At 34.9% G+C, this 115,343-nt stretch carries 98 protein-coding genes; 50 read left to right on the forward strand and 48 right to left on the reverse strand.

Going from position 1 to position 115,343, the window contains the following annotated elements; all coding sequences use genetic code 11:
* A partial coding sequence (locus KCG49_RS10590) for an L-type lectin-domain containing protein (protein ID WP_369680360.1) occupies window positions 1-1,407 on the reverse strand: 1,407 nt, incomplete at its 3' end.
* Window positions 1,408-1,487: 80 nt separating this feature from the next.
* Here KCG49_RS10590 and pbpC point away from each other — a divergent pair.
* Entirely contained in the window at window positions 1,488-3,839 is a 2,352-nt protein-coding gene (gene pbpC, locus KCG49_RS10595; protein ID WP_218546416.1) for a penicillin-binding protein 1C, read from the forward strand.
* A gap of 47 nt (window positions 3,840-3,886) precedes the next feature.
* Window positions 3,887-4,324, forward strand: coding sequence for a hypothetical protein (locus KCG49_RS10600; RefSeq protein ID WP_218546418.1), 438 nt, complete (start codon window positions 3,887-3,889; stop codon window positions 4,322-4,324).
* A gap of 56 nt (window positions 4,325-4,380) precedes the next feature.
* On the opposite strand, the gene KCG49_RS10605 is transcribed toward KCG49_RS10600, so the two are convergent.
* Window positions 4,381-5,460 (reverse strand): endonuclease/exonuclease/phosphatase family protein, encoded by a 1,080-nt coding sequence (locus KCG49_RS10605; protein ID WP_218546604.1) that lies wholly within the window; start codon window positions 5,458-5,460, stop codon window positions 4,381-4,383.
* Window positions 5,461-5,597: 137 nt separating this feature from the next.
* Between KCG49_RS10605 and KCG49_RS10610 the strand changes: the two genes are divergently transcribed.
* The 3 genes from KCG49_RS10610 to KCG49_RS10620 all read left to right on the forward strand — a co-directional run bounded on the left by KCG49_RS10610 (window position 5,598) and on the right by KCG49_RS10620 (window position 10,423).
* Window positions 5,598-8,477 carry a TonB-dependent receptor gene (locus KCG49_RS10610; RefSeq protein WP_218546420.1) on the forward strand — a complete coding sequence of 960 codons (2,880 nt, stop codon included), beginning with the start codon at window positions 5,598-5,600 and terminating at the stop codon, window positions 8,475-8,477.
* Window positions 8,478-8,511: 34 nt separating this feature from the next.
* Window positions 8,512-9,954, forward strand: coding sequence for a DUF5689 domain-containing protein (locus tag KCG49_RS10615; protein ID WP_218546422.1), 1,443 nt, complete (start codon window positions 8,512-8,514; stop codon window positions 9,952-9,954).
* A 106-nt stretch (window positions 9,955-10,060) separates the two neighbouring features.
* Window positions 10,061-10,423 carry a hypothetical protein gene (locus KCG49_RS10620; RefSeq protein ID WP_218546423.1) on the forward strand — a complete coding sequence of 121 codons (363 nt, stop codon included), beginning with the start codon at window positions 10,061-10,063 and terminating at the stop codon, window positions 10,421-10,423.
* Window positions 10,424-10,559: 136 nt separating this feature from the next.
* Here the strand turns inward: KCG49_RS10620 and KCG49_RS10625 are convergent, their stop codons facing one another.
* Window positions 10,560-10,979: a heavy-metal-associated domain-containing protein gene (locus tag KCG49_RS10625; protein WP_256259962.1), complete on the reverse strand. Its 420-nt coding sequence runs from the start codon at window positions 10,977-10,979 to the stop codon at window positions 10,560-10,562.
* Between the two features lie 91 nt (window positions 10,980-11,070).
* On the opposite strand from KCG49_RS10625, the gene KCG49_RS10630 reads away from it, so the two are divergent.
* On the forward strand, window positions 11,071-11,949 hold the full coding sequence (locus KCG49_RS10630) for a DMT family transporter (RefSeq protein WP_218546424.1): 879 nt from the start codon (window positions 11,071-11,073) through the stop codon (window positions 11,947-11,949).
* A gap of 50 nt (window positions 11,950-11,999) precedes the next feature.
* Here the strand turns inward: KCG49_RS10630 and KCG49_RS10635 are convergent, their stop codons facing one another.
* Window positions 12,000-14,078: an insulinase family protein gene (locus KCG49_RS10635; protein ID WP_218546425.1), complete on the reverse strand. Its 2,079-nt coding sequence runs from the start codon at window positions 14,076-14,078 to the stop codon at window positions 12,000-12,002.
* 19 nt (window positions 14,079-14,097) lie between these two features.
* Entirely contained in the window at window positions 14,098-15,417 is a 1,320-nt protein-coding gene (locus tag KCG49_RS10640) for a M16 family metallopeptidase (protein ID WP_218546426.1), read from the reverse strand.
* Between the two features lie 301 nt (window positions 15,418-15,718).
* Between KCG49_RS10640 and rplU the strand changes: the two genes are divergently transcribed.
* Together rplU and rpmA are read left to right on the forward strand one after the other, a co-directional pair.
* Window positions 15,719-16,420, forward strand: coding sequence for a 50S ribosomal protein L21 (rplU, locus tag KCG49_RS10645; RefSeq protein WP_218546427.1), 702 nt, complete (start codon window positions 15,719-15,721; stop codon window positions 16,418-16,420).
* 41 nt (window positions 16,421-16,461) lie between these two features.
* A complete protein-coding gene (gene rpmA / locus KCG49_RS10650; protein ID WP_110474587.1) occupies window positions 16,462-16,722 on the forward strand; it encodes a 50S ribosomal protein L27 in 261 nt (86 codons plus the stop codon).
* Window positions 16,723-16,868: 146 nt separating this feature from the next.
* Here rpmA and KCG49_RS10655 read toward each other — a convergent pair whose 3' ends face one another.
* The 9 genes from KCG49_RS10655 to KCG49_RS10695 all read right to left on the reverse strand — a co-directional run bounded on the left by KCG49_RS10655 (window position 16,869) and on the right by KCG49_RS10695 (window position 29,225).
* Entirely contained in the window at window positions 16,869-18,641 is a 1,773-nt protein-coding gene (locus tag KCG49_RS10655; RefSeq protein ID WP_218546428.1) for a MutS-related protein, read from the reverse strand.
* Between the two features lie 9 nt (window positions 18,642-18,650).
* Window positions 18,651-19,559, reverse strand: coding sequence for a M20/M25/M40 family metallo-hydrolase (locus tag KCG49_RS10660; protein ID WP_218546429.1), 909 nt, complete (start codon window positions 19,557-19,559; stop codon window positions 18,651-18,653).
* Between the two features lie 78 nt (window positions 19,560-19,637).
* Window positions 19,638-20,384, reverse strand: a complete 747-nt coding sequence (locus KCG49_RS10665; protein ID WP_218546430.1) for a succinate dehydrogenase/fumarate reductase iron-sulfur subunit — start codon at window positions 20,382-20,384, stop codon at window positions 19,638-19,640.
* A 19-nt stretch (window positions 20,385-20,403) separates the two neighbouring features.
* Window positions 20,404-20,763 carry a hypothetical protein gene (locus KCG49_RS10670; protein ID WP_218546431.1) on the reverse strand — a complete coding sequence of 120 codons (360 nt, stop codon included), beginning with the start codon at window positions 20,761-20,763 and terminating at the stop codon, window positions 20,404-20,406.
* A gap of 16 nt (window positions 20,764-20,779) precedes the next feature.
* Window positions 20,780-22,780 (reverse strand): fumarate reductase/succinate dehydrogenase flavoprotein subunit, encoded by a 2,001-nt coding sequence (locus KCG49_RS10675; protein WP_218546433.1) that lies wholly within the window; start codon window positions 22,778-22,780, stop codon window positions 20,780-20,782.
* A 12-nt stretch (window positions 22,781-22,792) separates the two neighbouring features.
* A complete protein-coding gene (locus tag KCG49_RS10680; RefSeq protein WP_218546434.1) occupies window positions 22,793-23,479 on the reverse strand; it encodes a succinate dehydrogenase cytochrome b subunit in 687 nt (228 codons plus the stop codon).
* A gap of 94 nt (window positions 23,480-23,573) precedes the next feature.
* Window positions 23,574-24,434, reverse strand: a complete 861-nt coding sequence (locus tag KCG49_RS10685) for a hypothetical protein (protein WP_218546435.1) — start codon at window positions 24,432-24,434, stop codon at window positions 23,574-23,576.
* A 7-nt stretch (window positions 24,435-24,441) separates the two neighbouring features.
* Window positions 24,442-27,288: a WD40/YVTN/BNR-like repeat-containing protein gene (locus KCG49_RS10690; protein WP_218546436.1), complete on the reverse strand. Its 2,847-nt coding sequence runs from the start codon at window positions 27,286-27,288 to the stop codon at window positions 24,442-24,444.
* Between the two features lie 173 nt (window positions 27,289-27,461).
* Window positions 27,462-29,225 (reverse strand): T9SS type A sorting domain-containing protein, encoded by a 1,764-nt coding sequence (locus KCG49_RS10695; RefSeq protein ID WP_218546437.1) that lies wholly within the window; start codon window positions 29,223-29,225, stop codon window positions 27,462-27,464.
* A 99-nt stretch (window positions 29,226-29,324) separates the two neighbouring features.
* Here KCG49_RS10695 and KCG49_RS10700 point away from each other — a divergent pair, with 99 nt between their 5' ends.
* Both KCG49_RS10700 and KCG49_RS10705 read left to right on the forward strand, forming a co-directional pair.
* Window positions 29,325-30,617 (forward strand): aminopeptidase P family protein, encoded by a 1,293-nt coding sequence (locus KCG49_RS10700; RefSeq protein WP_218546438.1) that lies wholly within the window; start codon window positions 29,325-29,327, stop codon window positions 30,615-30,617.
* A gap of 11 nt (window positions 30,618-30,628) precedes the next feature.
* Window positions 30,629-31,336 (forward strand): PmeII family type II restriction endonuclease, encoded by a 708-nt coding sequence (locus KCG49_RS10705; protein WP_218546439.1) that lies wholly within the window; start codon window positions 30,629-30,631, stop codon window positions 31,334-31,336.
* Here KCG49_RS10705 and KCG49_RS10710 read toward each other — a convergent pair.
* The 4 genes from KCG49_RS10710 to KCG49_RS10725 all read right to left on the reverse strand — a co-directional run bounded on the left by KCG49_RS10710 (window position 31,222) and on the right by KCG49_RS10725 (window position 36,161).
* Window positions 31,222-32,565: a DNA cytosine methyltransferase gene (locus KCG49_RS10710; protein WP_218546440.1), complete on the reverse strand. Its 1,344-nt coding sequence runs from the start codon at window positions 32,563-32,565 to the stop codon at window positions 31,222-31,224. The two genes, KCG49_RS10705 and KCG49_RS10710, sit on opposite strands and share 115 nt — an antisense overlap.
* Window positions 32,566-32,640: 75 nt before the next feature.
* The gene (locus KCG49_RS10715) at window positions 32,641-33,357 is read right to left on the reverse strand and encodes a DNA adenine methylase (protein ID WP_218546441.1); all 717 of its coding nucleotides are present in this window, start codon (window positions 33,355-33,357) and stop codon (window positions 32,641-32,643) included.
* A complete protein-coding gene (gene brnQ, locus KCG49_RS10720) occupies window positions 33,354-34,661 on the reverse strand; it encodes a branched-chain amino acid transport system II carrier protein (protein ID WP_218546442.1) in 1,308 nt (435 codons plus the stop codon). Before brnQ ends, KCG49_RS10715 begins: the two co-directional genes overlap by 4 nt.
* A complete protein-coding gene (locus KCG49_RS10725) occupies window positions 34,662-36,161 on the reverse strand; it encodes a serine hydrolase (RefSeq protein WP_256259963.1) in 1,500 nt (499 codons plus the stop codon).
* 281 nt (window positions 36,162-36,442) lie between these two features.
* Here KCG49_RS10725 and KCG49_RS10730 point away from each other — a divergent pair, with 281 nt between their 5' ends.
* From KCG49_RS10730 to KCG49_RS16620, 3 genes are all read left to right on the forward strand, one after another.
* Entirely contained in the window at window positions 36,443-37,219 is a 777-nt protein-coding gene (locus tag KCG49_RS10730) for an alpha/beta hydrolase (RefSeq protein ID WP_218546444.1), read from the forward strand.
* A gap of 82 nt (window positions 37,220-37,301) precedes the next feature.
* On the forward strand, window positions 37,302-37,541 hold the full coding sequence (locus KCG49_RS10735) for a DUF1660 family phage protein (RefSeq protein ID WP_218546445.1): 240 nt from the start codon (window positions 37,302-37,304) through the stop codon (window positions 37,539-37,541).
* 83 nt (window positions 37,542-37,624) lie between these two features.
* Complete coding sequence (locus tag KCG49_RS16620) at window positions 37,625-37,855, forward strand: DUF1660 family phage protein (RefSeq protein WP_501037672.1); 231 nt, start codon at window positions 37,625-37,627, stop codon at window positions 37,853-37,855.
* Here the strand turns inward: KCG49_RS16620 and thiL are convergent.
* Entirely contained in the window at window positions 37,839-38,891 is a 1,053-nt protein-coding gene (gene thiL, locus KCG49_RS10740) for a thiamine-phosphate kinase (protein ID WP_218546446.1), read from the reverse strand. The two genes, KCG49_RS16620 and thiL, sit on opposite strands and share 17 nt — an antisense overlap.
* Before the next feature lie 108 nt (window positions 38,892-38,999).
* On the opposite strand from thiL, the gene KCG49_RS10745 reads away from it, so the two are divergent.
* The 10 genes from KCG49_RS10745 to sufD all read left to right on the forward strand — a co-directional run bounded on the left by KCG49_RS10745 (window position 39,000) and on the right by sufD (window position 48,363).
* Entirely contained in the window at window positions 39,000-40,211 is a 1,212-nt protein-coding gene (locus KCG49_RS10745; RefSeq protein WP_218546447.1) for a choice-of-anchor B family protein, read from the forward strand.
* A gap of 2 nt (window positions 40,212-40,213) precedes the next feature.
* Complete coding sequence (locus KCG49_RS10750; RefSeq protein WP_218546448.1) at window positions 40,214-41,548, forward strand: hypothetical protein; 1,335 nt, start codon at window positions 40,214-40,216, stop codon at window positions 41,546-41,548.
* A 35-nt stretch (window positions 41,549-41,583) separates the two neighbouring features.
* Window positions 41,584-42,384 carry an MbnP family protein gene (locus tag KCG49_RS10755; protein WP_218546449.1) on the forward strand — a complete coding sequence of 267 codons (801 nt, stop codon included), beginning with the start codon at window positions 41,584-41,586 and terminating at the stop codon, window positions 42,382-42,384.
* A gap of 10 nt (window positions 42,385-42,394) precedes the next feature.
* On the forward strand, window positions 42,395-43,450 hold the full coding sequence (locus tag KCG49_RS10760) for a cytochrome-c peroxidase (protein WP_218546451.1): 1,056 nt from the start codon (window positions 42,395-42,397) through the stop codon (window positions 43,448-43,450).
* A 107-nt stretch (window positions 43,451-43,557) separates the two neighbouring features.
* Entirely contained in the window at window positions 43,558-43,803 is a 246-nt protein-coding gene (locus tag KCG49_RS10765) for a hypothetical protein (RefSeq protein ID WP_218546453.1), read from the forward strand.
* 105 nt (window positions 43,804-43,908) lie between these two features.
* Window positions 43,909-44,238: a HesB/IscA family protein gene (locus KCG49_RS10770; protein ID WP_218546454.1), complete on the forward strand. Its 330-nt coding sequence runs from the start codon at window positions 43,909-43,911 to the stop codon at window positions 44,236-44,238.
* A 48-nt stretch (window positions 44,239-44,286) separates the two neighbouring features.
* Window positions 44,287-45,735: a Fe-S cluster assembly protein SufB gene (sufB, locus tag KCG49_RS10775; RefSeq protein ID WP_218546456.1), complete on the forward strand. Its 1,449-nt coding sequence runs from the start codon at window positions 44,287-44,289 to the stop codon at window positions 45,733-45,735.
* 52 nt (window positions 45,736-45,787) lie between these two features.
* Window positions 45,788-46,195: a hypothetical protein gene (locus KCG49_RS10780; RefSeq protein WP_218546458.1), complete on the forward strand. Its 408-nt coding sequence runs from the start codon at window positions 45,788-45,790 to the stop codon at window positions 46,193-46,195.
* 6 nt (window positions 46,196-46,201) lie between these two features.
* Window positions 46,202-46,954 carry a Fe-S cluster assembly ATPase SufC gene (sufC, locus tag KCG49_RS10785; protein WP_218546461.1) on the forward strand — a complete coding sequence of 251 codons (753 nt, stop codon included), beginning with the start codon at window positions 46,202-46,204 and terminating at the stop codon, window positions 46,952-46,954.
* A gap of 95 nt (window positions 46,955-47,049) precedes the next feature.
* Window positions 47,050-48,363, forward strand: a complete 1,314-nt coding sequence (gene sufD / locus KCG49_RS10790) for a Fe-S cluster assembly protein SufD (protein WP_218546462.1) — start codon at window positions 47,050-47,052, stop codon at window positions 48,361-48,363.
* A gap of 407 nt (window positions 48,364-48,770) precedes the next feature.
* Here the strand turns inward: sufD and KCG49_RS10795 are convergent, their stop codons facing one another.
* Entirely contained in the window at window positions 48,771-49,073 is a 303-nt protein-coding gene (locus tag KCG49_RS10795) for a hypothetical protein (protein WP_218546464.1), read from the reverse strand.
* A 159-nt stretch (window positions 49,074-49,232) separates the two neighbouring features.
* On the opposite strand from KCG49_RS10795, the gene KCG49_RS10800 reads away from it, so the two are divergent.
* From KCG49_RS10800 to KCG49_RS10830, 7 genes are all read left to right on the forward strand, one after another.
* Window positions 49,233-50,462 carry an aminotransferase class V-fold PLP-dependent enzyme gene (locus KCG49_RS10800; protein WP_439901105.1) on the forward strand — a complete coding sequence of 410 codons (1,230 nt, stop codon included), beginning with the start codon at window positions 49,233-49,235 and terminating at the stop codon, window positions 50,460-50,462.
* A 48-nt stretch (window positions 50,463-50,510) separates the two neighbouring features.
* On the forward strand, window positions 50,511-50,987 hold the full coding sequence (locus tag KCG49_RS10805; protein ID WP_218546466.1) for an META domain-containing protein: 477 nt from the start codon (window positions 50,511-50,513) through the stop codon (window positions 50,985-50,987).
* A gap of 84 nt (window positions 50,988-51,071) precedes the next feature.
* Complete coding sequence (locus KCG49_RS10810) at window positions 51,072-51,494, forward strand: SufE family protein (RefSeq protein ID WP_218546467.1); 423 nt, start codon at window positions 51,072-51,074, stop codon at window positions 51,492-51,494.
* Between the two features lie 87 nt (window positions 51,495-51,581).
* Window positions 51,582-51,908, forward strand: coding sequence for a DUF59 domain-containing protein (locus tag KCG49_RS10815; protein ID WP_218546468.1), 327 nt, complete (start codon window positions 51,582-51,584; stop codon window positions 51,906-51,908).
* Window positions 51,909-51,922: 14 nt separating this feature from the next.
* The gene (locus tag KCG49_RS10820; RefSeq protein ID WP_218546469.1) at window positions 51,923-53,362 is read left to right on the forward strand and encodes a hydroxymethylglutaryl-CoA synthase family protein; all 1,440 of its coding nucleotides are present in this window, start codon (window positions 51,923-51,925) and stop codon (window positions 53,360-53,362) included.
* 4 nt (window positions 53,363-53,366) lie between these two features.
* The gene (locus KCG49_RS10825; protein WP_218546470.1) at window positions 53,367-53,879 is read left to right on the forward strand and encodes a DUF2480 family protein; all 513 of its coding nucleotides are present in this window, start codon (window positions 53,367-53,369) and stop codon (window positions 53,877-53,879) included.
* A 123-nt stretch (window positions 53,880-54,002) separates the two neighbouring features.
* Window positions 54,003-54,911 (forward strand): DUF3078 domain-containing protein, encoded by a 909-nt coding sequence (locus tag KCG49_RS10830; RefSeq protein ID WP_218546471.1) that lies wholly within the window; start codon window positions 54,003-54,005, stop codon window positions 54,909-54,911.
* Window positions 54,912-55,024: 113 nt separating this feature from the next.
* Here KCG49_RS10830 and hflX read toward each other — a convergent pair whose 3' ends face one another.
* On the reverse strand, window positions 55,025-56,236 hold the full coding sequence (gene hflX, locus KCG49_RS10835) for a GTPase HflX (RefSeq protein ID WP_218546472.1): 1,212 nt from the start codon (window positions 56,234-56,236) through the stop codon (window positions 55,025-55,027).
* A 71-nt stretch (window positions 56,237-56,307) separates the two neighbouring features.
* On the opposite strand from hflX, the gene KCG49_RS10840 reads away from it, so the two are divergent.
* The 4 genes from KCG49_RS10840 (at window position 56,308) to KCG49_RS10855 (ending at window position 65,713) form a co-directional block, all read left to right on the forward strand.
* Window positions 56,308-57,258 (forward strand): endonuclease/exonuclease/phosphatase family protein, encoded by a 951-nt coding sequence (locus KCG49_RS10840; protein WP_218546473.1) that lies wholly within the window; start codon window positions 56,308-56,310, stop codon window positions 57,256-57,258.
* Window positions 57,259-57,469: 211 nt separating this feature from the next.
* Window positions 57,470-62,833, forward strand: coding sequence for an FIDD domain-containing protein (locus tag KCG49_RS10845; RefSeq protein ID WP_256259965.1), 5,364 nt, complete (start codon window positions 57,470-57,472; stop codon window positions 62,831-62,833).
* A 28-nt stretch (window positions 62,834-62,861) separates the two neighbouring features.
* Window positions 62,862-63,773, forward strand: a complete 912-nt coding sequence (locus KCG49_RS10850; RefSeq protein ID WP_218546475.1) for a PorP/SprF family type IX secretion system membrane protein — start codon at window positions 62,862-62,864, stop codon at window positions 63,771-63,773.
* Between the two features lie 20 nt (window positions 63,774-63,793).
* Window positions 63,794-65,713, forward strand: a complete 1,920-nt coding sequence (locus KCG49_RS10855; protein WP_218546477.1) for an OmpA family protein — start codon at window positions 63,794-63,796, stop codon at window positions 65,711-65,713.
* Window positions 65,714-65,861: 148 nt separating this feature from the next.
* Here KCG49_RS10855 and KCG49_RS10860 read toward each other — a convergent pair whose 3' ends face one another.
* Together KCG49_RS10860 and KCG49_RS10865 are read right to left on the reverse strand one after the other, a co-directional pair.
* The gene (locus tag KCG49_RS10860) at window positions 65,862-66,395 is read right to left on the reverse strand and encodes a YciI family protein (protein ID WP_218546478.1); all 534 of its coding nucleotides are present in this window, start codon (window positions 66,393-66,395) and stop codon (window positions 65,862-65,864) included.
* Window positions 66,395-66,865 (reverse strand): CYTH domain-containing protein, encoded by a 471-nt coding sequence (locus KCG49_RS10865; RefSeq protein ID WP_218546481.1) that lies wholly within the window; start codon window positions 66,863-66,865, stop codon window positions 66,395-66,397. The genes KCG49_RS10860 and KCG49_RS10865 overlap by 1 nt, the downstream gene beginning before the upstream one ends.
* Window positions 66,866-66,977: 112 nt before the next feature.
* On the opposite strand from KCG49_RS10865, the gene dinB reads away from it, so the two are divergent.
* Window positions 66,978-68,090: a DNA polymerase IV gene (dinB, locus tag KCG49_RS10870; RefSeq protein ID WP_218546483.1), complete on the forward strand. Its 1,113-nt coding sequence runs from the start codon at window positions 66,978-66,980 to the stop codon at window positions 68,088-68,090.
* A gap of 101 nt (window positions 68,091-68,191) precedes the next feature.
* Here the strand turns inward: dinB and KCG49_RS10875 are convergent, their stop codons facing one another.
* From KCG49_RS10875 to KCG49_RS10900, 6 genes are all read right to left on the reverse strand, one after another.
* Window positions 68,192-68,755 (reverse strand): hypothetical protein, encoded by a 564-nt coding sequence (locus KCG49_RS10875; RefSeq protein WP_218546484.1) that lies wholly within the window; start codon window positions 68,753-68,755, stop codon window positions 68,192-68,194.
* Window positions 68,756-68,773: 18 nt separating this feature from the next.
* A complete protein-coding gene (pyk, locus tag KCG49_RS10880; RefSeq protein ID WP_218546485.1) occupies window positions 68,774-70,216 on the reverse strand; it encodes a pyruvate kinase in 1,443 nt (480 codons plus the stop codon).
* Window position 70,217: 1 nt separating this feature from the next.
* Window positions 70,218-70,697 carry an IPExxxVDY family protein gene (locus KCG49_RS10885; protein ID WP_218546486.1) on the reverse strand — a complete coding sequence of 160 codons (480 nt, stop codon included), beginning with the start codon at window positions 70,695-70,697 and terminating at the stop codon, window positions 70,218-70,220.
* Window positions 70,698-70,821: 124 nt separating this feature from the next.
* Entirely contained in the window at window positions 70,822-71,565 is a 744-nt protein-coding gene (rnc, locus tag KCG49_RS10890; RefSeq protein WP_218546487.1) for a ribonuclease III, read from the reverse strand.
* 7 nt (window positions 71,566-71,572) lie between these two features.
* A complete protein-coding gene (gene fabF / locus KCG49_RS10895; protein WP_218546488.1) occupies window positions 71,573-72,823 on the reverse strand; it encodes a beta-ketoacyl-ACP synthase II in 1,251 nt (416 codons plus the stop codon).
* Window positions 72,824-72,836: 13 nt separating this feature from the next.
* Entirely contained in the window at window positions 72,837-73,070 is a 234-nt protein-coding gene (locus tag KCG49_RS10900) for an acyl carrier protein (RefSeq protein WP_008269813.1), read from the reverse strand.
* Between the two features lie 183 nt (window positions 73,071-73,253).
* Here KCG49_RS10900 and purN point away from each other — a divergent pair, with 183 nt between their 5' ends.
* The 5 genes from purN (at window position 73,254) to KCG49_RS10925 (ending at window position 77,844) form a co-directional block, all read left to right on the forward strand.
* Window positions 73,254-73,832: a phosphoribosylglycinamide formyltransferase gene (purN, locus tag KCG49_RS10905; RefSeq protein WP_218546489.1), complete on the forward strand. Its 579-nt coding sequence runs from the start codon at window positions 73,254-73,256 to the stop codon at window positions 73,830-73,832.
* Window positions 73,822-74,175, forward strand: coding sequence for a hypothetical protein (locus KCG49_RS10910; RefSeq protein ID WP_218546490.1), 354 nt, complete (start codon window positions 73,822-73,824; stop codon window positions 74,173-74,175). Before purN ends, KCG49_RS10910 begins: the two co-directional genes overlap by 11 nt.
* Window positions 74,176-74,219: 44 nt before the next feature.
* A complete protein-coding gene (locus KCG49_RS10915) occupies window positions 74,220-74,861 on the forward strand; it encodes a ribonuclease H1 domain-containing protein (RefSeq protein WP_218546493.1) in 642 nt (213 codons plus the stop codon).
* 81 nt (window positions 74,862-74,942) lie between these two features.
* Entirely contained in the window at window positions 74,943-75,869 is a 927-nt protein-coding gene (locus KCG49_RS10920) for a PfkB family carbohydrate kinase (RefSeq protein WP_218546494.1), read from the forward strand.
* A 76-nt stretch (window positions 75,870-75,945) separates the two neighbouring features.
* Window positions 75,946-77,844 carry an amidophosphoribosyltransferase gene (locus KCG49_RS10925; protein WP_218546495.1) on the forward strand — a complete coding sequence of 633 codons (1,899 nt, stop codon included), beginning with the start codon at window positions 75,946-75,948 and terminating at the stop codon, window positions 77,842-77,844.
* 530 nt (window positions 77,845-78,374) lie between these two features.
* On the opposite strand, the gene KCG49_RS10930 is transcribed toward KCG49_RS10925, so the two are convergent.
* Complete coding sequence (locus KCG49_RS10930; protein WP_218546496.1) at window positions 78,375-78,983, reverse strand: superoxide dismutase; 609 nt, start codon at window positions 78,981-78,983, stop codon at window positions 78,375-78,377.
* 114 nt (window positions 78,984-79,097) lie between these two features.
* Here KCG49_RS10930 and KCG49_RS10935 point away from each other — a divergent pair, with 114 nt between their 5' ends.
* The 5 genes from KCG49_RS10935 to KCG49_RS10955 all read left to right on the forward strand — a co-directional run bounded on the left by KCG49_RS10935 (window position 79,098) and on the right by KCG49_RS10955 (window position 88,647).
* Complete coding sequence (locus KCG49_RS10935; protein ID WP_218546497.1) at window positions 79,098-82,229, forward strand: UvrD-helicase domain-containing protein; 3,132 nt, start codon at window positions 79,098-79,100, stop codon at window positions 82,227-82,229.
* A 39-nt stretch (window positions 82,230-82,268) separates the two neighbouring features.
* Window positions 82,269-83,462, forward strand: coding sequence for a glycine C-acetyltransferase (gene kbl, locus KCG49_RS10940; RefSeq protein WP_218546498.1), 1,194 nt, complete (start codon window positions 82,269-82,271; stop codon window positions 83,460-83,462).
* Between the two features lie 124 nt (window positions 83,463-83,586).
* On the forward strand, window positions 83,587-84,984 hold the full coding sequence (locus KCG49_RS10945) for an OmpA family protein (RefSeq protein ID WP_218546499.1): 1,398 nt from the start codon (window positions 83,587-83,589) through the stop codon (window positions 84,982-84,984).
* Window positions 84,985-85,045: 61 nt separating this feature from the next.
* Window positions 85,046-87,805, forward strand: coding sequence for a PD-(D/E)XK nuclease family protein (locus KCG49_RS10950; RefSeq protein ID WP_218546500.1), 2,760 nt, complete (start codon window positions 85,046-85,048; stop codon window positions 87,803-87,805).
* A complete protein-coding gene (locus KCG49_RS10955; protein ID WP_256259966.1) occupies window positions 87,802-88,647 on the forward strand; it encodes an alpha/beta hydrolase family protein in 846 nt (281 codons plus the stop codon). The genes KCG49_RS10950 and KCG49_RS10955 overlap by 4 nt, the downstream gene beginning before the upstream one ends.
* 67 nt (window positions 88,648-88,714) lie before the next feature.
* Here the strand turns inward: KCG49_RS10955 and KCG49_RS10960 are convergent, their stop codons facing one another.
* The 9 genes from KCG49_RS10960 to KCG49_RS16555 all read right to left on the reverse strand — a co-directional run bounded on the left by KCG49_RS10960 (window position 88,715) and on the right by KCG49_RS16555 (window position 96,719).
* Window positions 88,715-89,359, reverse strand: coding sequence for a 50S ribosomal protein L25/general stress protein Ctc (locus KCG49_RS10960; RefSeq protein WP_218546501.1), 645 nt, complete (start codon window positions 89,357-89,359; stop codon window positions 88,715-88,717).
* A gap of 177 nt (window positions 89,360-89,536) precedes the next feature.
* Entirely contained in the window at window positions 89,537-90,478 is a 942-nt protein-coding gene (locus KCG49_RS10965) for a ribose-phosphate pyrophosphokinase (RefSeq protein ID WP_218546502.1), read from the reverse strand.
* Window positions 90,479-90,693: 215 nt separating this feature from the next.
* The gene (tsf, locus tag KCG49_RS10970; RefSeq protein ID WP_218546505.1) at window positions 90,694-91,668 is read right to left on the reverse strand and encodes a translation elongation factor Ts; all 975 of its coding nucleotides are present in this window, start codon (window positions 91,666-91,668) and stop codon (window positions 90,694-90,696) included.
* 82 nt (window positions 91,669-91,750) lie between these two features.
* A complete protein-coding gene (gene rpsB / locus KCG49_RS10975) occupies window positions 91,751-92,536 on the reverse strand; it encodes a 30S ribosomal protein S2 (protein ID WP_218546507.1) in 786 nt (261 codons plus the stop codon).
* 313 nt (window positions 92,537-92,849) lie between these two features.
* Complete coding sequence (gene rpsI, locus KCG49_RS10980; RefSeq protein ID WP_218546509.1) at window positions 92,850-93,236, reverse strand: 30S ribosomal protein S9; 387 nt, start codon at window positions 93,234-93,236, stop codon at window positions 92,850-92,852.
* On the reverse strand, window positions 93,236-93,691 hold the full coding sequence (rplM, locus tag KCG49_RS10985; protein WP_218546510.1) for a 50S ribosomal protein L13: 456 nt from the start codon (window positions 93,689-93,691) through the stop codon (window positions 93,236-93,238). Before rplM ends, rpsI begins: the two co-directional genes overlap by 1 nt.
* Before the next feature lie 158 nt (window positions 93,692-93,849).
* Entirely contained in the window at window positions 93,850-94,833 is a 984-nt protein-coding gene (locus KCG49_RS10990; RefSeq protein ID WP_218546512.1) for an L-threonylcarbamoyladenylate synthase, read from the reverse strand.
* A 41-nt stretch (window positions 94,834-94,874) separates the two neighbouring features.
* Window positions 94,875-96,503, reverse strand: a complete 1,629-nt coding sequence (locus KCG49_RS16550) for an FAD-dependent oxidoreductase (RefSeq protein ID WP_218546514.1) — start codon at window positions 96,501-96,503, stop codon at window positions 94,875-94,877.
* A gap of 3 nt (window positions 96,504-96,506) precedes the next feature.
* A complete protein-coding gene (locus KCG49_RS16555) occupies window positions 96,507-96,719 on the reverse strand; it encodes a UBP-type zinc finger domain-containing protein (protein ID WP_439901106.1) in 213 nt (70 codons plus the stop codon).
* A 321-nt stretch (window positions 96,720-97,040) separates the two neighbouring features.
* Between KCG49_RS16555 and KCG49_RS11005 the strand changes: the two genes are divergently transcribed.
* Entirely contained in the window at window positions 97,041-97,682 is a 642-nt protein-coding gene (locus KCG49_RS11005; RefSeq protein ID WP_218546517.1) for a carboxypeptidase-like regulatory domain-containing protein, read from the forward strand.
* 94 nt (window positions 97,683-97,776) lie between these two features.
* On the opposite strand, the gene polA is transcribed toward KCG49_RS11005, so the two are convergent.
* Entirely contained in the window at window positions 97,777-100,644 is a 2,868-nt protein-coding gene (polA, locus tag KCG49_RS11010) for a DNA polymerase I (protein ID WP_218546519.1), read from the reverse strand.
* A gap of 185 nt (window positions 100,645-100,829) precedes the next feature.
* Between polA and KCG49_RS11015 the strand changes: the two genes are divergently transcribed.
* Together KCG49_RS11015 and KCG49_RS11020 are read left to right on the forward strand one after the other, a co-directional pair.
* Window positions 100,830-101,759 (forward strand): isoaspartyl peptidase/L-asparaginase family protein, encoded by a 930-nt coding sequence (locus tag KCG49_RS11015; protein ID WP_218546520.1) that lies wholly within the window; start codon window positions 100,830-100,832, stop codon window positions 101,757-101,759.
* Window positions 101,759-102,580 (forward strand): GNAT family N-acetyltransferase, encoded by an 822-nt coding sequence (locus KCG49_RS11020; RefSeq protein WP_218546522.1) that lies wholly within the window; start codon window positions 101,759-101,761, stop codon window positions 102,578-102,580. The genes KCG49_RS11015 and KCG49_RS11020 overlap by 1 nt, the downstream gene beginning before the upstream one ends.
* A 93-nt stretch (window positions 102,581-102,673) precedes the next feature.
* On the opposite strand, the gene KCG49_RS11025 is transcribed toward KCG49_RS11020, so the two are convergent.
* On the reverse strand, window positions 102,674-103,534 hold the full coding sequence (locus tag KCG49_RS11025; RefSeq protein ID WP_218546524.1) for a cyanophycinase: 861 nt from the start codon (window positions 103,532-103,534) through the stop codon (window positions 102,674-102,676).
* 91 nt (window positions 103,535-103,625) lie between these two features.
* Here KCG49_RS11025 and cphA point away from each other — a divergent pair, with 91 nt between their 5' ends.
* Window positions 103,626-106,265, forward strand: a complete 2,640-nt coding sequence (gene cphA, locus KCG49_RS11030) for a cyanophycin synthetase (protein ID WP_218546525.1) — start codon at window positions 103,626-103,628, stop codon at window positions 106,263-106,265.
* Window positions 106,266-106,328: 63 nt separating this feature from the next.
* Here cphA and KCG49_RS11035 read toward each other — a convergent pair whose 3' ends face one another.
* Complete coding sequence (locus KCG49_RS11035) at window positions 106,329-106,589, reverse strand: hypothetical protein (RefSeq protein ID WP_218546527.1); 261 nt, start codon at window positions 106,587-106,589, stop codon at window positions 106,329-106,331.
* A 274-nt stretch (window positions 106,590-106,863) separates the two neighbouring features.
* On the opposite strand from KCG49_RS11035, the gene KCG49_RS11040 reads away from it, so the two are divergent.
* On the forward strand, window positions 106,864-108,276 hold the full coding sequence (locus KCG49_RS11040) for an aldehyde dehydrogenase family protein (RefSeq protein ID WP_218546529.1): 1,413 nt from the start codon (window positions 106,864-106,866) through the stop codon (window positions 108,274-108,276).
* Window positions 108,277-108,383: 107 nt separating this feature from the next.
* Here KCG49_RS11040 and KCG49_RS11045 read toward each other — a convergent pair whose 3' ends face one another.
* From KCG49_RS11045 to KCG49_RS11070, 6 genes are all read right to left on the reverse strand, one after another.
* A complete protein-coding gene (locus KCG49_RS11045; RefSeq protein ID WP_218546530.1) occupies window positions 108,384-109,484 on the reverse strand; it encodes a thrombospondin type 3 repeat-containing protein in 1,101 nt (366 codons plus the stop codon).
* Window positions 109,485-109,994: 510 nt separating this feature from the next.
* Window positions 109,995-112,229 (reverse strand): phage tail-like protein, encoded by a 2,235-nt coding sequence (locus KCG49_RS11050; protein WP_218546531.1) that lies wholly within the window; start codon window positions 112,227-112,229, stop codon window positions 109,995-109,997.
* Between the two features lie 24 nt (window positions 112,230-112,253).
* Complete coding sequence (locus tag KCG49_RS11055) at window positions 112,254-112,463, reverse strand: hypothetical protein (protein ID WP_218546534.1); 210 nt, start codon at window positions 112,461-112,463, stop codon at window positions 112,254-112,256.
* A 99-nt stretch (window positions 112,464-112,562) separates the two neighbouring features.
* Window positions 112,563-113,279 carry a LytR/AlgR family response regulator transcription factor gene (locus tag KCG49_RS11060; protein WP_218546536.1) on the reverse strand — a complete coding sequence of 239 codons (717 nt, stop codon included), beginning with the start codon at window positions 113,277-113,279 and terminating at the stop codon, window positions 112,563-112,565.
* Complete coding sequence (locus tag KCG49_RS11065; RefSeq protein ID WP_218546538.1) at window positions 113,276-113,605, reverse strand: ATP-binding protein; 330 nt, start codon at window positions 113,603-113,605, stop codon at window positions 113,276-113,278. The genes KCG49_RS11060 and KCG49_RS11065 overlap by 4 nt, the downstream gene beginning before the upstream one ends.
* Before the next feature lie 93 nt (window positions 113,606-113,698).
* On the reverse strand, window positions 113,699-115,183 hold the full coding sequence (locus KCG49_RS11070) for a histidine kinase dimerization/phosphoacceptor domain -containing protein (protein ID WP_218546539.1): 1,485 nt from the start codon (window positions 115,181-115,183) through the stop codon (window positions 113,699-113,701).
* Between the last annotated feature and the right edge of the window lie 160 nt (window positions 115,184-115,343).

A 115,343-nucleotide genomic window follows, 5' to 3' on the forward strand; every position in this document is an offset into this window, starting at 1 on the left:
AACGCTAAAAGTTGTATTATCTTGAGTTAGGACAGTGAATGTTAGTATAAAACTATCTGGACAAATGCCTGTAGTGGTGTAACGGACTTCATAGGGTAAACCTGAAATAGCTCCAGTTACTTCACCTGTAGAAGAATCAATATTTACTCCTATTCCAGGGAAACCAGTAAATTCGAACACTCCTCCTGGTGTGGTCAAAGGACTATTAACTGTAGCTCCATCGCACGTAGGAGTCATATCAAATGTAGCATCATCTAGTGGATTAACAACAATTTCTAATGTAGTTATTGAAGCACATTGATCATTATCTGGCGTAAATGTATAAGTAGTTGTAGCTAAATTATTTAATGCGGGACTCCAGCTTCCTGAAATTCCATTGTTAGATGTAGTCGGTAATGGAGCTAAAGTTTCGCCTTGACAAATTGCGGCTATAGAATCAAAAACAGGTGTTTCTGTTGGAGTTACACTAATCGTTATATTTTCTGTAGTAGTTTCTCCACATATATCACTAATAGTTACTGTATAAGTTGTAGTGGTTAATGGTGCTAACGTAGGATTGGCTATATTTGGGTTACTTACTCCAGTAATTGGGCTCCAAACATAGTTAGCACCACTTGGTATTGAGGCATCAACATCATAAGTATCACCAGTACAAATTGTTTGATCTTCTAGTAATAAATTATCTATAAATGTGATACTGTTAAAACAAACCTGATGCAAATTTGAAAGACCTCCAGTAGAACCTACAAAACCAAAAAACACACTATCATCACCACTAAAAATATTAGCTTTGATATTCAAATTTAAACTTAGTCGTAATAGACAATCAAAGTAAACATCAAAAATTTGCGTAGTTGCATTCCATTGTATTTTTATTTCATGATCTAAACCGTCTTCAATATTTGCACTTGTGGCACTAGCCTGTATAGGCCCCGATAAATTAGCTATGGGATTGTTGTGAAATGGGTTTCCGTCTCTTTGTATAGCGATATGATCAAATGTTGGATCACCTAGTATTCCTATGTCCCCACTGTTGTTTTGAAAGGTATCAAATTCAACAATAAGTGATTGAGAAATACCTTGATAGCCTAGACCTCCACCTAGACTACCTATTATTGGTGTAGCATTTGTCTTAAATACCAGAGCCATCCCATCAGCACCATTGGCATCTTTAGTTCCAAAATTATTTTGATAATAAATGGTAAAATCATCATCAAAATTAATAGGGTTATTAAACCAAACGCCACCAGATTGATTAAGCAAATCTGGTGTAATTCTATAGCAGTTATTTCCTAAATCCACTGCATTACCTATTGTAGTTGCATTGAGTTGAGCATACAAATCTCTAGAAAATAAAGAAATGCATAAAAAAATGAGTAATTTAAGATCTAATCTAGAGTTTTGCACGTTTAAATATAATAGATAAGTTTATATAATTATTATGGCTTTTCGGTGAAAAGGTATTAAAAATTACTTTTGTATAGTACATGTATAGGTTAATTAGATATGTTAAGCGTAATCGCAAAAAATCTTTAGTGGTTTTAGCACTTCTAATAGCTTACTATTTTTGTTTACCTCGCCAACTATTTAAAGACCCAGCAGCAACTGTCATAACAGGTAACTCTAATGAATTATTGGGTGCATTGATTGCCGATGATGGCCAATGGAGATTTCCTGAAAGTGATAGTATTCCAGATAAATTTAAGACATGTATTCTTCAGTTTGAGGATGAATATTTTTACAAGCATCCTGGGTTTAATCCTATCTCTATTTTTAAGGCTTTAAAGCAGAATTTAAATTCTGGTTCTGTAAAACGTGGGGGAAGTACTATTACGCAACAAGTGATTCGTTTATCCCGAAAAGGACAGTCTAGAACCTATATAGAAAAATTTAAAGAAATCATATTGGCCACAAGACTTGAATTAAGGTTATCGAAAGATAATATCTTAAATCTATATGCTAGTCACGCTCCTTTTGGTGGTAATGTTGTTGGTATTGATGCTGCCTCATGGAGGTATTTTAACCGTAGTTCGTATAATTTATCTTGGGCAGAAAGTGCTACACTAGCAGTATTGCCAAATGCACCAAGTCTAATCTATCCTGGAAAAAAACAAAAACACTTGTTAAACAAGCGTAACCGTTTGTTGAAAAAACTATTTAAAAATGGTACAATTGATGAGTTAACCTATGAACTGTCAATTGCTGAAGGTTTACCTCAAAAACCATATCCTTTGCCTCAAAGCGCACCGCATTTACTTCAAAAAGTAGCAAAAAAAAATAAAGGAGAACGGATTAAAACAACCATTGATATATCTCTTCAAAAGCAGGCAAATATAATTGTAAAACAACATTACAACCTCTTAAAGCAAAATGAAATTTATAATATTTCGGTATTGGTTCTGGATGTTAATACAAGAGAAGTTTTAACCTATATTGGAAATTCTCCAACGGATAAAGCGCATCAAAAAAGTGTTGACATTATTGATAAACCTAGAAGTACAGGCAGTATTTTAAAGCCTTTTCTTTATACATCAATGCTCGATGCCGGTGATTTACTGCCAAACACCTTGGTTGCCGATGTCCCAACACAGTTTGGAAGTTATCAGCCTGAAAATTTTAATCAGTCGTACGATGGAGCTGTCCATGCCAACGAAGCTTTATCACGTTCCTTAAATGTACCTGCAGTACGAATGCTTCAGGATTTTGGATTAGACCGTTTTTACCATTATTTGAAGCAATTAAAGCTAAAAGATTTAAGATACAATGCTAATCATTACGGCCTATCCTTAGTACTTGGTGGTGCAGAAAGTAACCTTTGGGATTTGTGTAAAAGCTATGCAGCAATGGCTTCGACTTTAAATCATTATAATGAGAATTCGAGCCAATATTTTACTAACGAATTTATTCAGCCTATATATAATTCTGAATCCAATATTAACTTTGGTAAGCTCACTAATGAGAAAACTGTTTTTGATGCTGCTTCTATATATCTTACGTTTGAAAGTATGAAGCAAGTTAACCGACCAGAAAGCGATGAGAGTTGGGAATTCTACGACTCTTCGCAAGATATTGCATGGAAAACGGGAACAAGTTTTGGTTTTAGGGATGCTTGGGCAATCGGTACCACTAAAGATTATGTAGTTGGTGTTTGGGTTGGTAATGCTGATGGTGAAGGACGGCCAGGTTTGGTTGGTGTACAAACCGCAGCACCAATTTTGTTTGATATATTTGATATCTTACCCAAAAGTGATTGGTTTTCAAAGCCCTATGACGAAATGTTTGAGGTCAATATCTGTAAAAAAAGTGGCTATAGAGCATCTTCGATCTGTGATGATACAGAGCAACGATATATTCAAGTCAGTGGACAAAAAACGGAGCCGTGTCCGTTTCATAAGTTAGTTCATCTAGATACATCTCAACGTTTTCAGGTAAATTCGTCTTGTGAGGCAATTTCAAATATTAATAATACACCTTGGTTTGTTTTACCTCCTTTACAGGCTTATTATTTTCAGAATAAAAATCCGTTTTACAAGCCACTTCCTCCGTATCGAAACGATTGTACTGAATCCTCAGGAGTATCGATGGAGTTTATTTATCCCAACCAGCAAAGTACTATTTTTCTCCCCAAAGATTTTGATGGCAACACTAATGATTTAGTATTAAAGGTAGCACACTCTAAACCAGAATTAGAGTTGTATTGGTATATTGACAATCAGTTTGTTGGTAGCACAAAAGATATTCACGATATGGCTGTTTTACCCTCTGATGGTGAACACATCATTACAGTAGTAGATGCTTTAGGTAATGAATTGAAACATAAAATTACGATTTCGGAGTAATCGTATTCATCATCAAATCCCTATTTTTGTAATCTAAATTTTAAAAAATGGAAACCTTACAATTTTTACATTCTGGCTGGGCCTATTTGGTTTTGCTTGTTCTAGTAATTGCAACTTTCAATGCATTATTCAAATTTTTTGGTAACAAGGAATATGGTGCTCTGGATTTCAGATTTTCTCTCTTTGCTTTGATTACCATGCACATACAATTGCTATTGGGTATTATACTCTTTTTCTCAAAAGACTATTTTAGCACCATAAGTGAAGTGGGAGGTATGGGAGAGGTTATGAAAAATTCGGCACTAAGAAATCTTATTGTTGAGCATCCTTTAACTATGATTATAGCTGTTGCTTTAGTTACTATTGGCTATTCTAAACATAAAAAGAAATTGGTTTCTAAACCTAAATTTAAAGTAGTTGCCATTTTTTATACTTTGGCTTTGGTACTGGTCCTAGCAAAAATTCCATGGAGCTTATGGTTCTAAAAAATAAAAAGGCGCAAATTTAAATTTGCGCCTTTTTATAATTATCAGTTTTTAATTTAATTATCAGTTTTTCCCTCTTCTTCTTTTACTTCTTTAATCAAATAAACATATACTGGGAAGTGATCACTGAAACCACCTGTGAAACCACCATTAGAGAAACTTCTTAAAGGATAACCTTTATAACGCCCACGTTTATTAAACATATATGCTGGATTATAAATGCCTGCTTTCCAGAATCTAAATGATGAATAATCATTTTCTAGTAAAGGCTGAGTCATCATTATCTGATCAAATAAACTCAAGGCATCTCTATACGCTGTAGTTCCCCAACCTTTTTCCGTAAACATCTTTTCATAAGGATTATAAATTCCTTTTAACGGTACATCTTTCTTTTCTTTTTTTGCTTTTAAGACCTTCTTTACGCTTTCGTTTGTTGGGTCATCATTTAAATCTCCCATAGTAAAGATTTTGGCATAAGGATCTACGGATTGTAAAGAGTCGATAATACGTTTATTTAGTTTTGCTGCACCTACACGTTTAGATCGACTTCGAGCTTCGCCACCACTACGAGATGGCCAATGATTAACAAGAATGTGTATTAAATCTCCGTCTAATTTGCCCTTAACCAATAGCTGATCTCTTGTATAAACGCGTTTTCTAGTAACATCATCATATATTAATAATTCGTGAGAACTAGAACTTATAGGTTTAAATAATGCTTTTTGGTAAAGTAACGCTACATCTATGCTTCGTTTATCTGGGCCATCATAATGAATAATCCCATAATCTTTACCTAGAAGTAAAGGGTCGTTTACTAAGTCCTCGAGAACTTTTCTGTTTTCAATTTCACAAACACCAATTACGGCAGGAGAATTATTGGCTTTGTCGGCACCAATGCTTGCAATAACTCTAGCCATATTCTTAATTTTTTGTTTGTAAACTTGAGAACGATTGGCTTTCATCTCCATTATAGGACTAGCTTCATCAAACTTCAATGGGTCATTGATGGTGTCGAATAAATTTTCTAAATTGTAGAACGCTACAGTATGGATTTTAAAGCGTTTTTCTTCTTGTGCCGAAACGTTAGAAATACAAGCTATAGCCAGAAGCAATAGAAGTGGTTTTAATATTTTCATCATTGATATATTATCTAATTGTTATATCCTTAGCAAATTGCTTGCCAAAAGTATGTAATTATTATAAATGATGTACATTTGCACGCCCGAAATAACTATAATTTAATCTACAGTAACAATCAATATTAAAATTAGGCATGAAAAAAAGTTTTTTACTCTTTCTGTTCACAATTGCCTTTTCTTTATTGGGTTTTGCACAACAAACCATTATTAAAGGAAGCGTTTTGGACGGAACCACAGGAGAACCAATTCCTGATGTAACAATTACTATTGAAGAAACCGGACAAAGTACAAAAACCGATGCAAAAGGTGAATTTAGTTTTACTGAAAATGTACCACTCGGTGAACAAGTTTTGAAAGTTGAACAAGTAGGATACGTTACAAAACGCTACCCAATTATTGTCAACGAAGGACAAACCGTAGACATTAGCGGTATGACATTAGATTATGATTCTAGTGACAAAAAAGATTTATTCATTATTTCAATTTCAGACGAAAACTTAAATGGTGAAGACGATGGTTTAACCGATAATGTTTCTGGACTTTTACAAGCGTCTAGAGATGTGTTTTTAAGTGCTGCGGCATTCGACTTTAGCGCGGCCTTTTTTAGACCACGAGGATTAGATAATGCCAATGGTAAGGTACTTATTAATGGTGTTGAAATGAACAAACAGTTTAATGGTAGACCACAATGGGGAAATTGGGGCGGACTTAACGATGTTCAGCGTAATCAAGAATTCTCTATGGGTATGTCTGCAAATGACTATAATTTTGGAGATTTAGCAGGAACCAATAATATTATGATGCGGGCTTCAAAATACAGACGTGGTGGACGTATATCTTATGCGTCGGCTAACAGAAGTTATCAAGGCAGAATAATGGCAAGTTATAGTTCTGGTCTTTTAAAAGGTGGCTGGTCTTATTCTGTATTGGGTTCAAGACGTTTTGGCGAAGAAGGTTATATTGATGGAACGTTATACGACGCAAACTCTCTTTTTGTAGCTGTTGAGAAACAAATTAACGAAAAGCACAGTTTAAACTTTACAGGTATCTATGCGCAAAACCGAAGAGGTCGCTCTACTGCAATTACACAGGAAGTGTTTGATTTAAAAGGCAGACGTTACAACCCATTTTGGGGAATGCAAAATGGTGAGCAACGCAACTCAAGAATTAGAGAAATTGAAGAACCTATATTAATGTTAAACCATTATTGGGATGTATCTCCTAAAGTGAGGTTAAATACTAATGTAGCCTACCAATTTGGTGAAGTTGGTAATACACGAATAGACTTTTTTGGCGCTCGTTTTGATGAAGAAAATGGACAACTATATGGGGGTGCTAGAAATCCAACACCAGAATATTGGCAAAATTTGCCTAGCTTCTTTTTACAAGGCAACAACCCCTCTACAGCAGATAATGAAGCGGCTTTTTTGGCTCAACAAAGATTTGTTAACGATGGACAATTAAATTGGAATCAGTTTTACGAAGCCAATGCACTTAACGGTTATAATATTTTTGCATTACAATCAAACGTAAATAAAGATCAGCAATGGACTTTTAACTCTATAATAGATGCTGAGCTAACAGACAACATTAAAATTAATGGAAACATAAATTACAGGTATTTAAATAGTGAAAACTTCGCACGTGTCGAAGACCTTTTTGGAGGTCCTGGATATTTAGATACCGACCTTCCTTTTTTAGATGGAGAAGGCTTTGGCCAGAGTGTGGAAATTTTTGCACAGAGTAATGTAAGAACACCTAACAGAATCGCCCAAGAAGGTGATAAATATAATTACCACTACGATATCAATGCTAATGTACTTTCTTCATTTGTACAAGCACAATTTAAGTATAATAAAGTAGATTTCTTCTTAGGCGCAAGTGTCTCAAATACAAGCTATCAAAGAGAAGGGTTTTTTGAAAATGGGTATTTCACGAATGACAACCCAAATGGAATTATTGGTTCTTTTGGTAAAAGTGACAAAGTAGATTTCACTAATTATGGTGTAAAAGCCGGAGCTACATTTAAAATAACTGGTAAACACCTAATAGATGTTAACGCGAGTCATTTTACTAAAGCGCCTGGAATTAGAATGTCTTTTGCCAATGCAAGACAGAACAACTTACTGGTACGAAATTTAGAAAGTGAAACTATAAATTCGGTTGATGCAAGTTACATTTTCAGATCACCTACAGTTAAAGCTAGACTTACAGGGTATTATTCTACTTTTGAAGATGGTACTGAGGTTAATTTTTTCTTCTCAGAATCTGTTGGTAACTTAACTCAAGAAATTATCCAGAACATAGATAGGCGCAACTTTGGTGCTGAGCTAGGAATTGAAGCCCAAGTAACTCCGACCATTAAATTAAAAGCGGCAGCTGCAATGGGTCAATTTACATTTACCAATAACCCAGATGTATATTATTCTTCTGATAGATTCGTTGATCTCACCTTTGAAGATGGCACAACACAATTAGAGGACTTTCACGTTTCTAGTGGTCCTGAACGTGTATTTCAGGTTGGGTTTGAGTACAGAGATCCTGATTTTTGGAATTTTGGTGTAACTACAAACTTTTTCTCTCATACCTATGTCGATCCAAGTGCCTTAAAGCGTTCGGGGGCATTCATACAAGACCCAGATGCTTTTGATTTAAATCAAATACTAACCAACGATGTCGATGGTGTGGTAAATATTAGGGGCAATGGGTTTAATGATTATGATGAAGACATTGCAAGAAATATTTTAAAACAAGAACGCTTTGAAGATTATATGTTGGTGAATTTAACAGGTGGGAAATCATGGAAGATTAATGACTATTTTGTTGGTTTCTTTGCTACGGTTAACAATGTATTTAACCAAGATTATAGAACGGGTGGCTTTGAACAAGCCAGACGTTTAGATTACCGCAGCCAAATAGAGGAACAAAACAATTCTGGTGGCCCAATTTTTGGTAATCGCTATTTCTTTGGCAACGGTACCACATATTACCTTAATGTATATGTAAGATTTTAAAAAAGCTATGATAAAACACAATAAATTGAACAAAATGAAAACATTAAAAAACAACAAACTAATACTATTTTTCTTAGGATTAGTAGTATTCAACAGCTGTGTAGAAGATGATGATTTTAACGTGCCTAATACTAATATTGAAGAGCCGGTTTTAGATGGACCAGTTATAGAAATTAGTGATGTTCTTGGCAGATTAGTACAACAGCAAGTTAGCGAAAATGACAATTTTGGTGCAAATCCAAACAACGGTTTAAACTACGATTCCGAAGTTACCTTTCAATATGATGATGAGACTATACAGTACATGGAAGGTTATTTAATATCTTCGGATGAGGCTGGTAACTTCTTTGAAGAACTAATCTTGCAAGACGAGCCTGAAAACCCAACTGTTGGAATAAAAGTCCCAATAGATGTAAATCCACTTTTTACTAAGTATGATATTGGTCGTAAAGTATACATAAGGGTGACCAACCTTCATGTAGGTATTTCTAACGGTGTTTTAGCTATTGGCTTTAAAGATGGTGATTTTATTAGTAAGATACCGTTTCCACTAGAACAGGAAATTATAAAGCGTTCAGCAGAAAAGGCAGATTTAATACCCTTACCTTTAACTCTTGAGGAATTTGATGATTCTAAAACCAATTTATTTATTAATATACCTGATGTACAATTTAACAGGTCAGAAGCTGTAGAGCAAGAATTAAGCTTTGCCTCTGAAAATTTTGATTCATTTGATGGTGAGCGTACTTTAGAAAGTTGTAATTCTTCTCTATCGAGAATTTTTAGCACAAGTACATTTGCAGACTTTAGTGGTTTAAATTTGCCAACAGGTAGTGGTAGTATTAATGCCATTTTGAGTAAGAATTTTTTCGGTGACGAATTTAATGTTGTCATAAATACACCAGAAGACATAAGCTTAGACAGTATAGAACGTTGCGACCCATTTAATATTGATGATTTTGATGTTGTATACGAAGAAGACTTTACTGATGGGCTTACAGGTTGGAATGTTATAAATACAGTTGGCACAGAATCATGGGAAGCTGCAGATTTTGGCGGGGCTTTTTATGCACGTGCATCAGCGTTTCAAGGTTCTGGTAACCCTGCTGCCAATATGGTGAGTTGGTTAATCTCACCATCTTTCGATTTTGATGCTCAAACCGATGAGCAATTGGTTTTAGAAATCGCTGATGCTTTTAGTGATGCAGGAGAAGAACCTTTATCAGTATTCTACTCTACTGATTATATTTCTGGAAATAACCCTTCAACTGCTACTTGGATTGAGATTGGAGCAGACGAAATCGCTGCTCTTCCAATTAATACTGGATTCTTTGATAACGAGTATGATCAAACAGGTTTAATCGACCTTTCTAGTGTTGTAGGAGATGGTGTAATTGCTTTTGTTTATGATAGTGATAATGGAGCAATATCTTCAACTAGAGATATTAGCAATGTTAAAATATTGACACCTCAATAAAATGTAAATTTTGTATTAATCTAAGAAAAACCAACTCAAAAGAGTTGGTTTTTTTATTCAATAATTGAAAAGCTTTATATTGTAACAGTTGATGAAATAGTATTTAATGTTAGACACTTTCTATATCACCATATTTAATCACTACAAAAAGAGGTTAAAAAAGCGTAGTCTTGTTTTGGCAATGTTCTATATTAATTTTTTAGAACTTGCCATTATCCTTGCACTAGGTGCTTTCTTTTTGGCATTTGCCAACCAAATGAATCTTATAACAATGTCCACGACCAAATTTTGGGTGCTTTTTAGTGTTATAGCAGTATTTACAATCTTTAAAAACTGGATGCGTTACAATGGTAAAAAACGTAATGTCCTAAACGCTAAATTAAAAGCTAAGCCAACCTCTATATACCTTTTATGGTTTTTACCTTTTGGATGTGTGGTTATTGCTTGTATCTTATTGCAAGTCCATTAATCAATTCAATTGTTTAAATTAAAAACGCTATTCTTTAGAGAATAGCGTTAATCTATATTGTATAAAAAGGCTTTTTACATTCCTTAGAGCAAACTTTTTTCTGTGCTTCAGATTTATTTGAAAAACATAATTTATCTCAATCTGTTTTAGAAGCTTTCTTTATTTTGCCCCCAAACTCATCAACAATTTTAATATCTTTTACTTTGTAAATCTCAGCGACATCAGTGACGGCCTCTTCTAAAGATTTTGGGGTAACTTTAGCCTCGTCGTACTCGACCATGGCCAGTCGCTTATCAAAATCCACTTTAGCCGTTTTTACACCTTCCATCTTAGCCATTTTCTTTTCAATGGTTTTTGCACAGCCCATTGCACAAGTCATACCATCAATACTAAATTCTACTTTAGCATAAGTGGCGTTTGGGTCTAAAGCTTGAGAAACATCTTTCTTAGTAACTTCAGTATCTACAGTTTTAACTTCTGGATTCACTTCATTTTTACATGAAGTAAAGGCTAAAGCCATAATCGCAACGATGCATAAATCTTTAAATGTGTACATGGATTTATTTAATTTTGGATAAATCTAATAAATATTGGTGTTTCTTGTATAAGAATTAACGATTTTTGTGATTCTTTTACATAGCATTTGTATGAAAAACCCTAATATAAAGTGGATTTACCTTTTAATACTATCCGTAATCTGGGGAAGTTCTTTTATCTTAATCAAAAAATCACTTCTAGGTCTTACACCTTATCAACTTGGTGCGTTAAGGACTATAATCACGGGAATTATTCTTCTAGCTTTTGGTTATTCTAAATTAAAAGATATTCCTAAGTCTAAATGGAAATGGTTGTTAATCTCTGGACTTTTAGGATCGTTTTTCCCTGCGTTCTTTTTTGCCATTGCTGAAACTGAAATCGATAGTGCTGTAGCTTCCATACTAAATTCTTTGGTACCTTTAAATACTATCTTGTTGGGTTTTGCAGTATTCAAAATCGCTTCAACTAAACGACAAGTTTTAGGTGTTATAGTTGGGTTTGTAGGTACGGCAATTTTAATCTTAAAAGGCTCTGAACTAAACCCAAACCAAAATTATTTATATGCTGGTTTCGTCATTGCTTCTACCTTAATGTATGCTGCTAATGTTAATATTATAAAGCGCTATTTGCAATTTGTAAATCCATTGGCCATAGCTGCTGGTAATTATGTATTTATTGTTATTCCTGCATTGGTTATTCTTTTTTTTACGGATTTTTTCACAGCAGAACGTTTCAATAATCCAGATTTACCTAATGCCATATTGTATGTAATTATACTTTCAGTGTTTGGTACAGCTTTGGCAAAAGTACTTTTTAATACTTTGGTACAAGTTTCTACTCCGGTATTTGCATCTTCAGTTACTTATATAATGCCAATTGTAGCTTTAATTTGGGGAGTTTTGGATGGGGAATCGTTTTCAATGCTTCAAGGGTTAGCAGCACTACTTATTTTAGTTGGTGTCTATCTATCCCACAAGCGTAGAGCATAAAAAAAACCGAAGCTTTTGCTTCGGTTTTTCATAATAATTAAAATAGATTTTTAATTAAAATCTTCTGCTGTTACGCCTTCGTTTACTTTTACATCCTTAGTCTCAAAAGTAAATGCTTGAGGGCCAGTAGTAACTTTCATTGTATAAGGCATCATAACTCCGTTTACATCCTTGTAGTTAGAAAAGTCTGTTACGGTAGTCACTGATTGCCCTTGTCCTTCGTTGGTTTCCTCGGTTCTTACCAAATACCCTGTATCCACGTCATAATATCTAAAAGATGACTTACCGTCTTCAGTTACCGTAATTTTGTAAACATCTGTTCCATCAATCGTTGTTTTGCTATCCAGTTCAATAGTCGAAGGCTCAAGGTATAGTTCTTCAAATAATCCTTTATTGGCTTTTCTTGAAGACAATTCTTTTTCCTCCATAGGAATTTTTCTTCCCTGTTGTTCCATATATCCATTTTCACCATCAAAGTTTTGCTTCATCAAGGTTCCCATACCTTCAGCAACCACCTCCATGTGGAATTTGTTTGGTGCCATCTGCTTTATGGTAGCTTTAGGCTTAAACGGGGCTCCTGGGATTGTCATTTCTGAAACGATTAAAGTAGAGTTGACTTTTCTCAAACTATCTTCACCTCCAACTGCTTTTACGTAATTCTTAATTACAGTTTCTGCGGTTAAACCTTCAGGTAATGGCTTAGAAAAAACAGGCTTCTCTGTCTTAGTAGCATATTTATCATAGTACATAATAGGAATTCCTGTTTTTTCAAGATTCTCTAGTACTTCACTTCCTTTACCAACAACAACAATACGTGCATTTTCTGGTTTAAAGTGTTTGTTAGCCACTCGCATAACATCATCTTTAGAAACTGCATTGATTTTCTTTAGATAAGTAGAATAAAAATCTTCCGGAAGATCATTTAACTTAATGTTTAAGGCATAGTTTGCAATAGTCTGCGGACGCTCTAAAGCCAAAACAAAATCACCAACATACTTTGCCTTTGCATTGGCTAAATCTTTAGAATCTACAGGTTCAGTTTTAATTCTATTGATTTCCTTAAGCGTTTCTACAACTGCACTATCTGTAACCATGTTTCTTACTGCTGCTCCTGCTGTAAAACGAGATGCATTCCATCTGCTTGTACTAATATTTGAACGTGCTCCATAAGTATAGCCATGTTCTTCTCTAAGATTCATGTTTAAATAACTACCAAAACCACCTCCTAAGATTTTATTGGCAATCAATACAGCGTGATAATCATCATCATTCATTTTAAAATCGACATTGTTAGTCAATGAGATATTAGATTGTACTGCATTTGGCATATCCACAAAATTAATTTGTGTGTATTGTGCATTAGGATTTGGCTCTGGAATTGTAATGTCCACACCAGCTGATTTTTCCCATTTACCGAAATGATCTTTAATCTGTCGTTTAACTTCACTCATGTCCACATCACCAACAACTACTAAATATGCATTGTTTGGATTAAAGTATTTTTCGTAAAACGCCAATACATCACCAAACTCAATATTGTTTACAGTTTCTTCAGTAACAAATTCGCCTCTTGGATGATTTTTTCCATAAGATAAAGCTCCACCAACTCTGCCGGCAACAGCATCAACGCTTTTTTCTTGAGATTTTAAGTTTTCAATAAGTTTCTCTTTTTCCTTTTCAAACTCTTCCTTAGTTAATAACGGATTGATGGCGGCATCTGCCATTAACTCAATTATTCTATTTGAATATTTAGACAAAGAACTTGCAAAAGCACTTTGTGGCCCAAAACTTAATCGTGCTCCTAAAAAGTCAATTTCGTCATTGAACTCATCTTTAGGAATGTTTGTAGTTCCGTTACCTAGCATAGCACCAAGTATGCTAGATATACCAGCTTTTTTGCCTTCTGTGATGGGCTTGTTGTCAATTCTAAGTGAGTAAGAAACTCTAGGCAATTTGTGGTTTTCTACCACTAGCACTTCTATACCGTTATTTAGCTTAAACTCACCTGGCTTCTCTAATGTAATTTTAGGAGCTGGGCCTGGCTCAGGCATTTTAGATCTATCTATTTGTGCATTTACACCCATTGCCATTAAAAACAATACAATAAATGCTGATATTTTAGTTTTCATATTACTATTCATTTTTATTTTATTGATCATCTTTTTTTGGTAAATACTCAAGAATTAAACGCTGATTAGGATTTAAATACTTTTTAGCAACATCTCTCATTTCCTCTCTTGTAATAGAGCGGTAGATGTCAATTTCGTTATTAATCAAATTAATATCGTCATATAACATATAATAACGCGCTAATGAGTTTGCTATACCAGAAACACTAGAGTTTGAGTTTACAAACTGATTTTCAAATTGATTTTGAAGTTTTTGATAATCGCGCTCAGAAATCAATTCAGTTTGTATTTTTGCTACTTCCTCGTCCATTTCTGTAATCAGTGTATCTAAAGATACATCACCTAATGGTAAAGCAAACAAGGCATACATTCCGTAGTCTTCTTGGCTAAGGTTTACTGCGGCAACTTGTAGTGCTTGCTTCTGTTCGTCTACCATTTTTTTGTAAAGTACAGAACTTTTACCACCACTTAAGTATTGTGAGATCATATCTAAAACATAAGCATCTCTATCTTTAAAAGAAGGTGTTCTGTATGCTGCAATTACAGCAGGAATTTGAATGTTAGGGTCATAAGCCTTATCTCTCATCGACTCAGTAATTGGTTCTTCTCTAGGAAGATCTCTAGTTACTTCAGCTCCTCTAGGAATTGGGCCAAAATAATCTTGAATCATTTTTTTGACCTCAGCTTTATCAATATCACCGGCAACAACTAATACAGCGTTATTTGGGACATAGTATTTTTTATTGAAAGCTTGGAACTCTTCTAAAGTTGCAGCATCTAAGTGCTCCATTTCCCCAATCGTAGTCCCTTTGTATGGATGAACTTTAAACATACGCTTCTTAACTTCAGCTAGAATGTTTCCATAAGGCTGGTTATCTACACGCAATCTTTTCTCTTCTTTTACAACCTCGTTTTGTGTATCTACACCTATTTGGTTTATAACAGGATGCAATAAACGTTCCGACTCCATCCAAAGACCAAGTTCTACACTGTTAGAAGGAAATACTTCGTAGTAGTAAGTTCTATCATCAGTGGTGTTTGCATTATTGCTTCCTCCATTAGAGGTTACAATATTGAACCACTCCCCACGTGGGATATTTTTTGTTCCTTCAAATAATAAGTGTTCAAAAAAGTGAGCAAAACCTGTACGTTCTGGATCTTCGTCTTTAGCACCGACATGGTACATTACTGAAACTGTTACCACAGGAGCAGAATTATCTTGATGCAAAATAACATGCATCCCATTATCTAAATCGTACTCCTCAAATTCTACTTGTTGCGCATTGGTATGAAACCCAATAAGCAACAAAAGCGCTAGAGTAAATAAGCTTTTTTTCATTATTAATAGTGTTTAAGTTTTAAAATTGTTTTAGTGTTTGTCTAATTCTAATGTAGATTGTTACACAAAGCCTTGCAAAAATAAGGAATCATTCGTCTTTTTTAACATAATTAAATGTGAAAACTCTATTAAAAGTTGCTCAATATTAAATACCTACCATCTGATACTTTTAAGATTTGATTATAAACCACCCGAAAAGCCTTAAAACGTTTGTAGATTAAGATTTTAGGAGTATATTTGCATCCGCTTTCTGAGAAAAGCGCATTTTGATTTATAAACAAATTAATAAAAACGTTACGCTATGTACGCAATTGTAGAGATAGCAGGGCATCAATTTAAAGTTGAAAAAGACCAAAAAGTTTTTGTTAACCGTTTAGCTACTGAAGAAGGTAAGAAAGTTTCTTTCGACAACGTTCTTTTAATAGGAAATGGTAACGATGTAACTTTAGGCGCCCCAGCTATAGACGGAGCACAAGTAAGTGCTAAAGTCTTAAAGCACCTCAAAGGTGATAAGGTGATAGTTTTCAAAAAGAAAAGACGTAAGGGTTACCGTGTTAAAAATGGTCACAGACAAGCCTTAACAGAAATTGTTATTGAAGGCATTACTGCTTCTGGAGCTAAAAAAGCTGCACCGAAGAAAGAAACTAAAGCATCGACAAGCTCAGCTGCCAAAGCTGAACCTAAAGCTGCTGCACCAAAAGCAGAAGTAAAGAAGGAAGTACCAAAAGCTAAACCAGCTGCAAAAAAAGCAGCAGGTAAAGCAGATGATTTAAAGAAAATTGAAGGCATTGGACCAAAAATAGCCTCTACTTTAGTAGAAGCTGGTATTGCTACCTTTGCTGATTTGGCTAAAGCTAAGCCAGAAGCAATTTCTGAAATTATCGCTAACGTTCGTGGTAACCATGTTACTGATACTTGGCCAGCTCAAGCTAAATTAGCTGCTGATGGTAAGTGGGACGAGCTTAAAAAATGGCAAGACGAATTAGATGGTGGTAAAGCTTAATCGCTAACCACTTAAGTATAATAATATAAAACCTTAAGACAATGGCTCATAAAAAAGGAGTTGGTAGTTCTAAAAACGGTAGAGAATCAGAATCGAAACGCTTAGGTGTTAAGATTTTTGGTGGACAAGCTGCTGTTGCTGGAAACATTATCATAAGACAACGTGGTAATACGCATCACCCAGGTGAGAATGTATACCAAGGAAAAGACCATACTTTACATGCAAAAGTTGATGGTTTAGTAAAATTTACCAAGAAGAAAGACAATAAGTCTTACGTTTCTATTGAGCCTTTTGAGGCTTAAGGAATTTTACTTCTTAAAAAATTAAACCCTTTTCTGCAAATAGAGAAGGGTTTTTTGTTTAGTGTCGTTCAGAGGACTAATGGAGAAGTCTAATCTACTTAAGTAATATGATGAAACAGAGATTCTTCACTTTGTTCAGAAAGACACTAAACAATATCCATTGTCTTTAACAGAAAACTTGCATTCATATTTTGGCAAACACCTTGTTTGAGTTTGTAATCGAAAAAGAGCTCATCATTTTTGATTTCAGCATCAAAGAAATAGTTCTTTACAGCTTCTAATTCTGCTTCGATTTTGGTAAGGCTCAAATCGTGTGTTGCTATAATTCCTGTAGCATTCAACTTTACTAATTTTTCTACGAATTTTCTTGAGCCAATCGCTTTGTCTGTACTGTTGGTCCCTTTTAGAATTTCATCTAAAATAACGAAGTAGTTTTTATCTTTTTCTACGGTGTCTACAACGAATTTTAACCGTGTTAATTCACTAAAGAAATACGAACTGTCGTCTGTTAAGGAATCGGTAGTGCGCATGCTTGTAATAAGTTTAATGGGCTTATACTTGCTTTGTTTGGCACAAATTGGCAAACCAACATTTGCCATAACTATATGTAGTGCTACAGTTCTTAAAAAGGTACTTTTACCAGCCATATTGGCTCCGGTAATAATAAAAAACTGCTCTTCATTTAGTTCTAAATCACTATTAATTCGTTTCTCTGGCTTTAGTAATGGATGCCCTAAGTCTTTTGCTGAAATTGTAGCGTTTTCATTAGTTATTATAGGGTAAGTAAACTGTTGATGATTAAAGGCGTAGTTTCCTAAACTATTATATGCATCAAAAAATGTTACCACTTCAAACCAAGTTTCCACCTTATCTGCATAGGTATTTATCCATTGTTCGACATGATAGGTTTGTCTAATATCCCACAAAAGATAGCCGTTGCCGAAAATGGCAGAAATAAAATTGTTTCTATTGTCTAAAGCGTCTAAGGCTTTTGAGAATTTTGAAAATATTTGAGATGCTTTTAAATCTTCAGATTGTATTTTCTGTTGTTGTTCTTTTAATAATTGAGATAAAAATTCTTTTTGTTCAATCTGTTTTAAAAGTAGTGCATATTGTCTAAAGGTGTCTTTAGCTTTTTCTGTATTTTGGGCTACGTTATTGATTTTTTTTAAATATTTACCTGTAATGGCAAGACCAAAAAGTAGCCAATAACCAGCATATTTTATAGGAATAATTTCTAGGATCCCTAAAGCTACAATGGTAACAGATACTATACTAAAGACAATTGTTAACCAATAAAGCGTTGTGCTTAAAAAGGGTTGATAATCCTTTAACCATTTAATTACAGACTTTGCCGAATGTTCTATGTCTACACCTTGCGCTACTCCAGAATAATGCTGTCTCCATTCTGGCAATGCCGCTAATTCTTTTACAGCTTCTTGTCTGGCTGCTATATTTGAGGTGTCGTTTGCAAGTAATTGCTTAACGAGTGTTTCTGTACCTTCCTTAATGGTTGTTCTATTTATAAATTGAAAGAAAGAACCTCGTCCGAATAAATCGATATCTAAACTGTAATAATGTTTTGGATTTTGAAATTGTGAACCATTAGGTCTGTTGTGAAAATCACCTGACGCTATTTTTAGCTCTTCTTCATTAATAATCGCTAGCCTCTTGTGTAGAAATCTCTGAGCCTTTAAATCTGTATACCTTGATAGTAAAAACAAGAAAATAGTGATTCCAAAAACACTTATAATAACTGCAGTTTGCCAATTTTGAAAGGTTAAATAAATACCAAACGCGGCCATTACAAAAACAGAAAGTCTAAGCACACTAAACAATCCCATTTGTTTATATATGCGTTTAGATTCAGTATTGTGTTTTTTTAATTGTTCTTTATAAAATGAACTTGGGTTTTGCATTTTAATAAATTATAGTCCTGATGCATCAACACCATTAAAAACAGCTAAAATAATCTCGACCGCATTTTTATAAAACTGTGGTGTTATAGCTTCAAAATCGTCTGTTGGCTTATGGTAAGCTTCATGATCTTCATTACCAAAGTATAAAAAGGGAATTTTTGCTAAATGAAAAGGGGCGTGATCCGAAGACATTGTCCAGTTTTGTTTCCCATCAGTTCCATCGTGTCCTTGTAACAATTTAGTTGTGGTTTCATTTTCTAAATTATCAATAATCGATTTCAATTTATCGTTGTATCTACCACCAACCACGTATAATTCATCTTTTTGACTACGGCTTATCATATCCATATTAATATTGAGAATGATCTTATCTTTTTCAATAGTTTTTACAAAATGCTTCGCACCTTGTAATCCCATTTCTTCAGCATCAAAGGCTGCTAGAATTACAGAGTGTTTGGGTGGGTTTTTCTTTAGGTGTTCTGCAAAGGAAAATAAAGCTGCGACACCAGATGCATTATCGTCCGCACCGTTATAAATTTGCCCATTTTTCCCAATACCTAAGTGGTCGTAATGCGCACTAACGACTATGTATTTATCTTTATATGTTGAGCCATTAACCAGAGCTAAAATATTTGTGCCGGTGATAGTGTCTTCTTTGCGATGAAAATCAAAAGAATGTTTATAGTTTCGGAAAGGCTGAACTCCCAACTCTTTAAAAGTCTTAATTATATAGTTTCTTGCCAGTTGCGCACCAGCACTTCCTGTTGCTCTGCCTTGATATGTGTCAAAGCTTAAAGTTTTTACACGTTCTAGGAGTTTTGCTTTGTTAAATGTGGCTTTTTTTGCTTCTGTATTTTGTGCACAATTAAACGTAATAGACAATAAGCAAAGTAATAGCGCAAATAACTCGTTCTTCATGTTTAGGGATTTGATATCAAATAAAAGAAAAATCCTGAGGATTAACTCAGGATTTTTAATAAATATAAGTTATAATTTTTAGCCTTTAAGACTTGCTGATAAATATTCGCGATTCATACGTGCAATGTTTTCTAAAGAAATGCCTTTTGGGCATTCCACCTCACAAGCTCCAGTATTGGTGCAATTACCAAAACCTTCATCATCCATCTGCTTCACCATATTCAATACTCTATCTGTAGCTTCAACCTGTCCTTGTGGTAGTAGAGCAAATTGCGATACTTTTGCAGACACAAATAACATCGCAGAGGAGTTTTTACAACTTGCTACACAAGCTCCGCAACCAATACAAGTTGCAGCATCAAATGCTTTATCTGCGTTTTCTTTTTCAATAGGAATAGCATTTGCATCTTGAGTATTACCAGACGTATTAACAGAAATAAAACCGCCCGCTTGCTGAATACGATCAAAAGAGGTGCGATCTACAATTAAATCCTTAACCACAGGAAACGCTACAGCTCTCCAAGGCTCTATATAAATTGTATCTCCATCTTTAAAACTACGCATATGCAATTGACATGCCGTAATTTTTGTTTGTGGACCGTGAGCTCTACCGTTAATATACAAAGAGCATGTTCCGCAAATACCTTCTCTGCAATCGTGATCGAATGCTACTGGTGATTCTCCTTTCTCAATCAATTCTTGGTTGAGAACATCTAACATCTCTAAAAAAGACATGTCTGGTGAAATACCACTAACAGGATAATCAACGATTTTTCCTTTATCATTTGCGTCTTTCTGACGCCATATTTTAAGTGTAAGATTCATGCGATTATGAATTTAATGTCTAATATTTTTCTTTTAAAAAATCTTGACCAATTTGAGTAACATCTACTTCCGTATTCTCAAACTCCATTGGTAATCCGCCAGTTTTTTTTAGAATAAAATTTAAAAGTAGAGCCGCTAATAATGTTACAATAAATATAATAACTCCATAAATAATCAAAATAAATATAATGGCAAAAATGCCACCGCCAAGCATGGCAAAACCACCGGCTAAATCTTGAGTGGCTCCAACAGCTGATGCAATTAACATAATCGGAACAAATATTAATAACATAATAGCCAGATATGTCAATGTTGCAATAATTGCATATTTAACAGGATCTACACGCTTGAGCTTTATTTTTAAGATTGAATTATTCATAAATAAATTTATAATGTTACTTGTAACTTCTCTCTTTTACTTCAATATTATCATATTCTAAAGACTCTTTGTGATGTGCAGCTTCACTAGGTTGCCCTTTATACTCCCAAGCCGATACATACTGAAACTCTTTACGTCTCATTGCCTCGCCACCTTCTGTTTGGTATTCGTCTCTAAAATGTCCACCAGCAGATTCTTCACGTTCTAGAGCATCTTTTGCAAATAATTCCCCTAACTCCAAGAAATCTGCGACACGACCTGCCTTGGCCAACTCTTCATTGTATTCGTGCTCTGTACCAGGCACAAATACATCTCTATAAAATTCATCTCTTAATGCAGCAATTTCGGTAATAGCTTCTTTTAAATCTTTTTCATTACGTGCCATTCCACATTTATTCCACATAATTTTTCCTAAACGCTTATGGAAATGATCCACAGATTTAGAGCCTTCGTTATTGATAAACTTTTCAATATCACCTCGAACTTTCTGCTCTGCTTCGTCAAATTCTTTTGTGTCAGTAGGAATTTCTCCTGTTCTAATATCATGTGCTAAATAATCACCTATTGTATATGGTAACACAAAATAGCCATCAGCCAATCCTTGCATTAAAGCTGAAGCTCCTAATCGGTTGGCGCCATGGTCAGAGAAATTTGCTTCTCCAATAGCATATAGACCAGGAACTGTAGTCATGAGATTATAGTCTACCCAAAGTCCCCCCATGGTATAGTGAACCGCTGGATAAATCATCATTGGTGTTTCATATGGATTCTGATCTACGATTTTCTCGTACATCTGGAATAAGTTTCCATACTTGTTTTCTACGACTTCTTTACCAAGTTTAGTTACGGTTACTTTGTCATCAACATTTAAGCCTTTTACGTAAGCTTGCTCTTTTCCATAACGCTCAATCGCAGAAGCAAAATCCAAGTAAACCGCTTCACCGGTTTGGTTAACACCATAACCTGCATCGCAACGTTCTTTAGCGGCTCTTGATGCCACATCACGAGGCACTAAGTTACCAAAGGCTGGATAACGTCTTTCTAAATAATAATCTCTATCTTCTTCTGCTAAATCTGTTGGTTTTAAACTTCCATTTCTAATGGCATCAACATCTTTTTTATGTTTTGGTACCCAAATACGTCCGTCATTTCTCAGCGATTCGGACATCAAAGTCAATTTAGATTGATGGTCTCCAGAAACAGGAATACAAGTTGGGTGGATTTGCGTATAGCATGGGTTTGCAAAAAAGGCTCCACGCTTGTGAGCTTTCCATGCTGCAGTTACATTACTTCCCATAGCATATGTAGAAAGATAAAATGCATTTCCGTAACCGCCAGTTCCTAATACAACAGCATGTGCAGAATGTCTTTCTATTTCGCCAGTAACTAAGTTACGTGCTATAATTCCTCTTGCCTTTCCGTCAACAATTACAACATCTAACATTTCGTGACGTGTATACATCTTTATTTTACCACGACCAATCTGACGATTCATAGCTGCATAAGCACCCAATAGTAATTGCTGTCCTGTTTGACCTTTAGCATAGAATGTACGTGATACCAATACACCACCAAAAGAACGGTTATCTAAAAGTCCACCATATTCTCTTGCAAAAGGTACACCTTGTGCTACACATTGGTCAATGATATTTGTCGATACTTCAGCTAAACGATAAACGTTGGCTTCACGCGAACGGTAATCACCACCTTTTACAGTATCATAAAATAATCTGTATGTTGAATCTCCATCACCCTGGTAGTTTTTTGCAGCATTTATTCCACCTTGTGCTGCAATTGAATGTGCACGTCTTGGGGAATCTTGAAAACAGAATGCTTTTACATTATAGCCAAGCTCTGCAAGGGTAGCAGCAGCAGAACCACCAGCCAAACCTGTACCAACAATAATTACGTCTATTAACCGCTTATTAGCTGGATTAACAAGGTTGATGTCGTTTTTATGTTTTGTCCACTTGTCCGCTAAAGGACCTTCTGGTATTTTAGAATCTAATATTGACATATTATCTTTTATTTAGTGGGTGAAATGGTGAAATAAAGCTATAAATACAAATCCTAGAGGTATTCCAATAGCGTACACTTTACCAAAACCTTTAAGCCCTTTGGTATATTTATTATTGGCTCCGACAGACTGAAAAGCAGAATTAAAACCATGTAATAGGTGTAAGCTTAAAAGTACGAATGATATTACATAAGCAGCTACACGTAATGGATGATGGAACTTGTGTACCAATTCTTCGTAATATCTAAAACCACTTTCGGTATTAACCGGATCTACAAGACCACTCATATCACCAACAATGTATTTTGTGTTAATCTCAGGAATCCAAAAATCGATAAAATGCAACACCATAAATGCTAATACGACTGCACCTGTTAATAACATATTTCTACTCATCCAAGTTGAGGTTGCAGAACGACTTGTTTTTGCATAACCAATCTTTCTTGCGCTCCAATTTTTATATTCTAGAATAAAGCCCATTACAAAGTGAAACACAACGCCAAAAATTAAAACGGGCTGCAAAAGGTATTGAATTACCCAAAATGTACCCATAAAATGAGATACATCATTGAAAGTGTCTGGACTAAAAACTGATAAAATATTGATTGCAAAATGTTGTAATAAAAAAACCATTAGGAAGAGTGCCGAAATTGCCATGGCAAACTTTCTTCCAATCGACGAATTTAAAATTCCGCTCATTGTAGATCTAAACTTTTTGTTAGTCTTACAAAAATACAGTAGAATTGGCGTTTTGCCAACAGTAGTGTGGTATAATTATTTATTTAGAATGGTTTTAATTAGAAACACTAGGCACTAAGCCTCTAAGTCCCATATCAACCACTTGCTCACCAGCCGAAGGCTCATATTTCCCATCGTTATTGACTTCGGTCCATTCGAAACTATTGTTTATTGAAAAAGATAATGTTACCGTAACATCTTGGTTTTCATTTCCTGTGATGGTAAATGCGTTTAAAAATTGACCTGTAACAACGCACGACCCTTGTGGAACGGGAGATGTATTAAATAATGGATTTGGTACTGTAGTAACTCCTTCTGGCGCTTGTCCTTGTGTGGTGAATCCTAAGGCTTCAAACGCCCAAAATCCCTGAAGTTTATCGTCATTAACTATAATGGTACTTCCATTTAAATCAAATTCCGTTATATAGTTGTTATAACCAACAAAGCTGGCTAAAGTTCCTGTAAAATCGTCATTACCATTGTAGATTGAAATATCGCCTTCCTGATAGGCCAGAGACACTCTTACCCATTCATAAGTTCCGGTTTCAACTTGGCTTAAAGGTATACTTAAAAATACGTCATCATCCCCTGCAAAAATTGACTGTTGAAAATTGATTGCCATATCACCTCCAGCATTTGTTTCTGGTCCTTCATAAATTATTTCTCCTTGTCCTAAAAGTGTTGTTGCTGTCGGAGCAAATTCTATATAATTGGCACTCATTCTCTTAATCAATGGAGTTTGAGCAGCATTACCATTGGGGATTGTTGCTGGTTGACCTAAATTGTCTAAACGTATTTGGTTAGCATCAAAATTGAGCTTAATTATAAGATTGGGTTGTGGATTATCATCTTGATCTTCGCTACAGGAGAAGCAAATTATAAAACTTAACAGCAGTAGGATTTTATTTGGTTTCATCACTAAATTATTTTATTTCAAGTTTTGTTTTTTTATCATCGATTTGTATTGTGTAAACGCCTTTTGGTAAATAATATTTTCCATTACTTCCTTCATTAATGTCAATGCTGGTATTTTCTTTTAGTAAAGCTTTTCTACCTTTTGAAGTTATTTCTAAATTGTAATCTACATAATTAAAGCCTTTATCTGTATCTACTTTAATACGGTTTAATTCTGTACCTTTTTCAGATAGAATTTCAATGATTTTTTCGCCTGATGAATTGCTGAAAAATTGAATGCTTTTTTCGGGTTCGTAAGCTTCTAACCACTGACTCCACGAATTTCCCCAACTGTTTGAATGGCGTACCGGACTTACATCGAAAAGTGTGATGTCATTAGACGATACTAAAGTGTCACTAAATTTTTGTAAAGGTGCAATGTTGGCTTTATAAATGCTTCTACCATGCGTGCCTAACAATAGATCTTTAGCTTCGGGTTGAATGACAATATCATGAACTGCAACGTTTGGAACTCCATTTGAAAACGCTTCCCAAGATTCACCATTGTTAAAACTAACATAAGCTCCATTATCAGTACCTAAATACAAAATGGATTCATTTTCAACATCTTCTCTAATAACATTAACAGGAGAAGCCGGAATGTTACTACTAATGTCTTTCCAGGTTTGTCCGTAATCATCGCTCATATAGGCATAGACTTTAAAATCGTCCCAACGGTAACCATTGAAGGTCATATAAACACGTTCCTTTTTGTATTTTGAGGCAATAACGCGACTGACCCATAAATCTTTTGGAAACGAGTTTGAAATAGTCGCCCAACTTCCACCAGCATTTTTAGTGATATGTACCAAACCATCATCACTACCTGTATAAATCAATCCAAATTGAAATGGACTCTCACTGATGGATGTCAAAGTTCCATAGGCTACATTTCCTTTTTTTCCTCCATTGGTTAGATCATCACTAATTGCTTCCCAATCATTACCTTGATTCATTGATCGCATTAATTTATTGCCACCTAAGTATAAAATATCTTGATTGTGGGATGAGAGCAGAATTGGGGTTTGCCAATTAAATCGATATGGTTTTTCTCCCAAAGTATGCTTTGGTTGGATATACGTCTGAGCTTTGGTTTGTAAATTCAATCTAAAATAATTTCCAAATTGATAACCTGTGTATACAATATTGGAATCACGATTATCAACCTGAATTTGCATACCATCTCCTCCCATAATCGCTTTCCAAGGATACTGACCTTGTTGGTGCCAGCTTTTATCCTCACGTGCGTTGTGTGCCCCTTTCCAAATGCCATTATCTTGCAAGCCACCATAAACATTATAAGGCTTTTCATTATCGACATTAATAGCATAAAACTGACCCACGGAAGGTGAGTTGTTTTTAATCCAGTTTTTACCATCATCATAGGTAATATTTACACCACCATCGTTTCCATCTACTAAATGATTCGGATTTTTTGGATTTATCCAAAGCGCATGATGGTCTGCATGTACGTTTTCTGCACTAATTGAAGTCCAGGACTTTCCTCCGTCTTTAGATTTCACAATCGGAACTCCATAAATATAAATATGGTCTTCATTTTCTGGTGAAACATGTATATGACCGAAGTAATAGCCATAACTAAAGTAAATGCCATCTAAGTAGTCATCGTGCGTTTTCTTCCAAGATTTCCCTCCATCTGTACTTTTATAAACCTCAGCACCAACTACTGGAGTATCAAACAACATAGAATTGGCATCTTCTAAATACTTGGCTAAATCAATAGGTTTTACATTACCAGAGCGTACCATTTGTTTTATATTTTCCGCCCTATACTTTTCCTGAAAGCCATTAGTTTTCAAAAACTTATTGAGCTTTTTGTCGTCTAATTCTAAGAAGTCTGCATTAGACATCGTTTTGAAATCTTCCTTTGTCAGTCCACGTTTTTCATCTTTCTTTTTATCATTTGGTCTTCTAAATTGGCTATCGTGTACTGCATAAACCACATTATCATTAAATATAGCTATGCCAATTCTGCCAACTCCTTCGCCTGTTGGAAAACCACTACTCACTGTTGAAACTTTTGTCCAAGTCTCACCTGCGTCTGTACTTTTGTAAATACCTGAGTTAATTCCATTTCCTGTAAAATTCCATGCTTTTCTATCTTTTGCCCAAGATGTGGCATACATCACATTATAATTATTTGGGCTGTGTTGCAAATCAATAATGCCACTCATATCATCCACGAAAAGGGTTTGCTTCCATGTTTTTCCACCATCTGTTGTCTTGTATATTCCACGCTCTTTATTGGGGGAATACAAATGACCCGTTACTCCAACGGTAACAATATTAGGATTATTAGGATGAATTAAAATTGGCGCAAAGTGGTGCGCATCCATAAGGCCAACATTAGACCATGTTTTTCCATTATCCGTCGATTTCAAAATTCCAATACCTGCATACGAAGATCGTGATGCGTTGTTTTCGCCAGTGCCAACATAAATTGTTCGTGTTGGCCAATGCACGGCAATATCACCTACATTTTGTGTGTCTGAGCTATCCAAAACAGGTGTAAATGTTGTTCCGTTATTTACGGTATGCCAAACACCACCTGACGCGTATCCGACATAAAATTCTGAAGGCATTTCTGGGTTGACATCTAGGTCTACCACACGGCCACTCATAACGGTTGGCCCAATATTTTTGAAAGGCACATTTTTAACCAACGACGATTGTACCATCGCCTTTTTTTGATTCAAGGCTTGCTTTACGATTTCTGAAGAAGTTGCAGGTTGCTGTGAAAAAACCAAACAAGTACTTAGCAATACTATAAACGAAAGAAATTTTAGATAGGACATTTTGGTTGATTTTGTGTGGCATGAAATTAATAAATATCGCTTAGAGCATCAAAAAAGTCTCTAAGTAAATAGAGATTAAAACATATTCTAATACATTAAGAGGCTGTCGGAAAAATAAAAAAATTACTCTTCAGGCAGCCTCCTTAAATTATTTATACCTTAAGTATTAAGAACTAATCAATAATGATTTTTTCTGTTATTGATGCTCCGCTGCCATGTATTGTTAAAAAATAAACCCCATTGCTCGCTCCAGCTAAATCAATTTGGTTTAGCGTTGTATTTACTAATTTCTTTTGCATAATAAGCCTACCGTTAATATCGTAAACCTCGGCATTTTCTAAAGTAAAGACCCCCGAATTATTAATATAAACTATTCCCTTAGATGGGTTTGGATAAATGCTAATCGCTGTGCTTAATTCTTCAGAAGAAACAGATAATGTAGAACAATCAAAATCCTGCATTAGTGATTCCCCACAAACTGAAGTACTGGTGCTTCTAGTTTGAACATTACCCGCACCGTTAATGTCACCTGTACTTAGATTACGTTGAGATTCTCCATTAGTTAATGAAAAATGCATCACTACATTACTATCGATAACATGTCCCAGTTGATGACCATGGCCCAATTCGTGTACGGCAACACTTTCAAAATCAAACTGCGAAAAGGAAGGCGTAGAAGGCCCATATTGCCAATTAATAGCATCATCAAATACAATGTCTAATTCATCTACATACCAATTTAAATTAGTGCCACCATTGATAAAGCACCCTATAAATCTAGAGGTACAGACCCCCAAAACACCAGAGGACAGTTCATTGCCATTGTCCATACGGATAATATTAATACCATCGTCAGCGGGAATATCGGTATTTGTCACTGCCCCAATGGTCCAATTGATTCCAGTTTCACATCTCCAAGTATTTAACGCTCTCATAAAAGAAGCATTAGCTGCAGCATTGGCATCAAAATCTGTAAACATCTGCCATGTATACCCACCATTTCCATCTTCATTGATATGTTGGGTTGGGTAAGCGATATTTGTTCCTGTTGATACACCATCTGATATAACATTTAGTTGTGCGTATTCTATATTGAGTGTCTGGGAAGAGGTTGCCAATATTGCCGTAACGCCAGAATTAATTATAGCTACTGATCCTGTTCCTGCGCCAGAAGGGATTAATACGGTAATTTGGGTGTCCGTCCAGTTAAGTATCTCAGTCTCTAGGGCTATGGCGAATGTAACGCCGCCATCATCTGCATTGGCAAACCCTACATTTTGTGCTGTTGTACCAAAACCAGACCCATTAATGACAAGTTCTGTCAATGTTCCTGCGGTCGCTGTCGTGGGGCTAATTGAAGAAATGCTGGCTCCACCTCTATTAGCTGTTTGGTCAGCACTAAAGTCCTTAACGTTGAGATAGTTGGTATTGGTAAGGTCAATAATATCATTGTAAAAACCTGTAATGCTTTCCTTTATAAAATATGGGTTAACAACTGTATTGTTAAATATATTGTACTTATAAAAACCTTGAGTGTCACTGTAAGCTTCAAAAGCACTGTGTTGTGTAGTAATATCTACAGTATTGTTTTTAAGTGTAAAAATGCCTATATCATGTTTTTGCAACTGAAGACTTGGTGTTACGACTTGAGCTTCAAGACCCACGGATCCACCTTGTGTAATAATTTCAACAGTAGATAATTGTTGACCTTTAAATACTTTATAAACATCTATAACATTTATAGTATAAATATTTTCACGATTCGCATCCCAATATGATTTTTTTGAGATAACTTTACCTTCAATAATTTGAGATGAAGCTTGAATTTGAACATCCAAAGGTACTTCATAAGTTAATTCTTGAGCATTTACTGTTTGTCGTTCTGCGAAAAGACAAAATATTATGAGTAAACAGAAATTTAGAGTAATTTTTTTCATGGTTAGGGTAGTTTGATTTCGTTTTATCGGGCTAATATAGCAATTTATCGATTTTTTTTAGAAGAAAATATCATTTATCACTTAAAATTTAAACCAAAAATGAAATACAATTTAATTGATCACAATCTTTTTATAAGAAACCGCAACAATTTTATGGCTAAGATGAAACCCAGCAGTTTAGCGGTATTCAATTCTAATGATATTTACCCTATAAGTGCGGATAGTACTATGCCGTTTCAACAACATAGAGATATATTTTATTTAAGTGGAGTGGACCAAGAAGAAAGTATTTTAGTGTTGTTTCCAGATTGCCCAAAAGAAAAGCATCGTGAAGTTCTTTTTCTAAAAGAAACGAATGAGCATATCGCCGTTTGGGAGGGTGAGAAACTTACCAAGGAAGCGGCTTTAAAAACTTCGGGTATTAAAACCGTGTATTGGTTGCAGGATATGGAAAAAATAATGTTTGAACTTATGACGCAATGCGATACGGTTTACATCAATACCAACGAACATTACAGAGCCAATGTAGAAACCGAAACACGCGAAGACCGTTTTACCAAATGGTTAAAAGACAAATACCCTGCTCATGCTGTAGCAAAAAGCAATCCGATTTTACAGCGTCTACGTTCTGTAAAAGACGCTATAGAATTAGACCTGATGCAAAAGGCCTGCGATATTACTGAAAAAGGTTTTAGACGTGTACTTAATTTTGTGAAACCAGATGTTTGGGAATACAATATCGAAGCAGAATTTATGCACGAATTCCTAAACAACCGTTCAAAAGGTTTTGCATATACTCCGATTATAGCTTCTGGAAACAATGCCAACGTACTACATTATATAGAAAACAACCAACAGTGTAGAGCAGGCGATTTAATTTTAATGGATGTTGGTGCTGAATATGCCAACTATTCTAGCGATATGAGTAGAACCATACCGGTCTCTGGCAGATTTACCAACCGACAAAAAGATGTTTACAATGCTGTAAACCGTGTTAAGGACGAAGCCACTAAACTATTGGTGCCAGGAACACTTTGGGAAGAATACCATGTTGAGGTTGGGAAGCTTATGACTTCTGAACTATTGGGCTTGGGCTTGCTCGACAAAGCCGATGTGCAAAACGAAAACCCTAATTGGCCGGCGTATAAAAAATACTTTATGCACGGAACTTCGCACCACATTGGGTTAGACACGCACGATTATGGTTTACTGCACGAACCGATGCAAGCCAACATGGTATTTACGGTAGAACCTGGCATTTATATCCCAGACGAAGGTTTTGGTATTCGTTTAGAAGATGATGTTGTCATCCAAGACTCTGGTGAACCTTTTAATTTGATGCGTAATATTCCTATTGAGGTGGAAGAGATTGAAGAGATTATGAATTCTTAGAATAAAGATTTATGAATAATGCTGAAAGATTAGCTTTATTAGAAAAAGCTAAACAATTTTTTAGAGATGAAATAGTCCAAGCGCATATTACTACAGCATGTACTAAAGCAGGAAAATTGTCAAACTACAATGTTAATCCTTTTTTGTTTAAATATTTAGCTAACTTTTTAAAAGGAAATGACGACCCAAGAAGTATTGCCGAAGCTCTAGTTTTGCCAAGAGTATTAGGTTCATCTATTAATACATCATTTGGAATGAGGATTCAAAAATTAATAAGTGAATTGTTTGAAGGGTTTGGGTCAACAACACCAGGAATAGATGTTGAATTTGTTGATTTAACTGATGGCAGAAAAAAGTATTGTCAACTAAAATCTGGCCCAAATACTATAAACCACGATGATGTCGAAACTATTTTTGGCCATTTTAAAGGAACTATAAATTTAGCACGTACTAATAATTTAAATATTGGTATCAACGATATGGTTGTTGGAGTTATTTATGGAGAAGAGAGTGAACTTAGTTCACATTATAAGAGAATAAGTGAAAACTATCCTGTACTTACAGGTAAGTTATTTTGGCATAGGTTAACTGGTAAAGAAGATTTTTATTTTGAACTGATAGATGCCGTTGGTGATGTTGCCCTAGAGGTCGATGGTACAAAAGTATTAGAAGATACTATAGACTCTTTGTCTAAAGAGATAGATGCTAAATTTTCTTGATGCCTCCTATGGTAATTATTCAAAAATTTAACAATAGAATAACCAATTTCTAGACCTAAATTACAAGGAACTGCATTACCTATTTGTTTATATTGTTGTGAAACAGAACCCATAAATTTCCATTGATCAGGGAATGTTTGAATTCTGGCATACTCTCTAACACTAAATGGTCTTGTTTCGTCAGGATGGCAACGCTCTGTTTGTTTTTGGGCAGGACTACAAGTTAGTGTTAAACTTGGTTCGTCCCAACCAATCCTTCTGGCCATACCTGTTTTTCCTCCACCTAAATAAAAACTTTTACCCATATACTCTTTCTGAATATCTAATGGTAAATCTCTCCAATATCCTTTAGGAGGAACTAAGTCTAAAACTTCTTTTTTATACTGAGGATATTTCGAACCTTCAGATTTAGGAACATCAGAATCATATAAATCACCCTTTTTCAAAGCATCAATAAGGTTGTAAATTTTGTTATATGGTTTTGGGTATTCATAATTGATATCAATATCTTTTCTAACTCCAACCAAAATCAATCGTTCCCGCTTTTGAGGAACATTATAATTAATTGCTTTTAAAACTTTATGTGGAATAACATTATATCCAATTTCATCCAAGATAGAAATCATTCCTTCTAAAGTTTTTCCTTTTTCATGGGATAAAAGGCCTTTTACATTTTCACCAATACAAATAGGTGGCTTAACCTCATTTATTACTCTAGCAAATTCATAAAATAGAGTTCCTCGAGCGTCTTCTAAACCCAATTTTTTTCCTGCATAACTAAATGCTTGGCATGGAAATCCGCCAGTAACTACATCAACTTCACCTTTATATTTCTCAAAGTTAAAACTTTTAATATCTCCCTCTAGAACATTCCAATTTGGTCTATTTTCTCGAAGTGTTTGGCAAGCCCATTTATCTATTTCATTTAAAGCAACACATTGAATTCCTGCTTTTTCTAGACCTATTGCAAGACCACCTGCACCTGCAAATAATTCTAAAACTTTATATTGTTTTAATGGCTTTTCAAAATTATTCATAGTTTCTTCAATATCATCGTCAAATAAACCAATCAATGAATCAATCTCTGATTTTTTATATATTCTATAGTTACTAATAGGTTCTCTAGCTGCAACTAATTTTTCGTTTCTATCCCATCTTCTCAGAGTTTCTTTACTTTTTCCGAGTTTTTTTGCAGCTTCTGCTAGCGAATAATAATCTTTAATAACCATATTACACAACCTTATACAAGGGTTACAAATTTAAAAGTATTTTTTGAATAAAAAAGGTATACTGAATAAATCTTTTTAAAGAGAAAAATCACTTCCCAAAACAAACAACCGTTCCACACTTTCTTTAGTAGAAATTTCTTCAGCATGCCAAGAAAAGGTGGTTTTTGCTCCTTTTTCCCAAATACAGTTAAAGTCCTCAGGTGCTTTGTATTCACTTATAAACACTTGGTGACCAGCTCTGCTTTGTTGGCGGCACCAGTTCCAAAATTGGGTATGGTCAAATTTTAAACTATATTTTGTTGTAGTTGCATAAGGAGGATCACAATAAATTATACTGTATTTAGGAATGTCTAAATCAAGATAAGATTGACATAAGAGTTGTACTCCTTGTAAGTGAGGCACTTGCTTGGTAATATTTCGGTAGTGTTCGCCCCAATAATCACGCTTACCTTGTTTATCGCGTCGGTAACCTGCAAACCATTTACCACCAAATGAATTAAAACCAACATAACCTAATAAGTGTTTTGGGTATTGGTCTTGGTTGTATTTAATATGTCTGTACTCGTTTTCGGTCACTGATTGGGGTGGATCCCAGTTTTCATAAATCAGGGCTTGCCACATTGCCATAAGTTCCTCGTGCTGGTCATTGGCGATACGGATACCTTTGACTTTGTCTATCATGTTCATACCGCCAGCAAAAGGTTCGATGTAGGCTTGGTTAGACTCTCGGCCCTTTAAAATGATGGGCAATAAATCTTTGGCAAAACGTGCCTTGCTTCCCATGTATTTCATCTGTCTCTAGTGATTTTTAATTGTACAATAGATGAAACTACAAAAGTTAAAAAAGCTGGTAATACCCAACCTAAACTATACTTAGCAAAAGGAATGACTTCAACAAAAGGCTCAACAAATTCTCTTAATTCTATGGCACCAAGAAAATCGGGGATGCTAAAAAGTATTGTAGAGATAATTACAGCTCTAAAGATTAATGGTGTTGCTAGTTTTTCGGGCATTACATTCAGTAGTATAAGAACTATGGTGATTGGATAGATCAATAATAAAACAGGAATAGCCACGGTTATTATAGATTTAAAATCTAGCTGACCCACAACAACTCCAAGCACACAGGCTATAATTGCCGTGACCACATAAACGGTTTGAGAATCTTTGAGCAATCCTTTAAAATAATCAGCTGTACCAGCAACAATACCAATAGCGGTTGTAAAACAAGCCAATGAAATGAGAATGCTTAAAACGGTGTTTCCAAACTCTCCTAAGGACGCAATACTTATACCTCGCAATAAATTGGCACGCTGCATGTCGCTACTCAATTCTGAGTTAACCTCAATTTCAGAACCATAATAAGCCCCAACAGAAATTAAACCTGCATATATGATAAACAGCCCTGTGCCAGCTATAAAACCCGATCTTCTAATAAGTTTGCGTTTAGATTCAAACGCTTCAACTTTCATATTTTTAAAATTCAAGGATACGATAATCACAGCACCAACAACAACAGCTCCAATAGCATCAAAGGTTTGGTAACCTTCTAATATTCCGGTGACTATTGGGGTTTCAATTTGTGAAATCCCAGTTGTAAATGCCGAAGATGATAACCCAATACCAATTACAGCCAAAAGCATAATGACGATAAATGGCGTTAAAAACTTTCCGATGAGATTCAAAATTTTTGAGCGATTCAATACAAATACCAAAACAAGCGAAAAGTAAATAGCACTTGTCAATGATGGGGATGTGCCAAAAGCAGAATGAATGGCAATTTCGTGTGTGGCAGCAGCTGTTCTGGGTGATGGAATTGCAACAGCGATTATGTAAATAACAATACAGTATATTAAACTAAAAATTGGAGATACTTTTTTGCCAAAATCGAACAAAGTACCTTGTAATCTGGCATGTGCTAAAATTCCGATTATAGGAATAACCACGGCAGTAATCATAAAACCTATAGTTACCCAGAACCAATTTTCGCCTGCATTATAGCCCAATAATGGTGGTAACAACAGATTGCCTGCACCGAAAAATAGAGAGAATAAAGCAAAACTTGTAACTAATAACTCTTTACGTTGTATGTTCACTTAGTTGGTTTTTACAAGTTCTAAATCGTGAAAATCGAAACTGAAGTCAGTAATTGGCGCAATATATTTCATTGTAGCAGAGACTGCTTCCCCTTTTTCGTTAAAAGTGAATTGTACAAATACATCGGCATCATAGCTTCGGTCATTCCACTTTGCTACATAAGTCGTGGCATTGTATGGCAATAATTCGCCGAACAATCTTGGGGAGCGTTCACATTTAATACTATATCCTTTTTCATTATGTGAAATGATAATATCACCAAACCAATCATCTGTATAAGTGCCTACGATTTGTTTTGGTTTAGGCAATATTGGACTGCCTTTAATTTTTGAAACCTTAGCGTAAACATCTGCTTTTATACTATCATTATATTTAAGGTAATCTGTATTTCGAGATCCATATTTTTCCAGCCAATTTCTGTTTGCATAACCTAAATAGGAATCCTTAATCGTATTTGTTATGGTATTGAATGCAGAACCATTCATTTGATTGGTCAACACCACAATGGCTAAATCTAAATCTGGAATCATGGTAAACTGTGTTACCGTCCCTATCAACCCACCAGTATGGTAGACTTGCTTGTGCCCGCCTTTTACATCTGTAACGAACCAACCTAACCCATAACCTCGGAAGTTAGAATTGTACCAATCGCCAGGGCGAACGGTTAATGGGGTTTGTAATTGCCATAATTCATGAAAAAGTCTTGAGTCTAACAAACGTTCTCCGTTTTCAGTCACAGCATCATTCATTAAAAATTTAGCCCAAGTCATCATATCATGGACATTACTGACGATACCTCCAGCTGCATTAGCCGTTTCACTCCAATCATGCGGAATTTGGATCACCTTACCTTCAGATCTGGTATGTGCATCGATAATATTCGATTTGTCAGAGATACGATTGTACGAAGCTTTGGAGTTTTTCATACCGACAGGTTCCATAATCTTGGTTTCAATAAAGTCTTCCCAAGACAAACCACTCACACGCTTTAAAACTTCACCAGCTATTATAAACATATTGTTGTTATAAGCAAACTTGCTTCTAAATGAGGTTTCAGGTTCTAGATGTTTTACATTGTTAATCACGTCTTGTACTGTAAAATCATTTCCTTCGGGAAAAAACATTAAATCACCAGCTCCTAACCCCATACCACTTCTGTGTGTCACCAAATCCCTAACGGTAAAATGTTCTGTCACCCAAGGGTCGTGTAATTGAAATTCTGGGATATATTTACGTACGGGGTCATCCCATTGTAACTTTCCAGCATCAACCATCATGGCCAAAGCAAAACAAGTAAAACCTTTACTGTTAGAAGCTACGCCAACTAAGGTATTTGAGTTCATGTCTTTTTTAGTAGTCAATGAACGTACTCCATGACCTTTGGCATAGACTTCTTTTCCGTCTTTAAATACACCAACAGATATACCAGGTACATCGAAAGTGGTTAAGGTTTTTTGTATTAATTTATCGAGTTCTGCTTCTTCAATTTGAGCAGACAAGGAGATACTGCTTATGAGAAGAGTTAAGATTAGTAGTCGCTTTAAAATCATATAATTTTTAATATTACGTCAGTTCGAGTGTTTTTCTGTAACACAGAGCTTGTCAAAGTGGGTATAAAATTATATCGGGAATATTTTTCCGACTATTCTCTATATTAATTTTAATCAATAACTTGTTTGAACTTCACTCGAATTGAGCTCATGTTTAGTAAAGGGTAAATATAATAAATGTTAATGATGAATAGGTTGCTAAAATACTTTCAAGACATATCTTTGTTATTGTGATTATAGCAAATAAAAATAGTAACATCCACTACACAGAATCTGGTGCAGGTTCTGCGATTGTTTTATTACATGGTTTTTTGGAAACAAGTATGATGTGGAAGAATTTTATACCAGAATTATCTAAAAACAACCGAGTCGTTTGTATTGATTTATTGGGTCATGGGCAAACAGATTGCATCGGTTACATACATACTATGGAAGCTATGGCAGATGCTGTTCTTGCAGTTTTAAAGCACTTAAAAGTCAAAACTGCAAAGTTTATCGGTCACTCAATGGGAGGTTATGTTGCATTAGCTTTAGCAGAAAAACAACCACAACTTTTTAGTGGCCTGTTCTTAATGAATTCTACGTTTAATGCTGATGCAGAAGATCGAAAGCTAATGAGAACTCGTGCAATTAAAATGACACATACTAACTACGAAAATTTAGTGCGCATGTCTTTTGCTAATTTATTTGCTCCTGAAAGTAAAATAAAATTTAAACACGATTATGAGAAGGCTTTGCAAGTAGCATTGGGAACTTCGGTGCAAGGTTATATTGCAGCACAAGAAGGCATGAAATTAAGACCCAATAGATTTAAGGTTTTTATTGGGTTAAACGGTAAAAAACTAATTTTGACAGGAAGAAAAGATGCACTTGTTAATACTGAAGGAATTAAACTCCAAATTAAAGGCACATCTGTTATTCACGAAGAACTATCTGAAGGTCATATGAGCCATATTGAAAATAAAACAGAATTAACTTACATAATAAAACATTTCATCGAAAAATAAATCATTTAAACGTTTTTTGTAAATATATTTTCTAAGTTTATACCACTAAATTCAACCAAGTTAGATATAAAACAACCTACTTATGCCTAATAAATTATACTGCGACTTCTTCGGCCATAATTATCAAGAGACAAAAAAGGTAACCAACCATGTTAAAGAGTACACTTGTAAACGTTGTAAAAAACAGCTAACCACAAATAGTAACGGTAAGCTTACAGAATTGACTCCAAAATTTCAAGAGATAAACTCAGCTTTAGAACGCATTTACAATAATAGAATGATGCGTTTGAAGCAAAAACCTATCAGTTCATCGATTTGTTGATTGTTAACAACCTGTGAACAACTTGTTTTCTTATATTTAGTTTCCTAAACCGATCTTAATCTCCATAAGACTACGAAGCTAAAATGAAAAATGTTTACTGCTCATTATTTGGTCATGACTATTCAGTGTCCAAAAACGTGACTTACCACGTAAAAGAGTACAAGTGTAAAAATTGCAAGTCAGAAATGACAATAGATGGTAACGGAAAGTTCATTCCGCTTACACCAAAATTCAAAGAAATAAATTCTGTATTAAATCGCGTTCATAACAAACGCTTAGAAAAAAGTCAAAGACTTCTTATGATGGATTATTAAGAGCATTCCACCCTTTTGCTATTATCGGTATTTTCTCCTCAGCTCTTGTCACTAAATGCATACCTCTATCTTCCTCGGTCATGTAACCTATAACCGTAAGATTTGGGTTTCCTTTAATCTTTGGGAAATCTTCTTGAGAAATTGTCATTAATAACTCGTAATCCTCGCCACCGTTTAAAGCTATTGTTGTACTATCAATATTAAATTCTTCACAGGTAGATATCACTTGAGGATCTAATGGAATTTTATTTTCATATATGTCTACACCAACTTTGCTTTGCTTGCACAAATGAATAATTTCAGAAGACAGTCCGTCGCTTATATCTATCATGCTGGTTGGTTTTACTTCGAGTTGATTCAATAATTCTACAATATCCTTTCTTGCTTCTGGCTTTAATTGACGTTCAATAATATAGCTGTACATGGAAAGATCTGGTTGATTGTTTGGGTTAACTTTAAAGACTTCTTTTTCACGTTCCAATACTTGTAATCCCATATAAGCACCACCAATATCACCAGAAACCACCAATAAGTCATTGGGCTTAGCTCCAGATCGTAAAACTTTATTGTCCTTCTCAACTTTACCAATTGCAGTAATAGAGATGACCAAACCAGAAGTTGAAGATGTTGTGTCACCACCAACAACATCTATATTGTATAGTTTTGCTGCGGTAGTTATGCCTGCATATAATTCTTCTAAGGCTTCTAGAGGAAAACGATTAGAAACGGCAATAGATACCGTAACCTGAGTTGCTATCGCATTCATTGCGTAGATGTCCGATAGGTTTACCATTATGGCTTTATACCCTAGGTGTTTTAAAGGTACGTAGCTTAAATCAAAATGTACACCCTCCATCAATAAGTCTGTAGAAATCACAACATTTTTCTTTTCAAAATTTAAAACTGCTGCATCATCTCCTATGCCTTTTACAGTAGACTTTTGATTGATTTCAAAATGTGCTGTGAGGTGTTCAATAAGTTTAAATTCACCCAATTCACTCAAAGGGGTTCGCTTTGGATTTTTGTCTTCTATCATGTTGCAAAAGTATTATGCTTTTTTAAATAATTTAGTGATAATTAACGTTATTTATACTGTGTTTATAGTCAAATGTAAAATTTACTGTAAATTGCTAAAAAAAAGATTATGAAATTAATACTTCGTGCGCTGGTAATTTTACTGGTACTGTTTTCTGTAAACTGTTCGGACGACGATGATAATTCTGGTAATAATCAAACTGCAAATTTCCCATGTGTTAATGGTTTTGCTAATGGTCATCCCTGTAATGGTTTTGATTTAATGAGCCATATTCCAATTGATGTACTTGGAGGAGATGGTGCGGAAGGTAATGATTCCTGGGGCTGGACAGATCCACAAACAGGAAAGGAGTATGCCTTGGTAGGCACATCAACTAATGCAGCTTTTGTGGATATGACTGATCCTGCTAACCCTGTTTTGCTAGGGGTATTACCTACAGCTACAGTAAATAGTGATTGGAGAGATATTAAGACCTATAATAATCATGCCTTTATTGTAAGTGAAGCTGCTGGTCATGGTATGCAAGTATTCGATTTAACACGTTTAAGAAATGTTGCCAATCCACCAGAAACATTTACAGCAGACGCCAATTACACTGAGTTTGGAAAGGCACACAATATTGTCATTAACGAAGATAGTGGCTTTGCTTATGCTGTAGGCACTACAACTTTTAGTGGCGGTCCTCATTTTATAAATATCCAAAATCCAACCAGTCCTATTGCTGCTGGCGGTTATGCGGACGATGCTTACTCTCATGATGCACAGGTCGTTACGTATAACGGCCCAGATACAGACCATACAGGTAAAGAAATTTTAATTGGAAGCAACGAAAATGAAGTGGTTATTGTAGATGTATCGGATAAAGACAATCCTGTTCAAATTTCTACAATAGATTATAGTAATATTGGATACACACATCAGGGTTGGTTCACGGAAAATATGGAATACTTTTTATTGGGAGATGAAGTTGATGAGATTGACTTTGGAATCAACTCAAGGACTATTGTTTTCGATTTCACGGATTTGGATGATCCAGTATTTCATATGGAATATTTAGGGCCGACTGCTGCGATAGATCACAACGGTTATGTTGTTGGTAACACCTTCTATGTTGCCAATTACACTGCAGGGGTTAGAGCTGTTGACATTTCCAACATTGCTTCTGGAATTATGGTAGAATCTGGCTTTATAGATACGTATATACCAAATGACAATACAGCATTTAATGGAGCTTGGAATATCTATCCGTTTTTTGCAAGCGGTAATATGGTTGTAAGTGATATTGACGGTGGATTATTCATTGTTAGACCATCAGAATAATTATGCGTTTTAAAGGTTTGTCATGTCTATATGCTACGCTTTCTTTGTTGTTGCTCTTTTGCTGTAGCAACGACGATTCAACAAAACGTTCTGTTGATACAAATATTACCTTTGTAAAAACTTATGGGGGTACAAAAAACGATAGTGGACAAGCGGTTGTAAATACTACAGATGGAGGCTATGCTATTTTAGGGTATACCCAAAGTAATGATGAAGATATTACTGATAAACAAAATGAAAGTTTTGATTATTGGGTCATGAAATTTGATGCCCAAGACAACTTGCAATGGCAAAAAACTTATGGTGGATCTTTGGATGAAAGAGGGAGTGATATTATTCAAACTGAAGATGGGGGTTATGCGCTTTTAGGTTATAGTTTTAGTAACGATGGTGATGTTGCTGAAAATTCTGGATTACAAGATTATTGGCTAGTGAAGCTAGATATGGGCGGTAATATTGTTTGGGAAAAATCGTTTGGTTATCAAGGTGCTGATTCAGGAATATCAGTGATTCAAACAAATGATCAAGGTTATTTAATTACTGGTGTTCTGGATGTTACAGCTTCTGGTGGTGAAGGGAATACATCACGAACGGCCAACAGACATGCAGGTGGTGATTATTGGGTATTAAAGTTGGATGCTTCAGGAAACTTGGAATGGAGCAAATACTTTGGAGGTAACTTTACTGATACGCCTTATGGTGTTATTCAGACTGATGATAATGGTTATATAGTTGTGGGCAGTTCCGATAGTGACGATACTGATATTTCGGGCAATAAAGGAACGTATGATTTTTGGGTGCTAAAAATTTCTTCAGTTGGTGATATGGTTTGGGAAAAATCTTTTGGAGGTACTCAAATTGATGAAGCAAGGGCAATTGTAAAAGCAGATGATGGCAATTATCTCATTGCGGGAGATACTAGAAGCGATGATACTGATATTTCAGAAAATAATGGAGCCGCCGACCTGTGGCTTATAAAAATAACACCTAGCGGTGATTTAATTTGGGAAAAAACCATAGGAGGTAGTAACTTTGATGTGTCACGTGCCATGGTAAAATCTCAAAATGACGGATTTTTGCTGGCTGGCAGTTCTAGAAGTAACGATACGGATGTCTCCAATAACCAAGGTCAAAATGATGCTTGGGTACTTAAGGCCGATACAAACGGTAATTTGAAATGGGAAACCACTGTTGGAGGTTCAAACATTGATTTTGCATATAGTATTACAGAACTTAATGACGGCTCGGTAATTGCTGTTGGTGACTCTACCAGTAACAATGGGGATATATTAGAAAACAAAGGGTTTACCGATTTGTTAATCATAAAAATCAATTGAAAAATAAAAATTAAAAAAAGAAAAAGGAAAAGAAAATGAAAACTCGTTACAATAATCAATTTAATAAACAGACTTTACTAATTCTTCTAGTTTTAGGGTTAAGTTTTGCCTCATGTAGCTCAAATACAGATAGTATTCAAGACTTTAAAGTCTCTACTACGTTTAAATTTACACATAACTGGGAGGGTGACCCTGTAACAAATTCAGATTTTAATGATATTAAATATACTAATCAAAATGGGGACATGCTGAGCATAGAACGCTTACGTTATGTAATCTCAAATATTACATTTACGGATTCGCAAGGTGAGGATTTAACCTTTAATACACATTACTTAATTGATGTTACCGAGAATGATGGTTTAAGTTTTAATTTAAGCTCGCTTGTTCCAGTAGGTGATTACAGTAATATATCCTTCACATTTGGATTAGACAATACCTATAACGCAGGAAATTACCCAGATTTGAATGCCGAAAATTTCAATGTGCCTGATAACTTGGGTGGCGGCTATCATTACATGCAGTTTGATGGCAAATATTTAGACGAAAATTCAGATGAACAGGGGTTTAACTACCATGCAATCAGAGCTGTAGATGACCCTGGTACAAACCCTACATTTCCACAAGACACTTTTTTTACTGTAAATTTGGGTCCTATATCCATAGATAATGTTGTTGAAATTGAGGTAAAGGCCAATTTAGCTCAATGGTTTAGGAGCCCTAATGTATGGGATCTCAATGTTTATAACCAAATGTTAATGCCAAATTCTAGCGCTCAGATTATGATGTACGAAAATGGTCAAAATGTATTTTCATTAGGATTTGTGACACAGTAAAAAGTGAGAAATGAGGAAAGCGTATTTTTTGGTTTTAATTCTATGGACCTGTCTGGGTTGCTCAAATGATGATTCTGGTTATGAGCCTACTCCTCAACCTTTAGATATTCCCAAAATTTTTTCCGACAACATAATCCCACCTGTTATTCCAACAGGTAATAAGCAAACAGTTGAGGGAGTTGCATTAGGAAAAAGACTTTTCTTTGACAGAATTCTATCGGCTGATGGCACAAAATCTTGCGCCTCTTGCCATTCGCCTCAAAGTGCATTTACAGATAACTCACCAACCAGTGTAGGTGTTGATGGTATAGCAGGAACTCGAAATTCTATGCCGTTATTTAATTTAGCATGGAATTATAGTGAACATTTTGCTTGGGATGGAAAAGAACTCAGTCTAGAGCGACAAGCTGAAGAACCTGTGCAAAACCCAGTTGAATTACATAGCAATTGGGACAATGTTGTACAACGACTACAGGCACATCCCGAATATCCAGAACTGTTTAGGTTGGCATTTGAGACGTCAACCATTACAAAGGAATTGACTACAAAAGCCATTGCTCAATTTGAGCGTACACTTATTTCTGCGAACTCAAAATTTGATAAATATTCTTTAGGTCAAGCAATGTTGACATCTCAAGAATTAAATGGTTTGGATATTTTTCTGAGAGAAGATAAAGGGGATTGTTTTCATTGTCATGGAAATCCTAACAGCCCACTTTGGACAGATAATGACTTTCACAACAATGGTTTAGACAGTAATTTTACGGATTTAGGATTAGGTGCTGTAACTGGCGACCCCAACGATAATGGTAAATTCCGCTCACCTTCTTTACGCAATTTGGCATATACAGCACCATACATGCACGATGGTAGATTTACAACTTTAGACGAAGTTATTGATCATTATAGTGAAGGACTTCAAGATTCATCAACCATAGATCCTTTAATGAAACAGATAGATCAAGGAGGAGTACAATTATCACCACAGGAAAAAGCAGATTTAAAAGCATTTTTATTGACACTTTCTGACCCTTTATTTCTTAACAATCCTGATTTTCAAAATTAAATCTTGTAAGAATAATATACTTTTATTGGGTATTTCATCGAAAAATAAAGTATTTGAGCATTACTTGTATAAGAATTGCCTAAATTTTCAATCCCAAATTACTTTAGATGAAACCTACTTTAAAAAGAGCACTTCCTTGTGCTGTATTTGGTCATAATTATATAAAATCCAAAACATATGCAGACCATACTGCAGAACTTAGCTGTTGTCATTGTAATACCGTTGTAAAAACTGATATACATGGTAATTTTGAAGAGTTTAATATTACCAACAAAGACATTCAATCTACACTTAGGCAATTATTTCATTTAAAGCTTCAAATCTCAAAACCAAATTTCTTGGATAATCGATAGGCAAATTCTATGAAATCATATGCTAATATAATGTTAGTAAATATGGTTAAACCTTCGTTAAATTGTATATTTGCATTCTATTTAGAACTAATCTAGTTAAATTTTATGATTAAAGTTTCTGAACAAGCAAAGAAAAAAGTCATGGAACTCATGACGGATGATGGCTACAATCCAAGCACAGACTATGTTAGGGTAGGTGTTAAAAGTGGTGGCTGTTCTGGTTTGTCTTACGATTTAAAATTCGACAATGCCCAAGTAGAAGGGGACAAAGTTTTTGAAGACAATGGTGTAAAAATTATTGTCGATAAGAAGAGTTTTTTGTACTTAATTGGTACAACATTAGAATATTCAGGAGGATTGAACGGAACAGGTTTTGTGTTTAATAACCCTAATGCAAATCGCACCTGTGGTTGTGGAGAATCATTTTCTCTGTAAGTCCATTCTAACCTTTCCAGAGGAAAGAATATAAAATGAAATTAAAACATGAGCAAATATACTGAAGACGATTTAAGGGAAGAGTTAAAAACCAAAGAATACGAATATGGTTTTTATACAGATATAGAATCTGAAACATTTCCTAATGGTTTAAATGAAGATATCGTTAGAGCAATTTCTAAAAAGAAGGAAGAACCAGAATGGATGACCGAATGGCGACTTGAAGCCTTCAAAGTTTGGAAAGAAATGACAGAGCCAGAATGGGCAAATGTGCATTACAAAAAACCAGACTTTCAAGCAATCTCTTATTATTCAGCCCCAAACAGCAAACCAAAATATGATAGTTTAGATGAGGTTGACCCTGAGCTTTTGGCAACTTTTGAAAAACTGGGCATATCCTTAGATGAGCAAAAGAAACTTGCTGGTGTAGCGATGGATGTTGTTGTAGATTCAGTCTCTGTGGCGACGACTTTTAAAAAGACCTTAGCGGAAAAAGGAATCATCTTTATGAGTATCTCTGAAGCCATACAAGAATATCCAGAATTGGTAAAGAAATATATTGGTACTGTTGTTCCTCAAAAGGATAACTTTTACGCAGCATTAAATTCTGCCGTATTTAGTGATGGTAGCTTCTGTTATATTCCAAAAGGAGTGCGTTGTCCTATGGAATTATCAACCTATTTTAGAATTAACCAAGCGGGTACAGGTCAATTTGAAAGGACTTTAGTAATTGCAGACAAAGGCGGTTATGTGAGTTATTTAGAAGGTTGTACAGCACCAAGTAGAGATGAAAATCAATTACATGCTGCTGTTGTTGAGTTAATTGCACTTGACGATGCAGAAATAAAATATTCAACAGTACAAAACTGGTACCCTGGTAATGCTGAAGGTAAAGGTGGCGTTTACAACTTTGTGACTAAAAGAGGACTTTGTGAAAACAATGCAAAAATCTCTTGGACACAAGTTGAAACAGGCTCTGCTGTAACTTGGAAATATCCATCTTGTGTGCTAAAAGGGGATAACTCAGTTGGTGAATTTTATTCTATAGCAGTAACAAATAATTATCAGCAAGCAGATACAGGTACCAAAATGATTCATTTGGGCAAGAATACAAAGTCTACTATAATATCTAAAGGGATCTCTGCAGGTAAGTCACAAAATTCTTATAGGGGCTTGGTACAAATTAGTTCTAGAGCAGACAATGCACGAAACTTTTCGCAATGCGATAGCCTGTTAATGGGCAATGAGTGTGGCGCGCACACATTTCCGTATATAGAAGCTAAAAATAAATCGGCTCAAATTGAGCACGAAGCTACAACAAGTAAGATTGGGGAAGATCAGATCTTCTATTGCAACCAACGTGGTATCGATACTGAAAAAGCCATTGCCTTGATTGTTAATGGGTTTAGTAAAGAAGTGCTTAACAAGTTACCAATGGAATTTGCCGTTGAAGCTCAAAAATTATTAGAAATAAGTTTAGAAGGTTCTGTAGGTTAAAATGAATGAAAATATTGAGCCTATAAGCGTCCATTATTAATTATTATAAACTATGAAAAGATTAGTAATACTTTTTTTAATGACAATCACTTCGGTTGCTTGTAAAAGTGAAAAGAAAGAGGAAGTAAATTTGGAAGAAAACAGAGCAAAGTCCTATGACCAAAATGATGGCTTTGTTACTATGAAGGGGGAGTTTGTGTACTATGCAGACGCTGCTGTTTTTCAGACAGCTAATGAAATTTACGGTGTTGTTATAGATGATAATATGCACCAACTAGAAGCCCAAGTAAAACCACTGAAAAAAGAGGCTACGGATATGGTACCTGTCACAATTAGAGTAAGAAAATTTGAGAAACCTAAAGGAGAAGAAGGTTGGCCATTCCGAGTGGAAATAAAAGAAATATTAAAGGTGGAAGCACCAGACCCAAATAAAGAAGACGTTATAAAACTAGCAAACTAAAAGACAATGTTAAAGATAAATAACTTACATGCAAGTGTAGAGGATAAAGCAATTCTTAAAGGTATAAACCTTCATGTTAAGCCAGGTGAAGTACATGCTATAATGGGGCCAAATGGTTCAGGTAAAAGTACTTTGGCATCAGTTGTTGCAGGAAAAGAAGAATATGAAGTCGATGAAGGAGAAATTCTGTTAAATGGAGAAAATATTGATGAGTTAGGGCCAGAAGAACGTGCGCACAAAGGAGTATTTTTATCATTTCAGTATCCTGTAGAAATTCCTGGAGTTAGTGTAACTAACTTTATGAAAACTGCAATCAACGAAACCCGAAAAGCTAAAGGGTTAGAGGATATGCCTGCTAACGAAATGCTTAAGATGATTCGTGAGAAATCTGAGATGTTAGAGATAGATCGCAAGTTTTTATCGCGTTCGCTTAACGAAGGATTTTCCGGTGGTGAGAAGAAACGTAACGAAATCTTTCAAATGGCAATGCTAGAACCAAAGCTGGCAATCTTAGACGAGACAGATTCTGGATTGGATATCGATGCACTTCGTATCGTTGCAAATGGTGTAAATAAGTTAAAGTCTAAGGATAATGCAGTAATAGTTATTACCCACTATCAAAGGCTATTAGATTACATTGTGCCAGATTATGTACATGTGTTGCACGATGGAAAAATTGTAAAATCAGGATCTAAAGATTTAGCCCACGAATTAGAAGCTAAAGGTTACGATTGGATTAAAGAAGAGGTAAACGCTTAATACTTTAAGTTTGTCATTCCTGCGAATGCAGGAATTCACATAAAATAAGTGATAAAATAAAAAAGATTCCTGAGAAGACAGGAATGATAAGAATTATGAGTTTAAAAGAAAAGTTAGTATCTTCTTTCATGGCATTTGAAAATATGGTGGACATTGATTCGCCCGTCCATGATATTAGAACTGAGGCAATTAAAAGCTTTGAGACTGAAGGTTTCCCGACCAAGCGACAAGAAGCATGGAAGTACACCTCATTAAATTTGGTTTTAAAACACGATTATAGTGTGTTCCCTAAGCACGAAAACGCTTTGGAATTTAAGGATGTAAAAAAATATTTTATACATGAAATTGATTGCTATAAAATCATTTTTATCGATGGTAAGTATTCTTCACACCTTTCACAGACCACACACGATGGTATTGATGTTTGCTTGATGTCAGCAGCTTTGTCGAAGCCAAAGTATAGATTGGTGATTGAAAATTACTTCAATAAAATTGCATCTAAAGATGGATTATCTTCTTTAAACACAGCGTTTTCAGCAGAAGGCGCTTATATTCATATTCCAAAAAACAAGTTGGTTGAGAAACCGATTCAAATTATACACTTTTCTACTGGTAATGAAGCTGCTTTAATGCTTCAACCACGCAATTTAGTTGTGGTGGGAGAGAATTCTCATGTTCAGATTATTGAACGTCACCAGAGTTTAACTGATAACCCTGTTTTAACCAATAGTGTTACCGAAATCTTCACTAACAAACGTGCTATTGTAGATTATTATAAAATTCAGAATGACAGAGAAAGCGCATCTTTAATAGATAATACTTTTGTAAATCAAAAACAAGAAAGTTTAGCGAAGGTGCATACATTTTCTTTTGGCGGCAAACTAATTAGAAACAATCTCAACTTTTACCAAAATGGCGAACGTATCGATTCAACCATGAAAGGTATTACCATTATTGGCAACAAGCAACATGTGGACCATAACACATTGGTACATCACATAGAACCAAATTGTGAAAGTCATCAAGACTACAAAGGTATTTTTGATGATAGCTCAACAGGTGTTTTTAATGGAAAAGTTGTCGTTGAAAAAGAGGCTCAGAAAACCAATGCGTTTCAAGCAAATAACAACATTCTTATAAGTGACAAAGCAAGTATCAATACAAAACCACAGTTAGAGATTTTTGCTGACGATGTAAAATGTTCTCATGGTTGTACTATTGGTCAGCTAGACGAGAGCGCAATGTTTTATTTACGTTCTCGTGGTATTCCAGAAAAAGAAGCCAGAGCGTTGTTAATGTTTGCGTTTAGTAATAATGTTTTAGACTCAGTGAAGATTCCTGAAATTAAAAATAGAATCACAAAGATTATTGCCAATAAACTAGGTGTAAATATTGGGTTTGATTTGTAAGACATGCCGATAAGCTTTTTCTGCTTGTTAACTAGCTGACTTTCTGCAATCTATAAAATAGAAAACCACTCAAAAAATACAGCAGTATATCTATATAATCAGCGGTATACCTCAAGTAGTATTTAGGTAGTACATACTCAAAAAGAAGGCTGTACAAAAGGCACAAATACAAAATGAGATAAAGTGGAATTTGGTAATCACTTTCGTTTTTTGTGAACTTTATAGTGTATAGGCTAATCGTTAAACTTATTGGGATTATTAAAAAATCGTTTACGTAATTGTTGATTAAAGCAGGAAGTGAAATCGTCAATTGTTGGGCAACATAAATCGTTGTGCCAAGGATTACGGAGATTATAAAATAAAGATTTAGATATGTCTTCATCTATTTAAATTTTTCAATAATCTGTTTATCCTGCTGCGATGGCAAATATTAGCCAAGCCAAAAAAGCTCCAATAGCACTGACAACAACAAAACCTGAGTAGAGCAACCAGCCCAATGCACGATAGGCTAAAAAGTGATGTCCTTTAAGGTTTTCGATAAAACTAGGCGGTTCTTTCTTTACAGCTTCAATTCTTTTTTTACTCTCTTTTTTTATATGTGCTTTACGGCGTTCTTCATATGAAATTACAGCACCACAATTTTTACAAGACTCTCTGTTTTCATTATAAACACCACAAGAGATGCATTTTATTATACGTTTTTTAGCCATTTTGTTCTTTATTATCACTTTTTTCTAAGATATTATCCAAAAAATAGTCTATCTAAGGTAGATTCAATAAAATACAAATATACCCAATCAAATACTGAATTTACTCTTAAAGCATTGTTATAAGTTTTAGATTAAGAGCTTTGCTTTGTACCTTTGCACATGGATTTGAAAGTTATGTTAGACGTACAAAAACTCAGAAAGGATTTCCCAATCCTTAACCGTGAGGTTAATGGTAAACCATTGGTCTATTTTGATAATGCAGCTACCTCACAAACACCAAAACAGGTTATTGATGTTATTATAGACTATTATTCTAACTACAATGCCAATATTCATAGAGGAGTACATCGTCTAAGTCAAGAAGCAACAGATGCCTACGAACAAGCACGTATTAAAATTCAACACCATTTTAATGCAAAACACGCTTACGAGATTATTTACACTGCAGGCACAACACACAGTATAAATTTGGTTGCCAATGGCTTTTCGTCATTATTAAAAAAAGGGGATGAAATCATGGTTTCAGCCTTAGAGCATCATAGTAATATAGTGCCTTGGCAGATGTTGTGCGAAAGAACTGGAGCAACATTGAAGGTCATTCCAATGAATGAAAATGGGGAATTGGTACTTTCGGAATTCGATTCGCTTTTAAATGAAAAAACAAAGCTTGTTTTTGTCAATCATATATCTAATGCTTTAGGAACCATAAACCCTATTGAATATATAATTGAAGAATCCCACAGGGTTAATGCAGCTGTGTTGGTAGATGGCGCACAATCTTGTCCGCATATAAAACCAGATGTTCAGGCGTTAGATGTGGATTTTTATGTGTGTTCTGCTCATAAAATGTGTGGTCCAACGGGTGTGGGGATGCTTTATGGTAAAGAAGAATGGTTAAAGAAGCTGCCGCCATACCAAGGTGGTGGAGAAATGATTGCAGAAGTATCTTTTGAAAAAACAACATACGCAGATTTACCACATAAATTTGAAGCTGGCACACCTAATATTGCTGGTGGAATTGCCTTTGGTGCAGCAATAGATTATATGAACAGTATAGGTTTTGAAAATATAGCCAATTATGAAAACGAACTTCTAGAATACGCTACTGAGCAATTACTTCAAATAGATGGTTTAAAGATCTATGGAACTGCTAAAAATAAAACTTCAGTTATTTCTTTTAATGTGGGTAACATTCACCCTTATGACATCGGAACAATTTTAGATAAAATGGGTATTGCCGTACGTACAGGCCATCATTGCGCACAACCTATTATGGATTATTACAAAATCCCAGGCACCATTAGAGCGTCTTTTATGTTTTATAATACTAAAGAAGAGATTGATCTATTTATTGCTTCCCTTAAAAAGGCAATATTGATGTTGTTGTAAGAATTTGGCATCAAAATTGCACTTTATAGATTTTAAATAATATACAATATGAAATTTTTATTTAGTTTACTGGCACTTATAGTACTAACAGAATCTTGTAGCTCAACAAAAGAGACCGTTATTTCAGATAGCGACCAACAAAAAAGCAGTATGGCAAAACAGATACCTTCTGGAACTTTTACAATTAAAAAAATGGAGGCGAATGAAAATATATCTGAAGAGCTCACCATAACTTTTGATAAGTCTTCAAATAAAGTATCTGGATTTTCTGGCTGTAACGTCTTTTTCGGAAATTACACTATTGATGGTAACACTATTAGATTTGGTGTTATAGGGTCTTCAAAAAAATATTGCGCAGGAGATAAAAACACTTCTGAGCGCAAGCTTTTTCAAATATTAGACAAGGTTGACAGCTTCACTATAGATGGTAATACCATTATTTTATCAGAAGGCACAACACTATTGTTAAAAGCAATTCAAGAAAAAGGCAACTCAAAGCAAAAGACTATTGGAGGTAAAAAATAGAATACTAAATTGCCTGTAAGAACCATTTAGAAAAACATAATTAAATCATAGTGATTTTGTAATTTTACAGCAAAGTATTAGACTATGACAATTCAAGAAGTCCAAAACGAAATTATAGAAGAGTTTTCAATGTTTGAAGATTGGGAAGAACGCTATCAATACATGATAGATTTAGGCAAAACCCTCCCTCTCATTGACGAAAAGTACAAAACCGAAGACAATATTATAAAAGGCTGTCAAAGTAAGGTTTGGGTACATGCAGACATGAATGATGATAAAGTAAGATTCACTGCAGATAGCGATGCAATTATTACCAAGGGAATAATTGCAATACTTATCAGGGCATTCTCTAATCAGCATCCAAACGATATTATTGAAGCCAATACGGATTTCATTGATAAAATAGGTTTAAAAGAACACTTATCACCAACTAGGGCAAATGGTTTGGTGAGTATGATAAAACAAATAAAGCTATATGCTATAGCATACCAAACTCAATTAAACTAATTTGGTTTGCCGTTCCTGCTAATGGGGACATCGATATTAAACAAGTAAAGTTCCTATTTCTATGGGAATGAAAAAAATAATTTTTATATGAGCGATACAACAATAGATACGAATGTGCTGGGAGATAAAATCGTGAGAGTTTTGAAAACTATATATGATCCCGAAATCCCAGTAGATATTTACGAATTAGGATTAATTTACGATGTTTTTGTAAATGAAGATTACGATGTAAAAATCCTTATGACATTAACAACACCAAACTGCCCGGTTGCAGAAACTTTACCTCTTGAGGTCGAAGAAAAAGTAAAATCTCTCAACGATGTTAAAGATGCCGAGGTAGAAATTACATTTGACCCGCCATGGTCACAAGATTTAATGAGTGAGGAAGCAAAGCTCGAATTAGGAATGCTCTAATAAGTTACACAAACATGTCGAAAATAGGAATTGACTCCATAGCATTTTATGTACCACAGCTTTATGTCTCAATGGATGATTTGGCAGAAAGAAGAGGTATTCCTGCCGAAAAGTTAAAACGTGGTTTAGGGCTTCAAAAAATGTCAGTGCCAAATGTTGGCGAAGATGTGGTAACCTTTGCTTCTAATGCTTTGCTAAATCTTATTGAGCAAAATAATCTCAACCCTAATGATATTGGCCGAGTATATTTAGGTACAGAAAGTGCAGTTGATGGCTCAAAACCATCAGCTACCTATGCCGTTGAAATTGTAGAAAACAAATTAGCTTCAAAGTATGGTGGCCGTAGTTTTAAACACTGCGATATTTTAGACATGACCTTTGCATGTGTTGGTGCTGTTGATGCCATGCACAATAGTTTGGATTGGGTAAAGCAAAACCCTCAACGAAAAGCTGTTATTATAGCTTCTGATGTTTCTAAATACGATTTAAACTCTACTGGGGAATATACACAGGGTGCTGGTGCTGTAGCAATTTTAGTTGCACATAATCCAGCAATTTTAGCAATAAATGATACTTGGGGTATTGCATCAAAAAGCGAAGGTGATTTTTTTAAGCCACGACGAACATACAAAAAAACCGAGCTTTTAAAAACGGTATTTAAGGACTTGAACTTAGACACATCGGATAAGAAAATTGAAGACTTTTTAAATGCATCTTCATCCGAATTTTGGTCAGACAATAATGATTTGGTTGAGGTTTTTAAAGAAGAACCCGTATTTGATGGACAGTTTTCTAACACATGTTATAGTGATAGAATTACGGAAGCTATTGCACATTTTAATGCACAAAAGAAAACAGACTTTACCACACAATGGCAACAGTTTATTTTCCATTTGCCATATGCCTACCATGGGAGACGCATTATATTTAATAATTGGCTTAACTGGATAAATAACACTGAAACGTACACAGTTTTAGAGAATGAAGTAGGAAGACTAGAAACTTCAGATAAAAAAGAGTGGCAAAAACGCGCGTATAAATCACAGGTTTACAATGAATTTATAAATTCAAAAATTGTATCGGGTGAGTTGGCATCTTCAGAAATTGGTAACATGTATACAGCTTCAATTTTTATGTCATTTTTAAGCTATTTGTCATATAGTTTAAATACTTCAAAAGCAATTACTGGAGACACAGTTGGTTTTATAAGCTATGGAAGTGGTTCAAAATCAAAAGTTTTTGAAGGTACAATGCAACTCAACTGGGCTTCAAAATTAAAAGATGTTCAGCTGTTTGAGTATTTGGAAAACAGAACCGCTATTGATGTATCCACCTACGAAAAAATTCACCGTTCTCAATTAGAAACAGCGGTATATGATGGTAGTAAAATTGCTTTGGACTATATTGAAAAAGAAGACACCAATTATGGCTTGCGTCGTTATAAAGTGAATTGATATTATGGAGGGTGAAATTGTAAATAGAGTTGCAAATAGTAAGCTTAAGGTTATAGATCTCGAAGATTATTATCCAGAGGGAAAACGTATCCTTTTTGATATTAAGGATTGGCTGCTAGAAGGTTTAGTGCTACGAGAAAAAGATTTTAGAGCTTCGGTGACTGAGCACGATTGGTCGCAGTACCAAGATTGTTATGTGGCTTTGTACTGTTCAACTGATGCTATTGTACCAGATTGGGCGTATATGCTTATTTCTTTACAACTTCAAGATTATTCTAAATTAACCGTTATTGGTTCATTAGAACATTTAGAATCTATTATTTACACTTCGATTATTTCCGATTTAGATATATCTGATTATAAGGATATACCAGTGATTATTAAAGGGTGTTCTCACAAACCTGTACCTGCAAATGCTTTGGTCTTATTGTCTCAGCGATTAAAACCTGTAGCAAAATCCATCATGTTTGGTGAGGCGTGTTCTTCAGTGCCTCTTTTCAAAAAGAAAAAAATGTGACTTTTTCTAAATTTTATGTCATAGTAATAGTTTCGTAACTGTACGGAATTATTTACCAGAAATCAATAAAGATTTATATTTGCAAATTAATAACAACTAGGATTTACTAAATTTTAATTCACTATGAACAAAAAAATATTTTTATCAGTACTCTTAATGTTTGCCATTACATTAGGTTTTTCACAAACAAAAGAAGAATTACAAGCTCAAAAAGCTGAAAAACAAGCAGAAGCTGATAAGTTTAAAGCAGAGGCAGATGCCATACAAGCTCAGATAGATGCATTGCCAGGATGGCGCGTTGGAGCTTTTGGAACTATCGGTGGGAGTTTGTCTAACTTTAGTAAATGGTATGCGCAAGGAGCACCAAATAACCAATCTGGTGCCATTGGATTTACAGTTAATGCTTTTGCCAATAAAATTGAAGACAAGTATTTTTGGAGAAATAGTTTAAATACAAACCTAAACTGGACAAAATTAGATAATAAGGATAACCCAAATGACAGTGATGATTTTGAGCCAACAACAGATGTGTTTAATATATCATCTTTATATGGAAGACGATTAAACGAAAAATGGGCTGTTTCTGGTTTGGCCGAATATAGAACTACAATATTGAACAACTTTAATGACCCCGGTTATTTAGATGTCGGTGTTGGTTTTACATGGACACCAATTACAGATTTAGTTGTGGTAATACATCCTGCAAACTATAACTTTGTATTCTCTAGTGGTGATACCGTTTTCGATTCGTCTTTTGGTGCTAAGGTTGTTGCTGATTATACAAGGCAAATAGGTAAGGTTAATTTTAAGACCAACTTTTCTACTTTCCAAAGTTATGAAGATAGTGACCTCTCTAGCTGGACATGGATTAACTCTTTTGCCTATACATTTTGGAAAGGTATTGGTGTAGGTTTTGATTTTGGATTACGTAGCAACAAACAAGAAGCAGCTAACTTTCAAGGTGTAGCTTTAGAAGATGCAGATAACGATATTCAAAGTTACTATACTGTAGGTTTAAGCTATAGTTTCTAAATAACAATAACGGCTATCAAAAAAAAGCTGGCCAAAATGTCTTTATTTCTGTCATTTCTATTACACTCAATGTGACAGCTTTAATTTTTATTGACTTTTTAGTCAGCTTTTTTTTATGCTATATCGTCTACATCTGGATAAAGGAAATGATTGTATGGAAATCTGGTTATATGAATTTCCCGTACTTCTTTGTAAACCCGCTTTCTAAATTCCTCAAGGTTTTCTTTTTCTAATGCCGAGATAAACAACACGTTGTCGCCCAACTTTGCCATCCATGTTTTTTTCCATTCTTCTATGGAGTAATTGGCTTTAGTACGTTCAATAACCAAATCATCTTCATCAAAAGGTTCAGCCTCATAAGCATCAATCTTATTAAACACCATAATGGTTGGTTTGTCTTTACTATCAATCTCATCTAATATTTGATTGACAGAATCTATATGCTCTTCAAAATTAGAATGCGAAATATCTACCACATGAAGCAATAAATCGGCTTCTCTTACTTCATCTAGCGTACTTTTAAAAGATTCTACCAATTGTGTCGGTAGCTTTCTAATAAAACCTACGGTGTCACTAACTAAAAAAGGGAGATTACTAATAACCACTTTTCTCACTGTAGTATCTAAAGTGGCAAAGAGCTTGTTTTCAGCAAAGACTTCACTTTTACTAATAACATTCATTAATGTAGATTTCCCTACGTTTGTGTAACCGACCAATGCAACACGTACCATTTTACCACGGTTACCACGCTGCACAGCCATTTGTTTATCAATGGTTTTTATTTTTTTCTTTAATAAGGAAATTTTATCACGGACAATACGTCTATCGGTTTCTATTTCAGTCTCACCAGGACCACGCATACCAATACCACCCTTTTGTCGTTCAAGGTGAGTCCACATACCTTTCAGTCTTGGCAGTAAGTATTCGCATTGTGCTAATTCTACTTGTGTTCTTGCATAGCTGGTTTGGGCACGTTGGGCAAAAATATCGAGAATAAGGTTGGTTCTGTCTAAGATTTTACAATTAAGAATTTTACTAATATTGCGTTCTTGTGCAGGAGATAATTCGTCGTCAAAAATTACGGTACCAATATCATTTTCCTTAACAAAATGCATTACTTCATCCATTTTTCCTGTTCCTATAAAAGTCTTAGGATTTGGCATGGTCATTTTTTGGGTATAGCGTTTTACAACTTCCCCACCTGCAGTATAGGTTAAAAATTCTAATTCGTCGAGGTACTCCTTAGACTGTTCTTCATCTTGATCTTGAGTTATAATACCAATAAGAACAACCTTTTCTAAATTAACATCTTTTTTTTCTATCATAAATAAACTAAAGTGCAAAGTTAATAAATGTACTACTCTTAATGCGCTTTAAAAAACCTATATTTAATCCCATGAATAATTCTTTAGATACTTATACCATTGCGTTTTATAATATTGAAAATTTGTTCGATGTAGAGAATGACCCTTTAACAAATGATGATGATTTTTTGCCAATTTCAGTGAAGCGTTGGACACCTAAGCGCTATGAAAATAAATTAAGGAAATTAGGTACAGTAATTTCTGAAATTGGGGATGAAGATGCTAAAGAAGCACCAATAATTATTGGTTTGGCTGAGGTAGAAAACAAAAAAGTGTTATCAGATTTAATAAGGAGTAAAAATCTTATTGAGGAAAGCTATAGTTATGTACATTACGATTCTTCAGACGAACGAGGAATTGATGTAGCACTTCTTTACAAAAGTGATGTCTTTAAAGTTGAAAATTCTGAAACATTTTCAGTATATCTACAATCAGAATCTGGTGAACGCGATTATACAAGAGATATTCTGTTGGTACAAGGGAAATTAAAAGACGAAGCCCTAAACATCATCGTTAATCATTGGTCTTCAAGGCGTGAAGGTGAGAAAGAAACTGAATACAAACGTATTGCAGCAGCCAATGTTGTAAATTCCATTATTAAAATGCTAAAAAAGGAGGATGCCAATGCAAAGGTAATTGTAATGGGAGACTTCAACGATAACCCAAACAATAAGAGTTTATCTTTAATGGAAAAGGAGAGTGATTTGTACAATCCATTTAAAACCGTTTGGTCGAGAGATAAAGGTAGCTTAAACCATGATTTTCAATGGAACTTGTTCGATCAAATCCTGTTTTCAACCAATTTTTTCGATTCTTCAAATTCTACTTTTGTATTTGAAAGTGCAGATGTTTTCGATAATAAATTTTTAACTCAATATCATGGTAAGTATAGAGGACAACCTTTTAGAACTTACGTAGGAAAAAAATATAAGGGAGGATATAGCGATCATTTTCCTGTTTATATACAATTAAAATCTCCATAAGCTTTTTATCGATTAATACGGTAGTTAATCTATTATAGTATTGTTAACATCTTGTTAATAGGCATTTTTTATATATTCGAGTGGGCATAAAAAAAAACGACTAACTAACGTAATTAATGCTCTATTTTAAGTCTCATTTTATAATAAAAAACAAAGCCTTTATAATCAGCGTGTTATAAAGGTTATGATAATTTCTAATAAAACAATAATAATGAAAAACATTACTTTACTACTTTTAGGGCTCTTTTTAACGCTCTTCCAAATCAACGCACAAGTTGAAATTGGAACTGGTAATTTGGAGACTGAAAACGGACCTTTTGAGGCATATTTCGGTTTTTCCTATGTACAAACTATTTATTTAGCTTCTGAGATTAATGCTACAGGTGATATCACAGACATCCAATGGTATTACAGCGGTACTTCTGCACTCCCAAACAGTCAAGATTTGATTATTTACATGGCAGAAGTAGCCAGGACGGAATTTGCTGATACTAATGATTGGGAGCCTATCGCCTCTTTTACACAGGTCTACGCAGGCGGCATTACAGTTACTGCAGGTGCAGAGGGTTGGGTAACTATTACATTAGACACACCTTTTACATATGCTGGGACAGGCAATCTTATTGTGGCTGTGGAAGAAAATTCTACTGATTATGATGCGTTTGATGATGATTTTTACAACACTCAAGTCACTACAAATAGGAGTATAACTTATTTTAGTGATACAGTAAACCCAGATCCTACAGCACCGCCAACCGCTAGTAACATTGACGATACAATAGCTAATATTATTTTAGGGGGAATTACTCAGGCTTGTCCTACACCTTCTAATTTAACTGCTACAGGTGTGACTTCAGATGAGGCCGTATTATCTTGGACAGAAAATGGGTCAGCTACAACTTGGAATATTGAGATAGTGCCTGAGGGTTCAACGCAAACTGAGACTCCTACAGATGTAGGTGTTTCTAATTCTTTTACAGCTACAGCATTAACACCGGCTACTAATTATACTTACTACGTGCAAGCAGATTGTGGTAGTGAAGTTAGTTCATGGGCAGGGCCTTTTGCTTTTGCAACAGAATGTGTAACATTTACTGCACCATATATAGAAGACTTTGAAAACGGAGGAACTATTCCTTTATGTTGGACTATGGATGGTGGTGAAGATTGGTTTTTTGACAATGATCCAGCAGGTGAGCATATTGGTAACGATGGCGTAATTACTGGTACTACCGCTTCAAATGGTTATTTTGCATGGTGTGATTCTTCTGGGAATGAAGGTGTTAGGACATTGACGAGTCCTCTTGTAGATGTATCTGCACTTGCAGTACCAGCACTTTCGTTTTATTTAATTAGTGATAATGAAGGTAATGCCAACAGTAATTTAGATGTAGAAGTTTGGGATGGTGCAGCTTGGAATAGTATGGCAACTTACAATACCAATACCGATGGATGGGTTCAGAACTTTATAGATTTAAGTACGTTGACAATTACAGGTGACGTACAAGCACGTTTTATATTCTCTGAAATAGTCACTGGTGATTTTTATGATGATATCGCTATTGACGATGTTAGAATCGACGAAGCTCCTACATGCTTTGATCCTACAGCTTTAACTGCAACTGCAATTACTGCTACTACAGCGCAATTGAGTTGGTCACAGGATGGTACAGTATCAATGTGGAATGTTGAAATCGTAACATCGGGTACAGCACCAACGGGTGTGCCAACAGCTACGGGAGTGCCTAACCCTTATACAGCAATGGCATTGACTGCTATAACTGAATATGATTATTATGTGCAAGCAGATTGTGGCGGAGGTGATGTAAGTGGATGGGCAGGGCCTTTTACTTTTACGACAGAATGTGTAACATTTATTGCGCCATATACAGAAGGTTTTGAGAATGCAGGGACTATTCCTGATTGTTGGACTATGGATGGTGGTGAAGATTGGTTTTTTGACAATGACCCAGCAGGTGAACATATTGGTAATGATGGTGTAATTACAGGATCTACCGCTACAAATGGTTATTTTGCATGGTGTGATTCTTCTGGCAATGAAGGTGTTAGAACCTTAACAAGCCCGGTTATAGATGTATCTGCACTTGCAGTGCCAGCACTTTCATTTTACCTAATTAGCGATAACGAAGGTAATGCCAACAGTAATTTAGATGTAGAAGTTTGGGATGGTGCAGCATGGAACAGTATGGAAACATTTAATACTAACACTAATGGTTGGGAATTAAAAATAATAGGGCTTAGTTCTTTAACTTTCACAGGAGATGCTCAAGTCAGATTCATCTTTTCTGAAATAGTCACTGGGGATTTTTATGATGATATCGCTATTGATGACGTTACAATTGATGAAGCTCCAGCATGTATTGTACCAGGAGGTGTAACATTTACTAATAATAATGGAGAATCAATTGATATTTCTTGGACATCAAATAATGGTGAAACTTCTTGGGAGTATGTAGTGTCGCCAGATGGTACAGGCGAACCAACAGCACCAGGGACTACAGTAGGTACAAATTCTATATCGGAACCTGGACTAGATTTCTCTACAACTTACGAGTTTTGGGTGCGTGCAGATTGTGGTGCCGATGGTTTTAGTGATTGGGCTGGTCCATTTACATTCACAACCCCAGTGCAAACCAATTTCATATTAGATTGTGTTAACGATGGGCCATTAACTATAGATTATTGCTATGGTAATGATATCGATGATAACCCATCTTTAGAAACGTTTACTTTCACTAGTTCTGATGGTACTCCTTTAAACCTTACTTTCAATTCAGGTGAGGTTGAAGATTGTTGTGATGAACTTGTTGTTTTGGATACTGATGGTACAGAACTGTTAAATGATAGTGTCGGTGATGTTGGCGGGTTAACTTTTCAATCCTCAGGTGATACAATTTCATTCTATATAAATTCTGACGGCTCAGTTAGTTGTGAGAGTGGTGCTTTTCCAGATGGGATCAACTATACTGTAAGTTGTGCTACCTGTATTAATCCACAAGCCAACTATTCAGTTGTTGATGATTGTGCAAATGGCGACCAATTTTTAATAGATGTAGACATTACTTCTTTAGGCGATGCTACCTCTCTTACTATATCTAATAATATTGATGCCAATACAGTGCCAGTCGCTGCAACGGGTGTTTATCAGATAGGACCATTTCCTTTCTTAGTGGATGTAATAGTAACAATAAGTAACGACCAAGATGTCAATTGTGTCATTAATAGTCCTGCAATACAGTTGTTAGCTTGTCCACCAGAAAATAACAACCCTTGTGATGCAACTGTAGCTGTTGTTAATGATGATATTTTATGCGAAGTTAGTACACCTGGTACAATTTTAGCAGCTTCACCGAGTGGTGTTCCAGATCCATCATGTGGTAGTTCCGCTGATGACGATGTTTGGTTTCAATTCGTCGCAGTAAATGAATCTCATTTAATTTCCTTAGCAAATATTGCTGGTAGTACTACTACGGATGTTGACCATTCGGTTTATGGAGGTACATGTGATAATTTAACCGAGATATCATGTGTGTCTGATTTTGCGGAGTTATCGAGTGTTGCCTCTGGGCTAACTGTTGGCGAAACATATTTCGTTAGAGTTTATTCGGGCGGGGATGACCCAGAAGATACTACTTTTGATCTTTGTATTACTCCTTATAATGCACCAGGTAACATAGCATGTGATACGGCAGCAAACTTCTGTAGTGGTAGTGATACCAGTGATATACTCTATAGCTATAATACCATAGGTATGCCAGACACTACATCAATTGATTGTTTAGGAACTTCTCCTAACCCAACATACAGTGTTTTAGAAATAGGAACCTCAGGTGATATTTTGATAGAGATGGTACAAAATTCAGCTTTTGATGCCAGCGATAACCCAATAGGAGACGAATTGGATGTCGATTTTATACTTTGGGGGCCTTACGGTCCAGATGACGATTTATGTGTTCTTGGATCGGTTGTAGACTGTAGTTACTCGGCTGCACCAGTTGAAAATGTAGTACTTACCGGTGCTGTACAAGGAGAAATTTATTTGTTATTAATAACTAATTTTGAAGCAGAAGCAGGTGTTATACAAGTACGCCAAACTAATGTTGGTGATCCTGGATCTGGTAGTACCATAGCAGATATAGAAGCAGAGATAACAAGTAATGAAGTATTTATAGATGATACAAATGATCCTACAGAGACTGATGAAGTTTCAGTATGTGGGTTTGACTCTGTTACTATTGAGACAGATTCTCCATTTGCAGATGAATTTGTTTGGTTTGAAGATGGTTTTGAAATCGTTGGTGAAACGTCAAGTACACTGACAGTTCCAATTGGAGGATTTGGATTGGGAGAAACTAACTATCAAGTATTAGCGTTTGATAGCCAATGTAATGCAAATACATTTTCTCAAATAGTAATTGTAAACCTATACCAAGACCCAGGTACTCTTGAGCCACAGTCCCTTGTGGTATGTGATGGGCCTGTAGCAGACGGTGAAGAAGACTTCGATTTAGATGCCTTTACTACTTCTCTAGGTTATGGACCAGACTTCACGGTTAGTTATTATACCAATATGGCAGATGCTAACCAAGCTATGAACCCAGTTTCAACACCGTACACGTCTTCTGGGGAAAATTTAATTATAAGAGTTGAGGACACAGACGCTGCAAATAACGGTTTCTTAGGCTGTAGACAACTTTCTGAACTACAATTAGTAGTCAATGCTAACCCGGTTATAAATCAACCTATGGATCTTGTAGTTTGTGATGATGCAGATGGTAGTGTTGATGGTTCTACAGAGTTCGATTTAACTTCAATCGATTCCGAAGTTACTACTGATGCGAATGTCACAGTTACCTATCACATGTCTCAAGACGATGCGGATAATGGTGTAGGAGCCTCAGTAAGTCCGTATTTAAGTAGCGGTGAAACAGTATTTGTAAGAGCTGAAGATGATACTTCAGGTTGCTATAGTACGACATCATTTAATCTCGCTGTTAACGTTGTACCATTATTTACTATTGATACAAACGTATTCTATTACGATGAAGATGCTGGTGAGTTTTTATTATGTACCGAAGCTGAGTCAGGTACAGTTCTAACAATAATACCAAATGGTTTTAGTCTTTCGGATGTTTCAATACAATGGCTACTTGATGGTGTTGATATAGCAGGAGCTACTGGTTTATCATATGAAGCTAATGTTGCGGGCGAATATTCTACGAGGGTAACGTTTAATGCTACTGGATGTTCAAATATAGTTTCGGATAGTGCTGTTACCGTTGTCGAAATAGATAATTGTACTATTCCTGAAGGCATATCTCCTGGTGTTTCTCCAGGTTTCAATGATAATTTTGACCTAAGATATTTTAATGTTACCCGACTTGATATTTTCAATAGAAATGGAACTCTTGTTTATTCAAAGAGAAATTACTCTAATGAATGGATAGGGCAAACTAATGATGGTGAAGAACTCCCTGTTGGAACATATTTCTATACAATGACATACGAAGGCGGTACGAAGCAAAAAAGTGCTTGGGTATATATTAACAGATAATAACTAACAGAATCAACTTAAACTTATAATGAAAAAACTCTCTATTATAGCGGTGTTGCTTTTAGCATTTCAAATGCATGGGCAACAAGACCCTCAGTACACACAGTACATGTATAATATGAATATTATCAATCCAGCTTATGCTGGCTCCAGAGAAAATCTCTCGTTTGGACTGTTATACAGAAATCAATGGGCTGGTGTAAGTGGTGGACCAGAAACAGGAACGTTTTTTGGCCACTCACCAATTGGTAGTAACTTAGGACTGGGTGTATCTCTTATTGCCGATCAAATCGGCCCTGTAAAAGAAACAAATGCATACGTTGATTTATCGTATACACTAAAGCTAGGTGGTGAACACCGCTTAGCTTTTGGTGTTAAGGCTGGTGCAACATTTCACGACATCAATCTAACAAGCGGTAATGTAGATGTCATTGATGATGGTGATCCCTTTTTTGGCATAGGTATTAACGAAACCACACCTAATATAGGTGCTGGGTTCTTTTACTACACCAATAAGTATTACTTGTCGTTATCTGTTCCTAATATGTTATCATCTGTGCATTTAGATTCTAATGGTAATAAAATTGGTTCTGAAACACAGCATTACTTCTTAACTGGTGGTTATGTTTTCGATTTATCACCTAACACTGAACTTAAACCTTCGTTTATGTTAAAATCAGCTTTTGATGCACCAACATCTTTTGATGTAAACTTAAACGCAAGATTTTTTAAGAAGTTTGAAATTGGTGCATCCTATAGAATGGATGATTCTTTATCCGGATTAGTGAATTTTGCATTATCACCATCGATAAGAGTTGGATATGCATATGATGCTGTTTCATCTGAGATAAAAGCATTTGCACCTGCATCACACGAGGTTATGTTGTTATTCGATCTTAATTTCCCTAAGCGTGTTTCTCGTTCACCTAGATACTTTTAATCCGTTAAGCTAAACAAATTATGAAAAACTTAAAAACACTTTTATTTATTACGTTGCTGAGTAGTAGTTTATGCTTAACTGCTCAAAACAAAGACACAAAGAAAGCCGACAAAGAATTTGCTAGGTTTGAATATGTTGATGCCGCAGAAAGCTATAAAAAACTTATAGATAAAGGAGATGGTTCTTCTTACGTTTATGGGCAACTAGCAGAATGTTATTACAACATTTTTAACTCAGTTGAGGCCGAAAAATGGTACGCTAAGGCTTTAGAGTCTGGTGATGATCCTGAGATGATCTTTAAATATTCCGAAATGCTTAAGGCAAACGGAAAGTACGAAGAATCTAATCAGCAAATGGAGAAATTTGCTTCCATGCGTCCATCAGATAATAGAGCAACTGCCTTTAGAAAAAACCCTAACTATCTTCCTAAGATTTTAGAACAAGGTAAAAAGTTTAATGTGCAAGATGCGGGCTTTAACACTGCACAATCAGATTTTGGTGGTGTAGTGCAAAACGGCAAACTTTATATTACATCTGCAAGAAACGATAACCGTAAAACTTATGGATGGAACGAAGAACCTTTCTTAGATATTTATACATTAACTAAAAATTCAGACGGTTCATACCAAGAGGCAACTTTAATGAACGATAAGATCAATACAAGGCACCATGAAGGTTTAGTGTCATTTTCACCAGATGGCGAAACCATGTATTTTTCTAGAGAGAGTTATTATGAAAAAGATTATGAAAAAGATTCCATAAGCAAAGTACGTTATAGCCAACTATATTTATTTAAGGCTACAAAGCTTGGTAATGATTTTGATAATGTAGAAAGCTTATCTATTAACAGCGAAAATTACTCTGTTAAAAACCCATCTGTTAGTGCAGACGGTTCTACTTTATATTTTGCTTCTGATATGCCTGGTGGTTTTGGCAAATACGATATTTATAAGGCACCAATCAATTCTGACGGAACTATTGGAGATCCTGTAAACTTAGGCCAAAAAGTGAATACTGAAGCACAAGAAATGTTTCCTTTTATAAGTAGTAATAATACACTTTACTTCTCTTCTAACGGTCATTTAGGGCTTGGGGGAATGGACGTATTCTACACAAAGGAAATTGACGGAAAACTTGCTCCGGTTAGAAACGTGGGTATCCCAATTAGTAGTAATGGGGATGATTTTGCATTTACCATTGATGAAGAAGCAGAAGAAGGCTTTGTGTCTTCCAATAGGGAAGGCGGTCAAGGAAGCGACGATGTATACGCATTTAAAAAACTACAGCCGCTATGCGATGTATTGATTATGGCTACTGTATTAGACGATAAGACTAGAGAACCAGTAAATGGTGCATCTGTGACATTATATGATGCAGAAGGCAATAAAGTAGTGACTAAAGCTACAAATGAAGAAGGTGTTGCAGAATTTATCGTTGAATGCGAACAAGATACTGAACTTGAAGTAGTAATGGAAGATTTTGAAAGTAAAAAAGTACCAGTAAAAGGCAGCAACGAAGAAGAGCTTGCCGTACAAATCTCGTTAGATCCTATTGAAAAAATTGTTACACCTGAAGCGATTGTACTAAACCCTATTTATTTTGACTTTGATAAATCTAATATCACCGCTAAAGCTGCTTTTGAGTTGGATAAATTAGTTCAGGTAATGAATAAATACCCAGAATTAGTAATTAATGCAACGTCCCATACTGATAGCAGAGGTTCAGAATCTTATAACCAAAGGCTTTCTCAGCGTAGAGCGAAAAGTACACAACAATATGTAATTTCCAAAGGCATAGATAAGTCCCGTATATCTGCCGAAGGAAAAGGAGAGAGCGATCTAAAAGTTAAATGTGGTTCTAGTTGTACAGACGAAGAGCACCAACAAAATAGACGTTCTGAGTTTTTAATCGTTGGTGGAGCTCCACAGAATCAGAAGTAATTCTTAAACAATAAAATAACTAAGCCTATCATTTTCACAAATGATAGGCTTTTTAATGAATGCTCAATAGATGGTACATGTTACAGTATAATTAACAACAGATTGTAATAACAAAAACGCTCTGAAACCTCAGAGCGTCTTTTATATTTTATCGAAGCGGAAAACCTTTTGCGGCCCACCAAGGATGAACTTCTATAACAAGTCGGCCTGCTTTAACCATCGGGTCAGCATTAGCCAAGCTATCTGCCATTTTTAATGTCGGTACATTGTAAATCGTAATGCCTCTTATATCTCCATCATCACCAAAAGGACCAGAAATATCTGCATAACCTTGCTCGTACATTTTACCTAAATGTGCCAAGTGTTCATTTTGAAGACGATTAGCTTCTTCTTCGTTTTGATTGCGGATTGGCCCACGTTTTAAAAATGCAATAAAATACTGTTGCATTAGTGTAGTATCTTTTGTTTTTTCGTCCACATAATCAAAAACTTGATAGCCGTCTTTAACCAATTTTGCTTTAAGCTCAGCTACAGATTGTTCTTTTATGGTTTCTACTTCCTTTTCTGATTTATCTAAAGCCTTTTCTTCTATCACAATGTCTTTTTCCAGACTGGGTTTATCTTCATTTTTGCATGCTAATAAGCATGCGAATAACAAAAGTAACGTCAGTAATTTTTTCATTATTTCCAGGTTTTATAGGGTTGTTTACTTAATTGAGAATTGTAATATTTAATGTCTCCTGTAACTTCTTTACCTAACCATTCAGGTTTTTTAAAGGTTTCATTTTCAGTATTTAACTCTACTTCGGCAATAACCAAACCTTCATTGTCACCAAAGAATTCATCGACTTCAAAGGTATGATTTCCAAATTTAACTTCGTAACGCCTTTTATCAATAATGCCTTCTTCACATAAAATTAAAAGGTTCTCAGCTTCTATATTAGATATTTCTTTTTCCCATTCAAAGCGAGACAAACCATTCTCTGTCGATTTTCCTTTCACTGTTATATAACCTTTGTCCTTTTTAAGCCTTATGCGCACGGTACGTTCTTTATGGCTGTTTAAAAACCCCTGTTTAATATTAAAACTATTGTAGGCTTTATTTTTAAAGACTTCTGATTTAACTAAAAATTTACGCTCTATTTCTATCATAAAAATGAAAACATTCAATTATCAATAACTAAATTCCAAATAAAATATGGTATTGGAATCTGAATTTTAGAATTTGGGATTTTTCAAGCTAAAATTACCATAATTTTGTTTTATGGGAGTTGATTTACCAATAAGAAAGATAATTCATGTCGATATGGATGCATTTTATGCCTCCGTAGCGCAAATGGATAATCCTGAGCTTAGAGGTAAACCTATTGCTGTTGGTGGTGGTGGAAAACGCGGCGTAATCAGTGCGGCAAGTTACGAAGCTCGAAAATTTGGTGTAAAAAGTGCCATGTCTGGCCGTTTAGCAGAAAAACTATGTCCTGATCTTATTTTTGTGCGAACCGATTTTGAGCGTTACAAAGAAATTTCTAATCGCATTAGAAAGATATTCTTCGATTATACAGACCTTGTAGAGCCTTTGTCATTGGATGAAGCTTATCTCGATGTCACAGAAAACAAAATAGGACTTCCCAGTGCCACTTTGATTGCTCAAAAGATTAGACAACGTATTTTTGATGAAGTTGGTTTAACAGCTTCTGCAGGGATATCCATTAATAAATTTATAGCTAAAGTTGCTAGTGATTACAATAAACCAAATGGACAAAAAACTGTAAACCCAGAAGATGTACTTCATTTTTTAGAAGATTTGGATATCAGAAAGTTTCATGGAGTTGGTAAAGTCACAGCTGAGAAGATGTATCAAAAAGGTATTTTTACGGGTAGGGACTTAAAATCAAAATCGCTTGAATATTTAGATGAACACTTCGGAAAATCTGGTCGTTATTACTACTATATCGTAAGAGGAATTCACAATAGTGAAGTGAAACCCAATCGTATTAGAAAATCTCTAGCAGCTGAACGCACGTTTAGTGAAAACCTCTCTTCTGAAATTTTTATGCTCAAAAAACTAGAGCATATAGCAGAAGAGGTGACCAAACGATTGAATAAAAGTAAAGTTGCTGGTAAAACCGTAACACTAAAAATAAAGTATAGCGATTTTACGCTTCAAACCCGTAGCAAAACCCTACCTTACTACATTAGTGAAAAAGCTGTAATTATAGATGCTGCAAAAGATTTATTGTACCAAGATAAGTTGAAGAATTCCGTTAGGTTATTAGGTATTTCACTTTCTAATTTAAATACGGATAAGTCCTTAGTAAGCAAAACCATAGAGGACAGAAAAAAATCTGTTAGCGTACAGTTAAAGTTCGATTTTTAATTTGTTTAAATCATTCCTAAATATATCAATCAAATCCACCATAGCACAAAAGCAAAGAGGTTTCTAACACATATAGATTAATCCGTTATTTCTATTACAGTTTATTCAATTAGCTCTATATATTGGCCACTCCACTCTATTTCACCTTGAGAAACCATATAATTGTTTAGTTCATAAAACTTAGTTTCAAAAACGTATTTTTTGTCCTTATGAGATACAACAATATTAATCACTTTTTGGTAGGGTAAGTTTTTGACCTCAAAGGATTCATAATTTAATTCTGAAACAATAATACCAGATTTTTTAGCATCACTTATCGCTTCTCTAAAAAGTTTTTTAGTAACCTTGATAAAAGCTGGATAAACTCTATCGTAATTTTCTAGATATGATGAAACTTGGAAACCCTCTTTTAGTTTTTCAAAACCTTCAGATTTTGATTGCTCGACAAACTTTATCCATAATTCCTTAAGGTCATGATGAGAAGCTATATTCTCTTTAAATAAATCGTAATCATTTTGTTTAACAGCTTCAAAAACTACTCTCGCTACATCTGCTTCCGTTTTTTGATAAGTTGGAGATTTACATGAAATAATTAAGATTCCAATAATTATTAATAGTATATAATTTTTTTTAAGACATAGATACGTGAAAGAAGTAACACACATTTGATCATTTGTTATCTTTTAAAAACTACAGCTCTCAATCTCTGTAACACGGAGTGTATTTACCATACCTTTAGCTTGTATTGGCATCGCCGCCAAACTAATTAACATATCACCAACTTCGAGATACCCCTTTTTACAGGCAATGGCATTAACGTCTTCAATGGTTTCGTCTGTGCTAACAAATCTATCATAGAAGAAAGCCTCGACTCCCCAAAGTAAACTCAGTTGGGTTAAAATACGCTTGTTGGATGTAAATACTAAAATATGAGCCTGTGGTCTCCACGCCGAAATTTGAAATGCCGTATAGCCACTATTGGTTAATGTAGAAATCGCTTTAGCATTAATTTCATTGGCCATATTAGCGGCATGATAACAAATAGACTTTGTAATATAGCGCTTGGTACGAATATGTGGTGGGGATTGTGGTACTTCAATTAATGGAGAATCTTCAACACTACGTATAATATTGGCCATTTGACGAATTACTTGTACAGGATATTGCCCAACAGACGTTTCACCAGATAACATTACGGCATCAGCTCCATCCATAACCGAGTTAGCTACGTCATTTACTTCAGCACGTGTTGGTGTAAGACTGGTAATCATGGTTTCCATCATCTGTGTAGCAATAATCACAGGAATTCTGGCACGCTTTGCCCTTAACACTAATTTCTTTTGTATTAACGGTACTTCTTCTGCCGGAATTTCTACACCCAAATCACCACGAGCCACCATCAATCCATCACAGTATGCTACAATTTTATCAATATTATCAACAGCTTCAGGCTTTTCTATTTTGGCTATAATCGGAATTTTATGATCGCTATGTTCATTAATCAATTTTTCAAGTTGCATTAAATCTTCGGCATGTCTTACAAAGGATAGTGCAATCCAATCTACTTTTTGACTAATCGCAAAAATGGCATCGTCAATATCTTTTTCAGTTAATGCAGGTTGCGAAATATTTGTATTTGGCAGGTTAACTCCTTTTTTTGACTTTAACGGGCCACCTTGAATAACTTTGGCCTTAACCTCTTTTTTGCCATCAGTAGAAACCACCTCAAAAATCAGTTTACCATCATCGAGAAGAATACGTTCACCTGGCTTTGCATCTTGTGGAAAGTTATCGTAAGTCATGTAGACACGCTCTTTTGTACCTTCAAAACGTTTTCCTGTAGCGAAAATAATTTCGTCACCTTCGTTAACAATGATTTCGCCTTTCATCACGCCAACTCTTAGTTTAGGACCTTGCAAATCCCCTAATATTGCTGCGTTGTAACCATATTCATCATTGAGCTCTCGTATCATCTTTATACGAGCTTCTACATCCTCGTAATCAGCGTGCGAAAAGTTGATTCTAAATACATTGGCACCTTCGTCTAGCATAGCTTTAAGGGTTTCCTTATTACTTGTTGCTGGTCCTAATGTGGCTACTATTTTTGTTTTTTTATTTGACATCAATTCAAAAAATTAAATGGTCTTTCGATTTTAATTGTTTCGGGTTAACCGAATAACTCGTTATAATCTGAGGAATAGCCTGCAGTTTGTTCAAAATTAATTTTTCATTTACATTCTGGATTTCATCAGAAATCTTAATAAAATAATCTACCTTTTTAAACTCCGGAACCAAATTAAAGGTTTTTAATACGTTGTCGTTTGTTTGAAATAATGTTCCAGAACTAGATAAACTGGCTTCCTCTTTTTTGCACACGTTAGAAACCAAATTCCAAGTTATGTATTGTGAGGTGTTGTTCCATTCGAAAATACTGTACGAAGATTTTAAATATTCAAAATCTAAATCATCTGGTTTGCGCTCTAAGTTTAGCTCTAAACTTTGGTTAAGTAAATAGGCCAAACGGTAATCTTCTAACCCACAATGAATAGCAATGAGTTTGTAGGTGTCGTCGTAAAAATCGTCAACCAGAAGTTTGTGTAAAGCCATACAGTTATAACTTTGAAGTGTAAATATAGAATATAAATAGCTTAGAAAGACCAACTTTTGGTTAATCTTAACCCTTAAAATCCACGAAAACGTTATAGTTTGGCAAGAATTATTTGGAGACCGATTAAATAAGCTTTGTAATTTGTTTTTGAAATGCAAAAAAGGCACGCTTTGATGCTTTTTCTTCTGCCTTTTTCTTAGATGTTGCCCTTGCTTTAGAAACGACTTTATCGTTAATACTTAATTTAACTGAAAAGTGTTTTAATTCATCATTTCCAGTATCTTCATATACATCGTAATTAAAGGTGTTTTTTTCTTTTTGGCACCATTCAATGAGCAGACTTTTATAACTGATGACCTTTCCTTCTAGGGTTTCAATGTCCACATGAGGGTTGATAACACGGTTATAGATAAACTCTTCGCAAGCTTTATAACCTTTATCTAAGTAGATAGCACCGACCAAAGCTTCAAATAAGTTACCGTGAATATTGTTTCCGAAATTATTCTTAGGTATTCTGCTTTTAACTAACTCTATAAGTTGGAGTTCCTTACCGAGTTCATTTAGATGCTCTCTACTTACAACCTTAGAGCGCATTTTAGTAAGATAACCTTCATCGCCATGCGGTACCTGTTCAAAAAGATATGCCGCTATCACAGAACTTATCATTGCGTCACCAACAAACTCTAGGCGTTCGTAATTAATTGGATTACCCTTTTTGTCCTTAATGTTCATAGAACGATGGGTAAAGGCTTTTGTATAAAGCGTTTTAGACTTTGGTTTAAAACCTAGAATATCTTTTAGTTGTAAAAAAAAATTCCCGTCTCCTTGAGTACGGGAATTTTTTAATATGTTACGAATGAAACTCATTCGGGATTTAATCTATTTTTTTAAATAATACACAAGCGTTGTGTCCGCCAAATCCAAATGTATTACTCATTGCGACTTTAATATCTCGTTTCTGAGCTTTGTTGAGCGTTAAATTTAATTCTGGGTCTATGTTTTCGTCAACCGTTTCGTGGTTAATTGTTGGTGGTATAATACCATGTTGCATAGCCATAATGGAAGCAATAGCCTCAATGGCACCAGCAGCACCTAACAAGTGTCCGGTCATAGACTTAGTAGAATTAATATTTATGGTTTTAGCATGGTTACCAAATACTTCAGATATAGCTTTTAATTCGGCAACATCACCTAACGGTGTTGATGTACCGTGTGTATTAATATGATCTACATCTTCGGGATTTAAACCAGCATTTTCTAAACAATTTTTCATTACCGCAACAACACCTTTACCTTCTGGGTGTGGTGCTGTCATATGATAGGCATCTGAAGATAAACCTCCACCTACAACTTCTGCATAGATTTTAGCTCCTCTAGCCTTGGCATGTTCATACTCTTCTAAAACAATAGAACCTGCTCCTTCACCTAATACAAAACCATCACGGTTAGCATCAAAAGGTCTTGAAGCTGTTTCAGGACTATCATTTCTAGTACTCATCGCATGCATAGCGTTAAAACCTCCCATACCTGCAATAGTAACTGCCGCTTCACTTCCACCAGTAATCACAACATCACAATGACCTAAACGAATGGTGTTTAAGGCATCGATCATTGAATTCGCAGAAGAGGCGCAAGCAGAAACTGTGGTATAGTTTGGTCCCATGAAACCATATTTAATAGATATGTTTCCTGGTGCTATATCAGCAATCATTTTCGGAATGAAACGTGGGTTAAATCGAGGTGTGCCGTCACCAGCAGCGAAATTCAACACTTCTTCCTGAAATGTCTCTAAGCCACCAATACCCGCTCCCCAAATAACACCCACTCTATATTTGTTTATCGCTTCTAGATCTAGTTTTGAGTCTACAATTGCTTCATCAGAAGCTACCATTGCATACTGTGAAAACTTATCCATCTGACGTGCTAACTTTTTGTCAATAAAGTCAGTAACTTCAAAGTTTTTTACTTCACAAGCGAACTGTGTTTTGAACTTTTCAGTATCAAAATATGTGATTGGGGCAGCACCACTTTTTCCATTAACAAGACCATTCCAATATTCATCTTTGGTATTGCCAATTGGTGTAAGTGCGCCTAAACCAGTAACTACGACTCGCTTTAATTCCATAAAAATAAAGTTCTTATTTTGCTTCTTCTATATAAGAGATAGCTTGACCAACTGTTGCAATGTTTTCAGCTTGATCGTCTGGGATTTGAATATCAAATTCTTTTTCAAATTCCATTATTAATTCTACAGTATCTAATGAATCTGCACCTAAGTCGTTAGTGAAGCTCGCTTCAGTTACAACTTCGTTTTCATCAACACCTAATTTGTCTACGATAATCGCTTTTACTCTTGATGCAATGTCTGACATAATCTTTTAATTTTAAGTTTTAATTAGACCGCAAAAATAAAAAACTTTATTTTAAAAATCATCTTTACCGATAAAATGTGCCTTTAATTGCAAAAAATCGATATAAGTATTTTTGTTTTGCGCCTAATTGTTAATTATTATTCTTTTTTTTGTTTACGAATAATAAACCAAATATACCTGTAAATGAAACGTATTGTAATTTTTGCGTCCGGAAGCGGATCTAATGCTGAAAATTTAATTAAGTTTTTTCACAACAGCGATAATGCGTCTGTTATTCAGGTATTGACTAACAATCCTCATGCCAAAGTACTGGAGCGGTGTAAAAATTTAAATATCAGAGCTTTATCTTTTAATAAAATAGCATTTTATAAGTCAGAAGATGTATTGAATATCTTAAAAGCTTCAAAACCAGATTTGATTGTTTTAGCTGGTTTTCTTTGGAAATTTCCTGAATTTATATTGAATGAATTTGAAAATAAAGTGATTAATATTCACCCAGCACTTTTACCAAAATATGGTGGAAAAGGTATGTATGGAATGCATGTACATAAAGCAGTGGTTGCTCACAAAGAAACTGAAACAGGAATTACAATTCATTATGTGAATGAAAATTATGATGAAGGAGCGATTATTTTTCAGGCAAAATGTAAGGTTTTATCCTCAGATTCTGCTGAGGATGTGGCTGCAAAAATTCATGAATTGGAGATGGAACATTTTCCAAAAGTGGTTAATCAACTTTTAAATTCAAATAATGAAAACTAGGTTTGCTACATTATTTTTTATAATTGTGATAATCACATTTATTTCTTGTAAGGGCAAAACTGACATGTCAGAATTTTTGTTGCTATCTGATAGAGAAGCTCCTCTTGGATGGATTCATTTCACAATATACAAAGACAGTACATTTGAGTACATATCCAGAGGGCTCATTGAAAAAAGTGTTTTTAAAGGAAAAGCTATAATCACAAAAGACACAATATTTTTAAATTATAATGATTCAATTCCAAATGTAGGTACAAAGGTCATTTATAATAAAGATTACATTGAATTTTTAGAATTGGATAATTCAAGATTAATGACTCGATTAAATAAATTAGTTAATTGATGTGACATCTCAAATAGAGACTCCTGCTTTCGCAGAAAGTAAACATGAGTAAAAAAAAGAAAAAATATTATACCGTTTGGAAAGGCCATAACACTGGCGTTTTTGAATCTTGGGATGACTGTAATGCCCAAATAAAAGACTTCAAAGGAGCGCAGTACAAATCATTTTCAACTTTTGAAGCTGCTAAAAAAGCTTACAAGGAAGGGGCAAAAAATTATATCGGCAAATCAAAAACTTTTAAAAGTGAACTTTCCGACATAGAACTCAAAAGAATAGGGCGACCTAATTATAATTCTATATCTGTTGATGCTGCATCGAGTGGCAATCCTGGTAAAATGGAATATAGGGGTGTGGATACCAAAACCAAAAAGCAACTCTTCATTCAAGGCCCTTTTGAAGAGGGTACTAATAATATAGGCGAGTTTTTAGCTATTGTCCATGGTTTGGCGTTTTTAAAACAACATAAAAGTGACCGCATTATTTATACAGATTCTAAAACGGCTATGAGCTGGGTGCGTAAAAAACTATGCAACTCTAAGTTAAAGCGCAATGCTAAAAACAAAGATGTATTTGAATTAGTTGACCGTGCCGTTAAATGGCTAAAAACAAATGACTATTCTACTACAATTGTGAAATGGGAAACCAAAGCTTGGGGAGAAATCCCTGCCGATTTCGGAAGGAAATAAACAGTATTGGTATAGAGATAAGTCAATGTTTCACAAGGAATATATTTTATGTAAATTTGCACCTTAATTCAAACTTAGGTCATGAGTAAATTAGTGATTGTCGGTACAGTAGCTTTTGATGCTATTGAAACTCCATTTGGTAAAACCGACAAAATCCTTGGTGGTGCTGGTACATTTATTGGGCTAGCCGCTTCAAATTTCAATGTAGATTCTGCTGTTGTTTCTATTGTTGGTGGCGATTTTCCACAAGATTATTTAGACCTAATGTCCGATAGGAATATTGATGTTTCTGGTATTGAAATCGTAAAAGAAGGCAAAACATTTTTCTGGAGTGGGAAATACCATAACGATATGAATTCCCGCGATACTTTAGTTACAGAGTTAAACGTGTTAGCGGATTTTGAACCTAAAGTCCCAGAAAACTATAAAGATGCTGAAGTGGTTATGTTAGGGAATTTACATCCATCTGTACAAATGAGCGTATTAAACCAAATGCCAACAAAGCCCAAAATGGTAATTCTCGATACAATGAATTTTTGGATGGATTGTGCTTTAGAAGAATTGCATAATACTATTAAACATGTTGATGTTATTACAATCAATGATGAAGAGGCAAGACAATTGACAGGTGAATATTCGTTAGTGGTTGCAGCAAGAAAAATTAATGAAATGGGACCAAAATATGTGGTCATTAAAAAGGGAGAACATGGCGCTTTGTTGTTTCATGATGATAATGTGTTCTATGCTCCTGCATTACCACTTGAGGAAGTTTTTGATCCAACTGGTGCGGGGGACACTTTTGCTGGTGGTTTTGCTGGTTATTTGGCAAAAACAGCAGACTATTCTTTTGAAAACATGAAAACAGCTGTAATATATGGTTCAACCTTGGCGTCTTTTTGTGTGGAAAAGTTTGGTACAGAGCGCATGCAAAATCTTACAGCTTCAGAAATACATAAACGTTTAGACCAATTTAAGAGTCTAACACAATTTGAAATAGAATTAAATTAAAATCAGCGCGCTCAATTTTAGCGCGTTTTTTTATTCTGAACTTGTTTCAGAATCTCTAAAATAAAGAGACAAAATCATGAGTGACGCTTTAAAACATGAGTGCGGTATTGCACTTATTAGACTTTTAAAACCATTAGAATACTATAAAGAAAAATATGGAAGTGCATTTTATGGAGTCAATAAAATGTACCTAATGATGGAAAAGCAGCACAATCGTGGACAAGATGGAGCGGGTTTTGCCAGTATTAAATTAGATACAAATCCAGGTGAGCGTTACATTAGTAGAGTGCGCTCTATTGCTCAACAACCTATACAAGATATTTTTTCGCAAATCAATGAGCGCATAAATGCAGAGTTAACACAAAACCCAAGCTATCAAGACAATGTTGCATTGCAAAAAAAGAATATTCCTTATGTGGGGGAACTTTTATTGGGTCACGTGCGTTATGGAACTTTTGGCAAAAATAGTGTGGAAAGTGTTCATCCGTTTTTAAGGCAAAACAACTGGATGCACAGAAATTTAATTGTGGCTGGTAATTTTAATATGACCAATGTAAATGAACTCTTTGATAATTTGGTTGAAATAGGACAGCATCCTAAGGAAAAAGCAGATACAATTACAGTAATGGAGAAAATAGGTCATTTTTTAGATGATGCTGTTTCTAAAATATATAAAGAACTTAAAAAAGAGGGCTATTCAAAAATTGAATGTTCACCCTTAATTGCTGAACGATTAAAGCTTAGTAAAATATTAAGGCGTGCCGCTAAGAATTGGGATGGTGGTTATGCTATGGCTGGGCTACTTGGTCATGGGGATTCTTTTGTATTGAGAGATCCAGCGGGTATTAGACCTGCGTATTATTATAAAGATGATGAGGTTGTTGTGGTCGCTTCTGAGCGACCAGTAATACAAACAGTATTTAATGTGCCTTTTGAAGACGTTAAAGAGTTAGATCCCGGACATGCTATTATCACTAAAAAATCGGGAGAAACTGCTATTAAAAAAATATTGGAGCCATTAGAGCGAAAAGCCTGCTCGTTTGAACGTATTTATTTTTCACGAGGAAGTGATGCCGAAATCTATGAAGAGCGAAAAGAACTGGGCAGATTGTTGATGCCTAAAGTGCTTGAAGCTATAGATAATGATACAAGAAATACTGTGTTTTCTTTTATTCCTAATACAGCAGAAACATCATTCTTCGGAATGATCGATACGGTTGAAGAGCATCTTAACCAAAAGAAAACAACAGCTATACTTAAAGGACAAAGAGGCTTATCTGCAGAAAAAGTTAAGGAAATATTATCCGAAAGGCCACGAATAGAAAAAATAGCTATTAAAGATGTAAAGTTAAGAACCTTTATTACCGAAGATAGTAGTAGAGATGATTTAGTGGCTCATGTCTACGATGTAACTTATGGTGTTATTAAACCATCAGATAATTTGGTGATTATTGATGATAGTATCGTTAGAGGTACAACATTAAAAAAGAGTATCATTAAAATGATGGATCGATTAAACCCAAAGAAAATTATTGTGGTTTCCTCTGCCCCACAAATTCGTTATCCTGATTGTTACGGCATAGATATGGCAAATCTTGAAAGTCTTATTGCCTTTAGAGCAGCTTTAGAACTTTTAAAAGACCACAACCAATATCATATCGTTGAAGATGTTTATCAGAAATGTTTAAAACAGGTACATCTAAAAGATAAAAATGTTGTGAACTACGTTAAAGAGATTTACAGCAATTTTACTGATGAGCAAATTTCAGATAAAATTTCAGAACTACTTAGTGATGAAGATGTTAATGCTGAGGTAAAGATAATTTTTCAACCTGTGGACAATCTTCACAAGGCTTGTCCAAAAAACTTAGGGGATTGGTATTTTACGGGTAATTATCCAACTGTTGGTGGCAATCGTGTTGTTAACAGGGCATTCATTAATTTTTACGAAGGGAATAAAGAGCGCGCTTACTGATTTTTATACCAAAAAGACGTTTTATCCGAAAAATTATGCATTTCATCCAAGGAAAATGCATTTCATCCAATATATATATTGTTTTAACAAATAAAATTTACATTGGTATCACCATAACATAAGTAGGTTAAGTTCATGGTAGATTTGGGGCAAAAAAAGGTGAACAGTGTTCACCTTTTTTTATGGACATAATTAAAGTAAAACTTTAAGTAGCTTTAAAATCATAAGGACTGTTTTACTGCTAAACACTATTCAATCCTAGAAGTTTCCACGCTTAGACTAATATATAGGTCGTTTATCCAATAAATTTAGGAATTAAAATAATGTAAACTTATATTTGAATCACCATAACATAAGTAGGTTAAGTTTATGGTAGATTTGGGGCAAAAAAGGTGAACTCTCTGTTCACCTTTTTTCATTTTATATTTGTTTCGTTGGGATCTTATTTTCTAATCATACGAGTTTTAAAAAACAAAAAAAACCAAGCCTTTAGACTTGGATTTTTGTATTTGTCACAGTGTTGTAATTGCCTACTTAGCTTCTGCATAACGACGTTCAACCTCGTTCCAATTAACAACATTAAAGAATGCCTTAATGTAATCAGGTCTTCGGTTTTGATAGTTTAGGTAATATGCGTGTTCCCAAACATCTAATCCTAAAATTGGTGTTCCTCCACAACTAACTCCAGGCATTAACGGATTGTCTTGGTTTGGTGTAGAGCATACTTCTACTTTACCACCTTTGTGTACACATAGCCAAGCCCAACCAGAACCAAACTGCGTAGCCGCTGCCTTAGAAAAAGCGTCAACAAAAGCATCTTTAGAACCAAACTCAGCTTCTATAGCATCCTTTAAATCTCCTGAAAGGTAACCTTTGTCTTCTGGGTTCATAACTTCCCAAAACAAAGCGTGGTTATAAAATCCGCCTCCATTATTTCTTACAGCAGAATTGCTCATGTCGAGATTAGTCAAAATATCTTCAATAGATTTTCCTTCTAAATCTGTTCCTTCAATTGCTGCATTCAATTTTGTTGTATATCCGTTGTGATGTTTAGAATGATGTATTTCCATAGTACGTGCATCAATATGTGGTTCTAAAGCATCGTATGCATATTTTAATTTTGGTAGTTCAAAAGCCATAATGTTTGTGTTTTAAGTGTTAATGTTTTCAATTTCAACAAATTTACAATTTTGAAAACAAGATTTTCTAAATTAATTATTAAGATTCCCTATTTTGGTATAAAATTTATCTTTTTGCAAAATTCAACCTTTAAAATATATAATGCTTCTGCAGGCAGTGGCAAGACATTTACACTAGCGAAATCTTACATTAAGATATTGGTTGCTGCTAAGAACTATGATCATTTTAAATCTATTCTTGCAATAACATTTACTAATAAAGCGGTTGGGGAAATGAAAGAGCGTATTATTAGTATGCTGAAGCTGTTTTCTTCTGAAGAAGGCCTTAAGGATCCTCACCCTATGTTTGATGCCATTTGCGAAGAACTTTCAATTTCTTCAGAAAATCTTCATAATAAATCCAAGTATATTCTAAAGCACATTATCCATAATTACGGTGCTTTTGATATTTCTACGATTGATGGTTTTACACATCGTGTCATTAGAACCTTTGCACACGATTTGCAACTGTCTGTAAACTTTGAGGTAGAAATGGACCAAGAACGTTTGCTAAACGAAGCTGTTGATAGCTTAATAGCTAAAGCAGGAAGTGATACGCAACTTACCAATATACTTGTGGATTTTGCTATTGAAAAAGCAGATGATGACAAAAGCTGGGATATCAGTTACGACTTTAATAAAATTGCAAAACTTCTGGTCAGTGAAAATGATTTACCAGCAATTGAAACTTTAAAGGATAAAACACTTGAGGATTTTAAACAATTAAAACAGCAATTAGTAAGTGATGTTAAAACGCTTGAAACTGAGATTGCTAAAATCGCAAATGATGTATTAGCACTAATTGAGGAATGCGGTTTGCAATTTGATGATTTCAATAGAAAATCGCTTCCTAACCATTTTAATAACCTGAGACAAAACAAAATCAATATTAATTTTGATACTACTTGGCAAGACGATTTGGTTGAGGGCAATACACTTTATCCAAAGCGAGTTACGGATACTATAGCATCGACTATTGAAAGTATTCAGCCAAATTTGACCAAAGCATTTCTAAGAACCAAAGCTTTGGTTTATGAACTTAAACTAAAAAAGGGCTTTTATAAAAATGTCACACCACTTTCGGTTTTAAATGCAATTCAGAATGAATTAAGTATACTAAAGGAAGAAGAAAACAAAATGCTCATTTCTGAGTTCAATAAAATTATCAGTACAGAAATAAAAGACCAACCTACACCATTTATTTACGAACGTTTGGGGGAGAAGTTTAAGCATTATTTTATAGATGAATTTCAGGACACATCAAAAATGCAGTGGGAAAATTTAATACCGCTTTTAGACAATGCCTTATCCGCTTCAAATGGTTCTGCCATGATAGTTGGTGATGCTAAGCAGGCCATTTATAGATGGCGAGGCGGCCAGGCTGAACAGTTTATAGACCTTTATAACAAAGCACAAAATCCATTTCAGGTAGAGGCAGAAGTACTGACGCTCGATACCAATTACAGAAGCGCAAAAGAAATTATAAGTTTTAACAATAGGTTCTTTGAGTATTTGGGGGGAAATTATTTTAACAATGCCAATTACGCAAGACTTTATGAGACTGCAAATCAAAATAAAAAAAAGGATATAGAAGGCTATGTCAACCTAACATTTTTAGACCTTCAAAAAGATGATGATAGTATTGAGATCTATACTTCTAAAGTTTTTGAGACTATAAAAGAATGTCAAGAAAACGGTTTTACTTTAAGTGATATTTGTGTTATAGTTAGAAAACGAAAAGAAGGTGTCGCTGTCGCCAATTACCTAAGTGAAAATGGTATTAAAATTACCTCTTCCGAAACGTTACTTCTAAAGAATTCCGATAAAATTAATTTTATCGATTCGTTTTTAAAACTATTGATTCAGCCCAATAGTGATTCTTTAAAAGTTGAAGTTTTAACATTTTTGGCGAATAGAAACAAGATTGAAGATAAGCATGCCTTTTTTACAACACATCTTAAGGCTGATCTTAATGATATGTTCGAAAGTCTAAGAGCTATAAATATAGCCATTGATAAAAATGAATTACTTCGCTTATCGCTTTACGAACTTGTTGAACACCTTTTAAGGGTTTTTAATCTCCACAATATTTCTGACGCTTATCTTCAGTTTTACATGGATGTTGTTTTAGAATTCACCCAAAAGCAAAATTCAGATTTAGCGGCTTTTTTAGAGTATTTTGAAAAGAAAAAAGATAGTCTAAGTGTTGTTTCTCCAAACAATATAAATGCGGTAAAAATAATGACCATTCATAAGTCTAAAGGATTAGAGTTTCCGATTGTAATTTTTCCTTTTGCAGACCTCAATATTTATAGGGAATTAGACCCTAAAGTCTGGTTTCCTGTTGAAAAAAGCACACATCAAAATTTTGAAAATTTACTTCTTAATTATAATAAAGACATAGAACATTTTGGTGTAATCGGAGAGGATATTTATAATGAGCATCAATCTCAATTAGAATTAGATAATATTAACTTGCTATATGTTACCTTGACAAGAGCTATTGAGCGACTTTATATTATTTCAAAAAAGGATATAAGTTCTAAAGGAGTAGCCAATACCAGTACATACTCTGGAATGTTTATTTCTTACCTACAAGATATTGGTAAATGGACAGATGACCAACTAACTTACAGTTTTGGTAAGCTGACCTCAAGACAATCTGTATCAGAAAAAGAACAGATTTCTGAAACGCTAAAACTCATTTCCGTGCCTAAGGAAGATCATAATCTAAGTATTATTACAAAATCTGGTCTGCTATGGGACACCAAGCAAGAAAGGGCAATTGAGCGTGGTAATTTGGTGCATCTCATTCTATCAAAGATTAAAACTATTGAGGATGTCGATTTTGCGTTTAATGATTTAATTGTTTTGGGCGAGATTTCAAAAGACAAGATTGAGGAACTAAAGTTGTTGGTATTAATGGTATTGGAACACCCAAAACTAAAGCCTTATTTTAAAGATTATTTCAAAATCTATAATGAAAGAGATATCATTACCAATACGGGGCAACTTTTAAGACCAGATCGCTTAAATGTCAATTCAAATAATGAAGCTGTAATTATAGATTATAAAACGGGTGAACACAAATCGTCACATAAATTACAGCTTAATGATTACGAAGCTGTTTTAAATGAAATGAACCTCAATGTCACGGATAAAATTTTGGTTTACATAAATGATACTGTTGATGTTATTGAAGTCTAATTTTTACATAGTATCTTTGTTGTAATTAACACAAAAACTATGTACGGAAACATAAAAACACATCTTCAGCAAGAAATAGAATCCATTAAAAAAGCGGGTCTTTTTAAAGAGGAGCGTATCATTACCTCACCACAAGGCGCAGAAATTACATTAAGTACAGGGCAACAAGTTTTAAACTTTTGTGCCAATAATTATTTAGGATTGTCATCACATCCTGATGTCATACAAGCAGCAAAGGATACTATGGATTCCCATGGTTTTGGCATGTCTTCTGTGCGTTTTATTTGTGGAACACAAGATATTCACAAGGAATTAGAACAAAAGATTGCTGATTTCTATGGCACCGAAGACACTATACTATATGCAGCAGCTTTTGATGCAAATGGGGGCGTTTTTGAGCCTTTATTGACTAAAGAAGATGCCATTATATCAGATTCACTAAATCATGCTTCAATTATAGATGGGGTGAGGTTATGTAAAGCAGATCGGTATCGATATCGAAATAATGACATGGCAGATTTAGAGAAGCAACTTATTGCTGCTAACGAAAATGGAGCACGTTTTAAAATAATAGTTACAGATGGCGTGTTCTCCATGGACGGTTTAGTTGCTCCTTTAGATAAGATATGTGACCTGGCTGATAAATATGATGCTATGGTTATGATTGACGAATGCCATGCCACAGGCTTTATTGGTGAGACAGGCATTGGCACATTAGAAGAAAAAGGAGTTTTGGGGAGAATTGACATTATCACTGGTACTTTAGGTAAGGCTATGGGCGGTGCCATGGGCGGTTATACTACTGCAAAAAAAGAAATTATTGAAATACTACGTCAACGCTCTAGACCTTATTTGTTTTCAAATTCTTTAGCACCTGCAATAGTAGGAGCATCCATTAAGGTTTTTGATATGCTCAAAAACGATACTTCACTAAGAGATAAAGTAGATTGGAACACAAAATATTTCAAAAAAGGAATGAAAGATGCTGGTTTTGATATCGTTGACGGCGACTCTGCAATTGTCCCGGTGATGCTGTACGATGCCAAACTATCTCAAACCATGGCAAACATGTTATTGGACGAAGGAGTTTATGTGATAGGTTTCTTTTACCCAGTAGTGCCAAAAGAAAAAGCAAGGATTAGAGTACAGTTATCTGCGGCCCACAATAAGGATCAATTAGATAAAGCTATTTCAGCCTTTATTAAGGTGGGCAAAACTCTAGAAATTATTTAAAATGGTTACAAACTCGCTATTTTAGGGCGATATAACAATATTTTTATATATTTGTCTTTGTTAATAATATATAACAACTTACATTTGCCAACAATTAACACTTAAAATTAAAATTAATTAGAATATGAAAAATCTTAGCAGATTACTTTTTGTCGCAGTGCTTCTTATGAGTTTTAGCACTACACATGGTCAAGACAAGAACAATCCATGGGCTATAACAATTGGAGTCAACGCAGTTGATCCTTATCCAGTTGGAGAAGATGCGCCTCAAGGAGATTACTTTGACGAATTCTTTAACGTGAAAGATCATTGGAATATTATACCTTCACTTTCAACATTATCTGTATCGAGATACTTAAGTGATGGTTTTACTTTTACTGCTACTGGTTCGTTTAATAGAATAGACAAATTTGGTACCAACTTAAACCCAGATGGAACTGAAGCAGGAACAAATGAAGTTGATGATTTAACTTATTATGGTGTTGATGGTAGAGTGTCTTACAGTTTTATGAATTTAATAAACTCTAAAAGAATAGATCCTTCTTTAGGTGTTGGTGGTGGTTACACTTGGTTAGATGATATTGGTGCTGGTACACTTAATGGATCTGTAGGTCTTACATATTGGTTCAGTGAGAAAATTGGACTTAATGCACAATCTACTTACAAGCATGCTTTCGAAGATTATTTGCCTAAGCATTTCCAACACTCTGTTGGTGTAACATTTAAGTTTGGTGGAACTGACACTGATGGTGATGGTATCTACGACCAAGATGATGCTTGTCCAGAAGAAGCTGGTTTAGAAATTTTTAACGGATGTCCAGATTCTGATAACGATGGTATCCAAGATTCTAAAGATGATTGCCCTAACACTGCTGGTTTAGCTGAGTTCAATGGTTGCCCTGATGGTGATGGTGATGGTGTTATGGATAAAGATGATAAGTGTCCAACTGTTGCTGGTTTAAAATCTCTAATGGGATGTCCAGATGCTGATGGTGACGGTGTTGCTGATGGTGATGATAACTGTCCTAACGAAGCAGGTCCTGCTGCAAATAACGGTTGCCCTTGGCCAGATACCGACGGTGATGGTATATTAGACAAAGATGATAAGTGTCCTAACGAAGCTGGTACAGCTGCAAATAATGGTTGTCCAGAGGTTAAGCCTACTGCTGAGGTTATGGAAACTTTAAATAGCTATGCAAGAACTATCTTATTCGATACTGGTAAAGCATCTTTCAAGAAAGAAACGGATCAAGTATTACAAGCAATGGTAGCCATCTTTAAAGAATATCCAAAAGCTGATTTTGCAATCGAAGGTCACACTGATAGTGTAGGTTCTAAATCAATGAATCAAGCTTTATCTGACAGACGTGCTAATGCAGTAAGAGATTATCTAATTGCTAATGGTATTTCTGCAGACAGGTTGACTGCTAAGGGATATGGTGAAGATAGCCCTATCGCTTCTAATAATACTAGAGCTGGTAGAAAAGAAAACAGACGTGTAGAGGTTAAGTTGAAAAACTAAAACATCTCAAAATAGATACTAAAAACGCTCCGAATTTCGGAGCGTTTTTTATTTTTATAAAATGATAAGTTTTATAAAAACTGTATTAGTAGATTTAAATGAAAAAGGATCTAAACTCGAAGATTTGCACTTTATACTACCCAGCAAGCGTGCAGGTGTTTTTTTAAAACATCAACTTTCAACAGTGTTAGAGAATCCTATTTTCTCACCTCAAATTCTTAGTATAGAAGAGTTTGTCGAAGATCTTTCTGGTCTCCAAAAGCTTTCAAATGCCGATTTACTTTTTAGGTTTTACGATTCGTACCAAACTTTAACACCAAAAAAGAGCCAAGAATCTTTCGAATCGTTTTCTAAGTGGGCACAAATGTTGTTGCAAGATTTTAACGAGATTGATCGTTTTCTTGTGCCTCAGGAGCATATATTCGATTATTTACATGCTATTAAAGAACTTAATCATTGGTCTTTAGAAGGTGAGCAAACGGACTTAATAAAGAAGCACTTAAAATTTTGGGGTCGACTTAAGGAATACTATCTAAGGTTTACAGAACATTTATTACAATCCAAAGAAGGTTACCAAGGCTTAATTTATAGGGAAGCTGCCGATAACTTAGAGGCTTATATCGAAAGTAATAGTGATAAACATCATATCTTTTTGGGTTTCAATGCCCTTAATACCTCAGAATCACAAATTATCCAAGGCTTATTACAAAGTGATTTAGCTGAAATTTACTGGGATATAGATGAGATATTTATTGATGATGATATACATAATGCTGGCTTGTTTACAAGAGCTCACAGAAACCGTTGGAATTATTTTAAAAAGCAACCTTTTAATTGGGTAACATCGCATTATAGCAAATCTAAAAACATACAAGTTGTGGGTATTCCTAAACTTGTAGGTCAAGCAAAATATATAGGTCAACTATTGGGGAATATTAGTTTGCACAATAAAGATCTTAAGAGCGTCGCTATTGTTTTAGGAGAAGAAGACCTTTTAATGCCTGTGCTAAACTCAATTCCTAAAAGTATAACGCATCTTAATATAACTATGGGTTTACCATTAAATTTGGTGCCTTTGGCGTCGTTATTTGAAAAGCTTTTTTCTATTCATAGACATGACACTGATAAATTTTATTTTAAAGATGTTATAGACGTTATTTCTCACCCATCTGTTTATAATTTATTTAAAACAAGTCAGGGAAACTCATCTAGTACGATAGTAGAGTACATTCAAAAGAATAACCTAGTTTATGTTACAGCTGAAGAAATAAAACGGATTACAAAGACTTCTAACGAGCTTATAGAGTTACTGTTTAAATCTTGGGGAGATAACCCTAAAGTTGCTTTAACTAATTGCTTAAACCTTATCTTAGGCATTAAGAGGCATCTAAGCGAAAACAAAAGTTTTAACCGTTTGGAGTTAGAATATTTATACAGATTTAATAGCCTATTCAATCAATTATTAGAGTTAAACGAGAATTACAGCTACCTCAGTTCAATTGCCTCAACATATAGTATTTACAAAGAGCTATTAAGTGTTGAAACTCTAGATTTTAAAGGAGAACCACTCGAGGGTCTTCAGGTTATGGGGATGCTAGAGTCTCGTGTTTTAGATTTTGAAACCGTCATTATAAGTTCTGTAAATGAAGGTATACTTCCTTCAGGAAAAACCAATAATTCATTTATTCCTTTCGATGTAAAAGTTGAAAATAACTTACCCACTTTTAAGGAAAAAGATGCTGTTTATGCCTATCATTTTTTTAGATTATTGCAACGTGCCAAAAATGTTTATATACTTTACAATACTGAAGTTGATGCCTTAAAAGGTGGTGAGAAAAGTAGGTTTATAACACAACTGGAAATAGAAGGCATACACAATATAAAGCAATTTATAATTTCACAAGAAGTTCCCGTTATTGAAAATAAATTACAATATATTTCTAAAACTGAAACTGTATTAGATAAGCTAAAAGAATTGTCCACAAAAGGGTTTTCGCCTTCTTCTTTGTCTAACTACATTCGAAATCCCATTGATTTTTATTATGAGAAAATACTTGGAATTAAAGACTTTGAAGCTGTTGAAGAGAATATTGCCGCTAATACTCTAGGATCTGTAATCCATAATACGCTAGAAGATTTTTACAAACCATTAGAGGATAATTTATTAACGCTAGAACATCTTAATACTTTTAAATCTGAGATTGAAAAAACAGTAACAAAACATTTTAAAAGTTTATATAAAGATGGGGATTTCACAAGAGGTAAAAACCTAATTATTTTTGAAATTGCCCAACGCTATATTTCTAATTTTCTTAATTCTGAAATTGAAAGTCTTAACTCAGGAAATGAAATAAAAATTATAACTATTGAGGGCGATACAACTATAGAATTAAAAATTGAAGACCTCGATTATAATGTTAAAATTACTGGGAAAGTCGATAGAGTAGACCAATTAAATGGCGTTACACGTGTAATTGATTATAAATCCGGAAAAGTTGAACAAAACAAAGTCGAACTTGTTAATTGGGAAGATTTAACCACAGATTATAATAAATACAGCAAATCCTTTCAAGTGCTTTGTTACGCTTATATGATGTATCAAAAAAGACAGATTAACTTACCTGTTGAGGCTGGTATTATTTCATTTAAAAATCTCAATGCTGGATTTTTAAAATTTGGAAAAAAACCATCAGCTTTTAGCAGAACAAAAGAGCAATTGATCACAGAAGAAATGCTTAATAATTTTGAGGTCCAACTAAAGAAGCTCATTTTAGAAATCTGTAATCCAAATATAGATTTTATCGAAAAAGAAATTGAATGATACGAAAAGAAAAAAATATTATACTAAAAAGACAAGATAAAAAACCCATTCTTATAGATGCGTTTTATTCAGAATATAAATCCAATCAACCTACAGTGATTTTTTGTCATGGCTACAAAGGTTTTAAAGATTGGGGAGCATGGAATCTTTTGGCAGAATCTATTGCTAAAGTTGGGTGTTGCTTTATAAAATTTAATTTCTCGCATAATGGAGGTACAATGGAAGACCCTATAGATTTTCCAGATCTGGAGGCCTTCGGAAATAATAATTATTCAAAAGAGCTTGAGGATTTAAATGATGTCATAGATTGGTCTCAGAATTACTATCAAAATAATTCATCAATAAACACGTCTCAGATCTGGCTAATTGGCCATAGTCGTGGTGGTGGTATTACCATTTTAAAAGCATCGGAAGATAGTAGAATCTCTAAACTTATCACTTTAGCAAGCGTAAGCGATTTCGAAAAGCGTACTTCAACTACAGGTAATTTAGAAGATTGGAAAAAAAATGGCGTAAAGTTTGTGCTTAATGGAAGAACAAAACAGCAAATGCCACATTATTATCAATTCTATGAAGATTTCAAAGCTAACAAGAAACGACTAGATATAGAATCTGCTGAAAAAAGACTTACAATTCCACATCTCATCATTCATGGTGACGAGGATACTTCGGTGTCGATTAGTGAAGCAATGGATTTAAAGAAATGGAATCCCAAAAGTCAATTAAAAATCATTGAGGGTGCTGATCATGTGTTTAATACCAAACATCCTTGGAAAGACTCTAAAATGCCAAAAGAATTAAAAGAAACAAGTCAATCAATACTGGATTTTATTTTAGGATAGTGCCCTAAAATAAAAAAGCATTCTGTATATCAGAATGCTTTTTGAATATTAACAAGAAAATGTCAATTTATTCTTGAGCCGTTTCAGCTGCAGGTGTTGCTCCCTCTTCAGTTGTTGTTTCTTCTCCTTCTTCTTCATCTCCTTCTTCTTCCTCATCAACAATTGCCAATCTACTACGTCTTACTTGACATACAACCGTATTGTCCGGATGGAGGAATTTATAATCTTCATTCTCTAACTCTGTGATATAAAGCTTGGTTCCAATTTTTAATGGAGTAATGTCTACTTCAATAAAATCTGGAAGCTTAGATGGTATAGCCTTTACTTTGAGTTTACGGAACGGTCTTCTTAAATTCCCGCCGTTTCTTACACCTATTGAAGTACCTGTAACCTGTACAGGAATATCCATAGTGATCGGTTTGTTTTCAAAAATTTGATAGAAATCTATATGAAGAATTCTATCTGTTACTGGGTGAAACTGAATATCTTGCATTACAGCATTATATTCTTCTCCATTATCTAAGGCAATCACAACTGTATGCGCATTTGCGGTGTATACAAGTTTAGAGAATGCCAATTCTGGTGCAGAGAAATGTAGTGGCTTGTCTCCTCCGTATAATACGCAAGGAACCTGACCAGCATTACGTAAGGCTTTTGTTGACGTTTTGCCTACGCTTTCTCTTTGAGATCCATTGATTGTAATTGATTTCATTTTAGAAATTTTAGTTTATATTATTAATTACCTCATTTTGAGGGCTGCAAATTTAAAAATATATTATTGAAATACTACTGTTTCTAAGCTATTTTTTGCTTGTTAACTGCCAAATAGTACTAGATGATGTTTTTTTGTTTAGTAAATAATTTTAGAAAACGGAGTCAGTGTTTCTATTTACATTACAAATTTGTTACTAATGGATTTATTATAATGAACGTTCTGCATCACTTCAGCAAATAAATCAGCACAGCTTAAAACTTTAAGTTTTTTGCTGGTTTGTTTTAATGGAATTGAATTTGTGACAATTAATTCTTCGAGCTTAGAATTTTCAAGTCTTTCGTAGGCACTGCCAGATAAAATAGGGTGAGTACAAATAGCACGTACACTTTTAGCACCACGTTCCATCATTAGATCCGCAGCTTTTGTAAGTGTACCAGCGGTATCAACCATATCATCCACTAAAACTACATTTTTCCCTGTTACATCTCCAATAAGCTCCATGTGAGAAATAACATTGGCTTTTGCACGTTGTTTATAGCAAATTACAACATCGCTTTTTAATGCTTTGGAATAGGCATAAGCGCGTTTAGAACCTCCCATATCCGGTGAAGCAATGGTAAGATGATCTAAATTGAGGCTTTTTAAATATGGTAAGAATATGGTTGAAGCAAATAAGTGATCGACAGGTTTTTCAAAAAAGCCTTGTATTTGGTCAGCATGGAGATCCATTGTGATAATTCGAGTAGCTCCAGCCGCTTCTAACATTTTAGCCACTAACTTGGCAGCAATTGGAACCCTTGGCTTGTCTTTTCTGTCTTGTCTTGCCCAACCAAAATAAGGCATAACAGCAGTAATGTGCCTAGCTGACGCTCGCTTTGCAGCGTCGATCATTAAAAGCATCTCCATCAAATTTTTTGGGCCAGGATGCGTAGAGCCTATAATGAAAATTCGTGTGCCTCGTATAGATTCTTCATAAGAGGGCTGAAACTCTCCGTCGCTATAAGTCGATGTTATAACATTTCCTAGTGTTACCCCATAAGCAGCAGCAATTTGCTCTGATAAATCTTTACTTTGAGTGCATGTGAATATTTTTGCTTCTATAGTGTTGTTAAGCATTTGTAATCAAGGGTTTTATGGGTTGTTAGTTATGTTTGGTAAGCATCAAATTTAGAAAAATATTTGTTGTGTTAACATATTAAGCTTACTAATTTCAATAAATGGTTAATTTATTGTTGTTTAATAACGTTTTAGAATATGGTGTTTACATAAAAACCTCTCATCCAATGAAAATGATGAGAGGTTTTATATTTGATTGCTTTTTTAGCAATGACTTATCCTACTGTAGCTCTTTTAAATCCGGTAACTTCAACATCACCATAAGACTTCACATATTCAGCAACAGTTTTCTTTTCATCTTTAATAAACTTTTGATCTAATAAACATTGTTCTTGATCTAAAGTTGTATTATCAGAAATAAAACGCTCCATTTTACCAGGTAAAATTCTATCCCAGATTTGCTCTGGTTTACCTTCGGCTTTCAACTCAGCTTTAGCAGCTTCTTCAGCTTCAGCTAAAACTTCAGGGGTCAATTGTGCCATAGAAATATACTTAGGTACATTCTTTAAAGTTTTACCTAAGCGTCCTAGTTCGATATTATCTTTTTCAATAACAGCAATACGCGCTTCAGTTTCTGAGGCCACATATGCAGGGTCGAAATCTTTGTAAGATAACGTCGTCGCTCCCATAGAAGCTACTTGCATAGCAATATCCTTTACTAAAGTTTCAGCGTTGTCTACTTTGGCAGATAAACCTACTAATGCTGCAATTTTATTAATATGAACATATTGCCCTACAAAAGGAGCATCTAGTTTTTCAAAAGCTGTTATATCTAATTTTTCACCGATTACACCAGTTTGCTCAGTTAATTTTTCAGCAACTGTCATTTCACCGAAATCACCTGCTAAAAATTCTTCTTTTGTATTATAGTTAAGTGCGATTTCTCCCAATTCATTGGCAAGCTTAACAAAGTTTTCGTTTTTACCTACGAAATCAGTTTCGCAACCTAAAACGATAGCAACACCTGATGTGTTATCAGCGTTTATTTTTGCAACAGCTGCACCTTCAGAAGAATCTCTATCGGCTCTTTTTTCTGCTACTTTTTGACCTTTTTTTCGTAAAACTTCAATGGCTTTATCAAAATCACCACCAGCTTCAACTAAAGCTTTTTTACAATCCATCATACCAGCACCAGTTGCTTGTCTTAGCTTGTTTACTTCTGCTGCTGTAATTTTTACAGTATTTTCCATAGTTTTTAAAATTTAAAAAGTCATTCAATTAATTTTCAAGTTGAAAAGAATTAAATGACTTTTAATATTGTGTAAATGTTATTTATTCTTCTTCTTGAGCAACTACTGGAGCTTTTTCAGCTTTCTCTGCTGTGGTTTTTGCTTCAGCTTTTGCTTTGTTGTCTTTGTCAGCACGTTCTGATTTTCTTTCATTTAATCCATCTTCTACTGCAGATGTTACGATAGATAAAATCTTGTTAATAGATTTTGAAGCATCATCATTTGCAGGGATTAGATAATCAACCTCACGTGGATCAGAGTTAGTATCTACCATTGCAAAGATTGGAATATTTAATTTCTGGGCTTCTTTAATCGCAATGTGCTCGCGCATAATATCAACGACGAATAAAGCACCTGGCAAACGTGTCATGTCAGAAATAGAACCTAAATTCTTTTCTAGCTTAGCACGCAAACGGTTGACTTGTAAGCGTTCTTTCTTAGATAAAGAGTTGAATGTGCCATCTTTCTTCATTCTGTCAATAGAAGCCATTTTCTTAACGGCTTTTCTAATTGTAACAAAGTTGGTTAGCATTCCACCTGGCCAACGCTCTGTAATATAAGGTTGGTTTACAGCACCTGCTTTTTCTGCAACAATGTCTTTAGCTTGTTTTTTAGTAGCTACGAATAAGATTTTCTTTCCTGATGCTGCAATTTTACTTAATGCTGCACAGGTTTCTTCAATTTTAGCTGCTGTTTTGTAAAGGTTGATAATATGGATACCGTTACGCTCCATATAGATGTATGGAGCCATGTTTGGGTTCCACTTACGTGTGAGGTGACCAAAGTGCACACCTGCGTCTAGTAGTTCTTTTACTTCTACTTTTTCCATTTTTGTAATAGTTTACGTTCTGTTGAATTAGCAATGATTAAGTGGTTGCTTCCGCGCGCCTTAACCATTTAGATGCTAAACTAAACTCTCACACATTGATGTGATGAGCAACAATAACTGGTTTATTCTGAACTCGTTTCAGAATCTTTAATTTCAATAAAATGCCATTTCGTGGCGGGTTTTGAAGATGGTTTTTAATTCTATCTTCTCTGTCATTTCGAGCGTAGTCGAGAAATCTTATGAAGATCTTTTCGACTGCGCTCAAGGTGACAGTTGGAACTTGAAAAACAAATCCCAAAGTTTGTGTTGGATATTAACGTTTAGAGAACTGGAATTTCTTACGCGCTTTCTTCTGTCCGAATTTTTTACGCTCTACCATTCTTGGATCTCTAGTTAATAGACCTTCTGGCTTTAATATTGCTCTGTTTTCAGCATCTAACTCGCACATGGCGCGAGATAAAGCTAAACGTATTGCTTCTGCCTGGCCGGTGATACCACCTCCATATACGTTAACAGTAATATCAAAGTTGCCATCATTGTTAGTCATGGTTAAAGGTTGGTTTACTTTGTACTGCAATGGTGCAGTCGTAAAGTATTCCGCCATGTCTTTTTTGTTCACGGTAATGTTACCTTTTCCTTTGGCAACATACACACGAGCAACAGCCGTCTTTCTACGGCCAATTTTGTGAATTACTTCCATTAGTTAATTTCGTTTAAATTAATTGCCTTTGGTTTTTGAGCTTCGTGAGCGTGCTCAGTACCAGCGACAACAGTTAAATTTCTAAAAAGAGCTGAACCTAATTTGTTTTTAGGCAACATTCCTTTTACTGACTTTTCTACTAATCTGGTTGGGTCTTTCTCAAACATTTCAGTAGCAGTCAAGCTTCTTTGACCACCTGGATAACCTGTGTGACGGATATAACTTTTATCTGTCCACTTATTACCAGTTAAGTTGATTTTTTCTGCGTTTACAACAATAACGTTATCACCGCAATCAACGTGTGGCGTAAAGTTAGGCTTGTGCTTACCTCTTAAAAGTATTGCTACTCTTGAAGCTAAACGACCTAAAGTTTGTCCTTCAGCATCAACTAAAACCCACTCCTTATTAACGGTAGCTTTGTTAGCAGAAACTGTTTTGTAGCTTAATGTATCCACACTAATTTGATTTAATATTGTGCTTCACAGCACAAAAGATTATACATTCCTCTTCCGAAAAAGAGTTTGCAAATTTACGATAAACTATTGGATTACCAAATGCTATGAACTATTTTTTTAACCTGATAATCAGTAGGTTTTAGCATTGCTTTTTTGGTTTAATCTTTTGTGGCTCTAGAGAGTCTGTCATTGATGGATTTACCAAGACCTTCATCTGGAAATTTTTCAGCAATAATAATATCCAAATCTTGTTTATCTAACTGATGCAACGCATCATAAAGCTTTGATGCTGCTTCTTGAAGGTTCTTTTCTTTAGACAACACGAACTTAAAAGCTACATAATTTTCATCAAAAATATCACTATAAACGAGCAAGCCTATTCGTTTGCCTATGTTTTTTTCAATCTCTTCTTTAAGATTATCAGTTAATATGGTTTTTGTTTTTGGAGCATAGTGACGCTCGAGCATGCCGGGAGCATTTGGCTGAACCTTGCCTGGACTTTGATTTAGATCAGCCGAACTATTTTTGATTTCAATTTTCCCAACGACTTCTTCAATAGCTTCGAGCGGAGTAGAGCCCAGACGGTATATAATGGGTTGGTTATTTTCAAATCCTATAATAGTAGATTCTATTCCACTTTTGCAAGCTCCACCATCTAACACCATTTTAATGGTATTTTTAAAATAGGCTTCTACATGTTCTGCGGTCGTTGGACTAATACTGCTAAACGGATTAGCACTTGGTGCTGCTAAAGGAAAATCTAATTGTTTTAAAAGTTCTAAAGTCAATGGATGATTAGGAACTCGCACGGCAACAGTATCCTTTTTTGCAGTTATTACATCAGGGATTGTATTTTTCTTTTTTAGAACCAAAGTCATCGGTCCTGGCCAAAAAGCATTGGCTAACAATTCTGCTTTTTTAGGAACGTGCTCAACAATTTTTTCTAGATAATCTAACGAAGGTATGTGGACAATGAGGGGATTAAAAAAGGGACGTTGTTTGGTTTTAAAAATAGAATTGATGGCTTTTTCAGAATAGATATTACCGGCCAAACCATAAACCGTTTCGGTAGGGATGGCAACGATGTCTTCTGCATTTAATAGCGAAACAGCCTTTGATATGTCTTTTGAAATAATGCTCATTGTCTATTAACTGCAAAATTAATCTAAAAAAGAGGAAGTATTTATTTTAGTTCACTTAGGTAACGATGAATCATGCTTACCACTACCGAGCCTTCACCTACAGCTGAAGCAACACGTTTTACAGAATCGTGCCTTACATCACCAACGGCAAAGATTCCTGGTATGCTTGACTCAAGGCTCTGTGGCTCACGGTTGGCGTAAATATCGCATTTCATCAAATCTTTGTTAATGAGCATTTGTCCCGTGCAGATAAAACCTTTTTCGTCTGTTATAACAATACCATCCATCCATTGTGTATTGGGTTTTGCGCCAATAAATGAAAATACGTTAGAGACTTCCATGTCTTGTTCTTTACCTTTATTTGAAATAACAATGGACTCTAGGTGGTGCTCACCTTCAAGTTTAGTGATCTCGGTATTTCTAAGTATTTGTATTTTTTCTGAAGCTTCTAAGCGTTGTACGAGATAGTCACTCATTTTTGCGCCCAAATCATTACCTCTTATCATTACATAAACCATTTTTGCATGATTGGATAAAAACATAGCTGCTTGACCTGCTGAATTTCCGCCACCAACAATGACGACAGGTTGATTAATGCAGTTACTTACATCCATTCCTGTAGCAGAATAGTAAATACCGCTTCCTTCGTAATTACTGATATTGTCAATTGGTAAACGTCTGTATGCCGCGCCAGTGGCAACAATAATGGATTTTGATTTTATTATTTTATCGTTTGTTGCACATACCGTAAAATAATTTTTATTGTACTCTAAACTTTTAGCACGATGTGGAATAGAAATATTACAGCCAAATTTTTGAGCTTGTATATAAGCTCTATTGGCTAATTCCCCACCAGAAATGCCTGTTGGAAAACCTAAATAATTTTCAATTTTAGAGCTTTTACCTGCTTGTCCTCCTGGTGATTCACTATCTATTGTAACAACTTCTAATCCTTCTGAAGCTGCATATACGCTTGCAGCTAAGCCTGCGGGTCCAGCTCCAATGACCAAAACATCAAATACTTTATCCTCAAAATCCATAAGGACTCCACTATACCTTGCAACTTCATCTACAGATGGTCGGACACAAACCTTAGATTCGCTATTGATTAAAATGGGTAAATCATTTTCAGATAAATCAAAACTTTTTAAAAGTTCTAAAGCTTCGTCATCTGAATCTGTATCAATGAAATTATGCCAAATATGATTTTTTTCGAGAAAATCCCTAATTTTATATGTTGCATTTGATTTACCTGACCCTACCAGTTTTAAACCACCAGACATTTCGGATAGAACAGTTTGTTGACGCAATAAGAATGCATTTAACAGAACATCACTAATGTCGCTATTTTTGGAGATAGCTTCTTTTAATTTGTTTGGTTTTATGCGAAGAAGACTTGTATTAGGTAAAGTATCTGCATGAAATTGGGCAGACCTATTAGATAACATACCACTGTCTCCTGTAAATTCATATTTGCCATGGGTAACTATTGTTGTTTTATTGTATGGGTCGTTAATATCTACAGCTCCTTTAAGAATAACAAAAAAATCGTAAAGGTTATCACCAAGCGCAAATACTCTGGTCGGATTTTTATAATCTTCTATCGAGCCATATGCTTTGAGTTTAGAAACTTGGTTATGTGTTAATTCTGGAAATCTTGGATCTTTCACGTTTTAATATTTTTTAATTGATTTGTGTTGGTAGCACCATAACCATCGTTCATTAGGTTCTGTAGAACTAGCTACAGGATGATTTTCAGTTTCAGCATGTTTACTGGCATGTTTATTTGGGGAGCTATCACAACATAGAGTTGCGCCACAGGTTTGACAAGTTCTTAAATGCAACCATGAACTTCCAGTTTTTATACATTCATCACATTGGTAGATTTTTGCTTTTTTTTACATCAGTGACATCATTTAGATCTTCGCAGATTTTAGCTTTAAATTTTGGCATTGAAGAAAGAGTTTATAATGTAAAGGTAATGAAAGAAGACATAAGTTTTTAATCACTTTGCATTAAAAAAAGCATTGAAATTATTTTGGTTAAATCGATAAAATTTCTTATATTTAATTGAAATGGTGTCTAATTTCAGTTTTATAAAATGATAAGTGTTATTTGTAATTAGGCACGATTTTTGACCTACAGAATAGTATTAAGGTTTTTGAACTTTAATGCCCGACCAATCACTAATTAAAAATATATATATTATGAAACACTTAACTATACTATTAATTTGCTTTTTAATGGTTTTTTCAATTTCTAACGCTCAACAAAAAACCAAGACAGTGATAGCCGGAACGGTTAAAGATTCTTTGGGACAACCTGTGAATAATGCAATTATATTTCTCGATGATTCAAAAACAAGAAAGACAACAAACAAGAAAGGGGAATTTAAAATAAAAGTAAAAAAGTTGCCAGAAACAGTATCTGCATTCTCTGAGGACAAAGGTTTCGAAACTGTGAGTTACGATTCTATCGTTAGTATTAAATTTAACACAAACAGTTTAAAGAAAGGTGAGTATGTAACCTTTTTGGCTAAGTATTCTAATAAAAAGAAAAACTCTTCTAAAAACCAACAGGTTTTTACAAACATCTATGATTATCTTAGGGCAATGGCACCAATGCTAAGAATTAGTGGTCCCCCCGAAAATCAAATAAGGGTAAGGGGATATGATTCTAGCTTTAATAGCTCTAATGAACCATTGTTTATTGTTAATGGAAACCCAACTCGTGTCATTGAAGATATTATACCAGCCTCCATAAAAAGTGTTTCTGTACTCAAAGATTCTAGCGCAGCAGCTTATGGAGCAAGAGGAGCAAATGGTGTTATAATTATAACCACAAAGTAATTTAACTCATCTAGTTGTTCAGTTGGTTTTTTTTAGGTGTGGTAAGATTTTAATTAGAATTTAAAGAAGCAATTCTCTAATATAGGTCTTTTCACTAATGCGCCTCCAACCAATTTTCACCAATATCTAAATCCACATCCAGAGGTACGGAAAGCTTGTGTGCATTTTCCATTTCGGTCTTTATGATTGATTTGAGATGGTCTAATTCTGGTTTATAGACATCAAAAACCAATTCGTCATGTACTTGTAGGAGCATTTTGGATTTATAGTTAGAGTCTTCAAGTTTGTTGTGAATATTAATCATGGCAATTTTGATAATATCTGCAGCACTACCCTGTATAGGTGCGTTGACAGCATTTCGTTCTGCTGCACCACGTACGACGGCATTGCGGGAGTTGATGTCTTTTAAATAACGCCGACGACCTAAAACAGTTTGTACATAACCATTATCTCGGGCAAAATCAACTTGTTTGCTTATGTAAGCTTTTAATTTTGGGTAAGTCTCATAATAGGTGTCAATCAATTCTTTAGATTCTGAGCGTGTAAGACTGGTTTGGTTACTTAAACCAAATGCTGAGACACCATAGATAATTCCAAAATTAACTGTTTTGGCATTACTACGCTGTTCTCTAGTCACTTCAGCAATAGGCACATTAAATACTTTTGATGCTGTAGAAGCATGAATGTCTTCCCCATTCCTGAAAGCTTCAATCATTGTTTTCTCTTCACTTAAAGCAGCAATGATGCGTAATTCTATTTGCGAATAATCTGCCGCCAACAGAATATAATCGTCATTTCTTGGTATAAAGGCTTTTCTAACTTGACGACCCCGTTCGGTACGTATAGGGATATTCTGTAAGTTTGGGTTGTTACTACTTAAACGACCCGTGGCAGCGACAGTTTGCATATAATCAGTATGTACACGCCCTGTGCTTTCTTCAACTTGCAATGGCAGAGCATCAACATATGTACTCTTTAATTTGCTGAGCCCTCTATAGTCTAAAATATCCCGAATGATTTTATGATCTTTTGCTAAATAGCTCAATACATCTTCAGCTGTTGAGTATTGACCAGTTTTTGTCTTTTTAGGTTTATCTACCAATTTCATTTTTTCAAATAAAACCACACCTAATTGTTTTGGAGAAGCAATATTGAATTCTTCACCAGCAGCTTCGTATATACTTTTTTCGAGGTCAGCGATATCATTATTTAGTTCTTCCGAAAGCGATCCTAAAAAGTCTTTATCCAAGTTGATTCCTTCTAATTCCATTGTCGCAAGAACACGTAAGAGAGGGACTTCGATCTCGTTAAATAACCTTTGAGTATTTGCCTCTTGAAGTTCTTTTTCAAAATGCTCCTTAAGTTGTAATGTAATATCTGCGTCCTCTACGGCATATTCTGTTAGTTTGTCTAGAGGAACATCTCGCATAGATAGCTGATTCTTTCCTTTTTTACCGATCAATTGTGTAATTGAAACTGGAGTGTAATTTAAATAGGTCTCTGCAAGTACATCCATATTATGTCGCATATCGGGATTAATCAAATAATGCGCTAGCATAGTATCAAACAACTTACCTTTAACTGTAATGTTGTACTTAGCTAAAACCTTAATATCGTACTTTAAATTCTGACCAATTTTTTCAATAGATTCGTTCTCAAAAAATGGTCTTAATTCTTCGACTAGAGCTTGTGCTTCGTCTCTGTTTTTTGGAAATGGCAAATAAAAGCCTTTACCAGTTTCCCAAGAAAATGCAATACCGACCAATTCTGCAGTCAAAGGATTGAGGCCTGTTGTTTCAGTATCAAAACATACAGATGTTTGATTCATTAAGTTTTTTACAAACAATTTCGTAGCCATACCAGAAGCCACACTTTGATAAAAGTGCGATGTAGTTTCTGCTGTTTTACGTGCGAATTCTGAAACAGTTTCAGAATCTTGGTCGCTGGGTGTAGTCGAGGTACCAAATAAAGAAAACTGACCAGCTCCAGCACTTTTTGAAATTGAAGATGAACTTGCCTTTGAAGACGACGCTAATTTTTTGGTTGTACTGGAAGTTTCGGTGGTCGAAGCAGTAGCGTCGGCTGAAAAGGTCTTTAAAAAATTATCGGTTAATCTTCTAAATTCTAAATCTTGAAAAATTTGTTTTACTTTTTCAACATCAGGATGGTCAAGTTCAAAATCCTTAGCATTGAAATCAACAGGTACATCGAGCATAATGGTAGCCAGCTTTTTAGACAAAAGACCGAGTTCCCCATTAGCTTCAACTTTTTCTTTCATTTTTCCTTTTAGCTGGTCTGTATTGGCTAGTAGACCTTCCATACTGCCAAATTGATGGATAAATTTCTTAGCTGTTTTTTCACCAACACCAGGCAAACCGGGAATGTTGTCGCTAGAATCTCCCATCATACCTAAAAAGTCAATCACTTGCATTGGTTCTGTGACTTCAAATTTTTTCTGTACCTCAGGAATTCCCCAGGTTTCATAACCACCACCAAATACGGGTCTGTACATAAAAATATTTTTTGTAACCAACTGTGCAAAATCTTTGTCTGGTGTTACCATATAGGTCTTGTAGCCTTCTTTTTCGGCTTGTCTAGAAAGTGTACCAATAACATCATCGGCTTCATAACCTTCCTTAACCATAATAGGAATATGCATGGCTTTCAAAATCTCATAGATGTAAGGTATAGCGGTTTTAATACCTTCTGGTGTTTCATCACGATTTGCTTTATAGGCATCGTACATTTCTATACGATCCACGCTTCCTCCTTTATCAAAACAAACTGCTAAGTGGTCTGGTCGCTCACGTTTTATAACGTCCAATAATGAATTCATAAAGCCCATTATGGCTGAGGTATCTTCACCTTTAGAATTGATTCTCGGGTTTTTTATAAAAGCATAATAGCCACGGAAAATTAGGGCATAAGCATCAACAAGGAAGAGACGTTTTTGGTCTGACATGGAATTAAATTTTGAAGTCTATAAAACTACAAAAACTAAAGTGTTTATTTAAAAAGCAATTTGTAATTTTCCAAAATCAATTTTTAAGTGTGAAAGCCCATAATGAGCATTAGGCAGATGATGCCTAATATGAAATGACATATTTAAATGACTAAAAAAGCAGATTATCACAAAAATTTAAATAAATGAAAACATATGCAATAGCAATCCATGGTGGTGCAGGAACTTTAGTAAAAGGTATGATGACACCAGCGTTAGAAGCAAACTATAAACGGGCTTTAAAAAATGCTTTAGATGCCGGTTATAAAAATTTGGAAGATGGTAAATCTGCTATTGAAGCTGTTGAAATTGCTGTAAAGCTATTGGAAGATTCGCATTTATTTAACGCAGGAAAAGGCTCTGTCTTCACTGCTGAAGGCACTCACGAAATGGATGCGGCTATAATGGATGGCAAGACCTTAAATGCAGGAGCGGTTTCATTAATCAAAGGAATTAAGAACCCTATCTCACTGGCGAGAGATGTGATGGAAAAAAGTGAGCACGTATTTTTGGCAGGAGACGGAGCTATGCAGTTTGCTAAGCAGTTGAATTATAAGCGAGAGGATGCTAATTATTTTTATGATGAATTTCGCCATAAGCAATGGTTGGAAATAAAGGATACAGATAGTTTTCAATTAGATCACTCAACTAAGAAAGATTCAAAATTTGGGACTGTTGGTGCAGTAGCTTGCGACCAATATGGCAATATTGCAGCCGCTACATCAACAGGTGGCATGACGAATAAAAAGTGGGGGCGAGTTGGGGATTCGCCAATGATAGGATCCGGAAATTATGCTAACAATAAAACTTGTGCTGTAAGTTGTACAGGAAGTGGTGAGTTCTTTATCAGAGGTGTGGTGGCTTACGATGTATCTTGTCTAATGGAGCATAAGGAAATGAGTTTAGAAGCGGCTTCAAAAGAAGTTATCTATAAGCGTATCTTAGAAATAAATGGCGATGGAGGATTGATCGCTGTAGATGCTGAGGGAAATATTGCCATGCCATTTAACACCGAAGGTATGTACAGAGCTTGTAAATCTTCAAATGGAAAAGAGGATATTTCAATTTACAAATAGTGGAAGTTCGGCATTTGGGTAATACTGATTTTAATGTGATTATGGAATGCTTTCTTTCAGCATTCGAGAATTATTTTGTAAAAATGCCAACAGATTATCATTTTTATCACAAACGCTGGAAAGCTGCCGGTGTAAGATATGATTTGTCCTACGGGATGTTTGATAGTAACAAATTGGTGGGTTTCATTATCAATGCTATTGGTCAACGCCAAGATGACTTAACAGCCTATAATTCTGGCACAGGAATTATCCCAGAGTATAGGGGACAACGTATTGTAAAGTCTATTTATAATTATGCTATTCCTCAATTAGTTAAAAACGGCGTTACAAAATGCCAACTCGAAGTTATTACCAAAAATGAAAAAGCTATAAAGTCTTATCAAGGCATAGGGTTCAAAATCTGTAAACGTTATAAGTGTTATAAAGGAACGCTTTCAACCGACAACAAGAAAGGTTTTGTTTTAAACAAATTTTCTTACAAGGCTGTGGATTGGGATGCGTTTCCAAATCAAGATTTGTATTCTTGGGATAATCAAAAAGAGAGTTTGGTACAGGCAAATTATGAGTGCTATCAAGTACAAGTTGAAGGTCAATTACAATCGTATTTTATAATGGATTCCCAAAGTGGCTATATTGCTCAGTTTGAAGTTTTAGAGGATTCAGTTTCTCAATGGCAAAATCTATTTTCAGCGATACAATCCATAAATCAAGATGTAAGAATCAATAATATTGATAACCGATTGACCAATAAAATTAGAGCGGTTAAAGCAGCTGGGCTAGAAAGTACAATCGACCAGTTTGAGATGGAATTATATCTTTAATGGTATAAAATCCTTATTGACTTATCTTCATATTAAAAATAAAACAGGTAAATTCTTTCCTTTTTAAAACATATCTGATAAGATAAAAAGGCTTCAAATAAAAGGAGCTTCAATTGGTAGAACTTCAACTTTCTTCTTTTTAATATTAAAGCGGTCACCATTAGATAAGATATGTGTTCTTAAATTGGTTAAAGACATTGGTGTGCCTTCTTTCAAAATTTTATGATTGTTATGCTTTATTTTTCTGCCATCAAAAACAATCACCATTCCAGAGCCAATGACCTCAAAAGTATTATTCTTAATAATTAATCCGGTATCTTCAGCTAAACCCAATCCCACTAGATTTGGGAATTTAGCAACAGCTTCGGAAACTCTACCGAAACGACCACGTCTAATAAAGTGAGTGTCAATTATTAATTCAGGAATAAGACTTAGACCTTTGTATATTTTTACAGCACCTTTGACGAAAGATTCGGAAGCACTTCCGCCAGCAATCATTTCATTAGCCATGGCCATAGCGCCAGCGCTTGTGCCAGCAATTACGAAGCCTTTTTCGTTTTTATAGCGTTCGGCCAAAATACGATGAATGCTTGTGCCTCCGATTTTGTCTGCAATTTTAGATTGGTCTCCACCAGAGAACATTACACAATCAGCATGTTTAATTAAAGAAATGGCTTTCTCAGTTTCAGAATCTTCCTTAGACCGAATATCTAAAACTTCAACATTTTCACAACCTAAAGTGGAAAATGCAATCAAATAATTTTCACCAACTTCAACAGGAATACTCGATGCGGTAGGTATAACTACAATATTGGCATCAATACCACCAGCTTCCCTAACTACGTGAAATAGAATGCCTTCCTCAATAAACTCAAGTGTGTACATTTCATCTGCTTCAATACCTTTATCTTCATTTCCGCCGATCGGTATTAAAGTACCCTTAGCCTTCTGCATAATTTTAATCTAAAATATTGCGTAAAAATAACCCAAATTTTTTATTGAAAAATACTATATTTATAATCTTTCACTAACAAAACCAACTACAATGGAGATAAGAAGTATAAACGCTATGCGAGGACCAAATTATTGGTCTATTAGAAGACATAAGTTAATTGTAATGGTATTAGACCTTCAGGAAATGGAGGAATTGCCATCTAATAAAATAGAGGGTTTCCCTAAACGATTAAAAGCTATGTTTCCTTCAATGTATTCTCATCGCTGTTCAGAAGGTTGTGAAGGCGGCTTTTTTATGCGTGTTGATGATGGAACTTGGATGGGACATGTAATTGAGCATATTGCCTTAGAGATTCAAACACTTGCGGGAATGGATACAGGGTTTGGACGCACACGGGGCTATGGAGAAGAAGGGGTTTATAATGTTGTGTTTTCTTACATGGAAGAATCCGTTGGTCGTTATGCCGCTAAGGCCGCTGTTAGGATTTGTGAAGCTTTAATTGCTGGAGAGGATTATGACTTGGCAGAAGATATTCAGGAAATGCGTGAGCTTCGTGAGGCTGATCGCTTAGGTCCAAGTACGGGTTCAATTGTTGAGGAAGCAGAAGCTAGGGGTATTCCTTGGATTCGATTAAATAAGTATTCGCTGTGTCAGTTGGGTTATGGGGCCAATCAAAAACGAATTCAAGCAACAGTTACTTCAGAAACGTCATCTATTGGTGTTGAGCTTGCTTGTGATAAAGAAGATACAAAATATCTTTTAGAACAAGCTGAGGTAGAAGTACCCAGAGGAGATATTATTCGTCGCGAGCGAAGTTTAGAAGAAGCCTGTCGTTATGTTGGTTACCCGTTAGTGATTAAGCCTATCGATGGAAATCATGGTAGAGGTATTACAGTAGATATTCGGAATTATGATGATGCTCTAGTCGCTTTTAGGCATGCTAAAGAAAGCTCTCGAAGCGGGGCTATTATTGTTGAGAAGTTCATCGTTGGAGAAGACTATAGATTATTGGTAATTAATAATAAGCTGGTAGCTGCGGCTTTACGTTCACCAGCGCATGTAGTAGGTGATGGAAAATCGACAATACAGGAATTAATTGATGAAGTAAATAAAGATCCGCGTCGTGGTTACGGTCATGAAAAAGTATTGACACAGATTTCAGTTAATGAATTAACCCAAACTATTATTAAGGATGCAGGATATACTTTAGACTCTGTATTGGCTGATGGCGAAAAGCTAATCTTAAAAGATACCGCTAATTTGAGTACAGGCGGAACAGCAGAGGATGTTACAGATATTGTGCACCCTGCGAATGTGAGTATGGCAGAGCGTATTTCAAAAATTATTGACTTGGATATTTGTGGTATTGACGTTATGACTACAGATATTTCTAAACCTTTATCTGAAACAGGCGGTGCAGTTTTAGAAGTCAATGCAGGTCCAGGATTTAGAATGCACTTAGCACCAACCACAGGTTTGCCCCGTAATGTAGCAGCACCTGTTATCGATAAATTATTTCCTGTAAAGGGTGATACAGGACGTATTCCTATTGTAGCTATCACTGGTACCAACGGAAAAACAACCACGTCTCGCTTAATTTCCCATATTGCAAAAATGAAAGGCTATCGTGTAGGCTATACGACGAGTGATGGTGTTTATATTCAGAATAGATTATTGATGACTGGGGATTGTACGGGACCTGCAAGTGCAGAATTTGTACTTAAAGATCCTACAGTTAATTTTGCTGTTTTAGAATGTGCACGAGGAGGTCTTTTAAGAGCAGGATTAGGATTTAAAAAATGTGATGTTGCTGTTGTTACTAATGTAGCTGCAGATCATTTAGGTCTAAAAGGAATCCACACAGTAGACCAATTGGCTAAAGTAAAAGGTGTGGTGCCAGAAACAGTTCTACCAGATGGTTATGCCATTTTAAACGCAGACGATGATTTAGTTTACGATATGCGTAGAAGTGTAGATTGTAATGTAGCACTTTTTTCAATGGACGAAAACAATCCAAGAATAAAAGCCTTGCAACGTTTGCATGGAATTACAGCAGTTTACGAAAATGGCTATGTTACTATATGTAGAGGCGAGTGGAAAATGCGAATTATGAAGGCTGAGAACATTCCATTGACCTATGGCGGTAAAGCAAAATTTATGATTCAGAATGTATTAGCAGGAATTTTAGCTGCTCACGTTCAAGGTATAAGCATTGAGGATATGAAAGCTGGTTTAGAAACCTTCATCCCTTCTGCTTCGCAAACACCAGGGAGATTAAATCTATTTAAGTTCAATAACTTTAATATTTTGCTAGACTATGCGCATAATGCCGCAGGAATGCGAGCACTTCAGAAATTTACTGATGAGTTAGAGGCCACAGTTAAAGTTGGTATTATTGCGGGTATTGGAGATCGACGTGTAGAAGATAATAATGAAATGGGTAGTATTGCGGCTGAAATGTTTGACGAAATTATCATTCGACAAGACAAACGTTTACGTGGCAAAACAGAAGAAGAACTTATTAAGATGTTAGATGATGGTATTAAGATGAGAGATCCTAACAAGAAGACTACCATAATTCCATCAGAAAAAGAAGCCATTAAATATGCCGTAAAAAATGCCGTAAAGGGCTCACTGATTATTCTTTGTAGTGATGTAATACCAGATGCACTAAATTTGGTTAAAGAACTCAAGGAAAAAGAATCTAAAGGAGAGTTAAATCTCGTATAATTGAAAAAACAAAAAAGCCGAAACAAACGTTTTCGGCTTTTTAAATGGTTAATAGCATATTGATTAGCAAAGTTTTTTAGTCTTTACTTTAATTTGTAAGCTCTTCCTGTAAGCTTTAATACTTATAATTTCGTTACTTTTCTTACGGTTGATTTTTAAAACTTTAGCCTTAACTTTAGCAGAAATAATAGTTCTTTTAGCTTCTGGCTTTTCAGCTTTAACAGTTTCAACGAGTTCAGTTTCAACATTACTCACAACATCTTGTTGAGCATATCCTGCTATAGACATTGTTAAGAATAATAATATGACTAAACCTTTTTTCATAATTGTTAAATCGTTTTTTGTTTTAACTTCGGTTCAAAGAAACGGTAGATATTTAGTGTGCGTAAAATTTTTGGACGAAACAAGGCGATAATTAGATAACTGACATCTGCTAGTAAAAAACATCGACGAAATACACAAAATGAACTCGTAGCCTTTTAAAATCAGTATTTTTATAGATGAAAAAACTTAAGATTTAGATCAAATGAAGCCGTTTACCAATAATATCGATGAAATGCACCGTATGGGTATAATTTTATAAAAAATAAGTATATAGATGATAGATTATAAAGGTAACCCTTATTTTGATTTGTTTTCAAAACAGAAAGAGAATCAATATAATGTTGCTCAAAGTACATATAGCCAAAGAGTTAAAAAACTAAGTGCTCTTCAACATGCCATTGAGTTCACCTACAGAAAGCAAATTAAAGAGGCTCTACATAAAGATTTGAAACGACCCATTGTAGAATCTGACTTGGTAGCTGTCTATCTTGTTATAAAGGAGATTAAACATGCTAAAGCGAATCTGCATCGTTGGTTAAAGAAGCAAAAAGTGAAAACTGACGTAGTTCTATTTGGTACAAAGTCTTGGGTTAAATATGAACCTAAAGGTGTTTGCTTAATTATATCTCCATGGAATTATCCTATTAACCTTACATTTTCACCCCTTGTTGCTGCGATTGCAGCTGGAAATACTGTAATTATAAAACCTTCTGAAATATCATCACATTGTTCTAATTTGATGTCGACCATAATAAAGGATTTATTTCAAGAAAACGAAATTGTATTAGTACAAGGTGATGTTAAAGTCGCTCAAAACTTATTAAAGTTGCCTTTTAATCATATCTTTTTCACTGGCTCTATACCAGTTGGAAAGATAGTTATGAAAGCTGCAGCCAAACATTTAACCTCTGTAACTTTAGAACTCGGAGGAAAGTCTCCAGTGATAATAGATGCGTCTGTTGATATAAAGTTGGCAGCTAAAATGGTAGTTTGGCTGAAGCATTTTAATTGTGGACAAACTTGCATAGCACCAGACTATGTATTCATACAAGAAAAAATTCTAGAATCATTTATAGTACATTATAAGTTCTATCTAAATAAATTTTATGGTTCAAATGCTTTAAATTCTGAGAGCTACGGACGAATTATAAACGAAAAGCACTTTAATAGGCTCAAATCGTATCTCAATGATGCTAAAACGCATGATGCCGAATTCGTGATAAAAGGAGAGATTATTGAAGAAGAACGATTTATTGGGCCTACCGTAATTTCAAACCTTAAGCTAGAATCACTTTTAATGCAGGAAGAAATTTTTGGTCCAATTTTACCTGTAAAAATATATACAAATAAAGAAGAGGTTATTGAGTATCTTAAAGACAAGGATAAACCCCTAGCATTGTATGTTTACTCAAAATCAAAATCTTTTACCAATCACATTGTTAATAATACCAGAGCAGGCACGACCTGTATTAATGTTAATGGGATACAATTTTCTAACCATCGTTTACCATTTGGCGGAAGTAATAGTAGTGGTATAGGTAAAGCCCACGGTTTTTATAGTTTTAAAGCGTTTTCTAATGAACGTGCTGTGTTGAAGCGTTATGTAGCAGGGCCAATTTCTTTGCTTTTTCCGCCTTATACAAAGCTAAAAGAAAAAATTGCGAAGGCTACCGTAAAGTGGTTTTAAAAATGAAAAAGCCACTTTCTACTGCGGCTTTTCCTTTATCCAACTATAAAAGTTGAGCTCAAAACATTTTTGTTGTCTTAGAATAATTATTATTAAGTCTTTGCTGATTAATTATCTGGACAAGTGATTTCTTTGCCAACCAATAAGCCTATTCTATCTGGTTTATAGCGATAACATTTTCCATCCGCAGCTTTTAAAATTATACCACAATGAATATTATTCACAAAAATGTCTCCGTCTGCAATCTCAATTAGGCTATGAGGATTTGTTGTATTAATACCAACTCCTCCAGTATCATTGCCAGTATTGATAGTTGATGAGTTTTCACAGTCATCACCTATTCCATTATTATTTAGATCTATCTGCGTACTATTCGCAAAAGTTGGGCAATTATCATCCTCGTCATTTATACCGTCTCCATCTAAATCAAATAGATTACAAGCTGTACCTATTGCGATAATAGAATTACAATCTGTAGCATTGTTTGCTAATGTAATTACGCCACCAATTGTTAATAAACCATCAATATAGTTCTGTAAAAAGCAACAGCCATTAAGTAATGTATTATCTTCAATTCGTACACTTGTACCGACTAAAGTGAGACTCAAAAGAAAATCTAAATCTGTTATTAGAGGGTTGTCTGTAATTATTATTCCATTGCTTAAACTATTGATATTAGGTAAATCAATTGAGCTTAGAATAGGGTTGTTAACAATGTCTAATCGATTTCCGTTAGAATTTACCAAAGATGGTACATTAATTTCAGTAAGGTTTGGATTGTTCAAGAAGTAAAAACTCCCATTAGATGTTAAGGAAGGTAAGTTGGCTGATATTACATTAGGGCAATCTCGTAACCTAAAAAAACCACTTTGACTTATATTTTGGATACCATCTAAACTAGTTATATTACATGAAATGATTTGTAAACCACGATCAACTATTTGAATAAATGATAGCCCAGATATATCAGTAATATTTGTTCCAGTTATTGTGAAATTTCCATCTACTGCATTGCAAGTCCCAGAATAGGTAACAACAAAATTATAGACATCGGCTTGAGAAGTTAGAGTTACTCCGGTCGCACAAACTTGAGATAATATACTTTGAGTGGTTAAAAACAACAACATGATCAATGTGCCCATTACAATATTTGTTCTAGCTTTTTTTATGATAATTTCTCTTTTTTTGCTTTGGTTAAAAGTGTTCATAATTTTTTAGATTAAATTAATAGCTGTTTTAAAAGGTAAATGAAATGGGATAGTGTTATGGTATGCTGTTTTAAGCTAAAGCTTTTGAGTATGATTTGCTTATTATAACTCCGCATATTTTGATAAAACAAAAACTCTCATTTTCAGAAAGGATAGTGACCTTAAAATCACTATCACAATCTGTTTTTAGTTCTATAAAATTGTCTTGTTTATTTAAAATAATAGGAAACCTTTCTCTAAAAATAGACATATAAAGTACTTGGTAATTAGCTATTTGGTAGGTGTACTTTTTTTCTTAGTAAATGGAAGAAAATTAAAGGTAAACGGATTTTACAGTAAATTTAACTTTTGTATCAATTGGTCTTTGAGTACTTTTTTCTACTCATGAAATACTCCCAAATAGTGTATGACTTTTTTTTGGCATTTCACCTACAGCGGCTTTTTCAGCTGTTGCCAAAGTCTCTCAGACTATGGACTCAAAATAGAATTGTTGTCTTCAATCAATTCTGATTAATTATTACTTATAATTTCAGACGTGTTTGTAACGGAACGATTTACAAGCTGGCTCTCTAGGAGTAACATACGTGCCTCAAGAGCTTCAAGTTGACTAAGCTTTGCTTTTAGTTGTTCATTTTTAGCCTTTAAGTAATTCACTTCTTGCTTAAGCTCTTGTACCGCTTTAATGGCGATGACACCTGTAGCAGAATAATCCATATGGTATATGTCGTCTTCTGCGACATAATTGATTAATTCTGGATAAATTTTTTCTACATCTTGTGCTACAAGTCCAATATACTGTTTGTCACTAGCGTCTTTTTTGTAACGATAGGTTAAGGTTTCAAGAGACATAAAATTATTCCAATCAAAATAGAGCGACTTAAAATCTTTTTTCAAGCGTCTATCTGATGTTGCGGTATAGATACCAGTAGTGGCATTAAAATTCCCAATTGATGTCGCTTCACTAGATACATCAGAGTATAGTAATAACCTTGGGTTGCTTGTACTTTGCGAAACAAAGAATTTAAAAAAGCGGTTGGTCCCATTGGCATTTTGTAATTTAAAACCATTGGTAGGGCCATTTGTGCCATGTACGACAGTTAAATCTCTATCTGGTGCACCAGTACCTATGCCTACGTTGCCATCATCTTGTGCCACAAATATTTCATTACCACCATCTTGGATTATAAAATCGCCAACACTATTTAGATTAAAGCGTGTGTCGTAAATACCATAGTTTATAGTGGTGTCTTGATTTAGAGTTCCCCCTAGTTGTATATTGTTTGCATTAGCCGTTAGACCATTAAGTCCAATAACATTTAAAGTAACTGCTCCAGAAGTTCCACCTCCTATTAATCCTGAACCAGCTGTAACATTGGTAATGTCACCGTTTGTAGGTGTTTCCCAAGTGACGACATTATTACCATCTGTGGTTAAGACTTGTCCTGAAGCACCATCATTTGTTGGAAATGAAAATCCCGTTGTATTAGGGTTGCCAACTTGAAACTCACCATTTACGCGTACAATATTATTGTCGAATTCACCGTAAATTAGAGGTCTGCTTGCGCCTGCATTGGCTTCCACAAAACTGTTGTAGTTATCGATAATAAGTTTATTACTGCCAGTTTCATAGGCACCAGCAAAACTTCCTATGGCAATATTGTTGCTTCCAGATATATTTGTATTTAATGCATGCGCACCCAAACCAATATTAAAATCCCCAGATTGGTTATCTTCAAGAGCTCGTTCACCTAAAGCTAAGTTAAAGATACCTGAAGTATTGTCTCTTAGAGTTAGACGCCCAACAGCCGTACACCCTTCACAACCTGTAGCATTTTCCATAGATTCCGATCCAATTGCTACAGCGCGCTCATTGGATGTATAATTAGTCATAGCATTATAGCCAATAGCTGTATTTTGCCCTTGAGATGCTCTATAACTAGATAAAGCTCCATAACCAACAGCTACGTTTCTACTTGTTGTTTGATTTTGAGCCAACGCATTACGTCCAATAGCGACATTAAAGTCACCACGAGAATTTCTTAATAATGCACTTGCACCCACAGCTACATTGCTTTCAGCTTGAGATGATGGGGCTGATGTAAAACCTTCACCCATAGCTAAATGACCAACAGCTACATTGCCAGATGAACCTGATGTATTACCACCTCTGAGCGCCCGGTATCCTAAAGCCGTATTTTCATTTGCTCCTGTGTTTAGTTCCATAGAGCGATAACCTATTGCTGTATTTTCAACACCTGTTTCCATTGCGTTTAGTGCAGAAAAACCAATTCCAATATTTTTGTTGTCTGTACTGTCATCATTGTTGCCAGCATTAATGCCTAAGAAAACTGAGGAACCATCTTCCGACCCATCATTGTCTGATTTCCCATCAAATAAATCGTCTATGTTTTGCGTACCATTGGCTGCCAAATAATCCCAAGTTGTTCCATTATAAAAGTGAAATCCAGGATTGGTGCCGTTAGTTTGGTAGATGAGCAATCCAGTTGCAGGGCTGGCTATAAGATTTTTTTGACTTTCGGTCATTCGAGGAATTAAAATTCCGCTAGTTGTGGATTCAACATCCAAAGCGGCACTAGCATTTGGTGTAGAGGTATTAATGCCCACTTGGGCAAATAGTTTGTTCCCAAAAAGAAAGAGCAGTATAATAGCAATACCAATACAAATATTTTTTATAGCGTGTTTACTAAAAATGTTTGAATGGTGATCTTGGTTAGACGTTTTCATAAGTAAAAGGGTATGATTAATAGCTTATTTTAAAATCAATGGTATCGGTGAGATATTAAGGCTGTAGTCATTAAGGGAAAAGCCCTTTAAGATTATGGTTTTATTGGCACTTTTTAGATTTTCGGAAAAGACTACTTCACCTTCTTTTGTGGTAATAGTAACCCTAAAGTCACCATCATAGTCTGTGGTGATTTCAATAGAATCTTTATGTTTACCTGTATTAAAACCTAGCATTTAGGCTAAAATTAGCAACTAAAACTGCTGCAAATGCACTTAATTGGTAGGTGTACTTTTTTTTTTAGTAAATGGAAGAAAATTAAAGGTAAACGGATTTTACAGTAAATTGAGTTTTTGCATCAATTGCTCTTTATGAGATTTACTGTATGGTATTTTATGGTGCTCTATAAAAATATAACCATCGTTTATGGAATCTATTTTTGAGAAATTGATAATATAAGACCGATGTACTTTTAAGAAGATATCTGAAGGAATTTTCTCTTCGATACGCTTTAAGGTATGGCTAATTAAGTGCTTCTTTTCTGAGGTGTAGAGGTTACAATAATTGTCATATGCTTCAAAGAACAGGATGTCGCTTTGAGCAACCTTTACCAGTTCTCCTTTATTTTTAATAAAGAAATCCTCACTTTGCGTATTTACTGAAATATCAAATTTTAGGGTTTGGTGCTTATGATAGGCCAATTCTATATTAGCTGTTAAGGTGTGTTCGTTAAAGGGCTTTACGATAAATCCAGAAGGGTTGGTAGCTTTTACACGTTCGAGTGTTTTTTCATCTGAAAGCGATGTTAAATATATAAATGGGATATCTATTTTTTGTTTTAAATGCTTTACTATTTGTACTCCGTCCACATCGCCTTTTAGCATAATATCCACCAACACCAAATCGGGTTTTAGTTGCTCTACATCAAAAATAGCGTCTTTGCCTCTAAAGCTAATTCCCGTAACACTGTGGTTTTCGTTTTCTAGTATGGCTTTAATGGTCTCAGCAATTAATGGCTCGTCCTCTATGATATGTATGTTTAGCGCTTTCATGGTCGATTGATAATTTCAAAATCCTGAATTATTAAAAGTGCCTCTGTACCCTTTGGGGATTTAGCTTTAATACTAAAAGTAGCGTCTAAATTTCTACAAAGCGAATTAATGAGTTTTAGTCCAAATGAATTTTTTCTACTGTCGTATTTGTCATAACCTCTACCATTATCGTCTACTTTTAAGATTAAGGTCTCTGCTTCTTTGTAGAATTTGATCTCTAATATATTACCGTTGTCATTATATTTAAAGGCGTGTTTTAGTACATTAACAATAAGTTCGTTGAGTATTAGGCTAATTGGTGTTAATGTATCGACATTTAAAACCATATTTTCAATATCTAGACTGTATGTGATATTTTGCGACTCTAATTGATGACTACTAAAAATATCTTTGGTTAAATTAGTGATGTAATCTTTCGTTTATACTCCATCGATATGGTTTTTACCATAAAGTTTTTGATGGATTAACCCTAATGAGCGTACACGATTTTGGGCATTCTTAAGAGCACTCTTTGCTTGCTTATCTATAATATTCTGTCCTTGTAAAAAAAGTAAGGAAGATACCATTTGTAAACTGTTTTTTACGCGATGGTGAATTTCTTTGAATAGCACGTTTTTTTGTTCTACAGTAATTTCTAATTCGCGTTTCTGTTTTGCTAATATGCGTTTTTGTTTTCTGTTTTTTAAAGCAAAAAAAGCAAACATAGAAGCCACAATTAAACCACATAGGGCAAGTATAAGATAGAGTTGTTTTTGTTGTTTTTTATTTCTGTTTTCGGCTTTTAAGAGTTTGATTTCTGACGATTTTTTTTTGCTTTCAAACTCAACTTCTAAAACAGTAATCTTATCTAAGGTTTCTTTTTGCCTTATAGTGTTTTGTATGTCTATTTTTTTATTCAGTACGTCTATGGCTTTTTCAAAATCCTTTGTATCATAATAAATGCGATAAAGGTTATCATAGCTCATTACTTTGCTGTAAGGGCTTAAACCATTTGTATTGTATTTTAGAGATTTATTGATGTAATAAATAGCGTCTTTGTAATTACCTATATCGTATAGCTTTGCTCCCAAAATATTTGCTGTTTGTGGTGATAGGAAAGCATAATTTAAGCTGTCATTACTGTTAAGTATGGATTTAAGCTCTTTTATCTGTTTGTTGGTGTTGTCCATTTTTAGCATGGAAGTAATGGACTCGTGAGATTTTGGTGTTGCAATACCATCTCGTTTTAGATAATAAGCCTTAAGTTTTTGCGAGTAGTAAGCGTGCTTAACATAGTCTTTTCGTGTTTTAAAATGATATACCACCATTGCGAGATCGAATGCCATATTGTGCTCTGGATAGGCAGCAACGACATCGGCAATTTTTTCGATGTATTGATCTTCTTTTTCTGCATTTCCTAGTTTTTGCTCTAAGATGGCACGCTGTTGATAAATTCGAGTCATTTTAGCACCTAATTCGTCTTTATTAGCATTAACAATAGCTTCGGCTTTATTGATATAAACCATTGTAGAGTCTATAATGGCCTTGTCATCATAGATATTGGCGCGCATTTGGTAATATTCAAAAAGAAAGTGCGGTGACTTATATTTTTTAGCGAGTTGAAGTCCTTTGGAATTTAGTTCCAATGCTTTATTATTTTTACCATAGCGCAATAAGACACTGCTGTAGTGCGAATATAAATTTAATTTAAGTGTATCATTTTTTTTATAAGTAGCGTCAATATATTCGAATTTTGCAATCGCTTTGTCGCTTGATAATTGGCTAATTTTACGGAATAATTTATTGATATTTTTATAGTTTTCTGAATTAACAATAACACTATCAATATAGGCATTGGATGGTTCTTGTGAGAAGACCAACCCTGAAGTGATTACTATTATAAAGAAAAACCGAATTAAAATCATAACCCTACTAAAGTAAGCATTAATGTTTTGAATCGCCACAAAGAGAAAAAAGCCGCTCCCTACAGCGACTTTTTATCTTTGATGTTATAATCTAATGTCTTAGATTAATAGCTTTTTAAAGATAGTTGAAACCTCATAAAGAATTTGGTTTTTTTAGTGA

The sequence above is a fragment of the Winogradskyella luteola genome (assembly GCF_019203985.1).
Taxonomy (GTDB): domain Bacteria; phylum Bacteroidota; class Bacteroidia; order Flavobacteriales; family Flavobacteriaceae; genus Winogradskyella; species Winogradskyella luteola.

Bases quoted from the DNA above. Each gene is read 5' to 3' on its own strand.
- pbpC (WP_218546416.1), top strand. From the start codon at position 1,488: ATGTATAGGTTAATTAGATATGTTAAGCGTAATCGCAAAAAATCTTTA.
- KCG49_RS10600 (WP_218546418.1), top strand. From the start codon at position 3,887: ATGGAAACCTTACAATTTTTACATTCTGGCTGGGCCTATTTGGTTTTG.
- KCG49_RS10605 (WP_218546604.1), bottom strand. From the start codon at position 5,460: ATGAAAATATTAAAACCACTTCTATTGCTTCTGGCTATAGCTTGTATT.
- KCG49_RS10610 (WP_218546420.1), top strand. From the start codon at position 5,598: ATGAAAAAAAGTTTTTTACTCTTTCTGTTCACAATTGCCTTTTCTTTA.
- KCG49_RS10615 (WP_218546422.1), top strand. From the start codon at position 8,512: ATGAAAACATTAAAAAACAACAAACTAATACTATTTTTCTTAGGATTA.
- KCG49_RS10620 (WP_218546423.1), top strand. From the start codon at position 10,061: ATGTTAGACACTTTCTATATCACCATATTTAATCACTACAAAAAGAGG.
- KCG49_RS10625 (WP_256259962.1), bottom strand. From the start codon at position 10,979: ATGTACACATTTAAAGATTTATGCATCGTTGCGATTATGGCTTTAGCC.
- KCG49_RS10630 (WP_218546424.1), top strand. From the start codon at position 11,071: ATGAAAAACCCTAATATAAAGTGGATTTACCTTTTAATACTATCCGTA.
- KCG49_RS10635 (WP_218546425.1), bottom strand. From the start codon at position 14,078: ATGAAAACTAAAATATCAGCATTTATTGTATTGTTTTTAATGGCAATG.
- KCG49_RS10640 (WP_218546426.1), bottom strand. From the start codon at position 15,417: ATGAAAAAAAGCTTATTTACTCTAGCGCTTTTGTTGCTTATTGGGTTT.
- rplU (WP_218546427.1), top strand. From the start codon at position 15,719: ATGTACGCAATTGTAGAGATAGCAGGGCATCAATTTAAAGTTGAAAAA.
- rpmA (WP_110474587.1), top strand. From the start codon at position 16,462: ATGGCTCATAAAAAAGGAGTTGGTAGTTCTAAAAACGGTAGAGAATCA.
- KCG49_RS10655 (WP_218546428.1), bottom strand. From the start codon at position 18,641: ATGCAAAACCCAAGTTCATTTTATAAAGAACAATTAAAAAAACACAAT.
- KCG49_RS10660 (WP_218546429.1), bottom strand. From the start codon at position 19,559: ATGAAGAACGAGTTATTTGCGCTATTACTTTGCTTATTGTCTATTACG.
- KCG49_RS10665 (WP_218546430.1), bottom strand. From the start codon at position 20,384: ATGAATCTTACACTTAAAATATGGCGTCAGAAAGACGCAAATGATAAA.
- KCG49_RS10670 (WP_218546431.1), bottom strand. From the start codon at position 20,763: ATGAATAATTCAATCTTAAAAATAAAGCTCAAGCGTGTAGATCCTGTT.
- KCG49_RS10675 (WP_218546433.1), bottom strand. From the start codon at position 22,780: ATGTCAATATTAGATTCTAAAATACCAGAAGGTCCTTTAGCGGACAAG.
- KCG49_RS10680 (WP_218546434.1), bottom strand. From the start codon at position 23,479: ATGAGCGGAATTTTAAATTCGTCGATTGGAAGAAAGTTTGCCATGGCA.
- KCG49_RS10685 (WP_218546435.1), bottom strand. From the start codon at position 24,434: ATGAAACCAAATAAAATCCTACTGCTGTTAAGTTTTATAATTTGCTTC.
- KCG49_RS10690 (WP_218546436.1), bottom strand. From the start codon at position 27,288: ATGTCCTATCTAAAATTTCTTTCGTTTATAGTATTGCTAAGTACTTGT.
- KCG49_RS10695 (WP_218546437.1), bottom strand. From the start codon at position 29,225: ATGAAAAAAATTACTCTAAATTTCTGTTTACTCATAATATTTTGTCTT.
- KCG49_RS10700 (WP_218546438.1), top strand. From the start codon at position 29,325: ATGAAATACAATTTAATTGATCACAATCTTTTTATAAGAAACCGCAAC.
- KCG49_RS10705 (WP_218546439.1), top strand. From the start codon at position 30,629: ATGAATAATGCTGAAAGATTAGCTTTATTAGAAAAAGCTAAACAATTT.
- KCG49_RS10710 (WP_218546440.1), bottom strand. From the start codon at position 32,565: ATGGTTATTAAAGATTATTATTCGCTAGCAGAAGCTGCAAAAAAACTC.
- KCG49_RS10715 (WP_218546441.1), bottom strand. From the start codon at position 33,357: ATGAAATACATGGGAAGCAAGGCACGTTTTGCCAAAGATTTATTGCCC.
- KCG49_RS10735 (WP_218546445.1), top strand. From the start codon at position 37,302: ATGCCTAATAAATTATACTGCGACTTCTTCGGCCATAATTATCAAGAG.
- KCG49_RS16620 (WP_501037672.1), top strand. From the start codon at position 37,625: ATGAAAAATGTTTACTGCTCATTATTTGGTCATGACTATTCAGTGTCC.
- thiL (WP_218546446.1), bottom strand. From the start codon at position 38,891: ATGATAGAAGACAAAAATCCAAAGCGAACCCCTTTGAGTGAATTGGGT.
- KCG49_RS10745 (WP_218546447.1), top strand. From the start codon at position 39,000: ATGAAATTAATACTTCGTGCGCTGGTAATTTTACTGGTACTGTTTTCT.
- KCG49_RS10750 (WP_218546448.1), top strand. From the start codon at position 40,214: ATGCGTTTTAAAGGTTTGTCATGTCTATATGCTACGCTTTCTTTGTTG.
- KCG49_RS10755 (WP_218546449.1), top strand. From the start codon at position 41,584: ATGAAAACTCGTTACAATAATCAATTTAATAAACAGACTTTACTAATT.
- KCG49_RS10760 (WP_218546451.1), top strand. From the start codon at position 42,395: ATGAGGAAAGCGTATTTTTTGGTTTTAATTCTATGGACCTGTCTGGGT.
- KCG49_RS10765 (WP_218546453.1), top strand. From the start codon at position 43,558: ATGAAACCTACTTTAAAAAGAGCACTTCCTTGTGCTGTATTTGGTCAT.
- KCG49_RS10770 (WP_218546454.1), top strand. From the start codon at position 43,909: ATGATTAAAGTTTCTGAACAAGCAAAGAAAAAAGTCATGGAACTCATG.
- sufB (WP_218546456.1), top strand. From the start codon at position 44,287: ATGAGCAAATATACTGAAGACGATTTAAGGGAAGAGTTAAAAACCAAA.
- KCG49_RS10780 (WP_218546458.1), top strand. From the start codon at position 45,788: ATGAAAAGATTAGTAATACTTTTTTTAATGACAATCACTTCGGTTGCT.
- sufC (WP_218546461.1), top strand. From the start codon at position 46,202: ATGTTAAAGATAAATAACTTACATGCAAGTGTAGAGGATAAAGCAATT.
- sufD (WP_218546462.1), top strand. From the start codon at position 47,050: ATGAGTTTAAAAGAAAAGTTAGTATCTTCTTTCATGGCATTTGAAAAT.
- KCG49_RS10795 (WP_218546464.1), bottom strand. From the start codon at position 49,073: ATGGCTAAAAAACGTATAATAAAATGCATCTCTTGTGGTGTTTATAAT.
- KCG49_RS10800 (WP_439901105.1), top strand. From the start codon at position 49,233: ATGGATTTGAAAGTTATGTTAGACGTACAAAAACTCAGAAAGGATTTC.
- KCG49_RS10805 (WP_218546466.1), top strand. From the start codon at position 50,511: ATGAAATTTTTATTTAGTTTACTGGCACTTATAGTACTAACAGAATCT.
- KCG49_RS10810 (WP_218546467.1), top strand. From the start codon at position 51,072: ATGACAATTCAAGAAGTCCAAAACGAAATTATAGAAGAGTTTTCAATG.
- KCG49_RS10815 (WP_218546468.1), top strand. From the start codon at position 51,582: ATGAGCGATACAACAATAGATACGAATGTGCTGGGAGATAAAATCGTG.
- KCG49_RS10820 (WP_218546469.1), top strand. From the start codon at position 51,923: ATGTCGAAAATAGGAATTGACTCCATAGCATTTTATGTACCACAGCTT.
- KCG49_RS10825 (WP_218546470.1), top strand. From the start codon at position 53,367: ATGGAGGGTGAAATTGTAAATAGAGTTGCAAATAGTAAGCTTAAGGTT.
- KCG49_RS10830 (WP_218546471.1), top strand. From the start codon at position 54,003: ATGAACAAAAAAATATTTTTATCAGTACTCTTAATGTTTGCCATTACA.
- hflX (WP_218546472.1), bottom strand. From the start codon at position 56,236: ATGATAGAAAAAAAAGATGTTAATTTAGAAAAGGTTGTTCTTATTGGT.
- KCG49_RS10840 (WP_218546473.1), top strand. From the start codon at position 56,308: ATGAATAATTCTTTAGATACTTATACCATTGCGTTTTATAATATTGAA.
- KCG49_RS10845 (WP_256259965.1), top strand. From the start codon at position 57,470: ATGAAAAACATTACTTTACTACTTTTAGGGCTCTTTTTAACGCTCTTC.
- KCG49_RS10850 (WP_218546475.1), top strand. From the start codon at position 62,862: ATGAAAAAACTCTCTATTATAGCGGTGTTGCTTTTAGCATTTCAAATG.
- KCG49_RS10855 (WP_218546477.1), top strand. From the start codon at position 63,794: ATGAAAAACTTAAAAACACTTTTATTTATTACGTTGCTGAGTAGTAGT.
- KCG49_RS10860 (WP_218546478.1), bottom strand. From the start codon at position 66,395: ATGAAAAAATTACTGACGTTACTTTTGTTATTCGCATGCTTATTAGCA.
- KCG49_RS10865 (WP_218546481.1), bottom strand. From the start codon at position 66,865: ATGATAGAAATAGAGCGTAAATTTTTAGTTAAATCAGAAGTCTTTAAA.
- dinB (WP_218546483.1), top strand. From the start codon at position 66,978: ATGGGAGTTGATTTACCAATAAGAAAGATAATTCATGTCGATATGGAT.
- KCG49_RS10875 (WP_218546484.1), bottom strand. From the start codon at position 68,755: ATGTGTGTTACTTCTTTCACGTATCTATGTCTTAAAAAAAATTATATA.
- KCG49_RS10885 (WP_218546486.1), bottom strand. From the start codon at position 70,697: ATGGCTTTACACAAACTTCTGGTTGACGATTTTTACGACGACACCTAC.
- rnc (WP_218546487.1), bottom strand. From the start codon at position 71,565: ATGAGTTTCATTCGTAACATATTAAAAAATTCCCGTACTCAAGGAGAC.
- fabF (WP_218546488.1), bottom strand. From the start codon at position 72,823: ATGGAATTAAAGCGAGTCGTAGTTACTGGTTTAGGCGCACTTACACCA.
- KCG49_RS10900 (WP_008269813.1), bottom strand. From the start codon at position 73,070: ATGTCAGACATTGCATCAAGAGTAAAAGCGATTATCGTAGACAAATTA.
- purN (WP_218546489.1), top strand. From the start codon at position 73,254: ATGAAACGTATTGTAATTTTTGCGTCCGGAAGCGGATCTAATGCTGAA.
- KCG49_RS10910 (WP_218546490.1), top strand. From the start codon at position 73,822: ATGAAAACTAGGTTTGCTACATTATTTTTTATAATTGTGATAATCACA.
- KCG49_RS10915 (WP_218546493.1), top strand. From the start codon at position 74,220: ATGAGTAAAAAAAAGAAAAAATATTATACCGTTTGGAAAGGCCATAAC.
- KCG49_RS10920 (WP_218546494.1), top strand. From the start codon at position 74,943: ATGAGTAAATTAGTGATTGTCGGTACAGTAGCTTTTGATGCTATTGAA.
- KCG49_RS10925 (WP_218546495.1), top strand. From the start codon at position 75,946: ATGAGTGACGCTTTAAAACATGAGTGCGGTATTGCACTTATTAGACTT.
- KCG49_RS10930 (WP_218546496.1), bottom strand. From the start codon at position 78,983: ATGGCTTTTGAACTACCAAAATTAAAATATGCATACGATGCTTTAGAA.
- kbl (WP_218546498.1), top strand. From the start codon at position 82,269: ATGTACGGAAACATAAAAACACATCTTCAGCAAGAAATAGAATCCATT.
- KCG49_RS10945 (WP_218546499.1), top strand. From the start codon at position 83,587: ATGAAAAATCTTAGCAGATTACTTTTTGTCGCAGTGCTTCTTATGAGT.
- KCG49_RS10950 (WP_218546500.1), top strand. From the start codon at position 85,046: ATGATAAGTTTTATAAAAACTGTATTAGTAGATTTAAATGAAAAAGGA.
- KCG49_RS10955 (WP_256259966.1), top strand. From the start codon at position 87,802: ATGATACGAAAAGAAAAAAATATTATACTAAAAAGACAAGATAAAAAA.
- KCG49_RS10960 (WP_218546501.1), bottom strand. From the start codon at position 89,359: ATGAAATCAATTACAATCAATGGATCTCAAAGAGAAAGCGTAGGCAAA.
- KCG49_RS10965 (WP_218546502.1), bottom strand. From the start codon at position 90,478: ATGCTTAACAACACTATAGAAGCAAAAATATTCACATGCACTCAAAGT.
- tsf (WP_218546505.1), bottom strand. From the start codon at position 91,668: ATGGAAAATACTGTAAAAATTACAGCAGCAGAAGTAAACAAGCTAAGA.
- rpsB (WP_218546507.1), bottom strand. From the start codon at position 92,536: ATGGAAAAAGTAGAAGTAAAAGAACTACTAGACGCAGGTGTGCACTTT.
- rpsI (WP_218546509.1), bottom strand. From the start codon at position 93,236: ATGGAAGTAATTCACAAAATTGGCCGTAGAAAGACGGCTGTTGCTCGT.
- KCG49_RS10990 (WP_218546512.1), bottom strand. From the start codon at position 94,833: ATGAGCATTATTTCAAAAGACATATCAAAGGCTGTTTCGCTATTAAAT.
- KCG49_RS11005 (WP_218546517.1), top strand. From the start codon at position 97,041: ATGAAACACTTAACTATACTATTAATTTGCTTTTTAATGGTTTTTTCA.
- polA (WP_218546519.1), bottom strand. From the start codon at position 100,644: ATGTCAGACCAAAAACGTCTCTTCCTTGTTGATGCTTATGCCCTAATT.
- KCG49_RS11015 (WP_218546520.1), top strand. From the start codon at position 100,830: ATGAAAACATATGCAATAGCAATCCATGGTGGTGCAGGAACTTTAGTA.
- KCG49_RS11025 (WP_218546524.1), bottom strand. From the start codon at position 103,534: ATGCAGAAGGCTAAGGGTACTTTAATACCGATCGGCGGAAATGAAGAT.
- cphA (WP_218546525.1), top strand. From the start codon at position 103,626: ATGGAGATAAGAAGTATAAACGCTATGCGAGGACCAAATTATTGGTCT.
- KCG49_RS11035 (WP_218546527.1), bottom strand. From the start codon at position 106,589: ATGAAAAAAGGTTTAGTCATATTATTATTCTTAACAATGTCTATAGCA.
- KCG49_RS11040 (WP_218546529.1), top strand. From the start codon at position 106,864: ATGATAGATTATAAAGGTAACCCTTATTTTGATTTGTTTTCAAAACAG.
- KCG49_RS11045 (WP_218546530.1), bottom strand. From the start codon at position 109,484: ATGAACACTTTTAACCAAAGCAAAAAAAGAGAAATTATCATAAAAAAA.
- KCG49_RS11050 (WP_218546531.1), bottom strand. From the start codon at position 112,229: ATGAAAACGTCTAACCAAGATCACCATTCAAACATTTTTAGTAAACAC.
- KCG49_RS11055 (WP_218546534.1), bottom strand. From the start codon at position 112,463: ATGCTAGGTTTTAATACAGGTAAACATAAAGATTCTATTGAAATCACC.
- KCG49_RS11060 (WP_218546536.1), bottom strand. From the start codon at position 113,279: ATGAAAGCGCTAAACATACATATCATAGAGGACGAGCCATTAATTGCT.
- KCG49_RS11065 (WP_218546538.1), bottom strand. From the start codon at position 113,605: ATGGTTTTAAATGTCGATACATTAACACCAATTAGCCTAATACTCAAC.
- KCG49_RS11070 (WP_218546539.1), bottom strand. From the start codon at position 115,183: ATGATTTTAATTCGGTTTTTCTTTATAATAGTAATCACTTCAGGGTTG.